Raw genomic sequence first — 113,065 nt, 5'->3', positions numbered from 1 at the left:
GAGCATCACGTCGCACTGCTCGGCGATCTCCTTGACCGCGAGCTGGCGGTTGGAGGTGGCGTAGCAGATGTCGTCGGACGGCGGGGACTGCAGCAGCGGCAGCCGGGTCTTGAGCCGGGCGACGGTCTCCATGGTCTCGTCGACGCTGAGGGTGGTCTGGGACAGCCAGACGACCTTGGCCGGGTCGCGGACGACGACCTTGTCGGCGTCCTCGGGGCCGTCGATGAGCTGGATGTGCGCGGGGGCCTCGCCGGAGGTGCCGATGACCTCCTCGTGGCCCTCGTGGCCGATGAGCAGGATGTCGTAGTCGTCGGCGGCGAACCGGCGGGCCTCGTGGTGGACCTTGGTGACGAGCGGGCAGGTGGCGTCGATGGCGCGCAGGTTGCGCTCACGGGCCTGCTCGTGGACCTCGGGGGCGACGCCGTGGGCGGAGAAGATGACGGTGGCGCCCTCGGGCACCTCCTCGTTCTCCTCCACGAAGACGGCGCCCTGCGCCTCGAGAGTGGTGACCACGTGCTTGTTGTGCACGATCTGCTTGCGCACGTAGATCGGGGCGCCGTAGAGCTTCAGCGCCTCTTCGACCGTCTGCACGGCCCGGTCGACGCCGGCGCAGTAGCCACGCGGCTTGGCCAGGAGCACACGCTTACGGGTCTCGGTCACCCGGCCATGGTACGTGCCCCGCGCCGCGCACGACCGGCCTGTGGACAGCGCCACAGCGGGACCGCGGCGCCCGTTTCCGGCGCACATCACCACAGATCGGGCGATACTGAAGGCGTGGAGACGGCCCTGTCGGCGCGCCGCCTCGGCGGGCAGATCCTGGTGTCCGCCGCGGGCGCGCTCGGCATGATCGCCGGGCTGATGGTGCTGCTCGACCAGCTCGGCTCCCCCGAACGGGTGCGGGAGTCGCTGGTCGCGGGCGCGGTCGCCACCGCCGGCGGCGCGGCGCTGATCTTCCTGCCCCGGCTCGGGTTGCGGGTGCGCCCGGTGGGCGTGATCGCCACGGCCGTGGTCGCGCTGGCCGGCACGGCGGCGAGCCTCGTCCAGGTCAAGGAGACCACCGGCGGCATGTACGCCTACCTGGTCGGTCGCGGCTACCCGTTCCTGCCGCTGCGCCGCGGCGACACGGGCGAGACGCCGGGCGAGGCGCAGCGGGCCGCGCTGGCCAAGCCGTGGAACTTCCACTGGACGCCGTTCCTCGCCGACCTGGCGTTCTGGGCGTTCGCCGGGGTGCTGCTGGTGATCGTGGTGGCGCTGGTGCGCAAGGCTGTCGGCCGCCGCCCGTAGGCTGGGCCGCGTGACGGACACCGACGCCGGGGGCGTGCCGAGGAGCACCGCCGAGGAGCCGTGGCCGGTGCGCGTCGTCAGCCAGAAGGTCGGCGCGTGGATCGCCAAGCTGGGCTGGGTGTGGGTCGACGGGCAGGTCGCGCAGATCAGCCGCCGGCCGGGCGCCTCGGTCGTGTTCCTCACGCTGCGCGACCCGTCGGCCGACCTGAGCCTCACGGTCACCGCGCACCGCGACGTGCTCGACGCGGGCGCGCCCGAGCTGGCCGAGGGCGCCCGGGTCACCCTGCACGCCAAGCCCGAGTTCTACCCGGCGCGCGGCACGCTCAGCCTGCGCGCCGACGAGATCCGCCAGGTCGGGCTGGGCGAGCTGCTGGCCCGGCTGGAGAAGCTGAAGAAGCTGCTCGCCGCCGAGGGCCTGTTCGCCCGCGAGCGCAAGCGCCGGCCACCGTTCCTGCCGCGCCGGGTCGGGCTCATCACCGGCCGCGCCTCCGCCGCCGAGCGCGACGTGCTGATGAACACGCGCCGGCGCTGGCCCGCCGTCGACATCCGGGTGCTCAACGTGCCCGTGCAGGGCCCGACGGCCGTCCCGCAGATCATCGACGCGCTCAAGGTGCTCGACAACGACGACACGGTCGACGTCATCGTGCTGGCCCGCGGCGGCGGCAGCGTCGAGGACCTGCTGCCGTTCTCCGACGAGGCCCTGTGCCGCGCCGTGTTCGGCTGCCGCACGCCCGTGGTCAGCGCGATCGGCCACGAGACGGACGCCCCGCTGGTCGACTACGTCGCCGACGTGCGCGCGTCCACGCCGACCGACGCGGCCAAGCGCATCGTGCCCGACCTGGCCGAGGAGTCCCGCCTCATCGACCAGGCGCGGCGCCGCCTCGACCGGGCCGTCGCCACCATGCTCGACCGCGAGACCCACCGCATCGAGGCGTGGCGGTCGCGGCCGTCGCTGGCCCGGCCCGAGGCGATGATCGAGCAGCGCGCCGCCGACGTCGTCGCCCTGCGCGACCGGGCCGGGCGCAGCCTCGACGTGCGGCTGCGGGCCGCGGGCGAGGAGCTGCGGCACACCGTGGCGCAGCTGCGGGCCCTGTCGCCCGCCGCGACGCTGGAGCGCGGCTACGCCATCGTGCAGCGCGCCGACGGCCACGTCGTCCGCGCGGCGTCCGAGGTCACGCCGGGCGACATTCTCCGGGTACGCCTCGCCGAGGGCGAGCTGCGCGTCACCGCCGAGCAGGAGCAGGGATGAGCGACGAGACACTGAGCTACGAGCAGGCGCGCACCGAGCTGGCGTCGGTGGTGGAGCGGCTGGAGACCGGCGGCAGCTCGCTGGAGGAGTCGCTGGCGCTGTGGGAGCGCGGCGAGAAGCTCGCCGACATCTGCCAGGGCTGGCTGGACGGCGCGCGGGACCGCATCGACACGGCCCGGCGGGCCCGCACCGAAGGCGCCTGACGCCTCCGGTGCGGGTGGCCGCGGCTACCGGTTGAGCATCTCGTACGTCTGCGCGGTGGCCTCGCGCGTCTCGGCGGCCGGCGGTGCCTCGACGGGCTTGCCGGTGCCGTACCCGGTGATGGTGGTCTTGTACTCGCCGGCGGTGTTGCTGCCGACGCCCGGGACGTCGATCGTCAGCGAGGCGAGGCGGCCCTGGGCGTCGAGGGTGGCGACGAACGGCACGGCCTTGAGCTTCTCGGCGTGCTGCGTCAGCTCCTTGGACGTCCACAGCTGCTGGCCCGGGCCCGACCTGGTGGCGTCCAGGGTGCCGGCGTAGCTGCCGTCGGCCTGCTTCTCGGCGGTCACGACCCCGTCGAGCAGGGCGGCGGAGCCGGTGATGTCGGGGTTGGCGGCGTCGAAGCGGGTGGCCATCTTGCTGGTGACCTTGGCGGTGTCGAGCTTCGACCAGTACTTGCCGCTGAACATCTCCTGCATCTGCTTCAGGGTGTCGGCGAGCTTCTTCATCTCGGGGCTGTCGCCGAGCTCGCCGAGGTCGCCGAGGTCCTGGCCCGCATCGCCGAGGTCCATCTTGATCTTCATGAAGTGGTCGGTGCCGACCACGCGGAACTCGAACGTGCCCTTGGCCTCGGGGTCGGTGGACTCCGACACGAGCGAGGCGCTGGTGCTGGCCATGTGGGCGTTGCCGGTGGCGTTCTGGTCGACGGCGGCGACGGTGAAGGTGTAGTCGCCCTTCTTCAGCTCGGCCGTCGAGGCGGCGAGGGCGGCCTTCGGGTCGGCGGGCACGGCCGGGGCCGTGGTGGCGCCCGGACCGGCGCCGGCGTCGGCGCCGGCGCCGGCGGTGCCGGCGTTGTTGCAGCCGGCGAGCGCCAGGCCGGTGGCCAGGGCGAGCGCGGCGATGGTTCCCCGTGTGGTGGTGCGCATGGTGGTGTGTCACTCCGAACGGTGCGAGGGATGAGCGGCGGGAGCCTATCGGCCGGACGGCCCCCGCCGCTGCCCCGTCAGAGCGAGCGGGCGTACGCCGCCAGGGACCGCTGGTACCGCGGCAGGTGGCGGGACAGGGCGCCCAGCGCGAGCCCCAGCGCCTCGCGTTCGCGGCCCACGTCGGCGAGGGCGAGCGCGAGGAACGCGCGCACGGCGTCGTCGAGGTGGTCGGTGCCGCGGCCCAGCTCGGCCGTGAGCAGGGCGACGCTCTCCGGGGCCCGGCCGAGGTTGCGCAGCGAGCTGGCGAGCTGGATGACGGCGCGGCGGCGCCGCTCACCCGTCAGGCCGCCCGCGAGCGCGCGCTCGTAGAGCGGCACGGCCTCGGCGGGGCTGCCGGTGGAGTCGCGGGCGGCGGCGCGCTCGAACGCCCCGACCGGGTCGTCCGGGGCGAGTTCGGCGGCGAGGTCGTCGACCAGCGCCCGGAACGGGCCCGGCTCGAGCGTGTCGAGCCGGCCCCAGGCGTCGGCGAGGCGCTGCTCCCAGGCGGGCGTCGTCATCGGCCGTTGAGCACGTCGTACATGTCGTCGGTCATCCTGATCGTGTCGCCCGTCGCCGGCTTGGTCTGCAGCGCGGCGGCCCCGTAGCCGGTGACCTCGATGGTCTCCCGGTGGGCCTTCTGCTCGCCCATCGCCGGCAGGTCGAGCACCAGCTTGACCAGCCGGCCCTCGCCGTCGAGCGTCGCCGCGTACGGGACCTTGCCGGCGGCCTTGAGGTCGAGGACCTCCTCGGAGTCCCACGGGACCTGGTCGGCCTTGACCGTGCTCAGGTCGAGGTCGCCGGTGATGGTGTCGCCGGCCCGGGTGGCGGACCGTGCCGTCGACAGCAGGTACGAGGCGCCGGTGGCGTCGGGGTGCTCGAAGCCGTTGAAGCCCTCGCCGAACTCGTCCACCCGCTTGGGGTCGATGACCAGCCACTTCTTGCCGGCGACCATCGCGGTGAGGGTCTTGAGCTGCTTGGCCATCTTGGCGATCTCGGGGCTCTGGTCGGCGAGCTGCTCCAGCTCGGCCGGGGACGGCATGTCCTCGCCGAGGTCCAGCTCCATCTTCAGCTTGACCCAGCGGTCCTTGCCGACGACCAGATAGGCGAACTCGCCGCCGTCGGCGGAGGTGTCGACGACCGTCAGCAGCGCCGACTGGGGCAGGTGCACGACGCCCTCGTACGACTGGGCGCCGCCCTTCATCGTGTAGGTGTAGTTGCCCTTGGAGAGCTGGATCGTGGACTTGACCAGCGAGTCCGTGGCCGGCTCGGCGGCGGTGGCGGCCGGGGCGCCGGCGGCGGGGCGGTCGGCCTTGCCGCTCGTCGTGCACCCGGTCAGGGCCAGGGTGGCCGAGGTGAGCAGGGCGAAGCCCGCGAGGGTCCCCCGTGGAATGCGCACTGGAAGTACTCCGTACTGGAAGGGGCGGGAGGGTCGCGCCGCACTGTAGACGAGCGGCACGACATCCACAGCCCCTCAGCTCACGGCCGCCGCCAGCTCACGCAGCGTGGGCTCGTCGGTGGCGCCGACGACGACGATCGTGCGTCCGGCCTCGCGCAGCACCAGGGCGGGTTCGCCGCGGGTGCTGTCGTAGCGCTGCCAGCTGACGGCGTCGACCGCGACGGGGCCGCCGGCCTTCGCGGTGTCGCCCAGCTCGCGGGCGAGCAGCTGGTCGGCGGGGACGCTGCTCTGCACGAGCAGCGCGGGCTCGGCGTCGGGGGTGACGTAGCCGAGGCGCAGGGTGGCGCCGTCGGCGGGGCGCTGGAAGCGGGCGCTGGTGACGGTCCAGCCGTCGGGCAGCGGCCCGGGCTCGGCGACGGGGAACGCCCCGGAGGCGCGGGCGTCGGCGATCGCCTGGGCGGGGCTGACGGCGATGGGCTTGTCGCCGTCGAACAGGTACTTCTGCGCGCCCACCACGATGGCGATGGGCACGAGCAGGACGAGCAGCGACATCGCCATGTCCCGCGGCCTGCGGCCGGAGCGCGCGGGCTGGACGGGGGCGGGCGAGGTGGGTTCGGCGGCTTCCACGCCTCCATCATCGTCCATGCACCCCGCCGACCAGCTCACACCCTGGGGACAGCGCCCCGCCCGCCGTGCCAGGATCGGGGGACCGCCGGGCTGTGAGCGTCCGGTGACCGACCCGCAGCGTCGCGAGGAGGCCGTTCCATGACCGCCAACGTCCCGCAGGATCTCGACCGCAACATCGCCCTCGAACTGGTCCGGGTGACGGAGGCGGCGGCGATGGCCGCCGGGCGCTGGGTGGGCCGTGGCGACAAGAACGGCGGGGACGGCGCCGCCGTGGACGCCATGCGCAAGCTGATCAACTCGATCCAGATGCGCGGCGTGGTGGTGATCGGCGAGGGCGAGAAGGACGAGGCGCCCATGCTCTACAACGGCGAGCAGGTCGGCGACGGCACCGGTCCCGAGGTGGACGTGGCGGTCGACCCGATCGACGGCACCACGCTGATGAGCAAGGGCATGCCGGGCGCGGTGGCGGTGCTGGCGGTCGCCGAGCGCGGCGCGATGTTCGACCCGAGCGCCGTCTTCTACATGGAGAAGATCGCGGTGGGCCCGGACTGCGCCGACGTGGTCGACATCAACGCGGGCGTGACGGAAAACCTGCGGCGCATCGCGAAGGTGCGCCGGGTGTCGGTGTCCGACGTGACGGTCTGCATCCTGGACCGGCCGCGGCACGCCGCCCTGGTCGACGAGGTGCGCCAGGCCGGCGCGAACATCCGGTTCATCTCCGACGGCGACATCGCCGGGGCCATCTCGGCGGCCCGCTCGGAGAGCGACGTCGACGTGCTGATGGGCATCGGCGGCACCCCGGAGGGCATCACGGCCGCGTGCGCGCTGAAGTGCATGGGCGGCATGATTCAGGCGAAGCTGTGGCCGCGCGACGACGCGGAGCGGGAGAAGGCGCTGGCCGGCGGCCACGACCTCGACCGGGTGCTCACCACCGACGACCTGGTGACCGGCGACAACTGCTTCTTCGTCGCCACCGGCGTCACCACCGGCGACCTGCTCAAGGGCGTGCGGTACCGGGCGGACGGCGCGCATACCCAGTCGATCGTCATGCGGTCCAAGAGCGGCACGATCCGGGTCATCGACTCGTGGCACCGGCTGGAGAAGATCCAGGCGTACTCGGCGGTCGACTTCGCCGGGCGGGCATGACGGTCGCTCCCCCGGCCGTCGCGCCGGTTCCCGTCAGCGCCGGCCGCCGGGCCGCCGGCGTCGCCGCGGCGATCCTCTGCGGCGTCGCGCTGGCCGCGCAGACCCGGATCAACGGCGAGCTGGCCGTGCGGATCGACGACGGCATCGCCGCCGCGGTCGTCTCGTTCGGCTCGGGCCTGCTGCTGCTGGCCGTCCTGGTGCCGGCGATGCCCGCCGGGCGGCGGGGGCTGCGGCGGCTGCGCGAGGCGCTGCGCGGCGGCGGACTGCGGCCGGTGCAGCTGCTCGGCGGCGCGTGCGGCGCCTTCCTCGTGGCGAGCCAGGGCCTGACGGTGGCCACGCTGGGCGTCGCGGTGTTCATCGTGGCCGTGGTGGCGGGCCAGTCCACCAGCGGCCTGCTCGTCGACCACGCGGGCGCCGGGCCGGCCGGGCGTCAGCCGGTCACGGCGGCGCGGATCGGCGGCTCGGTCCTGACGGTGCTGGCCGTGCTGCTGTCGGTGGCGGACCGGCTCGGCCACCCCGGCACGCTGGTGCTGGCGCTGCTGCCGCTGGCGGCGGGCGTCGGCATCGCCTGGCAGCAGGCCGTCAACGGACACGTGCGGGCCGTGTCGGGCAGCGCGATGGTCGCCGGGTTCGTCAACTTCACCGCGGGCACGGTCGTGCTGCTGGTCGCGCTGGCCGTCGACCTGGCCGTCCGCGGCCGCCCGGACGCGCTGCCCGCCGACTGGTGGCTCTACACGGGCGGGCCGATCGGCATCGTCTTCATCGCGCTGGGCGCGGCCGTCGTGCGGTACACGGGCGTCCTGCTGCTGGGCCTGGGCATGATCGCGGGCCAGGTGACGGGCGCGGTCGCCCTCGACCTGCTGGTTCCCGCCTCCGCGGGCCGCCCGGCCGGGACGACCCTGGCCGGGGCCGCCCTCACGCTGGTGGCGGTGCTGATCGCGGTGCTGCCCGCGCGCCGGCGCCGCTGACCGCCGCGGCGGGCCACCTCAGCGCGCCGCCCGCAGCGCCACCGCCGCCCCCGGCGCCGCCGCCACCACCGCGACGAGCACCCCCCACCATGGGACGAGCGGCCCCCGGGCGACGAGCACCGCGAACGCTGCGGCCGGCAGGGCGGCCGCGAGCAGCGCGCCGAGCCACACCCGCAGCGCCCACCGGCGGTGGACCGTGGAGCGGCCGCTGACGACGGTCACGTGGGTGATCGCGCCGGACAGCGCCGCCAGGACGACGAGCAGCGCCACGAAGTACAGGAAATACGTGAGCGCGGTGTGCGCCGGCACCAGGTACAGGCCGGCGGTGAGCGCGAGCAGCAGCGCGACGGCCGCCGGGCTGAGCCAGCCGGCCGCCCGCCCGGCGCGGTGGCCCTGGCGGGCGGCGCCGAGGGTGGCGGCGAGGAACGCCAGCAGCAGGGTGAGCAGCCCCGCCTTGATCACCTCGTGCTCGGTGACCATGACCGGTTCGGGGCGGGCGGCGCCGGGCTGGGGCAGTTCCGGGCCTTCGGGGCCGACGCCGGCCGGGAAGCCGAGCCGTTCCCAGGTGCCGTCCGCGCGGCGGAGGGCCAGGCCGTCGGCCTCGTTGGCGACCAGCACGACGTGGCCGCCGCCGGGGACGTCGAGCACGGCGACGGACTGCGAGCGCGGCGGCTCGTCGTGCCGGCGCCGCACGTCCGGGTCGAGCGCCCAGTCGCGCCGCCAGGTGGCGCCGGCGTCGGCGCTGCGGTCGACGGCGGCGGCGCCGCGCACGACGCGGTAGCAGACCCGCCGGTCGGTGGTGGAGCAGGCCATCGCGGCGGGGTCGGGGACGGGGTCGTCGCCGCGCGTCCAGGTCGCGCCGTGGTCGGTGCTCGTCACCGTGTGGCCGTCGTCCGCCGCGTCGCCCACGTTGCGGTAGTAGGCGACGAGCACGCCGTCGCGGGCGCCCACGGCGGTGGCGCTGTCGATGGTGACGGCGCTGGTGGCGGCCACGCCGGCCAGGGCCAGCGGCAGCAGCACCGCGGCCCGCACCGCGCGCGTCGCCCGGCCGGCCGCCGGCGTCGCCGTGCGCCAGGCCAGCCACGACAGGGCCAGCGCGGGCAGTGCCAGCAGGTCGGTGGCGTCGGCCACCACGTGCGACGGTACGGCCAGCGACCACACCCCGGAGGCCAGCGCCGCCCCGTACGCGTTGCTCTTGAGCAGCACGAACCCGGCGCCGGTGGTCAGGACGGCGGCGCGGGCGGGCAGCCGCAGCGCCAGCGCGAGCAGCGGCGGCGCGAGGACCAGCCCGGCGGCGTCGCTGAGCTTGCCGGTCCACCACGACGGGTGGGCGGCCTTGAGGACGTGGTCGTTGACGAGCAGCAGGGCGAGGGCCAGCACGACGAGGGGATGGCCGAGCCAGGCGAGCGCGGCCCGTGCGGTGGTCCCCCGTGGCGCCGCCGGGACGTCGACAATCATGCCCGCAGCGTCCCAGCGGGCGGTCACGGGCGGGGCACACCCCTGTGACGGGTCAGAGGTCGTCGATGGCGTCGCGGATGCGGGGCCGGCGGGCGCGGAAGATGATCGCGGCGATGACGCCCGCGCACAGCCCGATCAGGTGCCCCTGCCAGGAGACGGGTCCGTCGGTCGGCAGCACGTTGTAGAGCTGGTACCAGTACAGGAGCCCGACCAGGGCGGAGACGCCGAGGTTCCACCAGCTGCGCTCGACGAGGCCCCGGGTGACGAGCAGGCCGAGGTAGCCGAAGATGACGCCGCTGGCGCCGACGACGACGCTGTTCGGGTCGCCGATGAACCACACGCCGACGCCGCTGACCAGGATGATCAGCACCGTGGACCAGACGAACCGGCGCCAGCCGGCGGCCAGCACGAACGTGCCGAGCAGGATGAGCGGCACGCTGTTGCCGTAGAGGTGGTCCCAGTTGGCGTGCAGGAACGGGCTGAACACCACGCCGTCGATGCCGTCGAGGTGCCGCGGGATGATGCCGCCGGCCAGGTCGAGGCCGAGGCGCGCCCACACGTCGATCGCCTCGATGAGGAACAACACGGGGACGACGGCGCACATGGCGACGAACGCCCGCCCCAGCGCCGCGTAGAACTCCTCGGTGCCGAATCGGGTGGCCGGCTCGCCGCGCGCCGTGTCGTAGCCCATGCGATCGATGCTTCCAGGCGATCAGCCGTCCTGCCACCCGGGGTTCGGGTCAACCGAGCTTGGCGGCGGCCTTGGCGATCGCGGACCGGAACGCCGACACCTGGGTGTAGACGCCGGGGAACTCGGGCCGGGCGCAGCCGATGCCCCAGCTGACGATGCCGACCTGCAGCCAGCGGCCCTTGCCGTCGCGGCGCAGCAGCGGGCCGCCGGAGTCGCCCTGGCAGGCGTCGACGCCGCGCTTGCCGGCGCAGAGGGAGTCCTTCGTCACCAGCGTGACGCCCACCTTGGCGTACGCCTTGGCGCAGGCGGAGTCGCCGATCGCGGGCACCTCGGCCCAGCGCAGCCGCCGCTGCTGGGTGCGGTTCTCCTCGGTGACCTGGCCCCAGCCGGCGACGGTGTAGGTGCCCTTGTCGTACCCGGTGCCGGGGGTGAGTGTCACGGTGGGCAGCTTGAGGGCGCGGTCGAGCTTGACCAGGGCCCAGTCGTCGCCGCTCATCTCGTTGGTGAAGCCCGGCGCCCGGACGACGGAGACGGACCGGGCGCGCACCGCGGACGGCGAGCCGAGGTCGGCGGCGCCGGCGGTGACGACGATGCTGGTGTCGCGGCCGGTGCGCCCGACGCAGTGTGCGGCGGTGAGCACGACCCGCGGCGAGTAGAGGGTGCCGCCGCAGCCCATGGAGAGCCGGACGATCCAGGGGAACTGGCCCTGGGTGGCGGTGTCGCCGCCGACGACCTCGAGGACCGGCTCGTCCGGCCGCGCCTGCGCGGGGGCCTGGGCGACGCCGATGGCGAGCACGAGCGCGACGACGGACGCGACTTTCAGGGCGTTTCGGAGCATTTGTCCATTGGAACAGCTCGGCGGTCCCCCGCCCACGACAACGGGGCACGAGTCGCGACTCGTGCCCCGTTCGTCCGATGCTGCGGTCGGCCGCTAGTACCAGCCGACGTCCTGCGAGTGGCCCCAGGCGGCACAGGGCGTCTTGTAGCGGCCCTTGATGTAGCCGAGGCCCCACTTGATCTGGGTCGCCGGGTTGGTCCGCCAGTCGGAGCCGGCCGACGCCATCTTGCTGCCCGGCAGCGACTGCGGGATGCCGTAGGCGCCCGAGCTGCGGTTCTGGGCCTTGTGGTTGAAGCCGCTCTCCTTGGTCCAGAGCTTGTCGAGGCAGGCCATCTGCTCCAGGCTGTAGCCGCGGTCGACCAGCAGGGCGCAGGCGGTGGCGCGGTTGCCCTTGTACTCGCCGCACGACTCCGGGATGGGGCCGGTGAAGGGGACGGTCGCGCCGTCGCCGGCGGCCGCCTTCTTCTTCTCCTCGGCGGCCTTCTTCTCCGCGGCCTTCTTCTTGATCACCGCGGCCTCGAGCTTGCGCGACTTGGCGGCGGCCGCCTTCGCGGCGCTCGCGGCCTTCTCGGCGGCGTCCGCCTGGGCGGCACGCTGGGATGCGCGGGCGGCCGCGTGTTCCGCGTGCCGCTCCTTGAGCAGGTCGAGTTCCGCCTGCTCGGTGAGGACGATCTCGTCCTGCGCGGCGGTGCGCTGCTGGGTCTGGTGGTCCTGACCGAGGTACACGCCGCCGATCACACCGGTGACCAGCAGGGCTACCGCCAGGGCTCGGATACCGACCCGGCTCCACAGCCGACTCACGAAATGGTCCCTTCGTCGGGGGCTAGGACGCGGCGCGCCCAGGCCGCCCGAGGTCGGGCGACTCGTGTACGCCGCAAGCACTCTCCGACTACGGGATCACTCGTCGTGACCCCCACGGAACGGGAGGGCGGGCCCTGAGAGTGGATCTCCGCAGGGTGGGCCGCGTGCCGGTGCTCGTCAGACACCATGGCGCACTGTGAAGGCGATGTGAAACGACGACACGGTGTTGTGAAATGGATCACACCGCCTATCACAGCAAAACGGTCCGAAACGCCTCCCCGCCATGCTTTACAGCGGGATGTCCTCCAACAGGTCGGTCACCACCTCGGCGATCGGAGACCTTTCGGACCGAGTGAGGGTCACATGGGCGAACAGCTCGTGGCCCTTCAGCGCCTCGATCACGGCGGTCACGCCGTCGTGCCGGCCGACCCGGAGGTTGTCACGCTGCGCTACGTCGTGGGTCAGCACCACGCGCGAACCCTGCCCGATCCGGGACAGCACCGTCAGCAGGACGCCCCGCTCCAGCGACTGCGCCTCGTCGACGATCACGAACGCGTCGTGCAGGCTGCGGCCCCGGATGTGGGTCAGCGGCAGCACCTCGAGCATCCCGCGGCCGAGGATCTCGTCCATGACGTTGTCGTGCACCACCGCGCCCAGGGTGTCGAACACCGCCTGCGCCCACGGCGACATCTTCTCGCTCTCGCTGCCGGGCAGGTAGCCCAGCTCCTGGCCGCCGACGGCGTACAGCGGGCGGAAGACGACCACCTTCTTGTGCTTGCCGCGCTCCATCGTCTGCTCGAGGCCCGCGCACAGCGCCAGCGCCGACTTGCCGGTGCCGGCCCGGCCGCCCAGCGACACGATGCCGATGGAGTCGTCCATCAGCAGGTCGAGCGCCACCCGCTGCTCGGCGGAGCGGCCCCGCAGGCCGAACGCGTCCCGGTCGCCGCGGACCAGCCGGATCGTCTTGTCCGGCAGCACCCGGGCCAGGCCCGAGCCGCGCGGCGAGTGCACCACCAGGCCCGTGTGGGTGGGGTAGCCGGCCGCGTCGCCCACGTCGATGGTCTCGCCCGCGTACAGCTGACCGACCTGCTCCTCGGACAGCTCCAGGTCCGCCATGCCGGTCCACGTCGGGTCCATCGCCTGGCCGAAGCGGTACTCGTCGGCCGTCAGGCCCACCGACGCCGCCTTCACCCGCAGCGGCATGTCCTTGCTGACCAGGGTGACCTCGCGGCCCTCCACCGCCAGCCCCAGCGCCACCGACAGGATGCGCGCGTCGTTCGACTCGTTGCGGAAGCCCAGCGGCAGCACCGAGTCGTCGGCGTGGTTCAGCTCGACCCGCAGCGTGCCGCCCTCGTCGTTGGCCGGGACCGGCTCGTCGAGGCGGCCGTGCTTGATCCGCAGGTCGTCCAGCATCCGCAGCGCCTGGCGGGCGAACCAGCCCAGCTCGGGATGGTGCCGCTTGCCCTCCAGCTCGGAGATGACCACCAGCGGCAGCACGATCTCGTGATCGGAGAACCTTCGGAACGCGGCCGGGTCGGACAGCAGGACGGACGTGTCGAGGACGAACACCCGGCTGGTGGATACGGGCTCCGCGTCGGCGAGAACGGACCGCGGGGCGCGGCGCGCGGTGCGGCTGCCGGTGGCGGCGTCGGTGCGGCGAGTGGTCACAGGCCATCTCCAACGGGCGTGCACCCGAACCACCCGTGTCCGCCCTCACCGGCGCCCGGAACGTTCACGGGGTCGGATGCAGGCCCCGTGGCGCATACATCGCAGGTCCGGGCCGGCCGGCTGGCTCGGGACGACCCCTCGCCATGACTAGACGCTAGCGGCAGCAAGCCAGGCTTAGCTAGTACGAGCTCGATCGCCGCGCCGAAGCAACCGGGACGCAACCGAAACGCGACCGGCGCGCAACCGTCCCCGGACGGGTACGCTGACACCCGTGCCGCAGTCTTCCCCCACCGCCGCCGAGGCGTGGCAGCTGACCGCCGAGCGGGCCTCCGAGGCCGCCCTCTTCTTCGACTTCGACGGCGTGCTGGCCCCCGTCGAGGACGACCCCGACGCCGTCCAGCCGGTGCCCGCGGTCATGGCGTCGCTGGAGGCGCTCGCCGGGGCTGTCAGCCGCGTCGCCATCGTCAGCGCCCGCCCGGTCAGCTTCCTGCGCGACCGGTTCGCCGCACTGCAGCACGTCGACCTCTACGGGCTGTACGGCCTGGAGGTGCTGCACGAGGGCGAGATCGTCACCGTGCCCGCCGCCGAGCCGTGGGTGCCCGTGATGGAGGAGCTGGCCGGCCGGGCCCGCGCCGAGCTGCCCGCGGGCACGCTGGTCGAGTTCAAGCGGCTGAGCGTCGCGCTGCACTACCGCACCAACCCCGACCAGGGGCCCACCATCGAGCGCTGGGGCCGCGAGCAGGCCGAGCGGCTCGGCCTCAAGGTGCAGGGCGGCCGCATGGTCGTCGAGCTGAAGCCCCCGGTCGACCAGGACAAGGGCATGGTCATCGGCGAGGCCGTCAAGGAGCTGGGCTGCGCCTGGTACTTCGGCGACGACATGTCCGACATCAAGGCGTTCGACGCGCTGCGCGCCCGCGAGGCCGTCGACCCGAAGTTCATGGGCATGTGCGTGGCCGTGGCGAACCCGGAGACGGGCGCCGAGGTGTCCAACGCCGCCGACCTGACGCTCGACTCGCCGCACGCCGTCGCCGACTTCCTGGCCGGGGCACTGCCCGCCTTCGCGCGCTAGCGCGGCGATCCGACAGCGCAACCGCCCCGCCAGGGGCGACGATAGGCGCATGACCTGGACTGTCGACGAGCTGCTCGGACCGAAGACGCCGGAGGCCGCCCCCGAGGACGCGGGCACCGCCCTGGCCGTGCTCGTCGACGAGGCGCTCCACCGCAAGATCGACCGCGCGTCGGTGGCGGTCACCCCGGTGACCTACGAGATGGGCTCCATCTCGACCGGCGCGCTGGCCCGCGTGCACGGCCGCGACCTGGACGGCGAGCACTGGTCGATCTTCGTGAAGGTCATCCAGCACCCGCGGCACTGGCCGCTGCTGCACATCCTGCCCGAGCCGATGGCCACCGAGATCCTCGAGCTGTTCCCGTGGCGCGCCGAGCTGTGCGCGTGGGAGCAGCCGTTCGCCGGGATGCTGCCCGACGGCATGCGCGTCCCCGCGCTGTACCGGGTCGCGGACCTGGGCGACGACCGGCTGGCGCTGTGGATGGAGGACGTGCACGCGTCCTCGGAGGTGTGGAACCTGGCCCGCTACGCGCGCGCGGCGCGGCTGCTCGGCCGCCTCAACGCCCGGGGCGCCCGCCCGGAGGTGATGGCCCAGGCGCCGCAGCCGCCCGGCTTCGTCACCCGCAGGTTCGCCGACAGCATCCCGGTCCGCGGCCTGCACGCCCTCGCCGACGACGCCGTGTGGGCCCACCCGTGGCTGGCGGAGCACGCCGGCCTGCGCGCCGACCTGCTGGCGCTGGCCGAGCGGATCCCCGCGGCGCTCGACCGCCTCGACGCCCTGCCGCAGTCGATGGGCCACAACGACGCCTGCCCGCAGAACCTGCTGGTGCCGGCGGACGCCCCGGAGACGTTCGTGGTGATCGACGCCCAGTTCCAGTCGGCGAGCGCGGTCGGCGCCGACCTGGCGCAGCTGCTCGTCGGCATGGTGCACGCCGGCGAGCACCGGGTGGCCGAGCTGCCCGCCGTGCAGTCGATCATCGGCGACGCGTACCTGACCGGCCTGTCCGACGAGGGCGTCGTCGAGGACGCGGACGAGGTCCGGCTGGGCTTCCTGGGCATGCTGCTGATCCGCAGCGGCTTCACGTCCCTGCCGTACGAGCTGATGGACCGCACCGACGACCCGGTGGCGGCGGGCGCCTTCGCCGAGCGGGTGGCCCTGACCCGCTACATCGCCGACCAGACGCGGGACCTGTTCTAGGGCCGGCCGTCGGACACCGGCTACTGGAACCAGGCACAGGTAGCGAGGGACGAGCCGATCATCTCTCCGGTCAGCGACTGGATCCGGAAGTGGGTCGTCTCGGCCCCGGGCCCGTCGAGATGCAACATGACCGCCGGATCCCCATCCCGCAGGGACTCCGCGATGACACCCCCGACTTTCGAGCAGTCCGACACATCTCGCAGCTCGACGACCAGGGCGTCCGGACGTCGGCAGACATAGCCCGCCTGCTCGAGACGTCGCCGGAGGGTGGCGGTCTGCACCGTCGAGGCGCCGATCAAGGCCACCGATATGTCAGGCATGCCAGTTAACTATTCCCAACTTCGGCGAAGTTCAGGGGCGTACATCCCAGCCCCTTGACGCCGGCGCCGACGAACATCGACACGACCCGCGAGGTGCCGGCCTCCCACCGGAAGGCGGGAATGGAATGGAAGCGCGGGTACGGTGTCAGCCAGTCGTGATCCGTGACGTGGATCGGAAACGCCTCGACCCCGCCGGTCACCCACCCGTACTCGTTTACGTCGAGGTCGGCCATGTATGCCATCGCGCGTTCTAGGCGCCGAAGCGGCGCTGGCGGGCCGCGTACGAGCGCAGCGCCCGGAGGAAGTCGACGCGGCGGAAGTCCGGCCAGTTGGCGTCGTGGAAGTAGAACTCGGAGTGCGCCGACTGCCACAGCAGGAAGCCGGACAGCCGCTGCTCGCCGCTGGTGCGGATGACCAGGTCGGGGTCGGGCTGGCCGCGGGTGTAGAGGTGCTGGGCGATGTGCTCGACGTCGAGGATCTCGGCCAGTTCCTCCAGGGTGCGGCCGGCGGCGGCGTGCTCGTGGAGCAGGGAGCGGACGGCGTCGGCGATCTCGCGGCGGCCGCCGTAGCCGACGGCCATGTTGACCTCGACGCCGCCGGTGCGGTCGCGGGTCTTCTCCTGGGCCGCCTTCAGGGTGGTGGCGGTGGCGGCGGGCAGCAGGTCGAGGGCGCCGACCATGCGCAGGCGCCACGGGTTGCCGTCCTCGGCCAGCTCGGTGGCGAGGTCCTCGATGATCTGCACGAGCGGGTCGAGTTCCTCGGCGGCGCGGCGCAGGTTGTCGGTGGCGAGCAGGTAGAGGGTGACGTGGCCGATGCCGGCCTGGTCGCACCAGCCGAGCAGCTCCTTGATGCGCTGCGCGCCGACGCGGTGGCCGTCGTTGGGGTCGACGTAGCCCATCTCGCGGGCCCAGCGGCGGTTGCCGTCGCACATGACCCCGACGTGCTGCGGCACCGGCTTGCCGGCGAGCTTGCCGGCGAGCCGCCGCTCGTACACGGAGTAGGCGAGGTCCCGCAGCTTCATCGGTGTCAGGGTAGCCACCGCGGGGCCGCGCTCACGCGGTGGTCACCAGTTCGCCACCGATCCTGCACAGAGTGCGCACATCGAGGTGGCCGTCGCCGAGGCCCAGGTCGACGACCCGGCCGAACACGCGGGCGTCGCGGTGGGCGGCCCGCACGGCGGCGTCGACGAAGCGCGGGGCCCGGCTGAGCCAGGCCGCCGCGCCGGAGTGCCGCAGGTGCCGGCCGAGCCGCGCGCGCAGCGCCGCCGCGTACCGCCGGGCCGGGTCGGGGCCGATGGCGGCGGCGCCGGCGAGCGCGCCGGACAGCACCGCGTAGAAGATGCCCTCGCCGGTGAACGGGTTGATGAGCGACAGCGCGTCGCCCGCGAGCAGGACCCGGCCGCGGCCCGGCGGCGGGCGGTGGGTGGACAGCGGCAGGTGGTGGGCCCGCAGGCTGTCGGGTTCGGCGCCGGGCAGCAGACGGGCGAGGCGGTCCAGCAGGTACGCCCGGCTGAGCGCCGGTCCGCGCAGCACCTCGCCGTAGCCGACGTTGGCCCGGCCGTCGCCGATGGGGAACGACCAGGCGTACGCGGGCCAGCGGGCGCGGGTGGTGACGATGAGCTGCTCGACCGGGCCGGGCGGGGCGGCGGCGTAGCCGCGGATGGCCAGGGCGAGGTGGCCGGGCGGGTTGGGGTCGTACCCGAGCAGGCGCCGGACCAGCGACGACGCCCCGTCCGCGCCGATCAGGGTGCGCGCCGACCACCGGCCGTCGATGTCGACGGGGTCGCCGGGGTCGATCCGGCGCACGGTGTGCCGGCGCAGGTCGGCGCCGGCGGCGACGGCCGCCGCGACGAGGCGGGCGTCGAAGACGGCCCGGGGCACGGTGTGCGCGACGCGCGGCAGCGGCCGGGCGACGGCGGCGCCGCCGGGGCCGACGAGGCGCAGCGCGGGCACCGGGGCGTAGCCGTCGGTGAGGCCGGTGACGCCGAGGCCGGCCAGGACGTCGAGGGTGTGCGGGGCGATGCCGTCGCCGCACGGCTTGTCGCGCGGGAACGCGGCCCGGTCGAGCAGCAGCACGGACGCCCCGGCGCGGCGGGCGGCGAGCGCGGCGGCGGCGCCGGCCGGTCCCGCGCCGACGACCGCCACGTCGTAGATCACGACACGAGGACCTGGTCGCGGGCGGGTTCGCGGCCGGCGCGGCGCAGCCCGTACGCGGCGAGCAGCACGGCGGCGACGACCGGGGCGCCGTCGCGGACGAGCCCGTCGGGGCCGAGCAGCAGCCAGCACAGCGGCAGGTGCACGGCGAGCACGGCGACGCCGACGCCGAGCAGGAAGGTGCGCGCCCACGCCTTGCCCCGCAGCAGGAACAGCGTGGTGCCGGCGACGAACCAGCTCTGCGCGATGGCGGCGGCGAACCAGGCGACGACGGCGGCCAGCGACGCCACGCCGTTGCGGCCGAGCTCGCCGCCCGCCGCGAGGGCGGGGACGATCATCAGCGGCGTCCAGGTGAACGCGGCCGTGCGGGCGGTCAGCAGCCAGCCGCTCAGCTCGGGGCGGCTGGGGCGGCCCTCCTGCCAGCGCAGCCCCTCGCCGGTGACGACCAGCCGGTTGGCGTGCCGCACGTGCCAGGCCAACAGCGCCGGGTGCCGGTAGAGCAGCACGACGACGGTGACGCACAGCGCGGTGAGCACGCCGAAGCCGACGAGCCCGGGCAGCGGCGGCAGCCCTTCGCGGGGCAGGACGAGCCGGGCGACGGCGAAGATGGTGGTGGCGGCGAGGATCAGGCCGAGCGGGCGGGCGCTGGCCCGGCCCTTGCGCACGTGCCAGATGAGCACCAGCCAGCCGACGGTGCGCAGCAGCGCCCAGCCGGTGCGCACGGCCAGGCCGAAGCCCTGCTCGTCGGCGTAGCGCAGGTTGAGCAGCTCGACCGTGACGGTCGCGGCCGCGGTGAGGACGAGCAGGACGGTGAGCACTCGGACGGCCGTGGGTCGCACGGCCGTCCGAATACCCACTGATCGGGGTCGCTACGCGAGCCGGGCGCGCAGCGCGTCCAGCTCGGTGGCGAGCACGGCGGGCAGCTTGTCGCCCATCGTGGCGAACCACTCGGCGATGCCGGGCAGCTCGGCGCGCCACTCGTCGGCGTCGACGCGCAGCGCCAGCTCGACGTCGGCGGGGTCGGTGTCCAGCCCGGACAGGTCGAGCGCGCCCGGCGGGGGCACCATGCCGACGGGGGTCTCGACGGCGGGGGCGGTGCCGTCGAGGCGCCCGGCGATCCAGGCCAGCACGCGGCTGTTCTCGCCGAAGCCGGGCCACAGGAACCGGCCGTCGTCGCCGCGGCGGAACCAGTTGACGTAGAAGACCTTCGGCAGCTTGGCGGCGTCGCCGGCCCGCTTCTCCATGTCGATCCAGTGCGCGAAGTAGTCGCCGGCGTGGTAGCCGATGAACGGCAGCATCGCCATCGGGTCGCGGCGCACCACGCCGACCTTGCCGGTCGCGGCGGCGGTGGTCTCGGACGACAGGGTGGCGCCCAGGAACACGCCGTGCACCCAGTCGCGGGCCTCGCTGACCAGCGGGACGGTGGTCCGGCGCCGGCCGCCGAACAGGATCGCGTCGATCGGCACGCCGCGCGGGTCGTGGTACTCGGCCGCCAGGGTGGGCGCCTGCGTGATGGGGGTGCAGAACCGGCTGTTCGGGTGGCTGGACGGGCCGTCGCTGTCGGGCGTCCAGTCGTCGCCGTGCCAGTCGGTGAGGTGCGCGGGCGGCTCGCCCATGCCCTCCCACCACACGTCGCCGTCGTCGGTGCGGGCCACGTTGGTGAAGATGGAGTTGCCCTTGGCCAGGGTCTTCATGGCGTTGGGGTTGGTGCGGTGGTCGGTGCCGGGCGCGACGCCGAACAGGCCGTACTCCGGGTTGACGGCCCACAGCCGGCCGTCGTCGCCGAACCGCATCCAGGCGATGTCGTCGCCGACGGTTTCGACCGTCCACCCGGGCAGGGTCGGCTCCAGCATGGCCAGGTTGGTCTTGCCGCAGGCGGACGGGAACGCGCCCGCCACGTACCGCACCACGCCCTGCGGCGAGGTGAGCTTCATGATGAGCATGTGCTCGGCGAGCCAGCCCTCGTCGCGGCCCATGACGCTGGCGATGCGCAGCGCGTAGCACTTCTTGCCGAGCAGGCTGTTGCCGCCGTACCCGGAGCCGTAGCTCCAGATCTCCCGGGTCTCGGGGAAGTGCGAGATGAACTTGGTGTCGTTGCACGGCCAGGCCACGTCGGCGGCGCCGGGCTCGAGCGGCGCGCCGACCGAGTGCAGCGCGCGCACGAACGGGGCGTCGTCGCCCATGGCCGCCAGCACGCTCGCGCCCATCCGGGTCATGATGCGCATGCTGGCCACCACGTACGGGCTGTCGGTGAGCTCGACGCCGAACATCGGCGCTCGAGCGTCGACGGGGCCCATGCAGAACGGGACCACGTACATCGTGCGGCCGGTCATGCAGCCGCGGTACAGCTCGGTCATCGTCAGCTTCATCTCGGCGGGCTCGACCCAGTTGTTGGTCGGCCCGGCGTCGGCGGGGTCCGCCGAGCAGATGAACGTCCGCTCCTCGACCCGCGCCACGTCGGTGGGGTCGGTCCGCGCCCAGAAGGAGTTCGGCCGCTTGGCCGGGTCCAGCCGCACGAGCGTGCCGGCCGCGACGAGGCCGTCGGTGAGTTCGTGCCACTCGGCCTCGGAGCCGTCGCACCAGACGATCCGGTCCGGGGTGGTCAGCCGGGCGATCTCCCGCACCCAGGCGAGCAGGCCGCGGTGGGCGGTCGGCTCGTGCTCGGGGACTCGATCCGCGGCGTCGGTGGGCGTGGTGGAGATGGACATCGGCGACTCCCTCGGTTGGCGTACCAACCCGCGTCGCTCACGCGGCACCTCAGCCTAGAAGCGGCCCGGCTACAAATCATCAGTTTGTGACGTGCTGAGCTTAAGAATCATCAGAATTTGAGGCTCGGTAAGCAATTTCTTTCGAGTGCGCGTTCTATCGCGCACATTCGCGCACGACGCGCCCGTCAAGTGACGCGCCGGTGGCGGGTTTCGCAAATAGGACTTAACACCTTAGGATGACACTTAATCGGGTGTACCACGCTTCCCAGGCCTTACCGCTCCAGGAGGCACAGATGACGTCAGCGCTCCTCGACACCGACACCGACACCGACCTCGTGCACGCCGTGCGCGCCGGCGACACCGCCGCGTACGCCACGCTCTACGAGCGGCACCGCGGCGCCGGCCGGCAGCTGGCGTTCACCCTCGCCTCCGACCCCGCCGACGCCGACGACCTCGTCGCCGAGGCGTTCACCAAGGTCCTCGCCACCCTGCGCGCCGGGCGCGGCCCCCAGGAGTCGTTCCGGGCGTACCTGCTCACCACCCTGCGGCACGTCTGCTACAACCGGGCCCGGGTGGACCGGCGGATCGAGTTCACCGACGACCTCAGCCCGTACGACCCCGGCGTGCCCTTCCACGACACCGCGCTCGCCGGGCTCGAACGCGCCTACGCCGTGCGCGCGTTCCGCCAGCTCCCGCCGCGCTGGCAGGACGTCCTCTGGCACACCGAGGTCGAGGGCCTCGGTCCGGCCGAGACCGCCCCCGTGCTCGGGCTCACCCCCAACGCGGTCGCCGTCCTCGCCCACCGCGCCCGCGAGGGCCTGCGCCGCCTCTACCTCCAGCAGCACATCGCCGGCGCCGCCCACCCCGAGTGCCGGTGGGCCGCCGAACGCCTCGGCGGGCTCGTCCGCGGCCGCCTCGCCGCCCGGGAGCGCGGCCGGCTCGACGCCCATCTGGCCTGGTGCGCCGAGTGCCGCAACCGGCTCGACGCCGTAGCGGAGGCCGACGGCCACTCTGCGTGATTCGCAGGTCACGAATCGGGCCCCGTCGGTTAAGACTCGCCCACGAACGGCGTGCGGCGAGCGCGACCCCGGTAGCCTCGACGCCGTGACCGCGACGTCCGGGGAGCCGTCGACGCCACCCAGACCGGGCGGCGGGTCCGTCGTGGCCCGCTTCCGGGAGCGCTTCGGCCACCTCGTCCACGAGATGGGCAAGTTCGGCACCGTGGGCGCCGTCGCCTTCGCCGTCGACCTGGTCATCTTCACGGCCCTCATCGACAACGACGTCGAGCGCCTCACCGCCAAGACCATCTCCACCGTCATCGCCGCGACCATCGCGTTCATCGGCAACCGGTTCTGGACCTGGCGGCACCGCGAGCGCACCAACCTGCGCCGCGAGTACGGCCTCTACTTCTTCTTCAACACCGTCGGCCTCGGCATCGCCCTCGCCGTGCTGGGCATCAGCCACTACGGGCTCGGCGCGATCTGGCCCCACATCTTCGCGACCAAGTGGGCCGACCTCATCTCCGCCCAGCTCGTCGGCACGGCCTGCGGCACGCTGTTCCGCTTCTGGTCCTACCGCCGCTTCGTCTTCGTCGCCTCGGCCACCCCGCCGCCCGCGCGGTCGCCGCAGCCCGCGGCGGACCAGCGGTGACCAGCCACACCTCCGGTGCGACCACCCACCGCCCCCCACTCCCGTAAGGTTGCCCAATGCCCTCAGCCCGCCAGCTGCTCACACGAGTCAAAGGCCTCGTTCCCGAGGCCTTCGCCTTCGGCGTGATCGGCGCCGGGAACACGGCGCTGTACCTGCTGATCGTCTACGTGCTCGCCGACATCGGCGCCGTCAAGGCCAGCGTCATCGCCACCGTCGTCACCACGACGCTGGCCTACCTCGCCAACCGGCACTGGACGTACCGGCACCGCTCCCGCGCCGCGCTGCGCCGCGAGTACACGCTGTTCTTCGGGTTCAACCTGGCCGGCATGGTCATCCAGTCCGGCAGCCTCGCCGCCGTCAAGTACGGCTTCGGCCTCACCGAGCGCGACGACCTGCACCTGCTGATGGGCGTCACCGTCGTCGGCATCGTCCTGGCCACGATCTTCCGGTTCTGGGCCTACCGCACCTTCGTGTTCCTCAAGCCGGTGCCCGAGCCGGAGCCGGTCGAGCAGGAGCTCGCCGAGCTGGACCCGGCCGCCGGCCTCGCCGACATCACGACGCCGCGCCGCCCCGACCCGGCCGAGCTGGACCCCGTCGACCTCGACGCCGAGCTGGTCGCCGAGCTCGACGCGGAGCGCCGCACCACCCGCTGACCTGCGGGTCTAGCCGCGCCGCCACGGCAACGCCCGCCGCGGCGGCTCCGGCTCGACCTCCAGCTCGTCGTCGTCCTCGTCCTCCTCGTCGCGGGGCGCGCCCTCGATCAGCGCGTACAGCAGCGTCTGCGCCCGCACCACACCCGGCATCCGCACCAGCAGCTCCGGGCCGTCGTCGCCGGCCGTGTCCAGGCGCAGCGTGCCCGTGCCCAGCAGCCGGTCGAGGATGCCCTGCCGCAGCCCGTGGTCGACGATCTTCGCCAGCGGCAGGTCCCGCCGCTCCCGGCGCAGCACGCCCTCCTGGATCAGCACCCGCTCGTTGGTGAACACCCAGTGCCGGCAGCGCCACACCACCAGCGGCCACACGCCCTTCGACACCGCCAGCAGCAGCCCGACCGTCGTCACGAACAGCCCCGCGAACCGGCCGCCCTCGTTCGCCGGCAGCACCACCCACACCCCGGCCACCACCGCCACCGCCAGCACGATCGCCAGCACCGGCCGCACCGCCGTGATCGCGTGCGGGCGGGTGTGCAGCGCGACCTCCTCCTTCGCGGTGAGCGCGTCCTCGGGGAAGCTCATCGCACGTGCACCACGTCGCCGGCCGTGACGGTGCGCGGCCCGTCCGGGGTGTTCACCACGAGCTGCCCGTCGCCGTCCACCGACACGGCGCCGCCCGTCAGCTCCTCGCCGCCGGGCAGCAGCACCCGCACCGGCTCGCCGAGGGTCCGGCACATCTCCCGGTACGCCTCCCGCAGCCCGCTCGCCTGCGCGTCACCGCCGGCGTCGCGCCACGGCGCGTACAGCTCGGCCAGCTCGCGCAGCAGGGCCCGCAGCAGCGTGTCCCGGTCGGTCGTCTTCGCCCCGGCCAGCCGCAACGACGTCGCCGGGCGGTCCGCGGGCAGCTCCGCCGCCGTGGTCGTCACGTTCAGGCCGATGCCCAGCGCGACCGCCCCGTTCCCGGCGCCCTCGGCCAGGATCCCGGCGCACTTGGCGGCGGCTGGCCCCGCCAGCAGGTCGTTCGGCCACTTCAGACCGGCGTCCACCTCGGCGCGCGCCCGCACGGCCCGCACCAGCGCGACCCCGGCCAGCAGCGGCAACCACCCGTAGGCCCGCGGCGGCACCTGCGGCCCCGGCCGCAGCAGCACGCTGAGCGTCAGCCCGGCCCGCGGCGGCGACACCCACACCCGGTCCCGGCGCCCGCGCCCGGCCGTCTGCGACTCGGCCACGACCACGAGCCCTTCGGGCTCACCGGCCCTGGCCGCCGCGACCACGTCGGCGTTCGTCGAACCGGTCTCGGCCCGCACCTCCAGCCGCCGCCACAACCCACCGGGTACGACGAGCGCACGCCGCAACCCCGTCACCCGCAACGGCGGACGGTCCAGATCGGTGTACGGCGAGGCCGGCATCCCCCGAGCCTACGCACGCCCCGCCCGCGGGTCAGTCGGCGGCGTGCCGGCTGACGTAGACGGTGCTGCGCGTCGGCGGCGGCCGCTCCTCACGCGCCGTCGGCCGTGGTCGCGGGCGGGGGCGCGGCCGCGGGCTGTCGCCGTCGCGGGTGCGCGCCCCCTCCCACGGGCGTCCGGGTTCCCACGAACGCTCCCCCGCCCGCTCCCCGCGCGCGTCCGGCACGGCCGGGATGATGGCCGTCAGGTCGGACACCGCGGGGATGACCTCGGTGGCGGCGGTGATGCGGCGGCGCGCCTCGGCCCGCGGGTGCGTGACCCGCTGCCGCGTGGCCGTGTCGCCGCCGGACGACCCTTCGGGCCGCTGCCCGACCCGCACCGTGACGGCCCGCCGCCGCAGCGCGGGCGCCGGCCCGCGCACGGTCAGCGCGACCGCCCCCGCCTGCTGCGCCACGGCCCGGCCGGCGTCGCCGTGCCCGCCGTCTTCGTCGCCGCCGGCCGGCCGCGCGGGCCGGATCGCGGGCTCGGCCTGGGGGTACAGCCGCGCCTGCGGCGCCGCGACCTCGGGCAACGCCTCGGTCGGCCGCGTCATGGCGGCCGTCGCCCGCTCGTCCCGCTGCGACACCTCGGCCGCCGCGGGCAGGTCGACGCGCGGGCTGACCGGCGCGGGCGGCAGACCACCGTCGGGCCGGGTGGAGTCGGGCACCGCCCAGCTCCCGGACGTGTCCGGCCAGTAGGCACTGGCCGCCACGGCCGGGGCCTCATCGGCCGGCCGGCCGGCGGGCGCGGGCCACGCGGCCGCGGGCTGCGGCCAGGCGGGGGGTCCCGCGGGCGCGGGGTGTTCCGCGGGGCCGCTCTGGGCTGCGGACCCGGCGTGCTCCGCGGACCCCGCCTGCGCTGCGAACCAGGCCTGCTCCGCGGAACCGGCCTGCACCTCGGACCCGGACCGCTCCGCGGACCGGCCCCGCTCCGCGGCCTGCGCTGCAAACGCGGCCTGCGCCGAAGACCCGGCCTGCGCTGCGGACTCGTCCTGCGCCGAGGACTCGGCGTGCGCTGCGGACTCGGCCTGTGCCGCGGACCAGGCCTGCTCCGCGGTCCCGGCCGCGGCGTAGCCGGTGTCCCAGCCGTCGCGGGCGGCGGCGGGCTCCCTGCCCCGGTCCGGTTCCCGGTCCGCTTCCGGCTCCGCTTCGGGTTCGGCGTCGATCGACCAGTGCCGGCCGGCGGCCCAGTGGTGGCGCTCGCCGAGGTCGTCGAGGGCGGGCGCGGCCTGCCACAGGTCCGCCGCCGACGGCTCCTCCGCCACCGAACCCGCCAGGCGCGCCCCGCTCGTCGGCCGCGGGTCGAAGACCGGCACGGCCACCGGGTCGGGCTGCTGGAAGAACGTGGGCGTGACCGGGTCGTCGAACCGCCACGACGGGGCCGGCCGCTCGGTCTGCCAGCCCTTCGGGTCGCTGGGGTCGTCGTCGCGCCACACGTCGGCCGCCTCGTGGGCGGCACGCCACGGCTCCGGCCGCTCGTCACGCACCCGGTCCGGGGTGGACTCGGCGGGCTGCTGCCAGGCCGGGGCCTCGTCCGGGTCCGGTGCGGGCGCGTCGGCCTCGTGGCGGCCGGCCCACAGGTCGGCGCGGCGACGCCAGCGGTCGGCCTGGGCCTCCGCGTCGTCGCTCCAGGTGTCGCCCGCGACGGACCAGGCGGGCGGCGCGGCTACGGTCCGGGCCGGAGGCTCGTGGTCGGCGTCCGTCGCGGTCCGGGCCTCGGCGGCGGAAGCCGCGGAGCCGAGGTCGGCGGAGGTCGCGTAGCCAAGGTCGGCGGAGGTCGCGTAGCCAAGGTCAGAGGGAGCCGCGGACACGAGATCGGCAGGAGCCGCGGACGCGAGGCCCGCGGAGGCCGCGTAGCCAGGGTCGGCGGAAGCCGCGGAGCCCAGGTCGGCGGGAGCCGCGGACCTGAGGTGGGCGGAGGCCGCGGACACGCGGTCGGCGAAGGCCGCGGACACGCGGTCGGCGAAGGCCGCGGAGCCGCTGTCGGCGAAGGCCGCGGAGCCGCTGTCGGCGGGGGCCGCCCAGGCCGGGGCGGCCGAGGTCGGGATGGCCGACACCGGGACGGCTGCCGGGTCGGGTTCGGCCGACACCGGAACCGCCACCACGGGCACGGTCGGGACCGCGGCTTCCGCGGTGGTCCGCGCCGCCGGCTCGGTCGAGACCGGCACCCCCACCAGGGGCGCCGCCGGGCTGGCCGAGACCGGGACACCCACCACGGGAACCATCACGGTCGGGCCGGGCTGCGGGGCCGGGTCGAAGGAGACCGGGGCGGTCGGCGGCGGGGTCACGAAGGCCGACGGGACGGGGCGGGCGGGCGTTGCCGCCGCTCCGGCGGCCTTGCGAGCGGCAACACCGGCAGCCGGTCCGGCCACCCACTCGGCGGAACGGTCGGCCGCGCGGTCGGCGGCCAGGTCGGCGGTCTGGTCGGCCGCGCGGTCGGCGGTCCCGTCGGCGGTCGGGGCCGCGTCGGCGGGCCGTGCCGCTTCGGCGCGGGCAGGACCGGCCACCTCAGTGTGGGGGGCGTCGGCCGGTGCAGGTGTCGCGTCGGACGGGGGTGTGTCGGTGTGGGACTCGTCGGCGAGGCGGCGGATGCGGTCGTAGGTGTCGTTGACCCACGGGTCCGGCGTGGGCGCGGCGAGGACCTCGGTCTGCGGGGCGTCGGCGGTGCGGTCGTCGGAGGCGGTGGCGGCTGGGGCGCCGGGGGCCTGCTGGGGCGCGTACCCGATGGGTTCTGCCGTCAGGGCGAGCCGGACGGGGGCCGCGGGCAGTGCCGCGCGGCGGGCCTTGCGGGTGGCGCGGCGGGAGCCGCGGCCCGGGCGGGGCGCGGACGGCCACAGGATGTGGCGCGCGCCGATGAGGATGGCGAGCCCTCCGAGGATGAGGGCGATGCCCGCGGCGGTCACCGCACACTCCGGTCTGTCACGGTGTCTGTAACGAAAGGGGCATTGAGTACGAAACGCACATCGCGGGGACGGGCACGCGTCGATACGATCGGCGGGGCGTAGTCGATCTCAGAGGGGTGGCGTGCGGTGAGCGATCTCCACACCACGGCGGGCAAGCTGGCCGACCTGGCGCGGCGCACCGAGGAGGCCGTGCACGCCGGGTCCGCGCGGGCCGTGGAGAAGCAGCACGCCCGCGGCAAGCGGACCGCCCGGGAACGCATCGAGATGCTGCTCGACGAGGGCAGCTTCGTCGAGCTGGACGAGCTGGCCCGGCACCGCAGCACCGCCTTCGGCCTGGAGCGGAACCGGCCCTACGGGGACGGCGTCGTCACCGGCTACGGCACAGTGGACGGTCGCCAGGTGTGCGTGTTCTCGCAGGACTTCACCGTGTTCGGCGGGTCGCTCGGCGAGGTGTTCGGGGAGAAGATCGTCAAGGTCATGGACCTGGCCATGAAGATCGGCTGCCCCGTCGTCGGCATCAACGACTCCGGCGGCGCGCGCATCCAGGAGGGCGTCGTCGCGCTCGGCCTGTACGCGGACATCTTCTTCCGCAACACCCGCGCCAGCGGCGTCATCCCGCAGATCTCGCTGGTCATGGGGCCGTGCGCGGGCGGCGCCGTGTACTCGCCGGCGATCACCGACTTCACGGTCATGGTGGACCGGACGTCGCACATGTTCATCACCGGGCCCGACGTGATCCGCACCGTCACCGGCGAGGACGTCGCCATGGAGGACCTGGGCGGCGCCCGCACCCACAACACCCGCAGCGGCAACGCCCACTACCTGGCCGCGGACGAGCAGGACGCCGTCGACTACGTGCGCGCCCTGCTGTCGTACCTGCCGTCGAACAACATGGACGACCCGCCGGCCTTCGACGCGGGCGCCGTCCAGGACGCCGACCTCGACGCGATCGTCCCGGACTCGCCGAACCAGCCGTACGACATGCACACCGTCGTCGAGGCCGTCATCGAGGACTTCCTGGAGGTGCAGCCGCTGTTCGCGCCGAACATCCTCGTCGGCTTCGGCCGGGTCGAGGGGCGCCCGGTCGGCGTCGTCGCCAACCAGCCCATGCACCTGGCCGGCTGCCTCGACATCAACGCGTCCGAGAAGGCGGCCCGGTTCGTGCGCACCTGCGACGCGTTCAACGTCCCGGTGCTCACGTTCGTGGACGTCCCCGGCTTCCTGCCCGGCACCGACCAGGAGTGGGGCGGCATCATCCGGCGCGGGGCGAAACTGCTCTACGCGTACGCCGAGGCCACCGTCCCGAAGGTCACGGTCATCACGCGCAAGGCGTACGGCGGCGCGTACGACGTCATGGGGTCCAAGCACCTCGGCGCCGACCTGAACTTCGCCTGGCCGACCGCCCAGATCGCGGTGATGGGCGCCCAGGGCGCGGTCAACATCCTCTACCGCGGCGAGCTGGCCGCCGCCGACGACCCGGCCGCGCGGCGGGCCGAGCTGGTCACCGAGTACGAGGACACGCTGGCCAACCCGTACATCGCGGCGGAGCGCGGGTACGTGGACGCGGTCATCGCGCCGTCGCAGACGCGGGAGCAGGTGGTGCGGGCGCTGCGGGCGTTGCGCACCAAGCGGGAGACGCTGCCGCCGAAGAAGCACGGCAACATCCCGCTCTGAGCCGCCTCCATCAGCCTCCGGCGGTCGCCGACACCTCCGGGAGCCACTGGCCCGCCAGCAGGAACGTGCCGGCCACCAGCACCGCGATGGTCACCGCCCCGAACACACCCACCCACACGATCGCCGGGACGTGGGTGATGCGCGCGAGCTGGTCGGCGTCCGAACCGGGCAGGCGTCCCCGGCGCCGCATCGTCTGCAGCTCCCCCACGGGCCGCACCCCGCCGATGAGCAGGAACCACACCCCCAGGTACGCGAACGCGGCCTGCACCTGCGGCGACGCGTAGTACGACACCCCGAGCACGATCGCCATGGTGACGACGACGGACACCACGCCGAACACGTTGCGGATCATGACGAGCATGAGCAGCAGCAGCGCGGCCGCCACCCACAGCAGCATCGTGATGCGGTTGCCGCCGAGCAGCCACGCCCCGGTCAACCCCACCAGCGACGGCGCCACATACCCGGCGAGCAGGGTGAACGCCATGCCGGGCCCGCTCGGCCGACCCGCCGACAGCGTCAGCCCCGACGTGTCGGAGTGCAGCCGGATGCCGCGCAGCCGCCGCCCGGTCAGCACGGCGGCGAGCGCGTGCCCGCCCTCGTGCGCGATCGTGATGGCGTTGCGCGCGACCCGCCAGGCCGGGCGCATGAGCACCACCGCGGCGGCGAGCACCGCGGTCACGAGAACCAGCAGCGGGGGCGGGTCGGGTTGCGCCCCGAGCAGCCGTTCCCAGAGTTCAGTCAGCCCGTCATTCGACACAGCCCGGCAGCGTAGCCGACGCCGCCGACAACACCCTGGGCGTCAGGCGCGGCGCCGCAGCCGGGACATCGCCCGCGACGGCATGTCGCCGGGACGGGGCCGGTGCCCCAGCATCCACACCCCCACCACGGACAGGGCGACGACCGCCGCCCCCGCCACCGCCAGCACGACGGTGAGCACCCCGACCGCCGCCACCAGCAGCACGATGTCGACCGCCGCGATCAGTGTCCACAGCGCGACAGCAGTCTTCGTACAATGCCGGCGGCAGATCATCGGGCACCTCCTCCGCTAGGGAAAAGGTGATACCCAGCCGTTCCGGGGATCATGCCCGCTGTTCGGCGATGGCCGTCAATCCGCCCGTGCGGGTACGAATCCTTTGAAGATGAGGTCGAGGTTGGCGCGGTTCGCCGCCCACTCCCGCTCGGGCGTCAGCCACGTGATGCCGTACGCCTGGTCCTTCGCCGTGATGAAGCCCCGCTTCAGCGTGTGCACCCGGTTGCCGCTGTCGCTGTTGCGCAGGTACTCCCAGTCGCCGGCCTTCTTCCAGTACCCCTCGACGTCGTCGAGCCGCAGCCGCTGGTACGACCGGTACGAGCCGCGCCGCTCCCGCTCCTTCTGACCCCAGTCGGCGACGGGGTCGGGCTGCGGCGTGCGCGTCTGGTCGACGATGAGCGTCCGGTACTGGCCGCTGTTCTCCTCGAAGTACACCTCGGTGCCCTGGCGGCGCACCGTCCACGCCTTCGGCACCGGCACCTTGAAACCGGTCTGGTCGGCGTACAGGTGCCACCCGGCGGGCAACGCCACCGCCTCGGCCGGCTTCGACGTCGCCGCCTGCGTCGGCGCCACACTGGGCTCCGCCGCCTCCGACGCCGGCGCGGGCGCCGGCGCACCCGCCGCGGACGTAGGCGCCCCGCCCGCCGCCGTGGGCGTCGGCCCCGGCGTCGCCGAACCCTTCGGGTCGTCGTCCGCCAGCAGCAGCGGCACCACCACGGCCAGCACAATGATCGCGACCAACACCGCCACCAGCACGACCACGCGCCGCCGGCTGCGCACCAACTCCCGCCCGACGAGCCGCACCAACGACGGCTCCGTCACCTCCGCCGACCGCGTCGGCGGCAACACCACGCCGGTACGCCCCGCCGGCGCACCCCCACTGACCGGCCGCGCCCCCGCAGCGGGCCGCCCACCGGGGCGCGCGGCGGGCAACCTCGCGGCCGCGCCCGCCTTGCTCGCCGTGCCTGCCTTGCTCGCCGTGCCTGCCTTGCTCGCCGTGCCTGCCTTGCTTGCCGTGCCTGCCTTGGCTGCCGTCGTCGTCGCGGGCCTGGTGGCGGCGGGCTTGGTGCCCGTGACCGGTCTGGTCGTGGCGGGGCCGGCGGCCGGCTTGGTGGTGACCGCCGGTTTGGCGGCTGCCGCGGCAGCGGTCGTCGTGGTCAGGGTCTGGTCCTTCGCGGCCTGCTGCTGCGGCACTCCGGTCGTCGCGGCGCCGGTCCGCGCGGACTGCTTCTCGCGGGCCTCCCGGGCTTCCCGGGCGGCGGCGGCCCGCGCGGCCTTCTTGCTCTTCCGGCTCTGCGGCCCGAATGATTTCGGCGACGCCGCGCCGTTCGCCGTGGGGTCGTCGCTCTCGGCGCTCGCGGCGGCGGTCGTCGTCTCGGGGGTTCCCGGGCCGGGCTGCTCGGAAGCGTCGGCCTTCGACGCCGGCTGCCGGGGTGCTTCGTCGCCGGCCGCGGTGGTCTGGTCGGGCTTCGCGGCCTGGTTGGGCTTCGTGGGCCGGTCGGAGGTGGAGGGCTGGGCGGCCAGGTCCGGCTCGGCGGTCGTGTCGGGGCCGGTGGCCGGGGCCGCCGTGGCGGCCTGGTCAGCCGCCGCGGCCGGGTCGGTGGTCGTGGGTGCGGAGGTGCCGTTGCTTGCGGCGGCGGCCGGCGCCGCTTCGGTGGCCGGGTCGTCGGTGGCGGCAGGCTCCTTCGCGGCGTCGGTCTTGGTCGGCTTCTTCGTGGCCGCCGCGACGGCTGCTGCGGCCGCCGCGAGTGCGCCTGGCTTCGCGCCCTTGGCCTTGTCGGCCGCGGGAGCCTCGGCAGCCTGGCCGTCGGACGCCGGGGCGGTCGCGGCCGGGGCGTCGGCCGCCGGGGCGGTCGCGGCCTCGGCGGTCGCCGGGGCGGTCGCGGCCTCGGCGGTCGCGGCCTGCGTGGATCCGGGCTCGGCCTGCTCCGGCTGCGCCGTCGCCGGCTCCGCCGCCGTGGCCTGCGCGTTGGCGGACTCCGCCGCCGTGGCCTGGGAGCTGGCGGACTCCGTCGCCGTCGCCGTCGCCTCCGCAGGTTCCGCCTGCGTGGCCTGCGCCTTTGCCGGCTCCGCCGCCTCGGCCTGCGCGGCCGCCTTGTCGGTCTGCGGCGCCGGGGAGGTCGGTGCCTGGGCGGTCGACGGGTCGGTGGGCGGTGCGTCCGTTGCCGTGGGGGCGGGCGCGGTTGGGCGCTGCTCCGCCGGGGGCGGGGTGGTGGCGGGCGGGGTGGTGGCGGGCGGGGTGCGGCGCGGGGCGATCGGAACGGCGATCTGGGCCGCTGCGGCCTGGCGCTGCTCGTCCGGTGCGGCGGCCGGGCGGCTGGGCGTCTGGGTGCGGGCCGAAGGCGTACCCCCGGGGTCTTTGATCGCGGGGGTGTCGACGCGCGTGGCGGCGGTGTTCTTCGCCGGCGGGACCACCGGGGTGTCGATGCGGGTCTCGGTCTGCGGGCGCGGCGCGGCCGCGGCCGGCTGGCCGACCGACGCCTTGCCGGGGCGGTAGACCGTGCGGCCGGAGTCGGCGCCGGGCAGCTGCGCCGGCGGGCGCGGGCCCGGCACGACCGGCGGGGGCGGCGAGCCCGGGACCTGCGCCGATCCGGTGACCGGGCCGGGGAGGACCGGGCGCGTGCCGGTGCGGTCGCGGCCTGGGCGGCGCATCGTCGGGCTCATCGGGAAGCCGAGGCGCGGGCGGCGGCCGATGGCGCGGTTGAGGAGGCGCTCGGCCTCCTCGGCGTCGATGCGCTGGTTCGGGTCCTTGCGGAGCAGGCCGTTCAGGACATGCTTGAGCGGGCCCGCGTTGCGGGCCGGCGGCGGGTCCTCGGTGGCGAGCGCCGCGAGCGTCGCGATCGCCGACGGCCGGGCGTACGGCGACGCGCCCTCGACCGCCGCGTACAGGGTCGCGCCGAGCGACCACAGGTCGGCCTTCGGCCCGGCGGTGCCGTCCTTGGCGCGCTCCGGCGCGATGTACGCGGGCGAGCCGAGCACCAGGCCGGTCCGCGTCACGTTCGGGTCGCCCGGGATGGTGGCCAGGCCGAAGTCGGTGAGCACGACGCGGCCGTCCTGGCCGAGCAGCACGTTGCCCGGCTTCACGTCCCGGTGCATCACCCCGGCCCGGTGCGCGGCCTTCAGCGCCCCGAGCACCCCGAGCCCGATCTCCGCGGCCCGCTCCGGCCCCACCGGCCCGTCCGAGGCCAGCACGTCGTGCAATGACCGCGACGGCACGTACTCCATGACGATCCACGGATCGGCGTCCGTGCGCAGCACGTCGAAGACGCGCACCACGTTGATGTTGTTGAGCCGCGCGATCGCCCGCGCCTCCCGCAACGACCGCTCGCGCATCTCCTGCCGCTCCTCGGTCGTCAGCCCGGGAGGCGGCACCAGCTCCTTGATCGCGACGTCCCGATGCAGGACGACATCGGTCGCGCGCCAGACACGACCCATCCCGCCCTGACCGAGCGGCGACACGAGCCGGTAACGGTCAGCGACAACTTGGGGAGGGCCAGAAGACATCCCGCAGAAAATACCCGGTCCGCGCAACCGCACACTAATCGATCAGGCGCGTGTGGGACCTGGGTCACCATGGTGACCTAGGCTGGCAACATGGCGGATGACCTGCTGTTCAGCGTCTCCCGGGGCACCCCGACGGCCGAGGAACTCGCCGCGGTGACCGCAGCGCTGCTGACCGCACTCCCCAGATCTTCACCACCACCGGACGAGCCGGGCGTGTCGGCATGGGTCCGGTCGGGCCGGTCGGGCGCCCGCGGGACGTGGCGGACACCCCGGAGCTGACTGTCCACAAGGGCCGCATCGGGGGCCCGCCGACCGCCACGAACCGCTACCCTCTCGATCGAGTTGCGTGACTGTCGGGGAGGGCAGATGCCGGAGTGGCACGGGGACATCACGGCACGATCGGCCGGGCTGGGCGACAGCCAGATCGCGGGGATCGAGGCGGACATCGCGGCGATGGAGGACTTCGCGGCGGGGCTGGCGGCCGAGGTGGAGAAGAACTTCGGACCTGAGGCGAACCGGGTGGTCGGGGAGCTCCGGCTGGATCTGCCCGGGACGGCGATGTTCGCGGAGTTGCAGCAGTTCTTCGCGGCGCACCACGAGGCCAAGCGGATCACCTACCGGAACATCGGCGAGTTCCGCGGCGACACCCACACCCTGGCCAGCGCGGCCCAGAAGGTGAGCACCGAGTACCGCGGCGCGGACGCCTTCTCCGAGGCCCGCGTCCGCGACGTCCAGGACGCCCTCGCCAACGGCGCCGCGATGGACAGCCCCGGCGGCCGCAACAACAGCCGGGAGTTCGAACTCTGATGATCGAAGCAGACGGCGCCGGCTTCTACGGCGGAACCGACTTCTGGACCTGGGACATCGAGACCATGTGGAACGCCCTGGCGGACCACGAACCGGCCCAGGTCCACTGGACGCTGCAGAACAGCTGGCGCGCCACCCACGAGATGATCCTGACCCACAAGCGCCGCGTCGAGGACTACCGCGACAAACTCATGCAGGCATGGCCGCCGGAGCGGAACGCGGCATCGGCGATGTACCTCGCACGGCTGAACAAGCTCATCGAGTCGCTCGGCGAGACCTATGACGCAGCGGTGGCCAATGACACTGCGCTTTCGGGTGCCATCTCGGCTCTGGGGGGCCAGCGTCGGGAGCTTAAGCGGGTCTACGACCAGTACAAGGCCAATCAGGCGGCGCTCAACGACTATGCGGTTGCTGAGCGGGAGATGGGCGGGACCGGCGCGTTCGATGCCATGAGGCCGGAGATTGTCAGGGCGCAGCAGGAGCATGTTCGGCTGCAGCGCGAGGCGGCCGGCATCATGGTCAATCTGAGCACGGAGTTGAGGCAGGCGTCCGCGACGCTCCGTACGCCGGCTCCCTTCGACCCGAGAAGGGATGTAACGACCGACGACCTCTTCGGCGGCGAAGACGCCACGGCTGCGGTACCTCTTGCGACCGGTGCGTCGCCGTCGTCGACAGCCACTTCACCGCCCTTCGATGGAAATCGTACCGATCGACAATCTTCTGGCCGACCGGCAATTGGGCCCATTCTGGACAGCAGCAGTCCCCCTCACATCGGGGCTCCACCCACTAGCCCAACGCCGACCGGAGCGGGCTCATCGCAGCCTTCCCCGATATCTGGCATCGCCTCGCCACCTTCACCGCCAGCAGGCTACAGCCGCCCAGGTGCACCCAGCGTCGCGGCGCCACCGGGGCGCGCCATCGGCCAGGGACCACTTGGCGGCGTCAGGGGCACGGGCCCAACCAATGGCGTTGTCGGAGGCACACCAAGTACCGCGCCCCTTCGACAGCCCACGTCTGGCGGCCGACCGACTATGCAGGTCAATCCGGTCGGAGGCGTTATAGCCGGCCATCAGGCAAGCATGCCGGGGATGCCCGGCGTATTGGCACCGAACGGCCGCGGAGCTACACAAGGTTCCGAGACCCAAGCGCGGCGATGGGATCCAGACAATCCATGGGAGACTGCCGAAGGCGTTCCGCCTGTACTCGAAGCACCGCGGGAAAGGCGAATCGATCCTGGCCCCGTGATCGGAATGCCTCGATGAGGCGAGTCCGTGTAATCTTCGCTTTCAGCCTGTCGATTCTGGCGACGCTACCCCCGGCGGCAGCTTCTGCCGACAAGGTTAGAGACGGTCAGTGGCATCTGAAAGCGCTGGCCGCGTCAAGAGCCCACACAGTCTCGAAGGGCAGCGGCGTGGTCGTAGCCGTTGTAGATACCGGCATAGATCCGCATCGGGATCTGGCCGGTCAGGTGCTCACCGGCACCACCATCATTCCGGGAGATTCCGGCGACGGCCGCGAGGACCAAGACAGCCACGGCACGCAGATGGCCGGACTCATTGCAGGAAGAGGTCGCGCGAGCAACGCTGGCGTTCTCGGCATCGCGCCCGAAGCCAAATTGCTACCCATCAAGATCCAAAATAAGGAAATCAGCGCCGGAGCGCCTGCCGTCGGACGCGGAATCAAAATCGCGATAGACCGCGGAGCTAGCATCGTAAATGTGTCGTATGCCGTTTCTCCAGACGACGAGATTGATGCCGCAGTGGCGGAGGCGGCCGCACGAGATGTGCTCATCGTGGCTGGGATCGGAAATACCAACCTCGACATTGTGGGGGGATACCCTGCGGCAATGCCGGGCGTGTTAGCCGTTGGCGGCTCAGACCGTGGCGGGGATCATTCGGAAATTTCTATCCGCGACAGAGCTGTTTTGATTTGCGCCCCCGCCGACGAGATCGTAAGCACTGGACCCAAGAATCAATACCGCATAGGCACAGGGACCTCAAACTCCACAGCTATCGTTTCTGGGGCAGCAGCGCTCATTCGCAGCAAGTTCCCTAGCTTAACGGCACGCGAAGTTATTCACCGTTTGACTGCCACCGCTGACGACAACGGGCCGCCTGGCCGGGACGATGAGTGCGGCTACGGCGTGGTGAACATCGTCAAAGCGCTGACCGCCGATGTCCCACCCCTAGCACCTAGCACGGCGCCAAGTCCGTCCATCTCCGAATCCGCAACCACTTCCCCTACTGCCAACGCCTCCACCGAGACAGATCCGAAGAGCAACAACACCCCGCTGATCGCCGGAGGCCTCGTAGGCAGCGTCGCAGTGATCGGTGGGCTGGTCGCCTTCCTCCTGGTCCGGCGGCGGAGGGGCGACGGGACGTACCCCTAGGGCAAGACGTAGCGTGGGCGCTCGTGCAGACATCGAGTGCGTGCCGGCTGGTACTTGCGTCGGCCAGTCCGGCTCGGCGGGCCCTGTTGCAGGCTGCCGGGATCGACGTTGACGTGATCGTCAGTGGCGTCGACGAGTCGGTGGTCGAGGATCGTGAGGCCGACGCGTTGTGTGCGACCTTGGCGCGGATGAAGGCCGAGACGGTCGCCGAGCGGTTGCGGGTTGCCGGGAAGCATGCCGACACGGTGGTGCTCGGGTGCGACTCGGTGCTGGCGTTCGACGGGGAGATCCTCGGTAAGCCCGGCGACGCCGATGTCGCGGTGAAGCGGTGGCGGGCCATGCGTGGCCGGACCGGGGTGCTGTACACCGGGCATCACCTGGTGGATCTTCGCGGGGATGGAGTCGCCATCGGTGGGGTTGGGTCGACCGTGGTCGCGTTCGCCGACGTCAGTGATGACGAGATCGACGCCTACGTGGCGACCGGGGAGCCGTTGTGGGTGGCCGGGGCGTTCACGATCGACGGGCTCGGTGGGGTGTTCGTCGAGCGCATCGACGGTGATCACGGCAACGTGGTCGGGGTGTCGTTGCCGTTGCTGCGGCGGTTGCTCGGGGAGCTCGGCGTCCCGGTGACATCACTGTGGCGCAAGGACGCGCTCTAGACCGGCCGCGCTCAGACCTGCGGTACACCAGCCGCGCCCGGGACACGCCGGAGAACTGCGTTGTAGAACAGAGGGCATGACGTTCAAGCCCCTCCCGCTCACCCCGGACCTGCACGCCTACCTCCTGGCCCACGGCACCCCACCCGACGAGGTGGCCGCCGACCTGATCGCCGAGACCCGGGCGCTGCTGCCGGACAACGCCGGCATGCAGGTGGCGCCGGAGCAGGCCGCGTTCCTCACCCTGCTGGCGAAGGTCCAGGGCACGGGCTACGCGGTGGAGGTGGGCACGTTCACCGGGCTGTCGTCGTTGGCGATCGCGCGGGGCTTGCGGGACGGTGGGCGGTTGACGTGCTTCGACATCTCGACGGAGTTCACGGACGTGGCGCGCCGGTACTGGGCGCGGGCCGGGGTGGACGACCGGATCGACCTGCGGATCGGGGCGGCCGCGGACGGACTCCGGGCGCTGCCAGCAGGCGAGCACATCGACCTGGCGTTCATCGACGCGGACAAGGAGAACTATCACGTCTACTGGGCGGAGCTGGTGCCGCGGCTGCGCCCCGGCGGGCTGGTGCTGGTGGACAACGTGTTGTGGTCGGGGCGGGTGCTGGATCCGCAGCGGGAGTCGGACCACGCCATCGTCGCCTTCAACGACATGGTGGTGGGGGACGACCGGGTCGAGGTGGTGATGCTGCCGGTGGCGGACGGCCTGACGATCGCCCGCAAGCGGTAGGCGATCGGGGCCCACAAACAGCCGGCCAACGGGCCAATGAGGAGCAGATAAGCGCGTCCGTAAACGGCAGGTAAGCGGGCGCCCACAAGAAACAGGCAAGCGGGCCCACGGACGGCACGGCGGGCGGGCCGCACACGGCACGGCGAGTGGGCCCCCAGACGGCACGGCGAGCGGGCCCCGAAACAGCACGGCGAGCGCCAGGAGCGACCCCTCAGCGCACCGACCGGGCGAACAGCCTGGCCGCCCACACGATCGCCGCCACCGCCAGCACCGCCATGATCAGCAGGCCCTGCCACACGGCCGGGTCACCGAGGTCGCCGACGAACAGGGCTCGGGTGCCGTTGACCGCCCAGGAGAACGGGTTCCAGTCGGCGATGCCCTGCAGCCAGCCCGGTGCGAACGTCAGCGGCAGCAGGATGCCCGACAGCAGCAGGACGGGCTGGGCGACGGTGTTCATCAGGGGCGCCAGCGCGTCCTCGCTCTTCACGAGCAGGGCGACGCCGTAGGACACGGCCGAGGTCATCAGGGAGATCAGGGCCAGCATCAGGAACGCCAGCAGCAGGTCGCCGATGAACACGCGCAGGTCGAAGACGAGGGCGAGCAGCGTGATGATGACGGCCTGGGCGATGAGGCTGACCATGTCGCGCAGGGAGCGGCCGAGGAGCAGGGCGATGCGGCTGACCGGGGTGACGCGGGAGCGTTCGATGACGCCGGCGCGGAGTTCGGCGATGAGGCCGAAGCCCTGGAACAGGCCGCCGAAGATGGCGAGCAGGACGAGCAGGCCGGGGACGAAGATGCGGTACGCCTCGGCGTCCGTCTGCACCTGCAGGGCGGGCTTGAGCAGGGGCGCGAACAGCAGCAGGTACATGACGGGCTGGAAGACGCCGACGAGGACCCAGACGGGGTTGCGCAGCAGGAGCTGCATCTGGCGGGCGAAGATGAGCCAGGTGTCGCGGACGAAGGTCATCAGTTCTCCCGGAGCGAGCGGCCGGTCTTGGTGAGGAAGACGTCGTCGAGGCTGGGGCGGTGCAGTTCGATGGCGTGCAGCGGGACGTCGCCGGCGTCGAGGGTGCGCAGGATCAGGGGGATGGCGGTGGCGCCGTCCTCGACGTAGAGGCGGATGCTGTCGTCGTGGGTCTCCAGTTTGGAGACGAAGGCGGCGGAGCCGAGCAGGGACGCGGCGGACGACACGGCGGCGGCGGGCAGGCCGACGCGGACGACGTCGCCGGAGATCTCGCGCTTCAGGGCGGCGGGTGTGCCGGAGGCGACGATCTCGCCGTGGTCCATGATCGAGATCCGGTCGCAGAGGGCGTCGGCCTCGTCGAGGTAGTGGGTCGTGATGAAGACCGTCATGCCCTCGTCGCGCAGGCGGCGGATCTCGTCCCACATGTGGGCGCGGCTCTGCGGGTCGAGGCCGGACGTGGGTTCGTCGAGGAAGACGACCTTCGGCTCGTGGATGATGCCGAGCGCGATGTCGACGCGGCGGCGCTGGCCGCCGGAGTAGGTCTTGCACTTGCGGTCGGCGTACTCGGTGAGCTGGAACGCGTCGAGGACGCGCGCGGCGCGCTGCTGAGAGGCCGCGCGGGGCACCCCGTACAGGCGGGACTGGAGGACGAGTTCCTCGCGGGCGGTGGACTCGTCCCACGTGCTGCCGCCCTGCGCGACGTACCCGATGACCCGGCGCACGTCGCCGGGTGACGACAGCAGGTCGACGCCGGCGATGGTGGCGGTGCCGCCGTCGGGCGGCAGCAGGGTGGCCAGCATGCGCAGCGTGGTGGTCTTGCCGGCGCCGTTGGGGCCGAGGAAGCCGAAGATCTCGCCCTCGGCGACGGTCAGGTCGACGCCGCGGACGGCCTCGACGGTCTTCTTCTCCCGGCCCTGCCGGGACGTGAAGGACTTGCGCAGCCCCCGCGTCTCAATCATGAGCCCGAAGTTACGCCGTCAAACCATGAATAGTCAACGTTGACTAAAGTCGGCCGGGAAGCCCGGCGGGAAGTACGACTCCCCCGACTCGATCCGCTCCGCCACCCGCAGGCACCAGCCCATGTCCGCCTCCGCCCGGGCCATCCACAGCTCGAACGACCAGCCCACGTGCACCGGCTTCGACTTCATCCACTCCGACGCCGCTGACGCCGCCATCTGCTCCAGGCCCGCCTTCAGCTGGGCGGCGCGGCTGCGCAGCGCGGCCGCCGCCTCCTCGCGCGGCAGCGCCGGCAGGAACGAGAACGCGGCCAGGAACGGGTCCGGCGGCACGTCCAGCTGCCACCACAGGCGGCGCAGCAGCGTCTCGAACTCGTCCTTGCCCGCCGGGGTGATCTCGTACGTGGTGCGCGCCGGCCGGGCGCCGACCTGCTCCGTCGCCACCTCGCGCAGCAGGCCCTCCTCGGCGAGCTTGCGCAGGGCGTGGTAGATCGAGCCGGGCTGCACGTTCGCCCACTTGTCGGCGCTCCAGCTCAGCAGCTCGCGGCGCACGTCGTAGCCGTGCACCGGCTGCATCCAGTTGACCAGGCCGAGGATCATCATGCGCGTCGCGGACACGCCGCCAAGGATAGGCTGGAGCCCGTGCGCAAGATCCTGATCGCCAATCGGGGCGAGATCGCCGTCCGGGTCGCCCGGGCCTGCCGTGACGCGGGCCTGGCCAGCGTCGCCGTCTACGCCGACAGCGACCGCGACGCCCCCCACGTGCGGGCCGCCGACGAGGCGTACGCGCTGGGCGGCGACACCGCCACCGACACGTACCTGCGCATCGACAAGCTGCTGGACCGCGCCGCGCAGGCGGGCGCGGACGCCGTCCACCCCGGATACGGGTTCCTGTCGGAGAACGCCGACTTCGCCCAGGCCGTCCTCGACGCGGGCCTCACCTGGATCGGGCCGAGCCCGCAGGCCATCCGCGACCTGGGCGACAAGGTCACCGCCCGGCACATCGCGCAGCGCGCCGGCGCCCCGCTGGTGCCCGGCACCGCCGAGCCCGTCCGCGACGCCGCCGAGATCGAGGCGTTCGCCGACGCCCACGGGCTGCCGGTCGCCATCAAGGCCGCGTTCGGCGGCGGCGGGCGCGGCCTCAAGGTGGCCCGCACCCGCGACGAGATCCCGGCGCTGTTCGAGTCGGCCACCCGCGAGGCCGTCGCCGCCTTCGGCCGCGGCGAGTGCTTCGTCGAGCGGTACCTGGACCGGCCCCGGCATGTCGAAGCGCAGGTGCTGGCCGACACCCACGGCAACGTCGTCGTCGTCGGCACCCGCGACTGCTCGCTGCAGCGCCGCCACCAGAAACTCGTCGAGGAGGCGCCCGCGCCGTTCCTCACCGACGCCCAGCGGCGGCAGATCCACGACAGCGCCAAGGCGATCTGCCGCGAGGCCGGCTACCACGGCGCCGGCACGGTCGAATACCTGGTCGGCGCCGACGGCACGGTGTCGTTCCTGGAAGTCAACACCCGGCTGCAGGTCGAGCACCCGGTCACCGAGGAGACCGCCGGCGTCGACCTGGTCCGCGAGCAGTTCGCCATCGCCGCCGGCGAGCGCCTGCGGCTCACCGAGGACCCGGCGCCGCGCGGGCACGCCATCGAGTTCCGCATCAACGGCGAGGACCCGGGCCGCGGCTTCCTGCCCGCCCCCGGCACCGTCACCGACCTGACCTGGCCCACCGGGCCCGGCGTGCGCGTCGACGCCGGCGTCGAGCGGGGCAGCGTCGTCGGCGGCAACTTCGACAGCCTGCTCGCCAAGATCGTCGTCACCGGCGAGACCCGCACCCAGGCCCTGGAGCGGGCCCGGCGCGCCCTCGACGAGACCGTCCTGGAGGGACTCGCCACCGCCCTGCCGTTCCACCGGGCCGTCGTGCGCGACCCCGCGTTCGCCGAACTCACCGTCCACACCCGGTGGATCGAGACCGAGTTCGACAACCGGATCCCCGCGTACGCCGCCCCGGCCGCGCGCGGCGAGCCGGCGGAACGCACGTCCGTCGTGGTCGAGGTGGGCGGCAAGCGGCTCGAGGTCCGCCTGCCCGCCGGCCTGGTCACGGGTACGGGCGGCAGCGGCGGCCCGAAACGCGCCCCGGCCCGGCGCGCGGCGGGCGGCGGCGCGGCCGCGGCCGGCGGCGACGCGCTGGTCGCGCCCATGCAGGGCACCGTCGTCAAGGTGGCCGTCGCCGACGGCGACCAGGTCGGCGAGGGCGACCTGATCGCCGTGGTCGAGGCGATGAAGATGGAGCAACCGCTGCACGCGCACACCGCGGGCACGGTCAGCGACCTGGCCCTGAAGGTGGGCGCCGTCATCGGCGCCGGCACGGTGGTCTGCCGGATCGGCTAGCGGTTCAGCCGGGCCGGCTAGCGGTTCAGCCGGGCCGGCGGGGCCGAGCGCTGCGCCGGGATCGGCGCGGCCGGGATCGGCACGTGTGTCACCGGGGTGCGGCGGGCGCGGGGCAGGAGGCCGAGCAGGCGGTACGCGTGCCGCAGGGTCGCGTACGCGCGGAAGGCGTCGCGGGCCACGATGCGGTGCTTGACGCCCGCCACCCCGGCCGGCGCCGGGTAGCCGCCCGGCGGCAGGTGGCGGCGGCGGAACTCGGCGATGCGGTGGAAGAACTCGCCGCGGCGGGCGGGCGGCACCCGGCCCGGGTTGCCGGCGATGACGAGCAGGTGGTCGACGACCAGGCGCAGCACCTCGCCCCGGTACGGCGCGGCGGCCTCGCCCAGCCCGTCCAGGGTGACCATCAGCTGCTCGTACTGCTCGAACGCCTCGAAGTGCCGGTCGCTGACGGTGCCGGTGATGGCGCCCTGCGCCCGCTGCCGGTAGTGGTAGCAGACCCGGTCGAGGACGCCGATGGACGGCGCGGCGATGAGCAGGGCGTGGCTGAACGGGCCGTCCTCGTAGAAGCCGGGCCGGAACCGGATGCCCGAGGCGAGCAGGGTGGAGCGGCGCACCACCTTGTTCCAGGCGGCGTGCTGGGCCGCCAGGATGCCGGGGCGCTCGGCCAGGGTGAACGCGCCGGTGACGCCGCGCAGCAGGCGGCTGTTCGGGTCGAGGCGGACCCGGCCGTCGGGCTCGTGGACGCGGATGTGGTCGAGCAGCAGCACGTCGGGGGCGCCGGGGTCGCGCAGCGCGGCGAGGACGGCGGGCACGCTGCCCGCGGGCAGCCAGTCGTCGCCGTCGACGAACCAGACGAACTCGCCGCGGGCGGCGGCCAGCCCGGCGTTGCGGGCGCGGCCCAGGCCGACGTTCGACGCCAGCCGCACCACGCGCACGCGGGGGTCCCGGGCGGCGTACCGGTCGAGGACGGCGGGGCAGCCGTCCGGGGACGCGTCGTCGACCGCCACCACCTCCACGGCGGGGCCGGCCTCGCGCAGCACCGACTCGAGGCACTGCCGCAGGCACGACTCGACGCCGTGGACGGGCACGATCACACTCAGCAGGGGACCGCTCATCGGCCCACGATCGGGTGCCGACGTGGTCGCGTCCCGGCCGCCAGGCGACGGGCGGGTGAACTCCGGGTGGCTAGCGGAGCCGCGTGATCGTCACCTCGACGCCCTGGCCGGTGTTCGCCGGTCCCGAGTAGACGCCCTTCAGGGGCGGGACGTCGCCGTAGTCGCGGCCGCGGCCCACCGACACGTGCCGTTCACCCACGGGCACGCCGTTGGTCGGGTCGAACGCCGTCCAGCGCCCCACCCACCACTCGACCCAGGCGTGCGACTGGCCGACCACGCTGTCGCCGATCGCCGCGGTGGGCGACGGGTGCAGGTAGCCGGACACGTACCGGGCGGGCAGGCTCATCGCGCGCAGCAGGCCCACCGTGAGGTGGCTGATGTCCTGGCAGACGCCGGAGCGCAGCCGCCACGCCTGGACGGCGTCGGTCTGCACGCCGGTCGAGCCGGGCACGTACGCGACCTCCTCGCGCACCTTCTCGCACACGCTCAGCGCGGCCGCGTGCGGCGTGGCGCTGCCGCCGCGGATCGCCTCGGCCAGCGACGCCAGCTCCTCGTCGAGCGCGGTGCGGGCGGTGGGCAGCAGCAGCTCGTGCCAGCGGTCGACGGCGTCGGCGACGGCCAGGTCGTCCCAGGACGCGCCGCCGGCCGGGTCGATGAGGTCGCCGGGCGGCAGCGTCTCGACGGTGGCGGTCGCCGTGACGGTGAGCTTCTCGTGCGCGGCGTGCACGTCGAACGCGGTGACGCCGGTGCCCCAGTAGTCCTCGTAGCGGTAGGTGCGGGCGGGCGGCCACACCTCCACGCGGGCGTCGAGGACGGCCTGGCGGGCCTCGTTGCGCGGCGACATGCGCGCCTCGTTGTAGGAGGAGCCGACCTTGCCCGCGTACGTGAAGCCGGTCTCGTGCTTGATCTTCAAACGCCAGGAGTCCATTACGCGACGGCCTCCGGTACCCAGTTGACCGCGGTGGTCTGGCGGAAGTAGCGGCGCGACACCGCGTCGTTGACCTGCGAGCAGGTGCGGCCCAGCGACGACAGGACGGGCCGCAGGTCGTCGATCAGCTCGTCGGCGCCGCGGAACTCCAGGTTGGTGCGGGCCCGCCCGACGATGCGCTGCGCGTCGGTGGCGACGCCGGCCCGGCCCGGGTCGGGCTCCAGCTCGGCCAGGCAGCCCTCCGCCGCGGACAGCGCCGCGAACACCGAACGCGGGAACAGCCGGTCGAGCAGCAGGAACTCGGCGGCGTGCCGGTCGTCCAGCGAGCCGCGGTACGTGCGCAGGTAGGTCTCCCAGGCCCCGCAGGAGCGCAGCAGCGTCAGCCAGGACGGGATGCTGCCGCCGGCGCGGGCGTGCGTGGACAGCAGCCGCGCGGTCATGTCGACCCGCTCGATGCTGCGGCCCAGCACCAGGAACAGCCAGCCCTCGTCGCGGCTCATCGTGGCGTCGGTGAGCCCGGCCATCACCGCGCAGCGCTCGCGCACCCAGCGGAAGAACGCGTGCACGCCCTCCTGCTCGACCCGGCGCCGCGCGTTGGGCAGGCCGTGCCAGGTGGCGTTGAGGCACTCCCACATCTCGCTGGACACGGTCTCGCGGGCGCCACGGGCGTTCTCCCGGGCGGCGGCGAGCGCGCCGACGACGGACCCGGCGTTGCGCTCGTCGAGGCCGAGCAGGCTGACCACCCGGGCGGACGACATGGGGGCGTCGTCGGGGCTCATGCCCATGACGCCGAGCAGCGACCGGCAGGCCTGCTCCTCCTGCACCCACGGGTCGGCGAGCATCCGCTGCAGGTGCACGTCGAGGATGCGGGCGGTGTCCTCGGCCCGCTCGACGTACCGGCCGATCCAGTACAGCGACTCGGCGATGCGGCTCAGCACTGTCCCGCCTCCTGCTGTTGCTGCTGCTGTTGCTGGCTGGCGATCGCCCCGGCGCCGGGGCCCGGGTCCGGGGAGTTCGGCAGGTCGTGCTCGACCGGCGGCGTGTACGACGGCAGGTGCGGCTCCTCGTACGCCATCGTGTCGTCCGGCGAGGCCAGCACCCAGGTGTCCTTCGAGCCGCCGCCCTGGCTGGAGTTGACGACCAGCGCGCCCTCCGGCAGCGCCACCCGGGTCAGCCCGCCCGGCAGCACCCAGATCTTCTCGCCGTCGTTCACCGCGAACGGCCGCAGGTCGACGTGCCGCGGCCGCAGCCGGTTGCCGACCAGGGTGGGCACCATGGACAGCTTCACCTCGCGCTGGGCGATCCAGCCGCGCGGGTTGGCGCAGACGGTCGCGCGCACGGCGGCCAGCTCGGCGTCGGTGGCCTGCGAGCCGATGACGATGCCCGCGCCGCCCGCCCCGTCGACCGGCTTGACCACCAGCTCGGACAGCCGCGGCAGCACCTCGTCGAGCACGCCCGGCTCGTCCAGCCGGTACGTCTCCACATTGGGCAGCAGCGGCTCCTCGTTCAGGTAGTACCGGACCAGGTCCGGCACGTACGTGTAGAGCAGCTTGTCGTCGGCGACGCCGTTGCCGACCGCGTTGGCGATCGTGACCCGGCCGGCGCGGGCGGCGTTGAGCAGCCCGGCCACGCCGATCACCGAGTCGGCGCGGAACTGCACCGGGTCGAGGAAGTCGTCGTCGATGCGCCGGTAGATCACGTCGACGCGCTGCTCGCCGGCCGTGGTGCGCATGGCGACCTCGTTGCCGACGCACACCAGGTCGCGGCCCTCGACCAGCTCGACGCCCATCTCGCGGGCGATCAGCGCGTGCTCGAAGTACGCCGAGTTGTGAACGCCGGGGGTGAGCACCACGACGGTGGGGTCCGCGACGCCGACGGGCGCGGCCGCGCGCAGGGCCCGCAGCAGCATCGACGGGTACGACTCGACGGGCAGGATCCGGGTGGACGCGAACACCTCGGGCAGCACCTGCGCCATGGCGCGCCGGTTCTCCATCACGTAGCTGACGCCGGAGGGGATGCGGACGTTGTCCTCCAGCACCCGGAACGTGCCCTGCTCGTCGCGGATCAGGTCGACGCCGGCGACGTGCACGCGCACCCCGTTGGCGGGGTTGATGCCGTGCGCCTGGCGCAGGAAGTTGGCGCTGGTGGCGATGAGCCGGCGGGGCACCACGCCGTCGGCGAGCACCTGGCCGGCGCCGTACACGTCGGCGAGGAACGCCTCCAGCGCGCGGATGCGCTGCGCCACGCCCGCCTCGACGGTGCGCCACTCGGCGGCCGCGATGACGCGCGGCACGATGTCGAGCGGGAACGGGCGCTCGACGCCCTTGAGGGCGAACGTGATGCCCTGGTCGAGGAACGCGCGCGCCAGCACCTCGGCGCGCACGCCGAGCTCGGCGGACGACAGCGGCTGCAGGGTGGCGTAGAGGGCCTCGTAGGTCTCCCGGGGCATGCCGGGATCGCCGAACATCTCGTCCCAGCCGGGACCGAGCCGGTAGTCCTCGAACAGGTCCGCCATGACCGCACGCTACGCCCGCGCCGTTGCGCGCGCGTAACAACGGGGCGGGAGTTGATCGAGAGGGTGATGCGCCGTGGGGAGCGCAGTGCCGGGCCGTCGGTACGGGACCTACCGACGGCCCGGGCGCGCCCGCAGTGAAGGGGCTGCGCGTGGGCCGAACACCGGGAACGGGGGACCCGGTGTGTGCGACCCGCTGGAAGCGTACGCGCAGGAACCCCTCCCGCGTGAGCCCGAAAACAGCCGGAACCGCTGCCGATTGCCGACCAGGCGAGCAGAATGGGACGAATCGGCGAGCCGGGGGCCGTTAATGGGCGCGCGACGGCGGTTGTGGCCGTACCGTGTCCCGCATCACCCGGAGGCGGGCCTGGTCAAACGCGGGTCGGGACGCGCAGGCTCGAACAGATGCGACCCGACCGCGCACGAGGTGGTCCTCGACCGTGACCGACCTGCTGACGATGATGGCGACGCCCGCGTGGGCCTACGTCGCCCTCTTCGGCCTGCTGGTCGTCGACGCCTACGTCCCGGTCGTGCCCATCCAGGCCATCATGATCACCGCGGGCGCCCTGACCGTCTACGGCGGGCTCAGCCTGCCGCTGGTCCTCGCGGTCGGCGCGACCGCCATGTTCCTCGGCGACTTCGGCTGCTACCAGCTCGGCCGCACGGCGGGCGCGCACGGCGGCAGCGGGCGGCTGGCCGCGTTCCGGCAGCGGCTGCTCGACCGGGTGCGGCACGGCTCCGAAGCAGACGCGCCGCCGCGCGAGCGCGGGACCGCGCGCAAGGCCGCCGCGAAGTTCACCCGCGGCCTGCGCCGGCCGGGGCCGCTGGTGCTGCTGCTGTGCCGGTTCGTGCCGGGCGGCCGGATGGTGGCGAGCTTCCGGGCGGGGCGGCTGCGCTACCCGTACCGGCTGTACGTGCTCTACGACGGCGCCGCCGCGATCGGCTGGGCCACCTACGGCGGCCTGGTCGGGCACATCGGCGGCACCGCCCTGACCCAGACCGCATGGCGGCTGTTCGCCGTCGCCGCGGTGGCCGCCGTCATCTTCGGCACCGCGGGCTGGGTGCTGGCGCTGTTCGGCGGCCGCCACGACGACGAGGACGAGGACGGCCCCGCTACTGCAGCTCGTGCAGCATCAGCTGGCGAGCGGCCTCGGCGATCGAGCCGGACAGCGACGGGTAGATCGTGATCGTGTGGGCCAGCTGGTCCACCGTGAGGCCGTTCTCCACCGCGATCGTGATGGGCAGGATCAGCTCGCTCGCCTTCGGCGCCACCACGACGCCGCCGACGACCTGACCGGTGGCGGGCCGGCAGAACAGCTTGACGAAGCCGTCGGTGAGGCCGGCCATCTTGGCCCGGGCGTTGCCGCCCAGCGGCAGCATGACCTGCCGGGCCGGGGTCTTGCCGCTGTCCACCTCGTTCTGCGAGACGCCGACGGTGGCCAGCTCCGGGTCGGTGAACACGTTCGCCGCGACGGTGCGCAGCCGCAGCGGCGCGACCGCCTCGCCCATCGCGTGCCAGACGGCGATCCGGCCCTGCATGGCGGCCACGCTGGCCAGCGGCAGCACGCCGGTGCAGTCGCCCGCGGCGTAGATGCCGGGCACGTTGGTGCGCGACACCCGGTCGACGGTGACGTAGCCGCCCTTGGCGACGGCGACGCCGTACTCCTCCAGGCCCAGGCCGGCGGTGTTCGGCACCGCGCCGACGCACATCAGCGCGTGGGTGCCGTCGACGGTGCGCCCGTCGGACAGGGTGACCCGCACCCCGTCGGCGGTGCGCTCGACGCCGTCCGCCCGGGAGTTGTTGAGGATCGTCATGCCGCGGCCGCGGAACACCCGCTCGATCGCCATCGCGGCGTCGGCGTCCTCGTGCGGCATGACCCGGTCGCGGCTGGAGACCAGCGTGACGTCGACGCCCATCGCGTTGTACGCCGACGCGAACTCGGCGCCGGTGACGCCGGAGCCGATGACGATCAGCTTGCCGGGCAGCTCGGTGAGGTCGTAGACCTGCCGCCAGTCGAGGATGCGCTCGCCGTCGGGCACGGCGCTCGGCAGCACCCGCGGCGTCGACCCGACCGCGAGCAGGACGGTGGACGCGTCCACCGGGTAGGTCTCGCCGTCGTGCGGCGTGATGAGCACCCGGTGGGTGTGGCCCAGGGTGTCCTCGCCGATGCGGGCCCGGCCGCTGACGACGTGCACGCCGGCCTTGACCAGCTTGGCCTGGATGTCGGCCGACTGGGCGAGGGCGAGCCGCTTGACCCGGCCGTTGACCGCGGCGGCGTCGACCGTGACGGCCTGCAGGTCCGCGTGGACGCCGAACTGCTCGTTGTGCGAGTAGCCGGTGACGACCTCGGAACTGGCGATGAACGTCTTGGACGGCACGCAGTCGGACAGCACGCACGCGCCGCCGGCCCCCTCCGCCTCGACGACGGTCACCTCGGCGTCCAGCTGCGCCGCGACGAGGGCGGCCTCGTACCCGGCCGGGCCGCCACCGATGATGACGATGTGACTCACAGTGCTCCCTTTATGTCTCAGATGTGACATTTGCGGGCTCACCGCCCGACACGCACGCCTCGTATTCTCCACCACCGCCGGATCCGGCTATCGTCATCGCCGTGCGTCATTACGCCGCGTACGGCTCAAACCTGGATCCCGCCCGCATGCGGGCGTACTGCCCACACTCCCCCATGGTCGGCATCGGCTGGGTGGAGGGGTGGCGCCTGACGTTCGCGGGCGAGGAGGACCTCGGCTGGGAGGGCTCGGTCAGCACGATCGTCGAGTCGCCCGGCGACCGGGTGTTCGTCGCGCTCTACGACGTGCACCCCTGGGACGCCGCCCAGCTCGACGAGGTCGAGGGGGTCACCGCCGGCACGTACCAGAAGCTCACCGTCCGGGTGTCGACCCTCGAGGGCGACGTCACGGCGTGGGTGTACGTCTTCGACGGCTACGAGGGCGGCCTGCCGACGGCCTGGTACCTGTCGGAGATCGCCAACGCTGCCGAGAAGGCCGGCGCGCCGGACGACTACGTCGCCGAGCTGCGCGCCCGCCCCACCCGCACCGCGGCGCCCTAGCCCGCGGCCACCGGGCGCTCGTACATGTCGGCCGCGTAGACCGGTTCGAGGCCCACCGCGCGGTACAGCCGCACCGGGTCGGTCGGGTTCGTCAGGTCCACGCCCAGGCCGGCGTGGGTGCGCCCGTGGGCGGCGTAGGCGGCGAACGCGTGCCGCAGCAGCGCCTCGCCCACCCCGCGGCGCCGGTACGGCCGCCGCACGGCCAGCATCTTCACCCAGCCCTCGCTCTCCTGCTCGTCGGGATCCTCGGACTGCAGGATGCCGGCGGGCTCGCCGTCGACCTCGGCGACGAACCACTCGGCGGGATTGATGCCGGGCAGGCCCGCGCGCCAGTCCTCGTACGTCGTGGGCAGGTGGTCCCGGGAGTCGACGAACGCCTCCTCCAGCACCGCGTGGAACCGGCGCAGCTCGGCGTCGTCGGTGCCGACGGCGCGGATGCGCACCCCGGGCGGGGGCGGCGGGGGCGTCGGCGCCACCCCGGCCAGCAGCCCGCGCATCCGGTTGTACCGCTTGACGAACCCGAACCCGGCCGCGGTGAGGGCGGCGATCCACGCCGTCTCGGTCGGCACGGCGCCGCCGCGCGCGGTCATCACCGGGTGCCCCAGCTCGCCGGCCCGCTCGGCGACGCGGCGCAGCAGCATGGCCAGCAGCGGCCGCTGGGCGGGCTCGCCGTGCCCGGGGCGGGCGTACACCTCGACGAAGTCGCGGGCGCCGCCGGAGGAGTTGCGCAGGTAGCCCCAGGCCGCGATCTCGCCGGCCGGGTCCAGCGCCAGCCACGAGTCCCTGCTCGCGTCGACGTACGGCCCGGAAAGGCCCTCCGCGACGTCGTCGAGGCTGAAGTCGGGCTCGCCGACCGCGGCGATGTCGCTGGCGTGCACGACCGCGAGGATCGCGGGGGCGTCGGCGGCGACCGGCCGCCGCGTCGACCAGCCGGCGGGCAGCTCGGTCAGGGGCGGCAGCGCGAGGGCCGCGGACAGCTCCGTCATGGGTGGCAGCGAAACACAGCCGCCCCGGCCCGGCGACCGCTTTTCCGGGGTACGGCTCAGGCGACGCGGCGGCCCAGCCGGCCCAGCAGGCTGTTCAGCAGGCCGACCAGCTCGACGCGCTCCGCGCCGTCGAGCGCCGCGAACGCCTGGCCGCACATGGCGTCGGTGATCGCATCCGCCCACACCTGGCGGCGCACCAGCGGCCCCAGCGGCGGGTACGGCGGCTGCCAGCCGAACGCGACCGCCCCGGTCTCGCCGTCCGGGCCGGCGATGATCGCCTCCAGCGGGCTCAGCCCGGCCGCCCGGATCGCCACCACCGTGGCGCCGGAGCGCAGCTCGCGCAGCAGGTGCAGGGCGACGGCCACCCGGGCGCCGGGCGCGTCGTCGGGCACCGGCATGGCCCGCCACGCCGCGAACAGCGGCAGCGCCGCCGCCTCCGCCGCCCCCACCACCCGCTGGAGCAGCTCGGCCAGCCGGTCCACCCGCGGGAACGGGCCGACCTGGTCGACGCCCCAGCGGCACAGCTCGTGCAGGTGCCACTCGGCCACCTCCGCCGGGCGGACCAGCTTGGCGGCGGCCTCCCAGCCGTCGGTGACCGCCTCCGGCGCGATGAAGCCCAGCGCCGCCGCGACCGTGTCGGGCCGCACGTCGCCGAGGGCGCCGGCGCGGGCCGCCACGTGGTAAGCCCAGCCGGACAGCCCCATCAGCCGGGCCCGGCGCAGGGTCTGCGGGGACTCCGCGAACGCGTCGGTGAGGCCGAGGACGCCGGGCTTGGCGAACGCCGCCGCCTGTTCTGGGGTCACCCGCGCGATTCTGCCGCGTCCGTCCGGTTCTCTCTACCCGTCCAGTTCGTCCAGTGCGCCCTGGACCTCGCCGAGTCGGCGCCGCGCGGTCGCCACGTCGCGGACGGCGGCCTTGTGCGCGAGCTTCGCGCGGGACGCCTCGGCCTGCGCGGCGGCGCGGCGGCGCTCCAGGTCGGCCAGGGCCGCGTCCAGCTCGGCGACGGTGCGGGCGGCGGCGTGCTCGGCGTCCGCGGCCTCCTCGGCCGCCGCGTCGGCCCGCTCCGCCTGCTGCTGCGCCGCGCGCAGCTCCCGCTCGACGGCGCGGCGGGCGGCCGCGCGGCGCTCGGCCGCGGCGCGCTCCCGGGCCGCGGCGAGCCGGTCCTCCTTCGCGGTACGCGGGGGCGGCTGCTCGTCCTCGGCCTCGTCGTCCTCGTCCTCGACGCCCTCGTCGGTGTCCTCGTCGCCGCCGACCACCAGGCGCAGCCGCGGCCGGGGCACCTCCCCGAAGCCGGACACGCTGACGGTGCGGATCAGCCGGCCGGTGCGGACCTGCTCGGCGATGTCGGCGTCCGACAGCGCGGCCGACAGCGTCGCCTCCACGTCGCCCAGCGGCAGCGAGCCGCGGCCCAGGCCCGGCTCCGCCTCCACCGCCAGCCGGCGCGCCTGGTCGACCAGCGCCATGACGGCCTGCCGGCGCTGGTTCGACAGCTCCCGCAGCTGCTCGCCGCGCAGGTTGCGCTGCGCCTCGCGGAGCATGCCGGCCAGCTCCACCAGCTCCTCGACCAGCTCGGGGCGGCGCAACGCCAGCAGGTTGACCAGCCACGCGGCCACCGTCGGCTTGCGCAGGGCGGCGATCTGCCGCGCCGTCTCCCGGTCGCCCGCCTTGCGGGCCGCGGCGACCGCCTCGGTGCGCACCGCGACGAAGGAGTCCGGCGGCGCCTCGTACAGCCGGCGGACCAGATCCTCGGGCGGCGCGGTCACCACGACATGTTCCCTCAGGGAAGGACGGACCCGGCGGGCAGGTGGCGGTATTCGCACCCGGAGAAGCGTTCCAGATGACCGTCGTACACCTTCGCCCCGGTCGCGTTGACGAGTCCGTCGTGCACGGCGAACGCCCGGCCCGGCTTCACGGCCCGCACGAAGTCGATGGACTCGCTCAGCTTCAGCCACGGCGCCGTGAACGGGACGAACAGGGTGTCCACGGTGGCGTCGGGCACCTCGAGGCTGTCACCGGGCACGTAGACGCTGTGCGCGCCGTCGTCGATGAGGAAGCCGACGTTCGGGATGCGCGGGATCTCCGGGAAGATCTCGGCGTGCTGCCCGCCGTGCACGCTGATCGTGAAGCCGGCGGCGGTGAACCGGTCGCCGGGCGTGACGGGCGAGCCGGGCAGATGCTTCAGCACGTCCGGGTGGGCGTACACCTGGGTGCGGGGGTGCCGGTGCAGGTGCGCGCGCAGCAGCTCCACGTCGAGGTGGTCGGGGTGCTCGTGGGTGATGAGCACGGCGTCGGCGCCGTCGAGCGCGTTCCGCTCGCCGAACGCGCCCGGGTCGACGACCAGGACGCCGCCGGACGCGTCGCCCTCGAACCGGATGCAGGCGTGGGTGTTCTTCGTGACGCGCACGGGATCCTCCGTTGCCGAAATCGTGACCGTCCGTCCTGCAGTCTGCCGGAACCGGGGATCACCCGCCCCTCGTCAGACCCCCGGTTCATCGGTACGGGGACTTCACGGGGACTTTCGGAGGACGACATGCGGGCACGACACACCTGGCCGGCCGCACTCGCGGTGGCGGCGGCACTGGCCCTGACCGGCTGCAGCGCGGACAGCTCGGACGACCAGGCGGCCACGTCGTCGGCCGGCGGCGCCCCGGCGGCCGAGAAGGCGGCCGAACCCGGCACGGCCGACCGGGGCGGCCCGGCCGCCGCCGACACCGCCGCCAAGGCCCCGAACCTCCAGGTCGACCAGCGCTCCATCATCTACACCGGATCCATCACCCTGCGGGTCAAGGACGTCAACCAGGACGCCGCCCGGGTGCTCGCCATCGCGTCGGGCGCGGGCGGCTTCGTCGGCTCCGACAAGCGCAGCAGCGGCGACACCACCGACGCCGCCGAGGCCACCATCGAGCTGCGGGTGCCCGCCGACAAGTTCCAGTCCGTCGTGGACCAGATCGCCGGCCTCGGCGAGGAGGAACAGCGCAGCGTCAACACCCAGGACGTCACCGAGGAGGTCCTCGACCTGGGCGCCCGCATCGCCTCCCAGCAGGCCCGCGTCGACAGCGGCCGCCGGCTGCTCGCCCAGGCGAAGAACCTGGAGGACCTGGTGATGCTGGAGAGCGAACTGGCCAAGCGGGAGGCCGACCTCGCCTCCCTGCAGGCCAAGCAGAAGCGCCTCGCCGACCTCACCGCCCTGTCCACGATCACCGTCGTCCTGCTCGACCCGGGCGCGCCGGGCGCCCCCGCCGGCGACGACGAGCCGACGTTCCTGAGCGGGCTCGCGGCCGGCTGGGACGCCCTGGTCGCCTCCCTGCGGGTCCTGCTCACGATCGTGGGCGCCCTGCTGCCGTGGCTGATCGCCCTGGGCCTGCCGCTCCTGCTGACCCTGTGGCTGATCCGCCGCCTGCGCCGCACCCCGGCGCACCCGGCCCCGCAGGTGGCCCCGGCGACGTACGGCCCCCCGGCCCCGCCGGTCTCCGCTCCCCCGGCAAGCCCGAAGGAGTGACCGGAGTCGGCTGACGCCGCCGCGGTGTCCGGTGCCGAGGACGGCCGAGCGCAGCGTGGGCCGCCCGCAGGCGCCGGGCACCGCGACCAAGGCGGCGTCAGCCCGGAGGAGCGAAGCGACGACCAGAAACTCAGAACGGCGATGCGAGCGCAGCGAGCGCCGTGTGGACCATGACGCGGACGCCGTAGCCGATGCAGCGTTCGTCGACGTCGAAGCCGGACTGGTGCAGGTCGTGCTTCACGTCGGAGCCCGGGGTGCCGGTGCCGAGCCGGATCATCGCGCCCGGCACCTGCTCCAGGTAGAACGAGAAGTCCTCGCCGCCCATGCTGATCTCGGCCTCGACGACCCGGTCGGCGCCCAGGGCCGCGCCGGCCGCGCCCGCGATGACGGCGGACGCCATGCGGTCGTTGATGACGGGCGGGACGCCGCGGTTGTAGGTGACCTCGGCCTCGGCGCCGGTGGCGGCGACGACGTCGCGGATGAGCTTGGTGATGAGTTCGGGGGCGGAGCGCCAGGCCTCGCGGTTGAGGATGCGCACGGTGCCCTTGACGAAGCCCTCGCCGGGGATCGCGTTGTACGCCTGGCCCGCCTGCACGGTGCCCCACACCATGGAGACGCCAGCGCGCGGGTCGACGCGGCGTTCGAGCAGGGCCGGCACGTCGAGGATGACGCGGCCGAGGGCGTGCACGAGGTCGACGGTGAGGTGGGGCCGGGCGGTGTGCCCGCCGGGGCCGGTGAGCCGGACGGCGACGGTGTCGGCGGCGGCGGTGAACGGCCCGGAGCGGACGCCGACCAGGCCGGCGGGCAGCTGCGGGTAGCAGTGCAGGGCGTAGATGGACGAGACGTCCTTGAGCGCGCCGGCCTCGATGACGCCGGGGGCGCCGGACGGGACGGCCTCCTCGGCGGGCTGGAAGATCAGCCGGACCCGGCCGGGCAGTTCGCCGCGCTCGTTGAGCTGGGCCAGCGCCCAGCCGAGCCCGAGCAGGACGGTGGTGTGCACGTCGTGGCCGCAGGCGTGGGCGACGCCGTCGTTGGTGGAGCGGTACGGGACGTCCTTGCTGTCCTGCAGGGGCAGCGCGTCGAGGTCGGCGCGGAACGCGACGGCGTGGTCGCCGGTGCCGATGTCGCAGATGACGCCGTTGCCCTTGGGCAGCAGCTTCGGCGACAGCCCGGCGACGGCGAGTTCGCGGGCGACGAGCGCCGCGGTCTCGAACTCGGAGTAGGACGGCTCGGGGTGCGCGTGGATGTGCCGCCGTACGGCCACCAGTTCGGCGCCGCGGGAGGCGAGCCAGCGGTCGAGCTGGCCCGGCAGTGGATCGGCGCCCGGCGGTGTGTCAGGCCAGGACGACGTCAGGTCGGTGCCCGTGGTCACCGTCAGCGCACTCGTCACGTCTGATTCTCGTTCGCTCGTGAGGGTTGGGTTGTTTTCGGGCTGTCGCGTCAGCCTAGACCGATTCTCGTGACGCTGCGCAACACCATTCCCGTGACGCTCGGACTGCGCACCGTCACGAAATCGCTGGTGAGCGTGTCCGGACGCGGGCCGACGGGAGGGGTTCGGTGACGCACCGTGATCACGCGCGGTCATCCGAGCCACACCCCCTCCAACGCACGACGAACCATCCGGGTGACGCGGCAGGGAATCCGGTCCGGTCACCGAGCGAACGCTCACACCTTCGGACCGACGCTAGCCACACTCCGCGTCCGTCGTGTTTCCGTACCCGATATCCGACGGTCAGAACCGCTCGGCGGGCTGGTACACCCCCCAGACGTCACGCAGGGCGTGGCACACCTCACCGACGGTGGCCCGGGCCTGAAGCGCGACGCGCATCGGGTGCAGGACGTTGCCCTGGCCGCCCGCGGTCGACCGTAGCGCGGCGAGGGCCGCCTCCACCGCCGCGCCGTCGCGCTCGGCGCGCAGGGCGGCCAGCCGCCGCACCTGCGCCGCCTCGATGGCGGGGTCGACGCGCAGCGGCTCGTAGGGGTCCTCGGTGTCGGCGACGAACCGGTTGACGCCGACGACGACGCGTTCGCCCGCGTCGATCTGCTGGGCGATCCGGTACGCCGACGCCTCGATCTCGCGCTTCTGGAAGCCGGCCTCGATGGCGTCGACGACGGAGCCGTGGTCGAAGACGCGGCGGATCAGGTCGTCCACCAGGGTCTCGATCTCGGCGGTCATGGCTTCGACCACGTAGGAGCCGGCGAACGGGTCGACGGTGCCGGTGAGGCCGGTCTCGTACGCGAGGACCTGCTGGGTGCGCAGCGCGAGCCGGGCCGACTTCTCGGTGGGCAGCGCGAGCGCCTCGTCGTAGGAGTTGGTGTGCAGCGACTGGGTGCCGCCGAGGACCGCGCCGAGGCCCTGGACGGCGACCCGGACGAGGTTGACCTCGGGCTGCTGGGCGGTGAGCTGCACGCCGGCGGTCTGGGTGTGGAAGCGCAGCATCCACGACTTGGGGTTCCGCGCGCCGAAGTCCTCGCGCATGATCCGCGCCCAGATCCGGCGGGCGGCGCGGAACTTGGCGACCTCCTCCAGCAGGGTGGTGCGGGCGACGAAGAAGAACGACAGCCGGGGCGCGATGTCGTCGACGGCCAGGCCGGCGGCCACCGCGGCGCGGACGTACTCGACGCCGTCGGCCAGCGTGAACGCCACCTCCTGCGCGGGCGACGCCCCGGCCTCGGCCATGTGGTAGCCGGAGATGGAGATGGTGTTCCACTGCGGCAGTTCTGCGCGGCAGTACGCGAACGTGTCGGCGACCAGCCGCAGCGACGGCTTCGGCGGGAAGATGTACGTGCCGCGGGCGATGTACTCCTTCAGGATGTCGTTCTGGATCGTGCCGTTGAGGGCGCCGCCGGGCACGCCCTGCTCCTCGGCGACGAGCTGGTAGAGCAGCAGCAGGACGGCGGCCGGGGCGTTGATCGTCATCGACGTGGAGACCTTGTCCAGCGGGATGCCGCCGAACAGGGTGCGCATGTCGTCGATCGAGTCGATGGCCACGCCGACCTTGCCGACCTCGCCGTGCGCGAGCGGCGCGTCGGAGTCGTAGCCCATCTGGGTGGGCAGGTCGAACGCGACGCTCAGGCCGGTCGTGCCGTGGGCGAGCAGCTGGCGGTAGCGGGCGTTGGACTCGGCCGCGGTGCCGAAGCCGGCGTACTGCCGCATCGTCCAGGGCCGCGACGTGTACATGGTGGGGTAGACACCGCGGGTGTACGGGTAGCTCCCGGGTGCGCCGAGCCGTGCCTCGAGGTCGTCGGGCAGGTCGGTCGCGGCGTACACCGGCTTGATCTCGAAGCCGGACTCAGCATCCATATCGGGGATCGTAGAGCCCGGCGGGGCACCGCCACACGTAACCGAATTGACACAGGGGGTCCGGATTCGTACACCCTGTGCGACGGCTCCCGCACGCTCGGTCCGCTTATCCACAGCGTTACCTGGGCGGCTAGCAATCGGCGGGGACAACCAGCAAGATGGTGGGGTTGTCAGCGCCCCCTCGACTTCCCCTCGGTGGCTTACCTCGTGACTCAGATCCCGACGTGGAGCAGCGGTAACGCTCCGGCCAGCGGACGCGCGGCCCCCGGCACCGTCATCGGCGGCCGGTACACCCTGCGTGCGGCCGTCGGCCACGGCGGCATGGGCACGGTCTGGCGCGCGGCGGACACGCTGCTGCGCCGCGACGTCGCGGTCAAGGAGGTCATCCTCCCGCCCGGCCTCGCGCCCAGCGACCGTGACTCGATGTACGAGCGCACCATGCGCGAGGCGCGCGCCGCCGCCGCGCTCCAGCACCCCGCCGTCGTGCAGGTCTACGACGTCGTGCAGGAGAACGGCCGCCCGTGGATCGTCATGGAGCTGCTGGAGGCCCGCAGCCTGGCCGACATGGTCATCGAGGACGGGCCGGTCCCCGCCCGCGTGGTCGCCAAGATCGGCATCGCGCTGCTCGGCGCGCTCGAGGTGGCCCACGCGCACGGCGTGCTGCACCGCGACGTGAAGCCCGCCAACGTGCTCATCTGCTCCGACGGCCGGTGCGTGCTCACCGACTTCGGCGTCGCCCGCATGCCCACCGACATCCAGCTCACCACCCCCGGCATGGTGCTCGGCTCGCCGCACTTCATCTCGCCCGAGCGGGCCATGGGCAGCGAGTTCGGCCCGCCCAGCGACCTGTTCTCGCTCGGCGTCACGCTCTACACCGCCGTCGAGGGCCGTCCGCCGTTCGACAAGGGCGACCCCATCGAGACCATGCACGCCGTCGTCGAGGACCCGCCCGCGCCGCCGGTGCGCGCCGGCTCGCTGGCGAACGTGCTGCTCGGCCTGCTGGAGAAGGACCCGGCCCAGCGCTACGACGTCCCGCACTCCCGCACGCTGCTGCGCCAGCTGCTCGCCGGGCCGCTGGCCAGCAAGGCGCCCGCCCACCTGATGACCGACCCGTACGCGGTCGTGCCCACCCAGCGGCCGCCCGCGCCCCCGCGCGAGCCGGTCAGCCCGCCCGCGCCGGCGCCCGCGCCGCCGCCCAGCGGCCAGATCGGCGGCCGGGCCATGCTCGCCCCGGGCGAGTCGCTCACCGACCGCCTGAAGAAGGTCCGCCAGGGCGGCCGCCGCCGGGCCCCCGAGCCCGCACCGGCGCTGCCCGAGCCCGCCGACACGGCCGCCGGCCCGTGGGCGCTGCCCGCCCCCGCGGCCGCGCAGGGCGACCCCACCTCCGTCATCCCGCCACAGCACTCCTGGCAGCCGGGCCCGCCGCAGCAGCAGCGCGGCACCGTCGTGGCCGCGTCCGGCGCCCAGCGCCGGGCCACCGTGGAGAAGGCCCTGGCCGCGGTGCGCGGCGGCGCGGCGTCCGCCGCCGGCACCGTGCGCGCCTGGCCGCGCAACGTGCAGTACGCGGTCGCCGGCGGCCTCGCCGCGGTCCTGCTGCTCGGCGGCATCCTCCTCGCCACCAGTGGCGACGACGCCCCGACCAACCCGGTCGCCCAGCCGGGCGCCAGCGACCCGGCCACCGTGCCGGCGTCGTTCGCCACCCAGGACCACGCCGAGCGCGGCATCACGGTCAAGGTGCCGAAGGGCTGGCAGCGCAAGACGTCCGGCCAGACGTGGATCGACTACGTCGACCCCGCCGACAGCAAGCGCAAGGTGCGCCTGCTGGTCGAGCCGGGCAGCGCCCAGCCCCGCCGGTTCATGGAGATCGCCGAGGCCGGGCTCGACCGCAAGGGGTCGAGCTGCATCAAGCCGTACGCGCGGATCAGCCTGACCGACGTCGAGATGGCCGGGCGCCCGTCCGCCGAGCTGCAGTACACCTGCGGCGAGGGCGACGAGCTGCGCCGCGGCGTCTGGCGGCAGGTCACCGCCGGCGGCAAGATGTACAGCTTCTACATGACGGTGCCCGACGCGCGGTTCGCCGAGAGCCGCCCCATCTTCGACGAGATGGTCCGCACGTTCTCGGTGACGGCCGCCGGCTGACCGGTGTGGTAGGCATCGGGGGTGACTCCCGATGACCTTCGCTCCGCCGCCGAGCGGTGGCTCGCCGACGACCCGGACGAGACCTCCCGCGCCGAGCTGCGCGCCCTGCTGGACGGCCTGCCGGGCAGCGCCGCCGAGCTGGCCGACCGGTTCGCCGGGCCGCTGACGTTCGGCACCGCCGGCCTGCGCGGCACCCTACGGGCCGGCCCGAACGGCATGAACCTCGCCGTCGTCACCCGCGCCGCCGCCGGCCTCGTCGCCTGGCTGGCCGAGCAGGGCGCCGACGGTCCGCTGGTCATCGGCTACGACGCCCGGTACGGCTCGCGGGCGTTCGCCGAGCGCACCGCCGAGGTCGCCACCGGCGCCGGCCGCCCCGCGCTGCTGCTGCCCCGGCCGCTGCCCACGCCGGTGCTGGCCGCCGCCGTGCGCACCCTCGACGCGGTCGCCGGCGTGATGGTCACCGCCAGCCACAACCCGCCGCAGGACAACGGCTACAAGGTCTACCTCGGCGCGGCGCTGGGCGGCGCCCGGGGCGCCGGGGCGCAGATCGTGCCGCCCGCCGACCGGGGCATCGAGGCCGCCATCCAGGCGGTGCCCGCCGTGGCCGACGTGCCGCTGGGGGCGCCCGGCACCGTGCTCGACGAAGCCATAGTGGCCGGGTACGTGACGGCGGCCGCCGCGGTCGTCGACCCGGCCGGCCCGCGCAACCTGACCGTGGCGTACACGCCGCTGCACGGCGTCGGCGGCCCGGTGCTGGTCGACGCGTTCACCGCCGCCGGGTTCGCCGCGCCCGCGACGGTGGCCGAGCAGTTCGCGGCCGACCCGGACTTCCCCACGGTGGCGTTCCCGAACCCGGAGGAGCCGGGGGCGATGGACCTGCTGCTCGCCCTGGCCGAGCGGACCGGCGCCGACGTGGCCATCGCCAACGACCCGGACGCGGACCGCTGCGCCGTCGCCGTGCCCGCCGCCGGCGGCTGGCGGGCGCTGCGCGGCGACGAGCTCGGCGCGCTGCTCGCCGACCACCTGATGCGCCGCGGCGCCACCGGCACCTACGCCACCACCATCGTCTCGTCGTCGCTGCTGCTGGCGATGGCGGCCGCCCGCGGCGTGCCGTACGGCGAGACGCTGACCGGCTTCAAGTGGATCGTGCGCGCCGCCGACGACCTGGCGTTCGGCTACGAGGAGGCGCTGGGCTACTGCGTCGCGCCGGGGCACGTGCGCGACAAGGACGGCATCACCGCCGCGCTGGTCGTCGCCGAGCTGGCCGCCGGGCTCAAGGCCGCGGGCCGCACGCTCACCGACCGGCTGGACGAGCTGGCCGCCGCGTACGGCGTGCACGCCACCGACCAGCTGTCCGTGCGCGTGGCGCAGCTCGACGAGATCGGCACGATGATGGCCGCGCTGCGCGCCCGCCCGCCGGGCGAGCTGCTCGGCGTGGAGCTGACCGAGTTCGCCGACCTGGCGCCGAATGCCGACGTGGTGATCCTGCGCACGGCGGGCGCCCGGGTGGTGGTGCGGCCGTCGGGCACGGAGCCGAAGCTCAAGGCGTACCTCGAGGTGGTGGAGGAGGCCGCGGACGGCGACGTGCCGGCGGCCCGGGCCCGCGCGGCGGCCGCGCTGACCGCCCTGCGGGCCGAGACGGCCGCGGTGCTGGGGGTGCCCGCCTAGCTGACCGCGGGGCGCGGCGTGCCCAGGGCCGCGGCGATGGCCCGGCCCAGGACGGCCACGACCAGCGCCACGCTGGGCCGCACGATCGAGTCCTCCAGGTTGACGCCGCCCGAGAAGCCGGCGCCCGCCGCGATCGCCTCGAGGCGCTCGTGGACGCGCTCGCGGTCCTCCGGCGGCAGCTTCAGGGCGGGCTCCATGCGGGCCGCGCAGACCAGCGTGGCCAGGGCCGCGGTGCGCTCGTCGGGCGCCACGTCGGTGGTCAGGGCCGTGGCGAGGCGCTCGCGGATCTCGTGCTCGAACGCGCGGTCGGCGGCCGGGTAGCGGTGGATGTGGATGTGGCCCATGGCGGTCTCGTCGACGTCGCGCACGACGCCGCGGGCCACCAGGTCCTCCAGCACGCGCTCGCGCAGCTTGTGGCGCAGCCGCTGCACCCACTGGGCGGGGGTGTGCGGATCGTCACCGTCGACCTTCGCCAGCACGGCGTCGGCGATGGGGTCGCCCGTGGGGGTCGGGTCGGTCACGATGAGCATGCCGCCCGGCCCGTACGCGACCCGGCCCGCGAGGGCCAGGTCGACCAGCACCGCCGCGGCCATGCCCAGGTCGAGGCCGATGCGCGAGACCGTGGCCTTGCCGGTCTCGTCGTCGTAGGCGAGCAGCAGCAGTTCCTCGGCGAGGGCGATCGACGTCATGAGGCAAACGATAGTGGGAGTGGTCACCACGGTGGCGTCCAGCCACGAAGCGCGTCGAATCATCGATCGTGGGTGATCGTCCGGTAGCCGTCGGTGAAATTGTCTCGTGCCCGTGACTTGGTTATCGTCGCCGACTCGGGGTGTTCGGGGACCATTAGACTCGGAACCGCTCCTGGGCCGACCGCCCTTCCACCCGCCGAGGAGAGAATCAGTGCTGGACGTCCGCACCGCCCCCCGGACCGGCTAGGCGACATGTCCGTGGACACCGTGCGCAAGTTCGCCGCCGCCTCGCTGCGCCGCTTCCCCAAGCTCAAGGTCGCCGCCCGCCGGCTCGACCGCAAGCTCAAGGGGCCGGTCGCCCGGCTGCAGCAGGAACGCCACGAGCAGCGGGCGCCCCTGCGCGGCGTCACCCGGGCCCTGTCCGGCAGCTCCTTCATCGACGCCCGGCTCGCCGCCGTGCTCGACGGCCGCACCCTCAACATCGACATGCTGGCGCCCCAGTTCCGGGCCGACGACGTCGTCGCCGCCGAGCTGCACGTCGTCCGCGGCGCGGTCCGCCGCACCACCCCCGCCCGGGTGCGCCGCGAACCCGACGGCACCTGCGGCATCGAGGCCACCGCCCTGCTCGACGACAGCCCCGGCGGCTACGCGCTGCGCCCCGGCGACCCGTGGCTGCTCGAGGTCATGCTCCAGACGGTGTCCCGCGGCCGGCGCATCCTCAAGGTGCTCGGCGGCCGCCAGAACGCCGGCACCACCGGCCTCACCCTGCCGTCGCCGCCGCACCCCGACACCGGCTACCGCTACCGGGCCCGGCTCTACTGGTCCGGGCGGCTGGCGCTCACCGTCACCCCGCCCGCCCCGGCCGCCGAGCTGAGCCGCGTCCAGCTCGACTGGACCCGCGCCGAGCTGGAGGTCCGCGCCGTCGGCTGGCGGATGCCCGACCAGGCCGTCGTCGAGGTCAGCAACCGCTCCGGCACCGCCCGCGTCACCGCGGAGGCCAGCCGCTCCGGCGCCGACCGGGTGCGCTGCGCCCTGCCGGTCGCCGAACTCGCCGGCCTCACCAAGCCCGGCAAGGAGACCGTGCTCAACGTCTTCCTGCGCGGCGAGGGCCGCCGGCTGCGGGTCGGCCGCGTCCTGCACGACCTGATGAACCCCGGCAAGGTGCTCAAGCCGACCCCGGCGATCATCTGGGCCGCGCCCGGCAGATCCCTGCGGGTGCAGGTCCGCTTCACCCCGGCCGGCGGCATGACGCTCGCCTGCCGGCACATCGGCCAGAACGACTGAACGGCGGCGCATGAGGATCACGTACCTGCTGACCTGGGCCGACGCGATGGGCGGCACGGAGCGCACCGTGCTGCGCCAGGCGAACTGGCTCGCCGGGCGGCACGACGTCGAGGTGCTCGGTGTGTTCCGCACCCGCGAGACCCCGGCGTTCGAGGTCGACGACCGGGTCACCAGCCGGTTCCTCGTCGACTCGCGCGGCCCGGTCCAGCGGCCCGTCGAGCGCGAGCTCGACGTCGAGGCGTGCCGGGTCCTGGCCGCGTCGCCGAGCCGGCTGGTCAAGAGCGAGTGGGAGCCGGCGTACAACGCGCTGACCGACCTCGAACTCGAGAGCGCCCTGCGCGAGACCGACGCCGACGTCGTCGTCACCACGTCGCCGGCCCTCATGGCCGTGGTCTCCCAGCTGGTGCCGCGCCGCGTCGTCGTCGTGCACCAGGAGCACCGGGTCGCCGAGCTGCGCCGCACGTCCGGTGACCCGTACGCCATCTACGCCGCCCGGATGGACGCCATCGCGGTGCTGTCCGAGCGCACCCGGGACTGGTTCGGCGTCCGCCTCGGCGAGGCCGCCCCGCGGCTCGCCGTCATCCCGAACGCGGTCGAGAGCGGCTACCGCCCCCGGTCCAGCCGGATGAACCGCACGATCATGATGGCGGGCCGGTTCACCGCCGAGAAGCAGTTCGACCACGCCGTCAGCGCGTTCGCCCAGCTGGTGCCCGACCACCCGGACTGGCGGCTGCGCATCTTCGGCGACGGCCTGCGCGCCTCCGTCGAGCGGCAGATCGCCATGCTGCGGATGGGCGAGCACGTCGAGCTGATGGGCACCAGCTTCTCGCTCGACCAGGAGTGGTCCAAGGCGTCCATCGCGCTGCTCACGTCCCGGGTCGAGTCGTTCGGGCTGACGCTCATCGAGGCCATGGGCGCCGGCGTGCCGTCGGTGGCGTACGACTGCCCCAACGGCCCCCGCGAGATCATCGCCGACGGCGTCACCGGCTTCCTGGTGCCGCCGGACAGCATCGACGAGCTCGCCGCCGGCCTGCGCAAGCTCATCGAGGACGACGAGCTGCGCCACGACATGGGTAACCGGGCGCTGAAGGCCGTCGAGCGGTACTCGGTGGACGCCGTCATGCCGCAGTGGGAGGCGCTCTACACCGAGCTGCTGGCCGGCCGCGACGAGCCGGGCTGGAACGAGCGCCGGTCGGCGGCGCAGGCGTTGCAGTGGGCGCAGGAGTCCGAGGCGGTCGTGTTCATCTCGGCGGCGCCGCAGCTGCCCGCCGACGCGGAGACCTGGGCGGCCGCCGTGCACGCCGCCGACCCGGAGCTGGTGTGGAGCCACGGCCAGCTCACCCGCCTGCGCGACGACCTGACGCCCGGCGAGGTCGCCCAGCTCAACCTCGACCTCGCCGTCGAGGCGCTGGAGCGGGCCGGCGTCCGCTACTTCCTGGTGCGCCAGCCGCACCCGACGTTCCGCATCGCCGTCGAGGCGGACGACCGCACCACGATCCTGGAGGCGCTGGCGGGCGCGTTCACCGGCCGCCCCGCCTACGTGGAGGCGCTCGACCCGCAGGGCCGCGGCCGCGGGGTCTGGCCGGCCGCCGTGTGCGCCACCGTGGACAAGGTGCAGCTCGCCGCGTCCGTGCGGATCTTCGAACCGGTCCTCACCACCAGCCAGACCCTGCGGATGGGCGCGTTCTACGGCTGCCGCATCGAGTTCTGGGAGACCTCACCGAGCGGCCAGGAGCTCGTGGCCCCCGCCGGCGGCAACCTGGCCGGCATGCGCGTCTCCGTCGAGTCGCTGACGCCGGCCACCATGGGCGTCGGCGGCCGGCAGTACCGCACCGTCGAACCGTTCACCCGCACCCTCGGCGGCGAGTTCACCGAGCCCGTCGACGTGGTCTACACCTGGGTGGACGGCGACGACCCGGCGTGGCTGAGCCGCAAGGCCGAGGCGCTCGGCGCGCAGCTGGTGCCGACCGGCGACGTGCAGGGCCACGAGCGGTTCCGGTCGCGCAACGAGCTGATGTACTCGCTGCGCTCCATCGACACGTTCGCGCCGTGGGTCAACAGGATCTGGATCGTCACCGACCGGCAGACCCCGGAGTGGCTCGACCTCGACCACCCGAAGGTGCGCATCGTCGACCACCGCGACATCTTCACCGACCCGGCGGTGCTGCCCTCGTACAACTCGCACGCCATCGAGACGCAGCTGCACCACATCGAGGGCCTGTCCGAGCACTTCCTCTACCTCAACGACGACGTGTTCTTCGGCCGGCTGCTCGGCCCGGACAGCTTCTTCGCCGACGCAGGCCTGCCCAAGGCGTTCGCCAGCCCGACGGTGATCCCGCTGACGCCGGTCGCGCCCACCGACGAGATCTTCGCCGCCGCCGCCAAGAACAACCGGGCGCTGCTGGAGAAGGCGTACGGCCGCACGCTCACCCACTCGTTCCTGCACGCGCCGCACGCCCACCGGCGCAGCACGCTGAGCGGGATCGAGCAGGAGTTCGCCGAGGCGTGGCAGCGCACCGCCGCCGCCCGCGTGCGGACCCGGGAGGACATCTCGCCGCTGTCGTCGCTGGCCCACCACTACGGGCTGATGACCGGGCGCAGCGTCGAGGGCACGATCCGGTGCGCGTTCGTCAACGTCAGCCTGGAGAACCAGCTGCCGAAGCTGCAGACGCTGCTGCAGCGCCGCTGGCACGAGGTGTTCTGCCTCAACGACTACCACGACGGCGACGTGCCGGCCGACGACCAGCTGCGGATCATGGAGGCGTTCCTCGGGGCGTACTTCCCGATCCCCAGCCAGTACGAGCGCGGCAGCGAGCGCAACCGCGCCGTCGCCGGCCGGGGCTACCGCCTCTAGGCGCCGAGGCCGGTCCCGCGCAGCGGGGCCGGTCCGGCGCCCGGCGGGTCGGGCAGCTCGTACGGCGCGCGGAACGGGAAGTACGCGGGCAGGAACGACGCCAGCAGCGCCGCCTGGGCGGCCGCCGCCTCGCCGGTGGCGTTGGTGTCGTTCAGGCAGAACACGTCGAGGTCGCGCTTCGCCAGCGCCTCGGCCAGCCGGGCCGGCGTGGTCGGGTCGGCCATGTCCTTGTACATGTAGCTCAGGTCGGCCAGGACGCCCTGGCCGGTCAGCACCGACCAGTGCTGCTGCAGCGACGCCATCAGCGAGATGTTGCTGTGGTGCCGGAACTGGTGCGCCGCGGTGGCCGCCACCTCGTCGGGGAACGCCAGCTCGATCTCGGCGATGACGCTGCGCCGGGCCGGGTGCGGGGTGTGCTTCATCTTGTGCGACAGGAACCGGCCGAAGCGCCGCTGGATCAGCGCCCGGTTGTTCTTGCCGGCGCTCATGATCGGCGGGTCGTCGGGCTGCGCCGGGCCGTTGTCGATGCGGTTGACCGACAGGAACACCTTCGTCTGGCCGCTGGGCGTGAAGAAGGTGCTGGGCAGCACGGGCCGGCCGAGGAACACGTCGTCGTTGAAGTACACGAAGTGCTCGGCCAGGCCGGGGATGCGGTGCAGCCGGGTTTCGATGGCGTGCGAGTTGAACGTCGGCAGCACGCCCGTGTCGCCGAAGATCTCCTTGTGGCTGACCATCGTGATCTGCGGGTGGGCGGCGTCGAGCCACTCCGGCGTCTGGTCGTCGGTGACGATGAAGATGCGCCGCACCCACGGGGCGTGGGCGTGCAGCGAGCGCAGCGAGTAGCGCAGCTCGTTGCGGGAGATGTAGCGGGACTCGTTGGCGGCCTGCTCGTTGGCCGTCACCCAGTCGTTCTCGCCGAGGGCGGCGTTCTTGCGGGCCAGCCAGGCCGGGTCTGCGCCGTCGACCCAGGTGTAGACGACGTCGATCGGGAAGTCGACGTGGTCGAGCGGCGGCACCAGGAACGGCGCGCGGGTGCGGTAGCGGCGCCCGTCGCCGGCGGCGGCGCGGAAGTCGCCGAACGCCTCCTCGCCCGCCTCGACCTCGGCGTCGGACGCGAGCACCACGTCGGTGCCGCGGTTCTGCCGGGGCGCGACGAGCCGGCCGTCCTGTTCCGCCCAGAACTCGATCTCGCAGCCCGCGTCGTGGGCGATCAGCAGGCCGCGCTGCGGGTCGACGACCGGCCAGAACACCTGCACCAGGTACGGCGGCACGGCGGCGTGCTGCTCGGGCGTCACCTCGGGCGGGCGGCGGCGCCGGATCGGCCGCACGGTGGCGCCCTCGGCGGCCAGGGCCTTGGTGACCCGCTCGACGGCGGCGCGCGCCGACTCGGCGACGGCCAGCGACGAGCGCGACACCTGCCGGGTCGGCAGCCGGAACCAGGCGACGCCGGCGGCGTCGAGCGCGGCGACGACCCGGTCGAGGTTGGCGGTGCGCACCGCCAGCGGCGACGCGGCCGCGTCGATCGGCGCGAGCTGCTTCGGGTTCGGCTTCGGCGGCCGGATCGAGTCGCGCACCCGCCGCGGCAGCGCCTTGAACACCCAGCGCTTGACCGGTTTCGGCACGGCCTTGCGGATGCGGCGCAGCGGGGGCACGGGTCGTCCCTTCCAGTCAGACGATTATCGGCGTTTGCGCTGGTGAGGGCACCATCCACCCGACGGGCCCAGCGACGCAACCGGGGCGGAACGGTACCACTCGGCACATGGTCGCACGGGCCCGCCACCGGCCGGGCGCTATGGTGTGCGGCGTGCGTGCGGTTCTGGCCACCCTCGGTTACGTGTTGTCCCCCGACGAGACCCGGGTCCTCATGATCCGGCGCGACGCCCGCCCGGACGACCAGCACTTCGGCTACTACAACGGCCTCGGCGGCAAGCTGGAGCCCGGCGAGGACGTCGTCGCCGGCCTGCGCCGCGAGATCCGCGAGGAGGCCGCCCTCGACTGCGGCGCCCCCGAACTCGCGGGCACGATCTCCTGGCCGGGCTTCGGCCGCGACGGCGCCAACTGGTTCGGCTTCCTGTTCCGCGTCCGCACGTGGACGGGCACCCCGCCGCCGGGCAACGCCGAGGGCACCCTGCACTGGGTGGACGTCGCGGACGTCCTGGCCGGCAAGCTGCCCATGTGGGAGAGCGACCGCCACTTCCTACCGCTCGTCTTCGCCGAGAAGCCGAAGACGTTCCACGGCGTCATGCCGTTCGAGAACGGCAAGGCGACAAGCTGGACCTACACGGAGCTGTAGCTCACGAAGCCGCAGGCGAGCAGGCCGCGGCGAAGCCGCCGGCGGGCTGCGTCCGCGACGCCCCGCGGTGGCCGGAGCCCGAGGAGGCCGAGGCGCAGCCGTGGGCCCCCGCAGGGCTCCGGCCACCGCGAGGAGGGCGTCGCGAGCGCAGCTCGCCTAGAACCGGGGCATGCCGCCGAATTGGCGGTCGCCGGCGTCGCCCAGGCCGGGGACGATGAACATCTTGTCGTTCAGCCCCTCGTCGATCGACGCCGTGACCAGGCGCAGCGGCAGTCCCGACGCCTCCAGGCGGGCCACCCCCTCCGGCGCGGCCAGCACGCACAGCACCGTGATGTCGGTGCAGCCGCGCTCGACGAGCAGCCGGCAGCAGTGCTCCAGGGAGCCGCCGGTGGCGAGCATCGGGTCGAGCACGAGGACGGGCAGGCCGGTGAGGTCGCGCGGCAGCGACTCCAGGTACGCCCGGGGCTCGTAGGTCTCCTCGTCGCGGGCCAGGCCGACGAAGCCCATCTGCGACTCGGGCAGCAGGGCGAGCGCCGCGTCGGTCATGCCGAGGCCGGCGCGCAGGACGGGCACGAGCAGCGGCGGGTTGGCGATGCGGGTGCCGGTGGTGGGGCCGACGGGCGTCTCGATGGGGTACGTCTCGGGCGGGAAGGCGCGGGCGGCCTCGTACACGAGCATGGTGGTGAGCTCGTGCAGGGCGGCGCGGAAGGCGCCGTTGTCGCTGCGGGCGTCGCGCAGCGCGGTGAGCCGCGAGGCGGCGAGCGGATGATCGACCACGAGTACGTCCACAGGCGTCAACGTACCGGCCACCCGCGGCATATGGTGAACCTATGACCCCTCTCCGCGCGATGCTGCACGGACTGCCGGGTGTCGACCGGGTCGGCGCCGAGCAGCGGGCGGCGATGCTGGGCACCCGCTCGATCAAAACGACGGCGAAGGCCGAGGCCATCGACCTGGCGATCCGCATGGTCGACCTGACCACGCTGGAGGGCGCGGACACCCCGGGCAAGGTGCGGGCGCTGTGCGCGAAGGCGCGCCGGCCCGAGGCGGACTGCCCGCCGGTGGCGGCGGTGTGCGTCTATCCGGCGATGGTGCCGGCGGCGGCCGAGGCGCTGCGCGGCTCGGGGGTGCACCTGGCCAGCGTGGCGACGGCGTTCCCGAGCGGGCAGGCGCCGCTGGAGGTGAAGCTGGCCGACACGCGGGCGGCGGTGGCCGCGGGGGCCGACGAGATCGACATGGTGATCAGCCGGGGCGCGTTCCTGGCGGGCCGCTACGACCTGGTCCACGACGAGATCGTGGCGGTCAAGGAGGCGTGCGGCGACGCCCACCTCAAGGTGATCCTGGAGACGGGCGAGCTGGGCGACTACGACAACGTGCGCCGCGCCTCGTGGCTGGCGATGGACGCGGGCGCCGACTTCATCAAGACGTCGACGGGCAAGGTGCCCAGCGCGGCGACGCCGCCGGTGACGCTGATCATGCTGGAGGCGGTGCGCGACTGGTTCGCGCAGACCGGCCGCCGCATCGGCGTGAAGCCGGCGGGCGGCATCCGCACCAGCAAGGACGCCATCAAGTACCTGGTCATGGTGAACGAGACGGCCGGTCCGGAGTGGCTCACCCCGGACCTGTTCCGGTTCGGCGCCTCGACCCTGCTCAACGACCTGCTCATGCAGCGCGCCAAGCTGCGCACCGGCCACTACTCCGGCCCCGACTACGTGACGCTGGACTGACGCCCATGTTCGAGTACGCACCCGCCCCCGAGTCCCGTTCCATCGTCGACCTGGCGCCGTCGTACGGCCTGTTCATCGACGGCGAGTTCGCCGCGCCCGCCGACGGCGGCGTGTTCAAGACGGTCAACCCGGCCACCGAGGAGGTGCTGTCCGAGGTCTCGGTGGCCGGCCCCGCCGACGTCGACCGGGCGGTGGCGGCCGCGCGGCGCGCGTTCGCCGGCTGGTCGGCGCTGCCGGGCGCCGCCCGCGCGAAGTACCTGTACCGGATCGCCCGCATCGTGCAGGAGCGCTCGCGCGAGCTGGCGGTGCTGGAGTCGCTCGACAACGGCAAGCCGATCCGGGAGGCGCGCGACGTCGACCTGCCGCTGGTGGCCGCGCACTTCTTCTACTACGCGGGCTGGGCCGACAAGCTGGCGTACGCGGGGTACGGCACCACTCCGCTGGGTGTGGTCGGCCAGGTGATCCCGTGGAACTTCCCGCTGCTGATGCTGGCGTGGAAGATCGCGCCGGCGCTGGCGACGGGCAACACGGTGGTGCTGAAGCCGGCGGAGACGACGCCGCTGTCGGCGCTGTTCTTCGCCGACGTGTGCCGCCAGGCCGAGCTGCCGCCGGGCGTGGTGAACATCGTCACCGGCGCCGGCGACACCGGCCGCACCCTGGTCGAGCACCCCGACGTGAACAAGGTGGCGTTCACCGGCTCCACGGAGGTGGGCCGGCAGATCGCCCGGTCGGTGGCGGGCACCGGCAAGCGGGTCACGCTGGAGCTGGGCGGCAAGGCGGCGAACATCGTCTTCGACGACGCCCCGATCGACCAGGCGGTCGAGGGCATCGTCAACGGCATCTTCTTCAACCAGGGCCACGTCTGCTGCGCCGGGTCGCGGCTGCTGGTGCAGGAGAACGTGTACGACGAGGTCCTCGACTCCCTGAAGCGGCGGATGGCGCAGCTGCGCGTGGGCGACCCGCTCGACAAGAACACCGACATCGGGGCGATCAACTCGTCCGTCCAGCTGGAGCGCGTCCGCGCGCTGGCCGCCGTCGGCGAGCAGGAGGGCGAGCGCTGGTCGCCGCCGTGCGAGCTGCCGGGCCAGGGGTTCTGGTTCGCCCCGACGATCTTCACCGGGGTCAGCCAGACGCACCGCATCGCCCGCGAGGAGGTGTTCGGGCCGGTGCTGGCGGTGCTGACGTTCCGCACCCCGGCCGAGGCGGTGGAGAAGGCGAACAACACGCCGTACGGGCTGTCGGCGGGCATCTGGTCGGAGAAGGGCTCGCGCATCCTGGCCGTGGCGGACAAGCTGCGCGCCGGGGTGGTGTGGGCGAACACGTTCAACCGGTTCGACCCGGCGTCGCCGTTCGGCGGCTACAAGGAGTCGGGCTACGGCCGCGAGGGCGGCCGCCACGGGCTGGAGGCCTACCTTGCCTGAGCAGCGCCTCGCCGTCCGCAAGACGTACAAGCTCTACATCGGCGGGAAGTTCCCCCGCAGCGAGTCAGGACGGACCTATCTGGTGGACGGTTCGAACGTCGCCCTCGCCTCCCGCAAGGACGCCCGCGACGCCGTGCTCGCCGCCCGCAAGGCGCAGCCGGGGTGGGCGGGCGCGACGGCGTACAACCGGGGCCAGGTCCTGTACCGGGCCGCCGAGATGCTGGAGGGCCGGCGCGCGGAGTTCGCCGCGCTGGGCGTGCCGGAGGCCGACGTGGACGCCGCCACGGACCGCTGGGTCTGGTACGCGGGCTGGGCCGACAAGCTGGCCCAGGTGCACGGCGGCGCGAACCCGGTGGCCGGGCCGTACTTCAACCTGTCGGCGCCCGAGCCGACCGGCGTCGTGGGCGTCGTCGCGCCGGCGTCGTTCCTGGGGCTGGTCAGCGTGGTGGCCCCGGCGATCGTCACCGGCAACGCGGTGGTGGTCGTGGCCGGCGACCCGCTGCCCGCGGTGACGCTGGCGGAGGTGCTCGCCACCAGCGACCTGCCCGGCGGGGTGGTGAACATCCTCACCGGGTCGCCGGCGGAGATCGCGCCGTGGCTGGCGTCACACGACGACGTCAACGCCCTCGACCTGACCGGCGTCGCCGACGGCGAGCTGGCCGTCGCCCTGGAGCAGGCGGCCGCGGGCACGCTCAAGCGGGTGCTGCGGCCGGGCCCCGGCGCCGACTGGGCCGCCGACCCGGGCCTGGGCCGGATGACCGCGTTCCTGGAGACCAAGACCGTCTGGCACCCGAAGGGCTTCTGACGCGGGCCGTCCCGCGACCGGAGTGTGGCCAAATCGGTTGACCGGGGGTACGGTCCACCGGCACTCAGCTCCGCCCACTAGGGTGTGCCCAGAGTCACCCGCAGGATCCCACCTCACCCGGAGGTCACCGTGGCCCGCCAGCCGTCCGAGCAGCCGACCGACGCCGACGAGGTCTCGTCGTCCGACGTCTCGTCCGCCGATGGTGCGGACCGCGCGCTGTGGGAGCAGACCCGGGTCACGCCCGTCGAGATCGCCCTGCCGGGCGGTGTCGGCTTCACCCTCCGCGCGTACCGGATGTCCGACCAGCTCGCCGGCACCGAGGTCGCCGAGAGCGACGAGGACGACGTCTTCGACGCCCGCGCCCGGGCCGGCCTGGACGACGACGAGGACGACGAGGAGGTCGTGATCCTCGACGAGGAGTACAAGGCCCTCGTCGAGGGCAAGGACTCCGACGCCGACGAGGCCGCGGAGGGCGACGAGCCCGCCGAGGAGGAGTTCCACGACGAGGAGAAGGAGCCCGTCGAGGAGGTCCCCTTCTTCCTCACCCACAAGGGCAAGCTGCTCGTCTTCAAGTCGCCCGAGTCGCTGGTGTCGTTCGTGCGCTCCGGCGCCCCGCACGACCTCACCCAGCTCGACACCTGGCCGACGCTCGCCGAGCGCATCACCGTCGAGGACGTGGTGGTCGACGACGAGGACAGCTACGAGCTGGACCTGGTCGTGGAGAACCTGCGCGGCGGCCACGACACGTGGGACAACCAGCTGCTGATCGAGGCCGGCGAGATCGCCCGCGACCTGGCGTACGCGCTGCGGATCAAGGCCGTCGTCGCCGCCCTGTCCCCCGGCACCCCCCTCGACGACCTGGACGAATCGCTGCGTTCCGCCGCCAAGGGCGGGCTCGGCGGGTTCCGCGGCCGGCGCCGCCTCCGCAAAATCGGGGCACAACAGGCAAGCATCGGCTGGCGCACGATTATCGGGAAGATCTCTGCTTCCGTGGACTGGCGCGACTGACCGTCACCAGGGAGCATTTGCAGTTGGCACACGAGGAGTCCCGGGGAGGAGGACGACGCCGTGGCGCTCGTACGGGTGTACTGCGGTCTGGCGTCGGCGGACACAACGGTGAGTCGGACTCCGGCCGCGCCGGGGATGACCGTCGCCGTCGTCGACGACGCAGGCCGGTTGCTCGGTGTGCACGAGGTCAGTGACGACCCGGCGGGTTACGCCTGGCTCGGCGCGCTGCTCGTGGAGCGCTCCTCCGGCCTGAACAGCGCCGCCGTCGCCGCCGACAGTGACGACCACGTGCTCACCTCCCTGCTGACCGCCGCGGGCCGCCCGCTCGCCGTGGCCGACGACGACTCCGTCGACGACTTCGCGGAGCGCTTCGCGGACGACGACTCCGCCGAGGAGATCCAGTTCCCGCCCGCGTACCGGCGGGCCGTCGGGCTCGCCCGCGCGCTGCAGGCCGGCGCCCTCACCGCCACGCCGCTGCCGACCCCGCGTGAGCTGGTCGGCCACAAGCCCGTCCTGGCCGCCCACGCCGCCATGCTGACCGGCCGTTCCGCCGCCGCCACCGCCCTGCGCGAGGTGCTGCGCGAGCTGTACCCGGCGGCGCTGCGCGCGTACCCCGACCCGGCGCAGCCGCTGCCGATGGCCGTCCTCGACGCCCTGCCCGAGCCCGGCCGCCTCACCGGCGCCGGGGCCCGCGGCCGCGACGCCGCCGAGGTCGCCGACGACGTCATCGCCGCCCTGGTCGACGGCGGGGTCGGCGACCCGCGCTCCGTCGGCGACGCCGTGACCGCCCTGCGCGTGGCCATCGCCGAGTCGCCGCGCCGCGGCGGCGTCAACAAGGCGCTCGCCCCGGCCGTCGCCGAGACCGTGCAGGACGCCCTGGCCGCGGTCCGCGCCTGCGACGCCGCCTGCGCCTCGCTCGTCTCCACCCTGTCCGCCCGCGTCGTCGAGCCGCCCGCCGCCGGCACCACCACCGGCCGCCGCAGCGCCCGCCGCGCCGCCGAGAGCCCCGCGCCGACCATCCAGCGCGTCGACCTCACCTCCGGCGGCCGCCGCGCCCGCCAGGAGCCGTCGCCGGTCTCCGGCCCGGCCGGGCCGCGCCCGATGACCTCCCCGCCGACCGCCCCCGCGCCGCTGAGCCCGCCGCCGATGGCGCCGCAGCCCGTCGCGCCGCGCCCGGTCACCCCGCCGCCGCTCGCGCCCGCCGCGTCCACCGGCCTGCCGTCGCGCCCGGTGTCGTCGTCGCGCCCCGTCTCGGCGCCGCCGCCCCCGCCGCCCGGCATGGTGCCCGGCCCGCGCTCGACCGTGCCGCCCGCCGAGGCCGGCCAGCCGTTCCGCCCCACGCTCACCAACGCGGCCATCAACAACGCCCGCGCCGAGCGCCAGCGCACGGTCATCCCGCCGCGGCCCACCACCCGGCCCACGAGCAGCGTCCCGGACCAGGCCCCGAGCGTCACCGACTACTCGCTGCCCATGCCGGCGCCGCGCCGCGACGCCCCGCCGCCCGGGTCCCGCGCCAACTGGCCGGTCAACCCGCCCGCCGCCCCGGAGGAGCGCGCCCCCGCGCCCACGTCGGGCGCCGGCCGGGTGCCGCCGCCGTGGCAGTCCGACGACCTGCCCGCCGAGCCGCCGTCCCTGCGCCTCGTCGAGCCGGAGCGCGACGCCGCCGACGAGTCCCGCTTCGACCGCGGCCTGCGCCTGGTCGACGGCGAGGGCCGCAACGGCCGCGGCGCCCCGCGCCGGCCCACCCTGACGGCGCTCGACCGCAGCTCCACGCCGCCCGTGCCCGACGAGGGCGACGGCGACCTGCTGATCTTCGCCGCCGCGCGGTCCGCCTGGTTCACCGGCCACACCGACGACAACGAGGTCGGCTGGGAGTCCAGCATGGACAGCGGCTGGCGGGCCGCCGAGGAGGCCGCGCAGCCGAAGATCGAGGCGGAGACCAGCGCGGGCCTGCCGAAGCGGGTCCCGCAGGCCAACCTGGTGCCCGGCTCGCCGCTGCGCGACGAGCGCCCGCTGCGCATCGTCCGCGACGCCGCCAGCATCGCCGCCCACACCACCGGCTACTTCCGCGGCTGGCGCCGCGGCCAGGAGATCGGCGGGTACGCGATCGGCGGCCGCCCGGGCCGCGAGGCCAACGGCGGCTGGGACTTCAGCCGGGACGGCGGCAGCCGCGACGACGACTTCCGGTCGGCCGGCTACCCCAGCTGACCCGCGGTCAGGTGTCGTACCAGCCGCAGTCCCAGGGCGCCGGGAAGGCCATGTAGTCGCCGGGCTCCGCGGTGACCCACCACGTGTCGTCCGCGCCCGCGGGCGGCCGGGCCACCAGCCCGAACGTGGTGCCGAACCGCCGCACGCCGAACGGCGCCACCTCGATGCGCCCGTACCGCACTGCGCCCAGCCCGGCGAGCCGGTCGGCGTGCGCCCGGTCGGCCCCGTCGTCGCCCGGCCCGAACGCGTCGATCTCCGTGCTCAGCAGGCGCCCGGCCGCGTCGAACACGTACAGCGCCACGAACTCCCGGCCGCCGTCGCCGATCTCGAACGGGCGGGTCAGGAAGAACTGGTGCCCCTCGGCGGTGCGCCCGACGTGCCGGGCCTTGTAGTCGTCGTGCGCGATCGCGAACCTGATCGGCGGGCCGAAGTCCGCCGCGCCCGCCCGCCCGCACGACTCGTGGGCGGCGTCCGGGGCGCAGCCCGCCAGCAGCAGCGCCAGGACGAGGGCGGCGGGGGCGCGGCGCCGGGACACGAGGCTCACGGTCGGACACGGTAGCGGGTTCGCGTCCCCGGCGAGGGCCGGATCGTTGGTCCGGTCGTGAAGCGGCGCATCGTGGCGGCCCTGGCATCGGCGGGCGCCCTCCTGTCCCTGGCGGCGTGCGCGGCGGCGGGACCGGCCGCGGCGCCGGCTGCGGCACCCGCCGCGCCACCCACGGTGCCCGCCGACGTGCCCGCCGACGTGCCGGCCGACGTGGCAGCGACGGCCGTCCGGCTCGACGACCTGACCCGCCGGATCACCGGCAACCTGGAAGAGCACCGGGCCGCCGAGCGGCTCAACTACCACCGGGCGGAAGGCGCGCTGGTGGCGTGCATGGCGGCCGCCGGGCGGACCTACCGGCCGCTGCCGTTCGTCAGCCGCTACGACGAGTTCACCGACGCCGACCTCGGCTACGGCAACGGGTTCGGCAGCGTCATCGACTCCCTCACCGCGCGGGGCCGGCGGGCGGTGCTCATCGAACTGGCCGCCGCCCGCAGGGCGCGCGCCGGCGTGCTCATCGACGGCAGCACCAGCCTCGTTCCGGACGCCGACGTGCCGTTCTTCAACCGCTGCAACGGCCCCACCGGCTACCGGCCGCCGAACGACTTCGAGCCCCCCGCGGACGCCTACCGGCTGTCGGTCTTCCCGGGCCTGCTCACCGAGCCGATCCTGGGGCTGGTCGCCGCCATGGCCACCTACGAACCCTGCATGAGGGACCGGTACGGCTACGAGATCGACGGGCAGGACCGCACCGAGTTCCTCTTCCAGCCCCGCCTCGACCGCCGCGACGCCCCGGTCGACGGCAGCCCGCCGAACGCCGCCTGGACCCGGGGCCTCGCCGAGATGGACGCCGTGTTCGCCGCCGACGCCGAGTGCCGCCGCCCGGCGTACGTCATCGCGATGCGGCAGGTGGCGCGGAACCTCGACGCGTGGGAGGCGCGGCACCGCACCCAGCTCGACGCCATCCGCGCCGACTGGCGGCAACGCGTCGCCGACGCCGCACGGCTGCCCCGGTAGGCGGCACACTGGGGTCATGATCGAGCCCGGTGCGCACCTGCGGATCGCCCGCCCGTCCCGTGACCTCGCCGCCGCCGAGCGGTTCTATGTGGACGGCCTCGGCCTGACCGTGCTGTACCGGTCGGCGGGCGGGGACCACGACCTGCTGATGGTGGGGCTGCCCGGCGCCGGCTGGCACCTGGAGCTGGTGGGCGGGCCGAACCTGGCCGTCGCGCCGCGCCCGACCGCCGAGGACCTGCTCGTGCTGTACCTGGCGAGGCCGGTCGACGAGGGGCTGGTGGAGCGGCTGGTGGCGGCGGGCGGCGCCCGGGTGGAGCAGGGGGCGTACTGGGCGCGGTGGGGCGTGACAGTGGCGGACCCGGACGGCTACCGGCTCACCCTGTCGACGCGGGACTGGTCGAACGCCTGACGCCGGGCGCAGCGCGACGCCCACGCCTGCGAAGAGGCGTGGGCGTCGCGGGTGCTGGTGCGGCCGGCGGTCAGGCCGGGGCGACGGCGCGCTGGCGGCGCATCGTCAGGACGTACTCGACGAGCGAGATGAGCACGTTCTTCGTCGACTCGCGGTTGCGCGCGTCGCAGCTGACCACGGGCACGTCGCTCGAGATCGCCAGCGCGTCCCGCACGTCCTGCGCGTTGTGGTACTGCATGCCGTCGAAGCAGTTGATGGCCACCAGGTACGGCAGCCGCCGGTGCTCGAAGAAGTCGATCGCCGCGAAGCAGTCGGCGAGCCGCCGCGTGTCGACCATGACGACCGCGCCGATGGCGCCCCGGACCAGCTCGTCCCACATGAACCAGAACCGCGTCTGGCCGGGGGTGCCGAACAGGTACAGGATCAGGTCGCGATCGATGCTGATGCGACCGAAGTCCATGGCGACCGTGGTGGTCGTCTTGCCCGGCACCTGCCGGTTGTCGTCGACACCCACACTGGCCGACGCCATGATCGCCTCGGTGGTCAGCGGCGTGATCTCCGAGACCGAGCCGACGAGCGTCGTCTTGCCGACGCCGAAGCCACCGGCGATGACGATCTTCGCCGATGTCACGCGACCGGCGGCAGGCCGGCGCGAGTTGTCAGAGCCTGCGAAGTCCACTCAGCACCCTCTCCAGCAGTTCCGTGCCCACCGCATCCGGTTCGTCCTCCAAGGATGTCGGTTCGTGCACCGCGACGAGGCCGTCGGCGGCCATGTCGGCGACGATGACCCGAGCGACGCCGAGCGGCATGTGCATCCGCGCGGCGATCTCGGCGAGCGACTGCAACCCGTTGTCACACATCGCCGCGATGTACTGGTGCTCGTTGCCCGTGCTTCCGACGCCGGAAGCTCCGGTGCGGCCGCGGTTGGTGGTCTCGACGAGCGCCTCGAGGGCGATCTCCAGTCTCGGCCGGGTCCGTCCGCGGGTCACGGCATACGGCCGGACCAGCGCGCCGGTCGGTTCATCCCGTTCGGCCATCGTCACCGTTACACCCCTTCCCTAGACCCGTAGGACTGTCGCTGTCCGTCAAGCTTGCCACTGCCCGCGACGAAGGCAGGGCGTCAGCCCAGCATCCCGGCCGCGCTGCGCGGCGCGGGCGTGAGCGCGTCGCCGACCCGGTCGACGAGCAGCGCCATCTCGTAGCCCACCTGGCCCACGTCGCAGCTGCGGGCCGCGAGGACCGCGAACGACGAGCCGTCGGAGATCGACATCAGGAACAGGAACCCGTTGTCCATCTCGACCACCGTCTGCAGCACCGCACCGCCCTCGAAGCAGCGAGCGGCGCCCTGCGTGAGGCTGACCAGGCCGGACGCGATGGCGGCCAGCTGGTCGGCGCGGTCACGCGGCAGATCGCGGGAAGCCGCGAGCAACAGGCCGTCCGCGGAGACGGCGATCGCGTGGGCGACCCCCGGCACGCGGTCAGCGAAGTTGGCGAGAAGCCAACCGAGATCCTGCGTTGATGTCATTCCTCATGCTCCTTGCCAGCCTGCGAGGACTGCCCGCCCGGCGTTTCGTCCGTGGCGGTCGGTTGATCCTTGGAACGGCCGCGCTGAACCCCGCGATGGTACGCGGACAGCAGCCCGCGCACCGCCTCGGGCGTCCGGCGTTGGACGGAGGGACCGCCCCGGTCGACTCCGCCGGGGACGAGCTGGGCCATCGGCGTGCGCTTGGGCAGGCCGGCGGTCGTGGTGGTGTTGACGCTGGCGACGTTGCTCTCGGCGGCGCGGGCCGCCTGCCAGCCCTCGTCGGCCGCCGTCTGCCACGGGCTGTTGCCGCCGCCGCGGGCGGCCGGGGCCGGCGCGGGGGCCTCCGCGGCGGGCGCCGGCTCGGCGCGCCGGTCGGACGGCTGCGCCTGCTGCGGCACCGGGGTGCGCGGCGGCTGCTCGGCGGTGGAGAAGCGCTGCGACTGCACGCCGTTGGCGGACGTGGCGGCGGTGCCGTTCGCGGCCTTCGGGGTGTCGTCGGTGCGCTGCGTGCGGAACCACGCCGACTCGAGCTCCCGGAAGATCGGCAGCTCCATCGTCTCGTCGGAGATGCGCGCCTGGGTCTCGGCGGACTGCCGCTTGGCGGCGGCGGCCTGCTCGGCGGCGGCCCGCTGGGCGGCGGCGGCCTGGTTCGCGGCAGCCTGGTGCGCCGCGGCCGCCGCCTGCTTGGCGGCCGTGCGCTGCTCGTCCGGCTGCCGGTCCACCGGGCCGACCTTAGGCTGCTGACCAGTGCTTCCGGCATCGGTCGGACGGACCCTGGGGATCTCCGCCGTCATGTCGAGCGCGGCGGCGAGGCTCTCGGGCACGGCCGGGGCGCCGGAACTCGGCACCGGCGGCCACGCCGGCGGGGCGGGCGGGCCGGACTGCGGCCGGCCGGGCACGTCGGGGCGCTGCACGCCGGGCGGCACGACCGGGTACGACCCGCTCGGCGACACCAGCGACGGGTGCGGCGGCGCGGACGTGACGGGCGGCGCGGACGCGACGGGCGGCGCGGAGACGGGCGGGCCGGAGACCGGGCGGCCGGGCAGCGGCGGGGCCGACACCGGGGGCACCGGCGGCGCGGACACCGGCGGGACGGCCGGGCCGCCACGGTACGGGTCGGGCCGGAAGTTCTCCGGGTTGGCCGGCAGCTGGCGCGGGATCGGGCCGGTGTGGCCGTCGTCGAAGTCGGTGCGGCGGCGCGGCAGGTCGCTCGGCGGGCCGGAGGCGGGGAACGCCGACGGCTGCTGCTGCGGGCCGTGGAAGCCGTTCGGCCCGCGGCCGCCGTTGCCGTTGGCGCCGTTGGTGCCGTTGCCGTTGGTGCCGCCGGCCGGGCCGGCGCCGGCGCCGGTCAGGTCGGACCAGGCGGGGATGGAGCGCGGGCCGCCGGTGCCGAGCATGCCGCCGCCGTTCAGCGGCGGGTTGGGGTCGAACGGGCGCCCGGCCGGCTCGTACGGCGAGCCGAAGCCGCCGCCGGAGGTGGGCCGCGACGGGCCGCTCTCCAGGGCGAGCGGGGCGCCGAACGGGGAACGCTGGACCATGGTGTCCTCGGCGCGGCCGCCGCCGTCGTACGCGGCGGGGCCGCCGACGCCGGCCTGCACGCGGCCGCCGGAGACGGCGCGCGGCACGAGCACGGCGGCGGGCAGGGTGACGTCGGCGACGGTGCCGCGCTCGTCGGACGGGCGCAGCTCGACGCGGACGCCGTGCCGGTTGGCCAGCCGGGCGACCACGACGAGACCCATCATGCGGGAGACGGCGACGTCGACCATGGGCGGGTTGGCGAGCCGCTCGTTGAGGTCGCGCAGCTGGTCGGGGCTGATGCCGATGCCGCGGTCCTCGACGTAGAGGGTGGCCCGGTCGCCGACCCGCCGCGCCTCGACCATGACGTGCGAGTCGGGCGGGGAGAAGGCGGTGGCGTTGTCGAACAGCTCGGCGACGAGGTGCACGAGGTCGTTGACCGCGTGGGCGGCGACCTCCAGCTCGCGGTCGACGGTGCCGAACTCGATGCGGGTGTAGTGCTCCACCTCGGACTGGGCGGCGCGCAGCACGTCGATGAGGGCGGCCGGTTCGCGCTGCACGCGGGTGGAGTCGGCGCCGGCGAGGACCAGCAGGTTCTCGTCGTTGCGGCGCATGCGGGTGGCGAGGTGGTCGAGCTGGAACAGCTCGGCCAGGCGGTCCGGGTCCTCCTCGCCGCGCTCCAGCCGGTCGAGGTGGCCGATGAGCCGGTCGACCAGGATCTGGGAGCGGCGGGCGAGGTTGACGAACATCGTGGAGACGCTGGAGCGCAGCGCGGCCTGCTCGGCGGCGGTGCGGACGGCCTCGAGGTGGACCGCGTTGAACGCCTCGGTCACCTGGCCGAACTCGTCGCGGCTGCGCACGGGCAGCGGCTCGGCGATCTGGTCGGCCACCTGCGCCGGAGTCATCTGGCTGTTGACCAGGGCCGGGTCGCGCAGCCGGCCGACGGCGTGCGGCAGGCCGAACTGGGCGACGGCGAGGGCGCCCTGGCGCAGCTCGCGCAGCGACCGGGCCATCGACCGGGCGACGAGCCAGGCGAACAGGATGGCCAGCAGCAGCATGCCGAGCAGCAGGGCGGTCTCGACGAAGACGCGGGTGTTGACGCTGTCGCGGCGCTCGGTGGCGTCGGCGAGGATCTGGTCGTCGAACTGGGCCTCGACGTCGCGGACGAGCTTGGCGTGGCCGCGCATCGCGTTGTCCCACAGCTCGGCGTTGAACGGCACGTCGCTGATGTCGGGGGTGGCGCGGGCCTGCACGTAGGCGTTGTAGTTCGTCGACGCGCGCAGGTCGGGGCCGCTGACGATCTGCTCGTAGGTCTGCCGCTCGGCGTCGGTGGCCGTCGACTTCATGGTCTGCACGGCCTGCGCCTGCCCGGTCTGGGTGGCGGTGTAGTCGTTGCGCAGCTTCGGCGTGAGCTGGTTCTGGCCGAGCATCTCGTGCACGACGATGCGCTGCTGGGAGAGGAACTCCTTGCTGCGCGCGACGGCGGCGGCGGTGCGGATGCGGTCGGACAGGTTGGTGTCGCCGGACAGCTGGGCGGACGAGTCGCGCAGGTCGAGCAGGTCGGAGAGCAGGACCTCGTAGTTGTCGGCCGTCTCGCTCAGGCGCATGGTGCCGTTGGCGATCTGGCTGCGCATGGCCGGCAGGTCCTCGAGGTTGCGGTCGAGGCGCGACAGCAGCAGGTCGAGCTTGCCCGGCAGGTCGCTCAGGGCGGCGCGCTGCTGCGAGTAGGGCTTCTTGGCCTCGTCGACGAGCGGCTGCTCGGTGGTGTAGAGGCGCAGCGCCGCGGCCTTGGCGGTGTCGTTGCGGGCCGACAGCATCATGATCGCGAAGGCGCGCTCGTTCTGCAGGTGGTTGACCAGCTCACCGGAGGTGTCGGTCAGCGCGGCGAGGGTGCGCGCGCGTTCGGCGTTGCTCGCCTCGTCGATCTGCTCGACCAGGCCGGTCGTGCCGACGATGATGGTGGCCACGGTCGGCACGAGCATGATCAGGCCCAGCTTGGACCAGATCGGCATGTCCCGCAGCCGGCCGGCAGGCCGCCGGAGACGCGACATCATGCCGTTCGTCGCCCCGGGCCGCTCGCTCACGTCACCGTCCTCCAAGATCGGGCCTTCTCCGGCGGATCAGGCACCGCACACCCTTCGACCCCGCGGATCGAACCCCCGAGATTCCATCACGACGAGTGTCAAAGAGAAAGAGCAGCGTCAGGCGGACCGCTTGTACGACGCCCGGTTGCTACTGATCAGTTGAAACACACTCGCGCGATGTCACCTAAAGTGCACGGTCGATGCCTGCACGGTGACGAGTTGCCGCCGTCCGCCGCCATCGGACCCGGCTCCCCGGTCCGGGACCCGTGCCGCCCACGACCTTGCCCGGCGCAGGTCGGAGCGACAACCCGGAATGCCGGATTTGGCGATGTGTGTAGACGTATCGATGCCCGGATGGCCGAATCGGGTCGGCCGATCGGCTACTTCCGTTATCCGGGGCCTCCCGCGGGCGTCCGGGTCAGCCGATCAGCTTGGCGTACGCCGGCTTGACGACCTCGTTGATGAGGGCCAGCCGCTCGTCGAACGGGATGAACGCCGACTTCATCGCGTTCACCGTGAACCACTGCACCTCGGCCCAGCCGTACCCGAAGGCCTCGGTCAGCAGCGCCAGCTCCCGCGACAGCGACGTGCCGCTCATCAGCCGGTTGTCGGTGTTGACCGTGACCCGGAAGCGCAGGTCGCGCAGCAGCCCGATCGGGTGGTCGGCGATCGAGGCGACCGCGCCGGTCTGCACGTTGGACGACGGGCACAGCTCCAGCGGGATGCGCTTGTCGCGCACGTACGACGCCAGCCGGCCCAGCTTGCCGCCGGTGATGTCGTCGACGATGCGCACGCCGTGACCCAGCCGGTCGGCGCCGCACCACTGGATGGCCTGCCAGATCGACGGCAGCCCGAACGCCTCGCCGGCGTGGATCGTGAAGTGGAAGTTCTCGCGCTGCAGGTACTCGAACGCGTCCAGGTGCCGGGTGGGCGGGAAGCCCGCCTCCGCGCCGGCGATGTCGAAGCCGACCACGCCGGTGTCGCGGTAGCGCACGGACAGCTCGGCGATCTCCTGCGAGCGGGCCGCGTGCCGCATGGCGGTCAGCAGCGTGCCCACCCGGATGGGCCGGCCGGCGGCGGCCGCCTCGGCCGAGCCGTCGGCGAAGCCGGCCAGCACCGCCTCGACCACGGCGTCCAGCGACAGGCCGTTCTCCAGGTGCTGCTCGGGGGCGTAGCGCACCTCGGCGTAGACGACGCCGTCGGCGGCCAGGTCGAGTGCGCACTCGCGGGCCACGCGGTGCAGCGACTCCTCGGTCTGCATGACGGCGACGGTGTGCGCGAACGTCTCCAGGTACCGCTCCAGCGAGCCGGAGTCGGCCGACTCCACGAACCAGCGGCCCAGGTCGGCCGGGTCGGTGCAGGGCAGCGCGTGCCCGATGCCGTCGGCCAGCTCCACGATCGTGGCCGGCCGCAGGCCGCCGTCCAGGTGGTCGTGCAGCAGCGCCTTCGGGGCCTTGACGATGTCGTCGAGCGGGATACCGGCCATCCCAAGACATTAGGGTATGGGCGGCACGGGAGGCGGTAGGCGGATGCTCGACACCATCGTGGCGGCGCTGCGCTGCCCGGTCTGCCGCGGCACCCTCGACGACCACGGCGGCGCCCTGCGCTGCGCCGGCGGCCACTCCTTCGACGTCGCCCGGCAGGGCTACGTCAACCTGCTCACCGGCCGCAGCCCGCACACCGGCGACACGGCGGAGATGATCGCCGACCGGGCGGCGTTCCTGGCGGCCGGCCACTACGACTTCGTGGCGCGGGCGCTGGCCGACGCCGTCACCGACGCCGACGCCGACGGGCTCGTGCTCGACGCGGGCACCGGCACCGGGCACTACCTGGCCGCCGTCCTCGACGCCGCGCCCGCCGCGACCGGCCTCGGCCTGGACGTGTCCAAGCCCGCGCTGCGCCGGGCCGCCCGCGCCCACCCGCGCGCCGGCGCGGCCTGCGCCGACCTGTGGGCGCCGCTGCCGGTCGCCGACGGCGCCGCCGCCGTCGTCCTGGACGTGTTCGCGCCGCGCAACGCCGCCGAGTTCCGCCGGGTCCTGCGCCCCGGCGGCGTGCTGCTCGTCGTCACCCCGGCCGCGGACCACCTGGGCGAGCTGGTCGCGGCGCACGGCCTGCTCACAGTCGAGAAGGACAAACCCGGCCGGGTACGCGACAGCCTCGGCGGCCGCTTCACCGAGGCGGGCCGCACGACGCTGCGGCGCACGCTCACCCTGAGCGGGGCGGAGGTGCGCACGCTGATCGGCATGACGCCGAGCGCCCGCACGTTCGCGGGCGAGACCGCGCCCGCGACGGTGACGGCCGCGGTCGACCTGACGGTCTGGGCCTAGACCGACAGGTCGATCTCCTCCCAGCCCGGGGGCGGTTCGTGGTACGGCCCGCGGAACACCACCGCCCACTCCAGGGCCCACCGGCGCTGGCCGATCGCGTTGCCGTCCACCTCGCCCGGCAGCGGCAGCCCGTCCTTCTCCGCCGCCATGAACGCCCAGTCGAGGCAGTAGTAGAGGTCGAGCAGCGCGGCCACCTCGACCGCGTCGCGCGGGGCCACCAGCGCCCGCGCCCGCCACACGTCGAACGTCTCCCCCGCCGGCAGGTCCGGCATCTGGCGCATCAGCCGCTGCTCCGGCGCCGACGTCGGGTCCAGGTGCTTGCTCAGGCCCAGCACCCAGGCCAGCGCGAACACGGCGTCGTGGTGCAGCACGAACGAGCGGTGGTCGCCGCTGCCGCCCATCACGAACTGCCACTCCGGCGGCGTCACCTGGTCGACCAGGTGGGAGGCGAGCAGCCACTGCATCGCCAGGTCGGTCGGCATGCCGAAGCAGCGCGCCACCACCACGTGCAGCACGGCGGTCCGCGCCTCGATGTCGCGGGTGCCGCGCAGCTCGACGGTGTCGCCGGGCTCCCAGACCAGCGGGAACTGCGGCGGGGGCAGGGGCAGCCCGAGCCGTTCCAGCTCGTCCAGGCTGGCGTCGCGCACCCCGCGGGGGTCGGGAGCGGCCATCGTCATCGCGGCGGTCAGCCCACCCGGTCGAGCAGCAGCGGGGCCGGGGCCGGGGCGGCCGCGCCGACGGTCACCGCGCCGGCCGCCGTCTCGCGGGCCGCCGGGATCCGGGCCGGGTCGTCGGCGCGCAGCTCGTACAGCACGTCGCCGGCGCGCACCGGGTCGCCGGGACGCCGGTGCAGGAACACCCCCGCGGCGGCGCTCACCGGGTCCTCCTTGCGGGCCCGGCCGGCGCCGAGCCGCCAGGCGGCCACCCCGATCGCGTACGCGTCCACCGCGGTCACCACACCGTCGGCCTCGGCCCGCACCAGCTCGGTCTCCCGCGCCGCGGGCATCGGCGCGTCCGGGTCGCCGCCCTGCGCGGCGATCATCGCCCGCCACGCGTCCATCGCCTGGCCGCCCGCCAGCACCGCGGCCGGGTCGGCGTCCGGCAGGCCCGCCGCGTCGAGCATCTCCCGGGCCAGGGCCAGCGTCAGCTCGACCACGTCGGCCGGGCCGCCGCCGGCCAGCACCTCGACCGACTCGGTGACCTCCATGGCGTTGCCGACGGCGTACCCGAGCGGGGTGTTCATGTCGGTGAGCAGCGCGACGGTGCGCACGCCGTGCGCGCCGCCCAGCTCGACCATGGTGCGGGCCAGCTCGCGGGCGCGGTCGATGTCCTTCATGAACGCGCCCGTGCCCACCTTGACGTCGAGGACGAGCGCGCCGGTGCCCTCCGCGATCTTCTTGCTCATGATCGAGCTGGCGATCAGCGGGATGGCCTCGACGGTGCCGGTGACGTCGCGCAGGGCGTACAGCTTGCGGTCGGCGGGGGCCAGGCCCTCGCCGGCGGCGCAGACGACCGCGCCCACGTCGCGCAGCTGCGCCGTGAACTCGGCGTTGCTCAGCTGCGCCCGCCAGCCGGGGATCGACTCCAGCTTGTCGAGCGTGCCGCCGGTGTGGCCGAGCCCGCGGCCGGACAGCTGCGGCACGGCCGCGCCGCACGCCGCCACCAGCGGCGTGAGCGGCAGCGTGATCTTGTCGCCGACGCCGCCGGTGGAGTGCTTGTCGACCGTCGGGCGCGGCACGGACGACAGGTCGAGCCGCTCGCCGCTGGCGATCATCGCGGCCGTCCAGCGGGCGATCTCGCCCGCCGTCATGCCGTTGAGCAGGATCGCCATGGCCAGCGCCGACATCTGCTCGTCGGCGACCTCGCCCCGGGTGTACGCGTCGACGACCCAGTCGATCTGCGCGTCGCTGAGCACCCCGCGGTCCCGCTTGGTCAAGATCACGTCGATGACGTTCACGGCGTCCACCGGGCGCCGATGCCCTCGGGGGTCTCGCCCTCGCCCGCCCACGACAGGACGCCGTCGCGGTCGACGACCACGACCCGCGGAGTGCGCACCCGCCCCCACGCCACCGCCTCGGCGGCCGACGCCCAGATCGGCCCCTCCTCCAGGATGCCGACCTCCTCGCCCGCCTCCGGGCCGGTCGTGCCGGCCGCGCGCTCCCAGTAGCCGGTCCACACCTGGTTGCCGCCCTGGATGTCCGGGTGCACGAACACCGTGCCGCGGCCGCGCCACCGGGCCAGCCGGGTGGGCACCTCGGGCGCGGTGGACGGGCCGGCGTTCGCCACCTCGGCCAGGTCCTCGCGGCCGAACGCGTGCGGCAGCAGCTCCTCCATGCGCAGCGGGCGCGGCACCGCCTCGATCAGGCAGTCGGGGCCGCCGTGCTCCCACAGCAGCTGGCGGCACCGGCCGCACGGCATCAGCGGCTCGCCGCGCGCGTCGACGCACGACAGCGCCACGATGCGGCCGCCGCCGGTGGCGTGCAGCGACGAGACGACGCCGCACTCGGCGCACAGCGTCACGCCGTAACCGGCGTTCTCCACGTTGCAGCCCACCACCAGGCGGCCGTCGTCCACCAGCGCCGCGGCGCCGACGGGGAAGTCGGAGTACGGCGCGTACGCGTGGCGCATCGCGTCGATCGCGGCCTCGCGGAGCCGGGCCCAGTCGATCTGCATGCCGCAATTCTGCCCGACGCCACCCGGGTCAGGCCTTCACGTACGGCTTTCCGTCCGCCGCGGGCGCCCGCACCCGGCCGACCAGGCCCGCCACCGCCACCAGCGTCGCGAGGTACGGCAGCATGTTGAGGAACTCGCTGGGCACCGAGCTGCCGATGGCGCTGAGGTACGTGGCCAGCTTCTGGGCGAAGCCGAAGAACAGCGCCGCGCCGAGCGCCCCGAACGGCGTCCACCGGCCGAAGATGAGCGCCGCGAGGGCGATGAAGCCCGCGCCGGACGTCATGTTCTTGGTGAAGCTGCCCGTGGCGACCAGCGTGAAGAACGCGCCGCCGAGCCCGGCCACCAGCCCGCCGATGAGCACGTTGGTGTAGCGCAGCCCGCGCACCCGGATGCCGACGGTGTCGGCGGCGGTGGGGTGCTCGCCGACCGCGCGGGTGCGCAGGCCCCACCGGGTGCGCAGCAGCGCCACGTGCACGATGACGACGGCGGCCAGCGCGATGTAGACCAGCGCGCTGGCGTCGAACAGCACCGGGCCGATCACCGGGATGTCGGCCAGGCCGGGGATGCGCCAGGTCGGCAGCCGCGGCGGCTGGTTGTAGGTCTGCTGGTCCTGCTGCATGAGTCGCTCGTACAGGAAGCCGGTGACGCCCGCCGCGAACAGGTTGAGCACGATGCCGACGACGACCTGGTCGACCAGGAACCGGATCGCCAGCACCGCCAGCATGCCCGCGATGATGACGCCGCCGACCGCGGCGCTGAGCAGGCCCGCCCAGACGCTGGTGGCCAGCGTGCCCACCATGGCGGCGAAGAACGCCCCCATCAGGAACTGGCCCTCGATGGCGACGTTGACGACGCCGGACCGCTCGCCGAGCACGCCGGCGGTGGCGCCCAGGATCAGCGGCAGCGCCAGGGCCAGCGAGCCGCTGGCCGTGTCGACCAGCGGCATGAACGCCCCGGCGACCTGCCAGCACAGGAACGACAGCACGAAGCAGCCGATGCCGGCGGCGAGCAGCAGCGTCGAGAACCGCCGCGCCACCCCGGCCAGCAGGGCGGCGCCGGCCGCGAGCGCCAGCACGCCGAACAGGATGGCGCCGAACCGCCCGTCGATCTCCCACGCGGCGCCCTCGGCGTTCTCGCTCAGGGTGAACCGGGCCGGCTCGGCGGGCGCGAGCCCCCCGAACAGCACCGCCGCGAGCAGCCCGAGGGCGGCGACGGCGGCGCCGAGGCGGCGGTGGCGGTCCCAGAACCGGTCGGGCACGACGGCCACGGGGGCCTCGTCCACGGTCGCGGTCGTCATCGCGTCACCACCCCTTCGCCACGCTGGTCGACAGCCGCGCGGCGCGGGCGGCGCGCAGCCGGAACAGCGCCTTCACCAGCGCCGGCGCGGCGATGAACACGACGATCAGGGCCTGCAGCACCGTGACCAGTTCCAGCGAGATGCCGGCCGCGGTCTGCATCCGGTTGCCGCCGGCGCGCAGCGCGCCGAACAGCAACGCCGCCAGCAGCACGCCCCAGGGTCTCGTCCGGCCGAGCAGCGCCACCAGCAGGCCGTCGAAGCCGATGTTGCCGGCCACCGCCGGGGTCAGCGTGTGCGCGACGCCGAGCACCTGGGTGGCGCCGCCCAGCCCGGACAGCGCCCCCGCGATGACCATGAGCAGCGTGTACGTCTTCGCCACGCTGATGCCGGCGGTGCGGGCGGCGTCGGGGTTGGCGCCGACCGCGCGCAGCTCGAAGCCGAACGTCGAGCGGTTGAGCAGCCACGCCACCCCGGCGGTCGCCAGCACGGCGAGCACGATGCCGAGGTGCACCCGCAGCGCCCCGCCGTACGCGGGCAGCTGCGCCGACGACTCGACGGTCTTGCTGATCGCGTCGGTGCGGTCCGGGTCCTGGATGCCGTTCTGGTGGATGAGCCACACCAGCAGCAGCCCGGCCGTGTAGTTCAGCATGATCGTGGTGATGACCTCGTGCGCGCCGGTGCGGGCCTTGAGGATGCCGGGCACGAAGCCCCACACCGCGCCGCCCAGCGCGCCCGCCAGCAGCGCCACGAGCAGGTGCAGCACCGGCGGCAGCGGCAGCAGGAAGCCGGCCATCGCGGCGATCATCGTGCCCAGCACCGCCTGGCCCTGCGCGCCGATGTTGAACAGGCCGCCGCGGAACGCCAGCGCCACCGCCAGGCCGGTGAAGACGATCGGGGCGGTGTAGGTCAGCGTCTCGGAGATCGGCGTGAACACCGCCTGCCAGGTGCCCGCGCCCGACGTCCAGTCGGCCACCGCCACCGGGTCGAAGACCGACCCCTTGAACAGCTCGGCGTACGCGTCGGTGACGACCGTCCAGCTGGCCTGCAGCGCGTCGCCGGGCCGGGCGAACAGGTAGGTCCAGGTGGCCCGGACCTCCTCGTCCGACACGATGATCAGCACCGCGCCGATCACCATCGCGAGCAGCACCGACAGCAGGGTGACGACGACGGTGTTCGCGGCCCACAGGTTGTGCAGGAAGTGCTGGAGGAACCCGTCCTCGGTCTTCTCCGGCTTGGCCTCCGCCGGCGGCTTCTCGACGGTCGTCACCGGGCGTCCTCCTGCTCCTGCTCGGTGATGCCGGCCATCAGCAGGCCGATCTGCTCGCGCGGGGTGTCCGGCGAGACGATGCCGAGGATGCGCCCCCGGTACATCACCGCGATGCGGTCGGCGAGGCCCAGCACCTCGTCCAGCTCGCTGGAGACCAGCAGGACGGCGGTGCCGATGTCACGCTCGTGCACGATCCGGCTGTGGATGAACTCGATCGAGCCGACGTCCACGCCGCGGGTCGGCTGCGCCGCGATGAACAGCTTCAGCGGCCGGGACATCTCCCGCGCCACGACCACCTTCTGCTGGTTGCCGCCGGACAGCGTGCCGACGGCCGCGTCGGGCGACGGGGTGCGCACGTCGAACTGCTCGATGCGCTCGCGCGCGGACGCCGCGATCTTCTCCGGCCGCAGGCTGAACGCGTTGCCGAACGGCTCGCGGTCGTAGATGTCCAGCACCAGGTTCTCGGCGACCGTGAACTCCTTCACGACGCCGTCGACGCTGCGGTCCTCCGGGACGTAGCCGACGCCGGCGCGCAGCACCTGCTTCGTGGTGCGCCCGGCCAGCGGGACGCCGTCGAGGGTGATCGTGCCGGCCCGCACCTCGCGCAGGCCCATGATCGCCTCGACCAGTTCGGTCTGCCCGTTGCCCTGCACCCCGGCCACGCCGAGCACCTCGCCGGAGCGCACCACCAGGTCGACGCCGTCGACGGCGCGCACGCCGCGGTCGTCGTCCACGACCAGGTCGGCGATCTGCAGGATCGGGGCGCCCGGGTCGGCGGGGTCCTTGGTGACCTCCAGGCTGACGTGCCGGCCCACCATCAGCGACGCCAGCTCGTCCTCCGCCGCGTCCGGGCTGGCCGTGCCGACCGTGCGGCCGCGCCGGATCACGGTGATCCGGTCGGCGATCGCCTTGACCTCTTTGAGCTTGTGCGTGATGAACACGATCGACTTGCCGGACTCCTTGAGCGCCCGCATCACGGCGAGCAGCTCGTCGGTCTCCTGCGGCGTCAGCACCGCGGTCGGCTCGTCGAGGATCAGCAGGTCGACCTCGCGGGTGAGCGCCTTGACGATCTCGACGCGCTGCTGCACGCCGACCGGCAGGTTCTCCACCACCGCGTCGGGGTCGACCGGCAGGTTGTAGCGCTGCGAGACGTCGACCAGCGCGCGCCGCGAGCGGCGGCGGTCCAGCCAGCCCAGCGGGCCGCCGCGGGTCTCCTCCGCGCCCAGCGCGATGTTCTCGGCGACCGTGAACACCGGCACGAGCATGAAGTGCTGGTGCACCATGCCGATGCCGGCGGCGATCGCGTCGCGCGGGCTGCGGATGGGCCGCACCTCGCCGTCGACCAGGATCTCGCCCTCATCGGGCTGGAGCAGCCCGTACAGGACGTTCATCAGCGTCGACTTGCCGGCGCCGTTCTCGCCGAGCAGCGCGTGGATCTCGCCGGGCTCGACGGTCAGGTCGATGTGGTCGTTGGCGACGAGGTCACCGAACCGCTTGGTGATGCCACGCAGCTCGAGTCTCACCGGGGGGCCTCCGGGGTGTGAGGGGCCATGCGACCGCCGCGCGGCCGCGGAGGGGTGTCCGCGGCCGCGCGGCGGCCGGAGATGGTGCGCGTTACTTCTTGGGCGAGTTCGCCGAGGTCACCGTGACGGTGCCCGCGATGACGTCCGCCTTCAGCTTGTCGACCTCGGCCTTGAGGGCCGGGTCGACCTTGCTGTCGAACTGGTTGTACGGCGCCAGCGAGACGCCCTCGTTCTCCAGGGTGCCCAGGTAGCCGGGGGTCGCCGTCAGCGGCTCGCCCTTGGCGCCCTTGGTGGCCGCCTCCTCCACCGCGCCGGTGATGTTCTTGACCACCGTGGTGAGGAAGGTGTCGCAGTACTGCTCGGCGCTCTTGCAGCCGTCGGTGTCGACCCAGATCACGGCGACCTTGCCGGCCGAGCCCTTCGCGACGTCCGCCGCGCCGAGGCCGGTGCCGCCGGCGACCGGCATGATCACGTCGGCGCCCTGCGCGACCAGGGTGTCGGTGATCGACTTGCCCTTGTCCTGCGCGGTGAAGCTCTCCGCGAACGTGCCGTTCTGCGCCTGCTTGTTCCAGCCGACGACCTGGACGTTCTTGCTCTTGACCTTGTTGAAGTGGGCCACACCGTCCGCGAAGCCGTCCATGAAGACGGTCACCGGCGGGATCTTCAGGCCGCCGAACGTGCCGACCTTGCCGGTCTTCGAGTAGCCCGCCGCGAGGTAGCCGGCGAGGAACGCGGCCTGCTCGGTGGCGAACTGCATCGGGAACACGTTGCTCGCGTCCGGGACCGCGGCGTCCACGATCGCGAACTGCTGGTCGGGGCTCTCCTTCGCGATCTTGCCGGTGGCCGTGCCCATCAGGCCGCCGACCGCGAGGATGAAGTTGCACTTCTGCGTGACGTACGCCCGCAGGTTCGGCTCGTAGTCGGCCTCCGCCGTCGACGAGGTGTTCTTCGCGTCGATGTTCGGCGCCGCGGCCTTGGCGGCCTGCAGGCCGGCCCACGCGGACGCGTTGAACGACCGGTCGTCGATGCCGCCGACGTCGGTCACCATGCACGCGCTGTATGTCGGGGCGGCACTCGCGCCGCCGTTGCTGCCGGTGTTCTCGGCCGGTGCCTCACCGCACGCGGCCGCGGCGAGGGTCAACCCGCCGGCCGCGAGCGCCGCAAAGATCCGCTTCCCACGAACAGGACGCAAACCCGTCTCCTTCCCACGGCGCGCTGCCTGTTGGCGGCGCGTCCCTCGGCGGACTGTAACCCCGGGCCTGCTCAGTCGCTCTCTTTCGAGCCGGACTGTTGGCGCACCGTTACCCGCGTGTAACTGCGCGGCCCGGCGTCACCCGCCGGCCGCGCAGTACACGGGGGTCAGCGGGCGATCTCGACCCAGTCGATCGACTGGGTGAAGCCGCGGTTCAGCGGGGCGCCGCCGTCCTTGACGATGCGCGGGCCGAGGATCAGGTCCATCGGGTCGGTGGGGATCACGGAGGCGTCGGTGATCGTCTTGAGCAGCCGGCCGTCGAGGTGGAACGCGACCCGCCGGGCGTCGTACTCCAGGGTGGCGGTGTGCCACTGCCCGTCGTACAGGTCGACGCCGGTGTCGACCTTGATCGACTGGTACTTGCCGCGCTTGGCGCTCTCGAACAGCAGCTGGGTGTTCGTGAAGCTCTGGCTGGTGGTGTAGCCGAAGTTGATCTCGTTGAACTGCTTCATGTCGGCGGTGGGCCCGTCGTCCCACAGGGCGACGCCCCACCACACCTTCCCGGCCGGGCGGTCGGTGAGGGCGAAGCGGACGGTGAACCTGCCGGAGGTGAACCGGGCCGGCTTGTAGCGCGCCTTGGTCCAGGTGCCGACGGCGTCCGGGGCGATGCCGGAGCGCAGCGCGAAGCGGGCCTTGCCGTCGTCGGTGGTCGGGCAGGTGTACTCGCACTGCCAGACGGCACGGTCGAAGGAGTCGAACCGGTCGGTGAACAGCACCCCGGCGCCGCCGGGCGGGTTGGCCCCGGGGCCGGTGATCGGCGCGGTGGTCGGCGGGGGCGTGGGGCCGTCGCCGCAGACGCCGTTGTCCCGCCAGACGCCGGAGCCGCCGGTGCTCGGGACCTCGTGCTGGGTCCACCACTTCGCGGCCCAGTTCCGGCCCCGGTGCGAGACGACGGCGCCGCCGGTGTAGACGGCGGCGTCGCTGTACGCGGCGGCACAGGCCGCGGCGGCGTTCGAGGTCGTCATCGGGATGACGGCGACGGCGGCGCCGGTCACCGCCACGGCGGTCGTGCCGAGGGCCGCCACAATGCGCTTCTTCATGGTCGCCTTTCCGTGCGCAGCCCGCACCGGAGGGGACGAGGCGCCCTCAGTCAACGGACCCGCCAGCGACCGGTCAATTATTGTAAGGATCATTTAATATAACCGGCGATCAGCGGGATTCATCACCCTGCGTTACGACGCGCCGCCCGCCAGCCGCGGACGCCGAGCACCCCCGTCGTGGTCCCGACGACCAGCGACGCCGCGATCAGCAGCGCGTGCACCCACAGGAACGACGTCGGCGCACCGCCGGCCGCGAACGAGCGGTCGTCGTTCCAGATGGCCACGGCGAAGCGCGGCCAGATCACCCACGTCCACACCCCGACGAGCACGAGGAACACCGACCACCGACGCGAGAGCACCACCCGCCGAGTATGGCGGGTGGTGCCCGGCGGCCGGTCAGGCGGTGACGAGCTCCCGGTCCGGCGCGGCGGCGGTGCGGGCGGGCCGCGGGGTGCGGGCCGCGGCGGCCAGGGCGGCGCCGATCACCAGGTACGCCGCCAGGGTCCAGGCGGCCTGCCCGGCGCCGGCGCCGTCGAAGTACGCCACGGAGCGCAGCAGGGTGGCGCCGGCGCCGACGGGCAGCCACTGGCCCACCTCGCCCCACGGCTGGGGCAGCAGTTCGGGGGCGGAGGCGACGGCGGACAGCGCGTTGCCGACGAGGAAGACGACCACCGCGCCGAGGGCGACGCCGGCCCGGCCGAGGACGGCGCCCAGGCCGGCGACGGTGGCGGCGATCGCGCCGGTGACCAGGCCGACGGCGGCGGCGACGGCCCAGTAGCCGCCGGGCGCGACGCCGAGCCACAGGTCCAGCACGGCGGCCCCGACGAGACCGGCGAGGGTGGTGAACGCGGCGAGGCCGGCGAGGCGGGCGCCGCGGGTGCCGGCGGCGAGGGCGAGCAGGACGCCGGCGGCCATGGCGGCCATGGCGAGCGGCAGGAGGCCGGCGGCGAAGCCGGCACCGCGCGGGTCGTCGGGCGAGGTGGGGACGACGTCGACGACGGGCGCGGTGATGCCGAGGCGGGGGGCGGCCTGGGTGAGGGCGGCGGCGACGGCGGGGCCGGCGGCGGACGCGACGTGCAGCACCGGCCCGGCCGGGGTGAGGACGACGGCGCCGTACGCCTCGCGGTCGCGCAGGGCCCGGTCGGCGGCGGCCGCGTCGGCGACGACGGTGGGGGCGAAGTCGGCGGGGAGCCGGGCGGCGAGCGCGCCGGCGGCGGGGGCGGGCCCGGCGACGACGATCGGCAGGTCGCGCGGTGCCAGGGCGGTGGCCGGGCCCGCGTACAGCGGGACGAGGAGGGCGAGGAGGGCGACCGCCGCGGCGGCGATCAGCAGGGAGCGCTTCATCGGGATCTCCTAAAACGAACGCTCGTTCTCTTTGATGAATCGAGAGTGCGCCTCTGCCCTGCCGCGTGTCAAGAACGAACGTTCGTTTTATGATGTGACGCATGCCCCGCGTCTCCGACGAGCACCTCGCCGCCCGCCGCCGCCAGATCCTCGACGCCGCCCGGCGCTGCTTCCTCGCCAAGGGCCTGCACGCCACGTCGATGCAGGACCTGGTCCGCGAGGCCGGCCTGTCCGTCGGCGCGGTGTACCGCTACTTCCGCAGCAAGGAGGACATCGTCTCGGCCATCGCCGACGAGGTGGTGGGCTCGCTCGACGCCGCGCTCGCCCTCGACGCCGCGCGGCAGCCGCCGACCCTGGCCGAGGCGATCGAGCACGTGCTGCGGACGGTCGACAAGCAGCTCGGGCCGGACGGCATGTTCCCCATCGCGCTGCAGGTCTGGGGCGAGTCGGTCACCAACCCGGCGCTGGGCGAGATCATCGCCCAGCGGTACGCGACGCTGCGCGGCCGCCTGCACGCCCTGGCCGAACGGGCGGTCGCCACCGGTGAGCTGCCGCCCGGCACCGACCCGGGCGCCACCGCCGCCGCGCTGCTCAGCCTCGTGCCGGGCTACGCGCTGCAGCGCACCCTGACGGGCACCCCCGACCTGGAGACCTACGTCGCCGGGGTGCGGACCCTGCTCAGCCGCCCCGCGTGAGGGTCGCGGCGATGCGGGCGAAACCGGCCCGGATCTCCTCCTCGGACGGCGGCACGATCGGCGGCACCCGGTGGGGGTCCGGCTCGCTGCCGTCGTCGTCCCAGTCGTCGCCGTCGTCGGCCGCGCCGTCCAGGTCGTGCGGGGCGGCCGCCCTTGCCCGGTCGACCTCGGCCCGCACCGCCTCCACGTCCGCCAGCGGCAGCAGCGGCTCCACGACCGCCATCAGGTCCTCGTCGGCGACGACGGCCTGGGCCAGCGCGAGCGCGTGCGGGCGCTCGTACGGGCCGCAGACGACGGGGTCCCACTCGTCCTCGTCGCCGAGGGGTCCGATGGTGATGATCCACGGCAGCTCCCGGATCGGGGAGTCGGCCGGCAGGTCCAGCGTCACGAGTGCGCCCACCCTGCCATGATGTCCGCTCTAGTCGTCCGGCACCGGGCTTTCGGGGTCCCGCCCGCCCTTCGAGGGCTCGGGCAGCATCGGCGGGATCATCCGGTCGCCGGAGTAGTCGCTGACGTAGCCGTGCGGGCTGGTCGCCGCCCAGGCCGCGCCGAACAGCAGCAGCTGGTTGAACACGTACAGGTAGACGAGTAGGCCGACGGCGCTGACGACCAGGCCGTACGCCGGGTTGCGCTGGATGATGCCGACGAAGAAGCGGCCGACGGTGTTGAGCAGCGTGATGCCGACGCCGACCATGATCACTGACGGCGCCAGGCGGCGCACCGTCATCCGCAGCCGCGGCACGGCCATCAGCAGCGCGGCGGCGAGCAGCATGTTGACCAGCACCGTCAGCACCCAGCTGACCGCGTCCAGCACGAACGGCACCCGGTCGCCGGACAGCCAGCCGATCAGCGACTCCAGCGCGTACGCCGCCCCGAACGAGACGAACACCAGCAGCAGCACGCCGATCATCACCAGCAGGTCGACCGCGAACCGGACGAGGAAGTCGCCGGGCTGCTGGTCGAGCTGCCAGATGTGCCGCTGCGACGAGCGGATCGCCTCGATCCAGCCGATCCCGGTGAACGTCAGGCCGAGCAGGCCGACGATGCCGACGGTGCGGCCGCTGGCCTGGATGGCGTTCGTGTCGACGAACGGCAGGTTGGCCTGGAGGAACTCGCCGACCAGGTTGTCCAGGGCGTCGTTGCCGCGCAGCACCTGGCCGAAGATCCAGTACGCGATGAGGATGAGCGCGAACACGGCGAAGAAGCCGTAGTACGCGATGGCCGCGGCGAGCCGCCCGCCGAGCACGGAGTCGTAGCGCAGGTAGGCGCAGCAGAAGTGGTCGAAGACGCGGCTGCGCCGCCGGCCGGCCCGGATGAGCCGCAGCGCTCCCGCCTCGAGCCGGTCGAGCGGGTTGGTCATCTCAGGCGCCGAGCAGGTAGTCGCGCCGCGGCTGCGGGCGCCAGGGGCCCTCACCGCCGCCGTGCGCGAACAGCGTGAAGCCGGCCACCTCGAACTCGGCCTCGAAGCCGGCCAGGTCGGCGAAGACCGCGTCGAGCGCCGCGGGCTCCACGTCCTGGGCGACGGTGACGTGCGGGTGGTACGGGAACCGGGTGGGCGCGTCGAGCCCGTCGGCGCTGCGGATGGCGGCGGCGAGCAGCTCGCACTCGGCCACGCCCTGCGCGATGGTCACGAACACCACCTCGGTGATCGGCCGGAACGTGCCGGTGCCGCGCAGCCGCACGGTGAACGGCGGGTGCGCGGCCGCGACGCGGGCCAGGTGCTTCTCGATGCGCGGCAGCGCGTCGGTGGGCACGTCGGTGGGGCCGAGGAACGTGATGTGCGCGGGCACGTACGCGCCCTGGGGGTCGCCGGCCGCCGCGCGCCGCGCGGTGAGCTGCGAGCCCCACGGCTCGGGGATGTCGACGGCCAGACCGATGCGGGTGAGGCCCGCCGCCGGCGGGGGGCGGTCCACCGTCACGCCGTGCGGGCCGGCGGCAGGAAGCCGACCCGGTCGTACGCCTGCGCGAGGGTCTGCGCCGCCACCGCGCGGGCCTTGTCGGCGCCCACCGCGAGCATCTTGTCGAGCTGGGCCGGGTCGTCGAGGTAGAGCCGGGTGCGCTCCCGGATCGGCGTGACGAACGCGGTGACGACCTCGGCGAGGTCCTTCTTCAGGTCGCCGTAGCCCTTGCCGTCGTACTGCTCCAGCAGCTCGTCGATGGTGTGGCCGGACAGCGCCGCGTAGATCGTGAGCAGGTTGCTGACGCCGGGCTTGTTCTCGGTGTCGAAGAGGATCTCGCGGCCCGCGTCGGTGACGGCGGAGCGGATCTTCTTGGCGCTCCTGGCCGGCTCGTCGAGCAGGTCGATGATGCCGGCCGGCGAGGACGACGACTTGCTCATCTTGGCCGTCGGGTCCTGCAGGTCGGTGATCTTCGCGGTGTCCTTGACGATGTACGGCGCCGGCACGGTGAACGCGGGGCCGAACGTGTTGTTGAACCGCTGGGCCAGGTCGCGGGTCAGCTCGAGGTGCTGGCGCTGGTCCTCGCCGACGGGCACCTGGTCGGCCTGGTAGAGCAGGATGTCGGCGGCCTGCAGGATCGGGTAGGTGAACAGCCCGACGCTGGACCGGTCGGCACCCTGCTTCTGCGACTTGTCCTTGAACTGCACCATGCGGCTGGCCTCGCCGAAGCCGGTGATGCAGCTGAGCACCCAGGCGAGCTGGGCGTGCTCGGGCACCTGCGACTGGACGAACAGCGTGCACCGCTCGGGGTCGAGGCCGAGGGCGAGCAGCTGGGCGGCCGACACGCGGGTGCGCCGGCGCAGCTCGGCCGGCTCGTGGCCGGCGGTGATGGCGTGCAGGTCGACGACGCAGTAGAACGCGTCGACGTCGTCCTGCATGGCGACCCAGTTGCGCACCGCGCCGAGGTAGTTGCCGAGGTGGAACGAGTCGGCGGTCGGCTGGATGCCGGAGAGCACGCGCGGCGGGCGGGCGACGGGGTGGGACATGGCGGCCATTCTGTCAGGACACCTGCCCGTGTGGCGACATGCCCCGGCGGTTGCCGATTTGCGGCAAGCTGGACCCGGGAGTCCCGTCGTGTTGTTCGGTCGTGTTGACTCGTGTGCGAAAATAGGTCAAGCGAACATCCCCAGCAGGAGAGGCCCAGCCGTGAAACTGCTCGTCACCGGGGGCGCCGGCTACATCGGCAGCGTCGTCACCAGGTTGCTGCTCGACGCCGGCCACGAGGTCGTCGTCCTCGACGACCTGCGCACCGGGCACGCGGTCGCACTCGCGCCCGAAGCCACCCACGTCAACGCGCCCATCCACGAGGCCGCCACCGTGCTCACGCCGGAGGCCGGGTTCGACGGCGTGCTGCACTTCGCCAGCCTCATCCAGGCCGGCGAGTCGATGGTCAAGCCGGAGAAGTACTGGGAGGTCAACGTCGTCGGCTCGCTGCGGCTGCTCGAGGCCGCCCGCGCCGCCGGCGTGCGCAAGTTCATCTTCTCCTCCACCGCCGCCGTCTACGGCAACCCCGCCGAGGTGCCCATCCCCGAGGACGCGGCGAAGCAGCCCACCAACACCTACGGCGCCACCAAGCTCGCCTTCGACATGGCGCTGACCAGCGAGACCTTCGCGCACCGGCTCGGCGCGGTGTCGCTGCGCTACTTCAACGTGGCGGGCGCCTACCTGCGCGACGGCGTCGCGATCGGCGAGCGGCACGACCCGGAGACCCACATCATCCCGATCGCCCTGCAGGTGGCCGCGGGCAAGCGCGACAAGCTCCAGCTGTTCGGCGACGACTACCCCACGCCCGACGGCACCTGCGTGCGCGACTACATCCACGTCGAGGACCTGGCGCGGGCCCACCTGCTCGCCCTCGACGCCGCCGTGCCCGGCGAGCACAAGATCTTCAACCTGGGCAACGGCACCGGCTTCTCCAACCGGGAGATCGTCGACGCCGCCCGCGAGGTCACCGGCGCCGAGCTGCCCGTCGAGGTCGCCCCGCGCCGCGACGGCGACCCCGCCATCCTGGTGGCGTCGTCGCAGCGCGCCCGCGACGAGCTGGGCTGGGTGCCGCAGAAGGCCACCCTGGCCGACATGATCGGCGACGCCTGGGCCTTCTACCGCTCGCACGTGGCCTGACCCATGCCGGACGCCCCCTCCGTCCGCGCCCGGCAGCGCTTCCGCGCCGCCTACGACGCCGACCCGGCCGGCCTGTGGGCCGCGCCGGGCCGCGTCAACCTCATCGGTGAGCACACCGACTACAACGACGGGTACGTGCTGCCGTTCGCGCTCCCGCACACCACCGTGGCCGCCGCCGCCCCGCACGAGGGCGACGGCTGGACGGTCGTCTCCGACGACGGCTCCCCCGTCCACTTCGGCGCCGCCGAGGCCGCCGAGCCCGGCGCGGTGCCCGGCTGGGCCGGCTACGTCGCCGGGGTGGTGTGGGCGCTGCGCGACGCCGGCTTCGACCCGCCGCCCGCCCGGCTCGCCCTCGGCTCGGACGTGCCCGTCGGCGCCGGCCTGTCGTCGTCCGCCGCGCTGGAGTCGTCCGTGCTCACCGCCCTGGTGGACCTCGGCGGGCTCGACCTGCCGGTGGACCGCCGGCCCGCGGTGGCGCAGCGCGCCGAGAACGCCTACGTCGGCGTGCCCTGCGGGATCATGGACCAGTCGGCGTCCGTCCGCAGCCGGGCGGGACACGCCCTGTTCCTCGACTGCCGCACCCTCGACGTCGAGCACATCCCGTTCGACGTCGCCCGCGACGGCCTCGCCGTGCTGGTCGTCGACTCCAACGCCCCGCACAAGCTCGTCGACGGCGAGTACGCGAACCGGCGCAGCACCTGCGAGGCGGCCGCCGCGGCCCTCGGCCTGACCGCCCTGCGCGACGTCACCGACCTGGACGCCGCCCTGGCCGCCCTCGACGACGACGTCACCCGCCGCCGGGTGCGCCACGTCGTCACCGAGAACCAGCGGGTGCTCGACACCGTCGAGCTGCTGCGCGGCGGCCGGGTCCGCGAGATCGGCCCCCTGCTGACCGCGTCGCACGCCTCCATGCGCGACGACTTCGCCATCACCGTGCCCGAGGTCGACACGGCCGTCGAGACGGCCCTGACGGCCGGCGCGTACGGCGCCCGGATGACCGGCGGCGGCTTCGGCGGCTGCGTCATCGCCCTGGTCGACGCCGACGCGGCGGAGACCGTGGCGGACGCCGTCCGGCGCGCGTTCGCCGACCGCGGCTTCGCCGCCCCGGACCACTTCGTGGCCACCCCCGGCCCGGGCGCGACGCGCCTGGAGTGACCGCGCGGTCAGGGGGCCGGCTGGGGGTCGGCCGTCGGGCCGCGGACGACCGGGCGGCCGTCCGTCCAGTCGACGCGGTCCAGCCAGAGCTGGCGGCCCGGGGTCACGCTGCCCACCGCGCCCGGCGCCCACGCGTGGTACAGCAGCCACGTCGTGCCGTCGGCCTCGGTGACCAGGTAGCTGTGGCCCGGGCCCTCGGCCACCGGCGACGAGCGCAGCACCGGGTTCTCCGGCGCGTCGGCGCACGGGCCGCGCGGGGTGTCGCAGGTGGCGTAGCCGACGGCGTAGGCGTCGCTGTCGAAGGCGTTCGCCGAGTAGAACAGGTAGAGGCGGCCGTCGCGGCGCACCAGCTGCGGCGCCTCCACGACGTGCGCCTCCCACGCCGCGTCGTTGCGGGACAGGCGGGCCGGCTTCCCGGTCACGGTGAGGCCGTCGGCGGACAGCCGCTGCGAGTACAGGTACGTCGGCTCCCCCACCGCGTTGCCGTCGTTCTTCCACAGCAGCCAGAGGCCGCCGTCGGCGTCGGTGTACGGGCTGGCGTCGATCGAGCCGCCCTCGCCGGCCTGGCACACCAGCGGCTCGCGGGCGCTGTCGGTGTACGGCCCGCCCGGCTTGGCGGCGACGGCCGCGCCGATGCACTGGCGGCCGGTGGCCGTGGAGCGGGCCGTGTAGTAGAGGACGTGCCGGCCGGCGGCGGTGCGGGTGGCCTCGGGCGCCCAGGTGTTGCCGCGCGACGCCCACGCGCCCAGCTCGGGCAGCGCGTCCGGGGCGGGTGCCCAGCGCACCAGGTCGGTCGACGTCAGCACCGGCACGTTCGCGGTGCCGGTGTTCGTGCCGTACGCGTACCAGGTGCCGTCGGCGAGCAGGGCGCCCGGGTCGGGGAAGTTGTCGGCGTGCACCGGGTTGGTGAACGACGGGCCGGACACGGCCGGGGCGGAGGGGGCGGGCGGTGCCGGATCGGCGGTCCCGCAGCCCGCGAGGGCGAGCAGCAGGACCGCCGCGGCCGGGCGCCTCACCACCGGCGCTCGTAGAAGCGCAGGTGGTCGAAGGAGGCGGTGACGGGCGGCGCGGCGCCGCCGTGGGCGACCAGGCCGATCCGGGGTGCCGCCGCGCCCGCGGGCAGCGTCCACGTGCCGCCCCACGTCCAGCGCCGGCCGTCGCGGCTGACGCCGGCGCGGTACTCGTGCTCGCCGTGGACCGCGTCGAACCGGTGGGCGAGCCGCAGCCACGTGGTGACGCCCGGGGTGCCGACGATCGTGCCGCCGTACGAGGTGCGCCCGGCGTACGGGATCTCCAGGCCGAACTCGGCCTGCCGGGTGTTCCAGATGGCCACGCTGGACAGCCGGGCGAACTCGTCGTCCGAGCGGTACGCCACGATCCCGGCCTGCTGGAAGTTGCGCACGGTGTCCTCGCCCAGGTCGAGGGTCACCTTCGTCTCGGCGATCCAGGCGCCGCGCGGGGCGTCGCGCAGCAGCACGCCGGCCGTGCCGCCGGGCCCGGTCAGGTCGGCGGCCTGGACGGGCCAGCGCAGCGCTCCCCCGCGCACGGTCGCCGCCGGGTCGGGGCGCACGAACTGCCACGCCGCGCCGAGGGCGCCGCCGCGGAACTCGTCGGAGTGCCGGTGCAGCAGCCGCCCGGCCCGCGGTTCGCGGCCCGGCGGGGTGTCGCGGCCGTCGGACGCCCACGCGCCGCGGTTCACCGTCGGCCAGCCGCCGACCCAGTCGAGGCGATCGAGCAGCATCGGGCGCTCGTTGATGCCGAACGGCTCGTCCAGGTACGGGTCGGCCCGGTCGATGGCGTGGTAGACGAACCAGTCCTGGCCCCGCCGGTCGGTGATCAGGCCGTTGTGGCCGGTGCCGACCCAGCGGTTGCCGTTCGGCGCGATGACCGGGGTGCCGCCGGCGCGGGACACGTCGAGCCGCAGCCCGTCGCGGTCGCGGAACGGCCCGCGCGGGTCGCGGGACCGGCCCACCGAGACGGAGTAGCCGGTGGTCGGCCCGGCGCAGCAGTTCGCCGACGACGCGAACAGGTAGTACCAGCCGTGCCTGCGCACCACGTACGCGCCCTCGAACTTGTTGTCGATCGCGACCCGGGTGGGCGTGCCGGTGATCCGCAGCCCGTCGGCGGTCAGCTCGCTGACCCAGACGCCGCCGAAGTACGAGCCGTAGTACAGGTACCGGCGCCCGTCGGCGGCGGTGAGCTGGGCGGGGTCGAACGTCCACCACCAGCCGCCGCCGGGCGCGGCCCGGGGCGCCACGACCGGGGTGTCCACGAAGGTCCACGGGCCGGTCGGCGACGGCGCGGTCGCCACCCCGATCGCCGAGGCGCCCTCGGCCACCGTCGTCTCGGTGACGGTGACGTACATGAGCCAGCGGCCGCCGTGGCGCCGCACGTCCGGCGCCCAGTACGCGGTGTCCGGGTCGGCGAACGCCGGGCGCTGCCCCGGGGCGAACGCGTCGCCCACGTACCGCCAGGTGCGCAGGTCGGTCGAGCGGGCCATGGGGATGCGGTGGAACACCCGCTCGCCCTCGCGCAGCGGGTCGGTGGTGCCGTAGGCGTAGTACGCGCCGTCGTCGCCGCGCACGATCACCGGGTCGGCGAACGTGTCGGCGAACGACCGCGACACCGGGTTGTCCGGCAGCCGCACCGGGTGGGCCGCCGCCGCCGTCGGAACCAGCGGGATCAACGCCGCGACCAGCGCCGCCAGCAGGCGTCGCATCGCCTCAGCCCTTCAGGCCGGAGCGCGAGACGCCCTCGATGATGTACCGCTGCGTGACGATGAACAGCAGCAGCGCCGGGATGCTGGCGAGCGCGGCGCCCGCCATCAGCACCGGGTAGTTCACGCCGTACGCGCCCTGCAGCGTGCCCAGGCCCGGCGGCAGCGTGAAGTTCTCCGGGCTGAACAGGACGTACACCGGCCAGATGAAGTCGTTCCAGTTGGTCAGGAAGCTGATCGTGGCCAGCGTGGCCAGGGCCGGCTTGGACAGCGGCAGGATCACCTTGACGAAGATCTGCCAGGCGTTGGCGCCCTCCAGCAGCGCCGCCTCCTCCAGCTCGCGGGGCAGCTGGGAGAAGAACTGGCGCAGGAAGAAGACGCCGAACGCGCTGGCCGCCCCGGGCACGATCAGCGCCCAGAGCGTGTCGAGCCAGCCGAGCCGGTCGACGATGAGGAAGTTGGGGATGATCAGCGTGAAGATCGGCACGAACAGCGTGGCGATGATCGCGCCGAAGATGACGTTCTTGCCCCGGAAGTCGAAGCGGGCCAGCGCGTACGCGGCCATCGAGGCCACGATCAGCACCAGCACGGCCTGCCCGGTGGCGGCGAGCATGCTGTTGAGGAACCAGCGCAGCACCGGCGTCTGCGAGCTGCCGCCGAACAGCTCGGCGTAGCCGGCCGTGGTCGGGTCGCCCGGCAGGATCGTCGGCGGCACGCGGGTCGCCTCGCTGGTGGTCTTGAACGACGTGAGCAGCATCCACACCAGCGGGGCGATGAAGATGAGGCTCAGCCCGCCGAGCATGGTGTACCAGGCGATGCCCTTGACCTTGCTCATGACGGGTCCTTCTCGCGGAAGAGGCGGAACACGATCAGGCTGATGATCAGCAGGGCGAGCGTGAGCACGTAGCTCATCGCGGCGGCGCTGCCCATCCGGTAGTTGCGCAGCCCCTCCTCGGCGATGTACATGATCGCCGTGCGGGTCTCCTGGCCGGGCGCGCCCTGGGTGATCAGGTACGCCTGGCCGAACATGTTCGCCGAGGCGAGCACCGTGTTGATGACGATGAACAGCAGCACCGGCCGCAGCCCGGGCAGGGTCACGTGCCGGAACGCCGCCCACTTGCCGCCGCCGTCGATGCTGGCCGCCTCGTACAGCTCGCGCGGGATGTCCTGGAGGCCGGCGAGGTAGATGACGGCGTTGAAGCCGAGCGTCCACCACACCGTGACCCCGACCAGCGAGATCCACGCCCACGGCAGGCCGGTCGTCCACGGGGTGTCGCCGGGCAGGCCGATCGCGCCGAGGCCGGCGTTGACGACGCCGAGGTTGGGGTCGAGGACGAACCGCCAGAGCAGGCCGACGACGGCGACGCTGAGCACGTACGGGGCGAAGTAGACGGCCCGGAAGAAGGTGCGGCCCGGGAACGCCCGGTTGAGGATCAGCGCGACGCCCAGCGGCAGCGCCACCAGCAGCGGCACGGTGAACACCGTGAAGATGCCGGTGGCCTGCATCGACTGCCAGAACGACTCGTAGACGGCCGATCCGCTGTCCAGCAGTGCGCCGTAGTTGTCGACCCCGACGAACGGCTTGCCCGGCAGCAGGTAGTCCCACTCGTGCAGGCTGATCCACAGGCCGTAGACCGCCGGCACGAGCGTGAACGTGGTGAACAGGACGAGGTAGGGCGCGAGGAACAGCCACGGCGCCGCCCCGGGCCCGCGCCGCCGCGGCGCGGCGGGCGCCGGGGTCACCGGCGGCACGGGGCGGGTCGCGGGGCGGACGGTCTGCTCGACCATGGCGGTCAGCCCCCGTACTTCTTGGCGTTCTGCTCGAGCAGCTGGTTGGCCTTGTTGGCGCCGTCGGCCAGCGCCTGGGCCGGCGGCTTGCGCAGCAGGATCGCCTCGTTGACCGCGGTGTCGAGCGCGGCCATGACGTCCCCGATGCCGGGCACCGACGGCAGGAAGTGCACGTTGTCGATCTGCGTGCCGATCGACGCCTGCTCGATCAGGTCCTTGAAGCCCTGGCTCTCGCGGATGTCGCGGCGGGCCGGGACCTGGCCGCCCTTGGCCCACTCGAGCGACTGCTGGCTGATGTAGTTGATGAAGACCTTGCCGGCGGTCAGCTTGTTCTGGTCCTGGCTGCGCTGCTTGAACTGGACGAAGTTGTGGGAGCTGGCCCACACGGCGGGCTGGGTGCCGATCTGCGGCAGCGGCGCGACGCCCCACTCCAGGCCCTCGGCCTGGCGCAGCGTGTTGATCGTCCAGATGCCGTTCCAGTTGAACGCGGCCTTGCCGTTCTGCAGGGCGAGCAGGTCGGCGTCCTGGGCGACGTTGCGCGGGCTGTAGCCCTTCTGGATGAGGTCGACCAGCCACGTCATCGCCTGCTGGCCGGGCTGCTCCGCGAACGTGGCCTTGGTGCCCTGCTCGTCGAAGATCTGCCCGCCGAACTGCCAGACCAGCGACATGAACTGGTGGCTGCCGGTGAACGGGAACGGCGTGGCCCAGTGGCCCTGGATGCCCTTGCCCTTCAGGGTCTCCAGCGCCGACATGTACTCGTCGTTGTTGGTGGGCGGCTTGTCCGGGTCGAGGCCCGCCTGCTCGAGGACCTTCTTGTTGTAGAACATGCCGAGCGAGTGGACGTCCAGCGGGATGCCGAACCGCTTCTGGTTGTAGACGCCGGCCCGCCAGACGGGCGGCGAGAACGCGGCCTCGTCGAGCTGCAGCGACTGGGCGACGTCGTCCAGCGGCAGCACCACGCCCCGGGCGGCGTTCGTGGCGAGCTGGTCGACGTGCATGATGCCCAGGTCGGGGCCGTTGCCGGTGGACACGGCGGCCGGCACTTTCTGGTAGTAGTCGGCCCACTCGTACACGTTCATCGAGACCTTGATGTTCTGGTTGGCCTGGTTGAACTTGTCCACGAGCGACTTCATGATCGGGCCGTCACCGCCGGTGAAGCCGTTCCAGAAGGCGAGCGTGACGTCGGGGCCGGTGTAGGTGGTCGCGGCGGGCTGGGCGTTCTGCCCGCCGCCGCCGACGACGGGGTTCGGGCCGTCGCCGCCGCACGCGCCGAGCAGCACGGCGCTGCCGGAGCCGAGGCCGAGGCCGAGGAGTCCGCGGCGGGTGAGGGATGGGTTCACGGCGGTCACTTCCTTTGGGGGAGGGTCAATCGGAGGACGTGCCAGGAGACCGGGGGCAGCTCGACGACGGCGCGGCCGCCGTCGAACACCGGCGGGTCGAGGGGGCGCGGCGCGACGCGGCCGGGCGCCGCGGCGGTGTTCGCGAGGGTCGGGTCGGCCTCGGCGAGCGCGAGGTGTTCCACCGCGGTGACGGCGCCGAACGCGCGCAGGTCGAGGTGCAGCGGCACCGGCGCCTCGCCCCGGTTGACCGCGAAGACGGTCAGCCGGTCGCCGTCGACGGTGGCCGCGGCGTCGAGCACCGGCACGTCGCCGAAGCGGCCGGTGGGCATCGTCGGCGCGGTGAGGACGGGCCGCAGCGCGGTGCCGCGGGCGTGGCGGGCGGTCAGGGCGAAGGGGTGGAAGATCGTCTGCCGCCAGGCCGGCCCGCCGGGCTCGGTGCGGATCGGCGCGATGATGTTGACGAGCTGCGCCTGGCAGCCGATGGCGAGCCGGTCGGCGTGCCGCAGCATGCTGATGAGCAGGTTGCCGACGACCATCGCGTCGGTGACGGTGTACTCGTCCTCGATGAGCGGCGGCGGCTCACCCGCGATGCCGCGGTCCTCGGGCTCGGTGAACCGGGACTGGTACCAGACGTTCCACTCGTCGAGCGCGAGCCGGATCCGCTTGGTGCGGCGCAGCTTCGCCCGGACGAAGTCGGCCGTGGCGACGACGGCGTCGATGAACGCGTCGAGGTCGACGGCGGCGGCCCGGAAGCTGGCCGCGTCGTGCTTCTCGGGGTCGTAGTAGGAGTGCAGCGAGACGTAGTCGACCTGGTCGTACGCGTGCTCCAGGACGGTCGCCTCCCAGGCGGCGAACGTCGGCATGTCCGAGTGGGAGCTGCCGCAGGCGACGAGCTCGATGCCCGGGTCGACGCGGCGCATGGCGTGCCCGGCGCGGGCGGCGACCCGGCCGTACTCGTCGGCGGTGCGGTTGCCGACCTGCCACGGGCCGTCCATCTCGTTGCCCAGGCACCAGAGCCGCACGTCGTGGGGCTGCCCGACGCCGTGCTTTCGGCGCAGGTCGGCCGCCGCCGTGCCGCCGGGCAGGTTCGTGTACTCGACGAGCTCGGCCGCCTCGGCGACGCCGCGGGTGCCGAGGTTGACGGCGAGCATCGGCTCGACGCCGGCGGCGCGGGCCCAGCCCATGAACTCGTTGAGCCCGAAGGCGTTGGACTCGACGGTGCGCCAGGCGAGGTCGAGCCGCTGGGGCCGGTCGCCGACCGGGCCGACGCCGTCCTCCCAGCGGTAGCCGGAGACGAAGTTGCCGCCGGGGTAACGCACGGTGGTGACGCCCAGCTCGCGGGTCAGGTCGAGCACGTCGGTGCGCAGCCCGGCGTCGTCGGCCGCCGGGTGGCCGGGTTCGAAGACGCCGGAGTACACGCACCGGCCCATGTGCTCCACGAAGGAGCCGAAGAGCCGGGGATCCACCGCGCCGATGACGAAGGCCGGGTCGAGAGTGAGCTGCGCCACGGTCATGCCCCGTTTTACAACGTTGCAACCATCGTTGTAAAGAGATCGGCATCAAGACGTTACGTGCCGATTACTGACCGTCAGCGGCCGAGTGTGCTCTCCCGCAGCATCAGCGTGTGCTTGACCTTGAGCTCGCGGGGCGCGGCGGCCTCGGCCGGATCCTCGCCCAGCCGCTCGGCCAGCAGGTCCACGGCCAGCCGCGCGATCCGGGCGGTGTCCGGCGAGACGGTGCTCAGCGTCGGGCTGCTGAACCGGCCGTCCTCGATGTCGTCGAAGCCCATCACCGCCACCTCGTCCGGCACCGCGACCCCGCGGTCCAGCAGGGTGCGGATCGCGCCGAGGGCGAGCAGGTCGTTGAAGCAGAAGACGGCGTCCGGCGGGTCCGCCCGGTCCAGCAGCGCCGCCATCGCGGCGGCGCCGTCCGCCCGGCGGAACGAGTCCACCGCGACCACCAGCGACGCGTCGTACGGCAGCCCGCACTCCGAAAGCGCCGCCCGGTAGCCGGCCAGCCGCTGGTGCGCCGTGATCGCCGACGACTGCGCCTGCGCGCCGATCGCCGCGATCCGGCGCCGGCCCAGCCCCGCCAGGTGCCGCACCGCGTCACCGGCGGCCGCCGTGTTGTCGATGGCCACGTGGTCGGCCGGGCCGTGCCAGACCCGCTCGCCGAGCAGCACCATGGGCGTGCCCGCCTCGCCGCGCGCCAGGTCGCCGCCGGCCAGCGCGAGCGGGCTGAAGATGAGCCCGTCGATCGCGTGCCGGCGCAGCCCCGACACGAGGTTGCGCTCGCGTTCCACCTGGCCGTCCGTCTGATCGATGAGCACGGTCCAGGCGTGCCGCTCCGCGGCCTGCACGATGAAGCCGGCCAGCTCCGCGAAGTACGGCATCTGCAGCTCGGGCAGCGCCAGCGCGATGACCCCCGACCGGCCGCCGCGCAGCTGCCGGGCCGCCGCGTTCGGGCGGTAGCCCAGCGCGTCGATCGCCTCCTGCACGCGCGCACGGGTGCCCGGCGCGACGTGCACGTATCCGTTGACCACGTTCGACACGGTCTTGATCGACACGCCTGCCCGCGCGGCCACGTCCTTCAGGCCCGGCGGCATCCGGTCGCCCCCTCGACAGTCGCGACGCTCCAGGGCTGACCCTACAACGTTGCAACACCGCGCGGCCTGCGCCCTCACAGGACCAGCAGTCCCAGGGCCCGGCCGTGCCGGCGCAGCCCGGCCAGCACGTCCGCCGGCGGCAGCGCGGGAGCGGGCGCGGCCGGGCCGGGGGTGCGCAGCGCCCGCGACGCGTGGGCGGTCGGCAACGCCAGGTGCGGGTAGTGCCGCATCGCGTCGAGATCCACCTCGCCGTGGCGGCCGGCGAACGAGGCCAGCGCCCGCCACTGCCCCAGCGACGCGTGGGTGTGCCGCACCGTCCCCGGCGGCGCCGGCAGGACCAGGACCTCGGCGAACGGCCGGCTGCCCGCCAGCCACAGCTCGGCCGCGTCCACCGTCCGCGCCGACGAAGTCTCGCACCAGTACGGCACCAGCCCGCCCGCCTGCACCAGCCACGGGTCGAGCAGCCGGTCCGACTCGACCACCAGGCGGTCGCCGCCGCCGAGTGCGGCCGCCTGGTCGCGGTGCACGTCGGCGGCCGCCGCGCTGAGCGCCTCCGAGCGCGGGTACAGGACGCGGTGCGCGACGGTGCCGGCGCCGGCGGCGGTCCGCCGCAGGTCGCGCTCCAGCTCCGGCTCGCCCGCCGTCTCCGCGTACTGGCCGGGCAGCGCGGGGTACGACGCCAGCGACCACTGGCGGCCCTGCGCCCGCAACGTCAGCTCGCGGTGCCCCGGGCCGAGGTGATCGTGCGGGTGCAGCCCGCCGACGGGGCTGCCGATCTGGCAGGTGTGGCCGGGCCCCACCCGCAGCACGGGCCAGGTGCGGGTGTCGCGGAACAGCAGCACGGGCGCGCCCGGGCGCAGCCGCTCGGTCAGCAGCCGCCCGTAGGCCTCGGGCAGCGCCAGCCACCGCACGTGCAGCGTCACGGTCGTGTCGGCGCCCGGCCCGCGCCGCACCGGGTCGTGCACCTGCCGGACGGTGACCCCCGGGTGCGCCGCCAGCAGCCCGGCGGCCACCTCCGCCCCGACGTCGACGGCGTCACCGATCGCGCCCGGCTCACCCGACGGCGCCTGGCCGCGGCGGACCGTCACCGTGAAACTGGTCGGCAGCCACGGCGCCCCCATCGCGGCGGCCAGGTGCACCGCGGCGCCGTGCGGCGAACCCAGCACGAGCGCCGGAAAACCGTCGCCGGCATAGTGCCCGGCGAACCAGGCCGCGACGGCCTCAGGATCTATGCGCCGCGCGGTGTCCACCGGCACGGCGTCGGCGTACGCGTCCTGCGCCAGCGCCCGCCGCCGGGCGTCGCGCGGCAGCCCCGGATGCCGCCCGAGCAGCGGCGGCCGGTCGAGATCCGCACAGGGCAGCTTGCGCACCGCCCGCGCGGCGACGTCCAGCAACAACCGGTCCGCACCGTCCCGGCACACCACCCGGCCGACGTCCGGCGCCCCCACCCCGGCGACGGTCATCGCAGGACGCTTCGGCAAGGAGTTCCGGCAACCATGGGGCGGACTTCCCGGCCAGTGGCCCCCCAAACAACCGGCGCCGCAGAGACCCACAGGCCTTGTGCCACAAAACATCCGGGCCCGAAGAAAGGCAAGGGCGAAGCCCGAAGCCGCCCGCAGTAACCGCAACCGTAGTCGGCTTGTGCCGCGCGGTGTCGAGGGCCCGAGGACGGCAAGGACGAAGTCCGTGTCCGCCTGCAGTAACCGCAACCGAAGTCGGCTTGCGCCGCGCGGTGTCCCGGCTCCGAGGACGGCGAGGGCGAAGCCCGTGGCCGCCCGCAGGAGCCGGGACACCGCGTCAAGGCGGCGCCAGCCCGTCGCCGCGGAGCGGCGACAAACTACAGAGCCTCGATGATCATCCCCGCCGCGACCGTGCGGTTGGTCGTCTCGTCGATGAGGATGAAGCCGCCGGTGGTGCGATTGCGGCGGTACTCGTCGGCGAGCAGCGGGACGGTGGTGCGCAGCTTGACGCGGCCGATCTCGTTGAGCTTCAGCTCGTCGGCGGTCTCGTCGCGATGCAGGGTGTTGACGTCGAGGCGGTACTGCATGCCGCGCACGACCGCGCGGGCGGTGCGGGTGGTGTGCTTGACGGCGTACTTGGCACCGACGCGCAGCGGGGCCGACTCGTCCATCCAGCAGATCATCGCCTCGATGTCCTGGGCGACGGCCGGTGCGTTGTGCGGGCGGCAGATCATGTCGCCGCGGGAGATGTCGATCTCGTCGGCGAGCCGGACGGTGACGCTCATGGGCGGGAACGCCTCGGCGACGGGGCCGTCCGCGGTGTCGATCTCGGCGATGGTGCTGGTGAAGCCGGACGGCAGCACCATGACCTCGTCGCCGGGCTTGAGGACGCCGGAGGCGACCTGGCCCGCGTAGCCGCGGTAGTCGGTGACCGTCGTGGACTGGGGGCGGATCACGTACTGCACGGGGAAGCGGACGTCGACGAGGTTGCGGTCGGACGCGATGTGCACGTGCTCCAGGTGGTGCAGCAGCGACGGCCCCTCGTACCACGGGCTCTTCTCGCTGCGGGTGGCGATGTTGTCGCCGTTGAGCGCGGAGATCGGGATGACGGTGAGGTCGGGGGCGTCGAGCTTGGCGGCGAACGAGGTGAACTCGTCGGCGATCTCGTTGTAGACGTCCTGGTCCCAGTCGACGAGGTCCATCTTGTTCACGCACAGCACGAGGTGCGGGACCCGCAGCAGCGAGCAGAGGAACGCGTGCCGGCGGGACTGCTCGACGAGGCCCTTGCGGGCGTCGACGAGGATCAGCGCGAGGTCGGCGGTGGAGGCGCCGGTGACCATGTTCCGGGTGTACTGGATGTGCCCGGGGGTGTCGGCGATGATGAACTTGCGCCGCGGGGTGGCGAAGTAGCGGTACGCCACGTCGATGGTGA

The 113,065-nt window shown here is 73.8% G+C and carries 105 protein-coding genes and 1 pseudogene (2 of these 106 cut by a window edge); 37 read left to right on the top strand and 69 right to left on the bottom strand.

Annotated elements, in window-relative coordinates; genetic code table 11:
• Nucleotides 1-747: the 5' portion of a 4-hydroxy-3-methylbut-2-enyl diphosphate reductase gene (locus Sya03_RS01330; protein WP_203936225.1), read on the bottom strand. Its footprint begins 318 nt before the window's first position; the window shows 747 of its 1,065 coding nt (coding positions 1-747); its start codon is at nt 745-747; its stop codon lies beyond the left edge, outside the window.
• A 27-nt stretch (nt 748-774) separates the two neighbouring features.
• Here Sya03_RS01330 and Sya03_RS01325 point away from each other — a divergent pair, with 27 nt between their 5' ends.
• The 3 genes from Sya03_RS01325 to Sya03_RS01315 are packed head-to-tail and all read left to right on the top strand — an operon-like array spanning nt 775 to nt 2,736.
• A complete protein-coding gene (locus Sya03_RS01325; RefSeq protein ID WP_203936224.1) occupies nt 775-1,284 on the top strand; it encodes a hypothetical protein in 510 nt (169 codons plus the stop codon).
• Nucleotides 1,285-1,294: 10 nt separating this feature from the next.
• A complete protein-coding gene (xseA, locus tag Sya03_RS01320; RefSeq protein ID WP_203936223.1) occupies nt 1,295-2,533 on the top strand; it encodes an exodeoxyribonuclease VII large subunit in 1,239 nt (412 codons plus the stop codon).
• On the top strand, nt 2,530-2,736 hold the full coding sequence (locus Sya03_RS01315; protein WP_203936222.1) for an exodeoxyribonuclease VII small subunit: 207 nt from the start codon (nt 2,530-2,532) through the stop codon (nt 2,734-2,736). Before xseA ends, Sya03_RS01315 begins: the two co-directional genes overlap by 4 nt.
• A 24-nt stretch (nt 2,737-2,760) precedes the next feature.
• Here the strand turns inward: Sya03_RS01315 and Sya03_RS01310 are convergent, their stop codons facing one another.
• The 4 genes from Sya03_RS01310 to Sya03_RS01295 all read right to left on the bottom strand — a co-directional run bounded on the left by Sya03_RS01310 (nt 2,761) and on the right by Sya03_RS01295 (nt 5,719).
• Complete coding sequence (locus tag Sya03_RS01310; protein WP_203936221.1) at nt 2,761-3,657, bottom strand: hypothetical protein; 897 nt, start codon at nt 3,655-3,657, stop codon at nt 2,761-2,763.
• 77 nt (nt 3,658-3,734) lie between these two features.
• Nucleotides 3,735-4,214 carry a tetratricopeptide repeat protein gene (locus tag Sya03_RS01305; protein ID WP_203936220.1) on the bottom strand — a complete coding sequence of 160 codons (480 nt, stop codon included), beginning with the start codon at nt 4,212-4,214 and terminating at the stop codon, nt 3,735-3,737.
• Nucleotides 4,211-5,092 (bottom strand): hypothetical protein, encoded by an 882-nt coding sequence (locus Sya03_RS01300; protein ID WP_203936219.1) that lies wholly within the window; start codon nt 5,090-5,092, stop codon nt 4,211-4,213. Before Sya03_RS01300 ends, Sya03_RS01305 begins: the two co-directional genes overlap by 4 nt.
• A 75-nt stretch (nt 5,093-5,167) precedes the next feature.
• Entirely contained in the window at nt 5,168-5,719 is a 552-nt protein-coding gene (locus tag Sya03_RS01295) for a DUF4245 domain-containing protein (protein ID WP_203936218.1), read from the bottom strand.
• A gap of 138 nt (nt 5,720-5,857) precedes the next feature.
• Between Sya03_RS01295 and glpX the strand changes: the two genes are divergently transcribed.
• Together glpX and Sya03_RS01285 are read left to right on the top strand one after the other, a co-directional pair.
• Nucleotides 5,858-6,865 carry a class II fructose-bisphosphatase gene (gene glpX / locus Sya03_RS01290; RefSeq protein ID WP_203936217.1) on the top strand — a complete coding sequence of 336 codons (1,008 nt, stop codon included), beginning with the start codon at nt 5,858-5,860 and terminating at the stop codon, nt 6,863-6,865.
• Nucleotides 6,862-7,833, top strand: a complete 972-nt coding sequence (locus Sya03_RS01285; protein ID WP_203936216.1) for a DMT family transporter — start codon at nt 6,862-6,864, stop codon at nt 7,831-7,833. Before glpX ends, Sya03_RS01285 begins: the two co-directional genes overlap by 4 nt.
• A gap of 18 nt (nt 7,834-7,851) precedes the next feature.
• Here Sya03_RS01285 and Sya03_RS01280 read toward each other — a convergent pair whose 3' ends face one another.
• The 5 genes from Sya03_RS01280 to phoH2 all read right to left on the bottom strand — a co-directional run bounded on the left by Sya03_RS01280 (nt 7,852) and on the right by phoH2 (nt 13,289).
• Complete coding sequence (locus Sya03_RS01280; protein ID WP_203936215.1) at nt 7,852-9,291, bottom strand: sialidase family protein; 1,440 nt, start codon at nt 9,289-9,291, stop codon at nt 7,852-7,854.
• A 52-nt stretch (nt 9,292-9,343) separates the two neighbouring features.
• Nucleotides 9,344-9,982, bottom strand: coding sequence for a rhomboid family intramembrane serine protease (locus Sya03_RS01275; RefSeq protein ID WP_203936214.1), 639 nt, complete (start codon nt 9,980-9,982; stop codon nt 9,344-9,346).
• 49 nt (nt 9,983-10,031) lie between these two features.
• Entirely contained in the window at nt 10,032-10,820 is a 789-nt protein-coding gene (locus Sya03_RS01270; RefSeq protein ID WP_203936213.1) for a S1 family serine peptidase, read from the bottom strand.
• Nucleotides 10,821-10,913: 93 nt separating this feature from the next.
• Nucleotides 10,914-11,621 (bottom strand): aggregation-promoting factor C-terminal-like domain-containing protein, encoded by a 708-nt coding sequence (locus Sya03_RS01265; RefSeq protein WP_203936212.1) that lies wholly within the window; start codon nt 11,619-11,621, stop codon nt 10,914-10,916.
• A 288-nt stretch (nt 11,622-11,909) separates the two neighbouring features.
• The gene (phoH2, locus tag Sya03_RS01260) at nt 11,910-13,289 is read right to left on the bottom strand and encodes an RNA 5'-3' helicase PhoH2 (RefSeq protein ID WP_370871903.1); all 1,380 of its coding nucleotides are present in this window, start codon (nt 13,287-13,289) and stop codon (nt 11,910-11,912) included.
• Nucleotides 13,290-13,551: 262 nt separating this feature from the next.
• Here phoH2 and otsB point away from each other — a divergent pair, with 262 nt between their 5' ends.
• Together otsB and Sya03_RS01250 are read left to right on the top strand one after the other, a co-directional pair.
• On the top strand, nt 13,552-14,358 hold the full coding sequence (otsB, locus tag Sya03_RS01255) for a trehalose-phosphatase (RefSeq protein ID WP_203936261.1): 807 nt from the start codon (nt 13,552-13,554) through the stop codon (nt 14,356-14,358).
• A gap of 49 nt (nt 14,359-14,407) precedes the next feature.
• Nucleotides 14,408-15,553 (top strand): phosphotransferase, encoded by a 1,146-nt coding sequence (locus Sya03_RS01250; RefSeq protein WP_203936210.1) that lies wholly within the window; start codon nt 14,408-14,410, stop codon nt 15,551-15,553.
• Nucleotides 15,554-15,573: 20 nt separating this feature from the next.
• Here Sya03_RS01250 and Sya03_RS01245 read toward each other — a convergent pair whose 3' ends face one another.
• From Sya03_RS01245 to Sya03_RS01220, 6 genes are read right to left on the bottom strand one after another with little or no spacing between them, the layout of a single operon-like run.
• On the bottom strand, nt 15,574-15,873 hold the full coding sequence (locus tag Sya03_RS01245; RefSeq protein WP_203936209.1) for a hypothetical protein: 300 nt from the start codon (nt 15,871-15,873) through the stop codon (nt 15,574-15,576).
• Between the two features lie 5 nt (nt 15,874-15,878).
• A complete protein-coding gene (locus Sya03_RS01240) occupies nt 15,879-16,106 on the bottom strand; it encodes a hypothetical protein (protein WP_203936208.1) in 228 nt (75 codons plus the stop codon).
• A 17-nt stretch (nt 16,107-16,123) separates the two neighbouring features.
• Complete coding sequence (locus Sya03_RS01235) at nt 16,124-16,894, bottom strand: isoprenyl transferase (RefSeq protein ID WP_203936207.1); 771 nt, start codon at nt 16,892-16,894, stop codon at nt 16,124-16,126.
• A gap of 31 nt (nt 16,895-16,925) precedes the next feature.
• Complete coding sequence (locus Sya03_RS01230) at nt 16,926-18,026, bottom strand: NAD(P)/FAD-dependent oxidoreductase (RefSeq protein WP_203936260.1); 1,101 nt, start codon at nt 18,024-18,026, stop codon at nt 16,926-16,928.
• The gene (locus tag Sya03_RS01225) at nt 18,026-18,865 is read right to left on the bottom strand and encodes a hypothetical protein (protein WP_203936206.1); all 840 of its coding nucleotides are present in this window, start codon (nt 18,863-18,865) and stop codon (nt 18,026-18,028) included. Before Sya03_RS01225 ends, Sya03_RS01230 begins: the two co-directional genes overlap by 1 nt.
• 30 nt (nt 18,866-18,895) lie before the next feature.
• A complete protein-coding gene (locus tag Sya03_RS01220) occupies nt 18,896-20,734 on the bottom strand; it encodes a phosphoenolpyruvate carboxykinase (GTP) (protein WP_203936205.1) in 1,839 nt (612 codons plus the stop codon).
• A gap of 293 nt (nt 20,735-21,027) precedes the next feature.
• Between Sya03_RS01220 and Sya03_RS01215 the strand changes: the two genes are divergently transcribed.
• The 3 genes from Sya03_RS01215 (at nt 21,028) to Sya03_RS01205 (ending at nt 23,037) form a co-directional block, all read left to right on the top strand.
• The gene (locus tag Sya03_RS01215) at nt 21,028-21,753 is read left to right on the top strand and encodes a sigma-70 family RNA polymerase sigma factor (protein WP_203936204.1); all 726 of its coding nucleotides are present in this window, start codon (nt 21,028-21,030) and stop codon (nt 21,751-21,753) included.
• Nucleotides 21,754-21,838: 85 nt separating this feature from the next.
• Nucleotides 21,839-22,384 (top strand): GtrA family protein, encoded by a 546-nt coding sequence (locus Sya03_RS01210; protein ID WP_239107035.1) that lies wholly within the window; start codon nt 21,839-21,841, stop codon nt 22,382-22,384.
• A gap of 56 nt (nt 22,385-22,440) precedes the next feature.
• Nucleotides 22,441-23,037 (top strand): GtrA family protein, encoded by a 597-nt coding sequence (locus Sya03_RS01205; RefSeq protein ID WP_203936203.1) that lies wholly within the window; start codon nt 22,441-22,443, stop codon nt 23,035-23,037.
• A gap of 9 nt (nt 23,038-23,046) precedes the next feature.
• On the opposite strand, the gene Sya03_RS01200 is transcribed toward Sya03_RS01205, so the two are convergent.
• Genes Sya03_RS01200 through Sya03_RS01190 form a run of 3 tightly spaced genes read right to left on the bottom strand, consistent with a single transcriptional unit; the run spans nt 23,047 to nt 27,381 of the window.
• Nucleotides 23,047-23,616, bottom strand: coding sequence for a PH domain-containing protein (locus tag Sya03_RS01200; RefSeq protein ID WP_203936202.1), 570 nt, complete (start codon nt 23,614-23,616; stop codon nt 23,047-23,049).
• The gene (locus Sya03_RS01195; protein WP_203936201.1) at nt 23,613-24,443 is read right to left on the bottom strand and encodes a biotin--[acetyl-CoA-carboxylase] ligase; all 831 of its coding nucleotides are present in this window, start codon (nt 24,441-24,443) and stop codon (nt 23,613-23,615) included. Before Sya03_RS01195 ends, Sya03_RS01200 begins: the two co-directional genes overlap by 4 nt.
• Before the next feature lie 31 nt (nt 24,444-24,474).
• Nucleotides 24,475-27,381: a hypothetical protein gene (locus Sya03_RS01190; protein ID WP_203936200.1), complete on the bottom strand. Its 2,907-nt coding sequence runs from the start codon at nt 27,379-27,381 to the stop codon at nt 24,475-24,477.
• 126 nt (nt 27,382-27,507) lie between these two features.
• Between Sya03_RS01190 and Sya03_RS01185 the strand changes: the two genes are divergently transcribed.
• Nucleotides 27,508-29,055: an acyl-CoA carboxylase subunit beta gene (locus Sya03_RS01185; protein ID WP_203936199.1), complete on the top strand. Its 1,548-nt coding sequence runs from the start codon at nt 27,508-27,510 to the stop codon at nt 29,053-29,055.
• 10 nt (nt 29,056-29,065) lie between these two features.
• Here the strand turns inward: Sya03_RS01185 and Sya03_RS01180 are convergent, their stop codons facing one another.
• The 4 genes and pseudogenes from Sya03_RS01180 to Sya03_RS01170 form a co-directional block, all read right to left on the bottom strand.
• Entirely contained in the window at nt 29,066-29,812 is a 747-nt protein-coding gene (locus Sya03_RS01180; protein WP_203936198.1) for a M50 family metallopeptidase, read from the bottom strand.
• A 42-nt stretch (nt 29,813-29,854) separates the two neighbouring features.
• Nucleotides 29,855-30,085 (bottom strand): hypothetical protein, encoded by a 231-nt coding sequence (locus Sya03_RS01175; protein ID WP_203936197.1) that lies wholly within the window; start codon nt 30,083-30,085, stop codon nt 29,855-29,857.
• Between the two features lie 75 nt (nt 30,086-30,160).
• Nucleotides 30,161-30,616: a serine/threonine kinase C-terminal domain-containing protein gene (locus Sya03_RS31980; RefSeq protein ID WP_506347053.1), complete on the bottom strand. Its 456-nt coding sequence runs from the start codon at nt 30,614-30,616 to the stop codon at nt 30,161-30,163.
• A gap of 1,689 nt (nt 30,617-32,305) precedes the next feature.
• Nucleotides 32,306-33,589, bottom strand: a pseudogene (locus Sya03_RS01170) (serine/threonine-protein kinase); the annotation flags it as partial.
• Between the two features lie 90 nt (nt 33,590-33,679).
• Here Sya03_RS01170 and Sya03_RS01165 point away from each other — a divergent pair.
• From Sya03_RS01165 to Sya03_RS01140, 6 genes are all read left to right on the top strand, one after another.
• The gene (locus Sya03_RS01165; RefSeq protein ID WP_203936196.1) at nt 33,680-33,868 is read left to right on the top strand and encodes an acyl-CoA carboxylase epsilon subunit; all 189 of its coding nucleotides are present in this window, start codon (nt 33,680-33,682) and stop codon (nt 33,866-33,868) included.
• A gap of 87 nt (nt 33,869-33,955) precedes the next feature.
• Complete coding sequence (locus Sya03_RS01160) at nt 33,956-34,396, top strand: hypothetical protein (protein WP_203936195.1); 441 nt, start codon at nt 33,956-33,958, stop codon at nt 34,394-34,396.
• Entirely contained in the window at nt 34,396-35,658 is a 1,263-nt protein-coding gene (locus Sya03_RS01155) for a hypothetical protein (RefSeq protein ID WP_203936194.1), read from the top strand. The genes Sya03_RS01160 and Sya03_RS01155 overlap by 1 nt, the downstream gene beginning before the upstream one ends.
• Nucleotides 35,655-36,785, top strand: a complete 1,131-nt coding sequence (gene mycP / locus Sya03_RS01150; protein ID WP_203936193.1) for a type VII secretion-associated serine protease mycosin — start codon at nt 35,655-35,657, stop codon at nt 36,783-36,785. Before Sya03_RS01155 ends, mycP begins: the two co-directional genes overlap by 4 nt.
• Nucleotides 36,786-36,808: 23 nt before the next feature.
• A complete protein-coding gene (locus tag Sya03_RS01145; RefSeq protein WP_203936192.1) occupies nt 36,809-37,444 on the top strand; it encodes a Maf family protein in 636 nt (211 codons plus the stop codon).
• Nucleotides 37,445-37,520: 76 nt separating this feature from the next.
• Nucleotides 37,521-38,174, top strand: a complete 654-nt coding sequence (locus Sya03_RS01140; RefSeq protein ID WP_203936191.1) for an O-methyltransferase — start codon at nt 37,521-37,523, stop codon at nt 38,172-38,174.
• A 211-nt stretch (nt 38,175-38,385) separates the two neighbouring features.
• Here Sya03_RS01140 and Sya03_RS01135 read toward each other — a convergent pair whose 3' ends face one another.
• Genes Sya03_RS01135 through Sya03_RS01125 form a run of 3 tightly spaced genes read right to left on the bottom strand, consistent with a single transcriptional unit; the run spans nt 38,386 to nt 40,712 of the window.
• Nucleotides 38,386-39,141, bottom strand: a complete 756-nt coding sequence (locus tag Sya03_RS01135) for an ABC transporter permease (RefSeq protein WP_203936190.1) — start codon at nt 39,139-39,141, stop codon at nt 38,386-38,388.
• A complete protein-coding gene (locus Sya03_RS01130; RefSeq protein ID WP_203936189.1) occupies nt 39,141-40,097 on the bottom strand; it encodes an ATP-binding cassette domain-containing protein in 957 nt (318 codons plus the stop codon). Before Sya03_RS01130 ends, Sya03_RS01135 begins: the two co-directional genes overlap by 1 nt.
• A 33-nt stretch (nt 40,098-40,130) precedes the next feature.
• Nucleotides 40,131-40,712 carry a PadR family transcriptional regulator gene (locus Sya03_RS01125; RefSeq protein WP_239107034.1) on the bottom strand — a complete coding sequence of 194 codons (582 nt, stop codon included), beginning with the start codon at nt 40,710-40,712 and terminating at the stop codon, nt 40,131-40,133.
• Nucleotides 40,713-40,736: 24 nt separating this feature from the next.
• Between Sya03_RS01125 and Sya03_RS01120 the strand changes: the two genes are divergently transcribed.
• Nucleotides 40,737-42,476 (top strand): acetyl/propionyl/methylcrotonyl-CoA carboxylase subunit alpha, encoded by a 1,740-nt coding sequence (locus tag Sya03_RS01120; RefSeq protein WP_203936188.1) that lies wholly within the window; start codon nt 40,737-40,739, stop codon nt 42,474-42,476.
• A 17-nt stretch (nt 42,477-42,493) separates the two neighbouring features.
• Here Sya03_RS01120 and Sya03_RS01115 read toward each other — a convergent pair whose 3' ends face one another.
• From Sya03_RS01115 to Sya03_RS01100, 4 genes are all read right to left on the bottom strand, one after another.
• The gene (locus Sya03_RS01115; protein WP_203936187.1) at nt 42,494-43,588 is read right to left on the bottom strand and encodes a glycosyltransferase family 2 protein; all 1,095 of its coding nucleotides are present in this window, start codon (nt 43,586-43,588) and stop codon (nt 42,494-42,496) included.
• A gap of 70 nt (nt 43,589-43,658) precedes the next feature.
• A complete protein-coding gene (locus tag Sya03_RS01110) occupies nt 43,659-44,501 on the bottom strand; it encodes a transglutaminase family protein (RefSeq protein WP_239107033.1) in 843 nt (280 codons plus the stop codon).
• 14 nt (nt 44,502-44,515) lie between these two features.
• Nucleotides 44,516-45,454, bottom strand: a complete 939-nt coding sequence (locus tag Sya03_RS01105; protein ID WP_203936185.1) for an alpha-E domain-containing protein — start codon at nt 45,452-45,454, stop codon at nt 44,516-44,518.
• Complete coding sequence (locus tag Sya03_RS01100; RefSeq protein WP_203936184.1) at nt 45,448-47,031, bottom strand: circularly permuted type 2 ATP-grasp protein; 1,584 nt, start codon at nt 47,029-47,031, stop codon at nt 45,448-45,450. The genes Sya03_RS01105 and Sya03_RS01100 overlap by 7 nt, the downstream gene beginning before the upstream one ends.
• Before the next feature lie 437 nt (nt 47,032-47,468).
• On the opposite strand from Sya03_RS01100, the gene Sya03_RS01095 reads away from it, so the two are divergent.
• Nucleotides 47,469-48,215, top strand: a complete 747-nt coding sequence (locus tag Sya03_RS01095) for a DedA family protein (RefSeq protein WP_203936183.1) — start codon at nt 47,469-47,471, stop codon at nt 48,213-48,215.
• Here the strand turns inward: Sya03_RS01095 and Sya03_RS01090 are convergent.
• The gene (locus Sya03_RS01090; protein WP_203936182.1) at nt 48,142-49,539 is read right to left on the bottom strand and encodes an NAD(P)H-quinone dehydrogenase; all 1,398 of its coding nucleotides are present in this window, start codon (nt 49,537-49,539) and stop codon (nt 48,142-48,144) included. The genes Sya03_RS01095 and Sya03_RS01090 overlap by 74 nt on opposite strands.
• Before the next feature lie 101 nt (nt 49,540-49,640).
• Here Sya03_RS01090 and Sya03_RS01085 point away from each other — a divergent pair, with 101 nt between their 5' ends.
• Nucleotides 49,641-50,096, top strand: coding sequence for a gamma-glutamylcyclotransferase (locus Sya03_RS01085; RefSeq protein WP_203936181.1), 456 nt, complete (start codon nt 49,641-49,643; stop codon nt 50,094-50,096).
• Here Sya03_RS01085 and Sya03_RS01080 read toward each other — a convergent pair.
• The 4 genes from Sya03_RS01080 to Sya03_RS01065 are packed head-to-tail and all read right to left on the bottom strand — an operon-like array spanning nt 50,093 to nt 53,486.
• Nucleotides 50,093-51,082, bottom strand: coding sequence for a GNAT family N-acetyltransferase (locus Sya03_RS01080; protein ID WP_203936180.1), 990 nt, complete (start codon nt 51,080-51,082; stop codon nt 50,093-50,095). The two genes, Sya03_RS01085 and Sya03_RS01080, sit on opposite strands and share 4 nt — an antisense overlap.
• Before the next feature lie 56 nt (nt 51,083-51,138).
• Nucleotides 51,139-51,885, bottom strand: a complete 747-nt coding sequence (locus Sya03_RS01075; protein ID WP_203936179.1) for an SCO6745 family protein — start codon at nt 51,883-51,885, stop codon at nt 51,139-51,141.
• 33 nt (nt 51,886-51,918) lie between these two features.
• On the bottom strand, nt 51,919-52,845 hold the full coding sequence (locus Sya03_RS01070) for a hypothetical protein (RefSeq protein WP_203936178.1): 927 nt from the start codon (nt 52,843-52,845) through the stop codon (nt 51,919-51,921).
• Between the two features lie 14 nt (nt 52,846-52,859).
• Nucleotides 52,860-53,486, bottom strand: a complete 627-nt coding sequence (locus tag Sya03_RS01065) for an MBL fold metallo-hydrolase (RefSeq protein WP_203936177.1) — start codon at nt 53,484-53,486, stop codon at nt 52,860-52,862.
• 126 nt (nt 53,487-53,612) lie between these two features.
• Between Sya03_RS01065 and Sya03_RS01060 the strand changes: the two genes are divergently transcribed.
• Nucleotides 53,613-54,581 (top strand): DUF4349 domain-containing protein, encoded by a 969-nt coding sequence (locus Sya03_RS01060; RefSeq protein WP_203936176.1) that lies wholly within the window; start codon nt 53,613-53,615, stop codon nt 54,579-54,581.
• 130 nt (nt 54,582-54,711) lie between these two features.
• Here the strand turns inward: Sya03_RS01060 and Sya03_RS01055 are convergent, their stop codons facing one another.
• Both Sya03_RS01055 and Sya03_RS01050 read right to left on the bottom strand, forming a co-directional pair.
• Entirely contained in the window at nt 54,712-55,971 is a 1,260-nt protein-coding gene (locus Sya03_RS01055) for an amidohydrolase (RefSeq protein ID WP_203936175.1), read from the bottom strand.
• Between the two features lie 342 nt (nt 55,972-56,313).
• Nucleotides 56,314-57,885: an acyl-CoA mutase large subunit family protein gene (locus Sya03_RS01050; protein WP_203936174.1), complete on the bottom strand. Its 1,572-nt coding sequence runs from the start codon at nt 57,883-57,885 to the stop codon at nt 56,314-56,316.
• A gap of 207 nt (nt 57,886-58,092) precedes the next feature.
• Here Sya03_RS01050 and Sya03_RS01045 point away from each other — a divergent pair, with 207 nt between their 5' ends.
• Both Sya03_RS01045 and Sya03_RS01040 read left to right on the top strand, forming a co-directional pair.
• Complete coding sequence (locus Sya03_RS01045) at nt 58,093-60,024, top strand: serine/threonine-protein kinase (RefSeq protein ID WP_203936257.1); 1,932 nt, start codon at nt 58,093-58,095, stop codon at nt 60,022-60,024.
• A gap of 21 nt (nt 60,025-60,045) precedes the next feature.
• Nucleotides 60,046-61,692, top strand: coding sequence for a phospho-sugar mutase (locus Sya03_RS01040; RefSeq protein WP_203936173.1), 1,647 nt, complete (start codon nt 60,046-60,048; stop codon nt 61,690-61,692).
• Here Sya03_RS01040 and Sya03_RS01035 read toward each other — a convergent pair.
• Nucleotides 61,689-62,381: a GOLPH3/VPS74 family protein gene (locus tag Sya03_RS01035; RefSeq protein WP_203936172.1), complete on the bottom strand. Its 693-nt coding sequence runs from the start codon at nt 62,379-62,381 to the stop codon at nt 61,689-61,691. The genes Sya03_RS01040 and Sya03_RS01035 overlap by 4 nt on opposite strands.
• A gap of 252 nt (nt 62,382-62,633) precedes the next feature.
• Between Sya03_RS01035 and Sya03_RS01030 the strand changes: the two genes are divergently transcribed.
• Nucleotides 62,634-63,665, top strand: coding sequence for a hypothetical protein (locus tag Sya03_RS01030; RefSeq protein WP_203936171.1), 1,032 nt, complete (start codon nt 62,634-62,636; stop codon nt 63,663-63,665).
• Nucleotides 63,666-63,675: 10 nt separating this feature from the next.
• Nucleotides 63,676-66,519, top strand: a complete 2,844-nt coding sequence (locus tag Sya03_RS01025) for a stealth family protein (RefSeq protein ID WP_203936170.1) — start codon at nt 63,676-63,678, stop codon at nt 66,517-66,519.
• Here the strand turns inward: Sya03_RS01025 and Sya03_RS01020 are convergent.
• Nucleotides 66,516-68,171 (bottom strand): stealth family protein, encoded by a 1,656-nt coding sequence (locus Sya03_RS01020; RefSeq protein WP_203936169.1) that lies wholly within the window; start codon nt 68,169-68,171, stop codon nt 66,516-66,518. The two genes, Sya03_RS01025 and Sya03_RS01020, sit on opposite strands and share 4 nt — an antisense overlap.
• A 152-nt stretch (nt 68,172-68,323) precedes the next feature.
• On the opposite strand from Sya03_RS01020, the gene Sya03_RS01015 reads away from it, so the two are divergent.
• A complete protein-coding gene (locus tag Sya03_RS01015) occupies nt 68,324-68,812 on the top strand; it encodes an NUDIX hydrolase (protein ID WP_239107032.1) in 489 nt (162 codons plus the stop codon).
• A gap of 156 nt (nt 68,813-68,968) precedes the next feature.
• Here Sya03_RS01015 and upp read toward each other — a convergent pair whose 3' ends face one another.
• Nucleotides 68,969-69,601, bottom strand: coding sequence for a uracil phosphoribosyltransferase (gene upp / locus Sya03_RS01010; RefSeq protein WP_203936168.1), 633 nt, complete (start codon nt 69,599-69,601; stop codon nt 68,969-68,971).
• Between the two features lie 41 nt (nt 69,602-69,642).
• Here upp and deoC point away from each other — a divergent pair, with 41 nt between their 5' ends.
• The 5 genes from deoC to Sya03_RS00985 all read left to right on the top strand — a co-directional run bounded on the left by deoC (nt 69,643) and on the right by Sya03_RS00985 (nt 75,981).
• Complete coding sequence (gene deoC / locus Sya03_RS01005) at nt 69,643-70,539, top strand: deoxyribose-phosphate aldolase (protein WP_203936167.1); 897 nt, start codon at nt 69,643-69,645, stop codon at nt 70,537-70,539.
• Nucleotides 70,540-70,544: 5 nt separating this feature from the next.
• On the top strand, nt 70,545-71,960 hold the full coding sequence (locus tag Sya03_RS01000; RefSeq protein WP_203936166.1) for an aldehyde dehydrogenase family protein: 1,416 nt from the start codon (nt 70,545-70,547) through the stop codon (nt 71,958-71,960).
• The gene (locus Sya03_RS00995; protein ID WP_203936165.1) at nt 71,953-72,765 is read left to right on the top strand and encodes an aldehyde dehydrogenase family protein; all 813 of its coding nucleotides are present in this window, start codon (nt 71,953-71,955) and stop codon (nt 72,763-72,765) included. The genes Sya03_RS01000 and Sya03_RS00995 overlap by 8 nt, the downstream gene beginning before the upstream one ends.
• A gap of 129 nt (nt 72,766-72,894) precedes the next feature.
• On the top strand, nt 72,895-73,773 hold the full coding sequence (locus Sya03_RS00990; protein ID WP_239107031.1) for a SatS C-terminal domain-containing protein: 879 nt from the start codon (nt 72,895-72,897) through the stop codon (nt 73,771-73,773).
• A 60-nt stretch (nt 73,774-73,833) separates the two neighbouring features.
• A complete protein-coding gene (locus Sya03_RS00985) occupies nt 73,834-75,981 on the top strand; it encodes a transposase (protein WP_239107030.1) in 2,148 nt (715 codons plus the stop codon).
• A gap of 7 nt (nt 75,982-75,988) precedes the next feature.
• Here the strand turns inward: Sya03_RS00985 and Sya03_RS00980 are convergent, their stop codons facing one another.
• Nucleotides 75,989-76,525 (bottom strand): hypothetical protein, encoded by a 537-nt coding sequence (locus Sya03_RS00980; protein WP_203936164.1) that lies wholly within the window; start codon nt 76,523-76,525, stop codon nt 75,989-75,991.
• A gap of 57 nt (nt 76,526-76,582) precedes the next feature.
• Here Sya03_RS00980 and Sya03_RS00975 point away from each other — a divergent pair, with 57 nt between their 5' ends.
• Both Sya03_RS00975 and Sya03_RS00970 read left to right on the top strand, forming a co-directional pair.
• The gene (locus Sya03_RS00975; protein ID WP_203936163.1) at nt 76,583-77,539 is read left to right on the top strand and encodes a hypothetical protein; all 957 of its coding nucleotides are present in this window, start codon (nt 76,583-76,585) and stop codon (nt 77,537-77,539) included.
• Nucleotides 77,540-77,555: 16 nt separating this feature from the next.
• Entirely contained in the window at nt 77,556-77,948 is a 393-nt protein-coding gene (locus Sya03_RS00970; protein ID WP_203936162.1) for a VOC family protein, read from the top strand.
• Nucleotides 77,949-78,018: 70 nt separating this feature from the next.
• Here the strand turns inward: Sya03_RS00970 and Sya03_RS00965 are convergent, their stop codons facing one another.
• The 5 genes from Sya03_RS00965 to Sya03_RS00945 all read right to left on the bottom strand — a co-directional run bounded on the left by Sya03_RS00965 (nt 78,019) and on the right by Sya03_RS00945 (nt 84,558).
• Complete coding sequence (locus Sya03_RS00965) at nt 78,019-78,627, bottom strand: GTP-binding protein (RefSeq protein WP_203936161.1); 609 nt, start codon at nt 78,625-78,627, stop codon at nt 78,019-78,021.
• Nucleotides 78,608-78,985: a DUF742 domain-containing protein gene (locus tag Sya03_RS00960; protein ID WP_203936253.1), complete on the bottom strand. Its 378-nt coding sequence runs from the start codon at nt 78,983-78,985 to the stop codon at nt 78,608-78,610. The genes Sya03_RS00965 and Sya03_RS00960 overlap by 20 nt, the downstream gene beginning before the upstream one ends.
• Before the next feature lie 83 nt (nt 78,986-79,068).
• A complete protein-coding gene (locus tag Sya03_RS00955; protein WP_203936160.1) occupies nt 79,069-79,473 on the bottom strand; it encodes a roadblock/LC7 domain-containing protein in 405 nt (134 codons plus the stop codon).
• Nucleotides 79,470-83,072, bottom strand: a complete 3,603-nt coding sequence (locus Sya03_RS00950; RefSeq protein WP_203936159.1) for a sensor histidine kinase — start codon at nt 83,070-83,072, stop codon at nt 79,470-79,472. Before Sya03_RS00950 ends, Sya03_RS00955 begins: the two co-directional genes overlap by 4 nt.
• Before the next feature lie 418 nt (nt 83,073-83,490).
• Nucleotides 83,491-84,558, bottom strand: coding sequence for an adenosine deaminase (locus Sya03_RS00945; RefSeq protein WP_203936158.1), 1,068 nt, complete (start codon nt 84,556-84,558; stop codon nt 83,491-83,493).
• Between the two features lie 43 nt (nt 84,559-84,601).
• Between Sya03_RS00945 and Sya03_RS00940 the strand changes: the two genes are divergently transcribed.
• On the top strand, nt 84,602-85,399 hold the full coding sequence (locus tag Sya03_RS00940; protein ID WP_203936157.1) for a putative RNA methyltransferase: 798 nt from the start codon (nt 84,602-84,604) through the stop codon (nt 85,397-85,399).
• Here Sya03_RS00940 and Sya03_RS00935 read toward each other — a convergent pair.
• The 10 genes from Sya03_RS00935 to Sya03_RS00890 all read right to left on the bottom strand — a co-directional run bounded on the left by Sya03_RS00935 (nt 85,396) and on the right by Sya03_RS00890 (nt 95,795).
• Nucleotides 85,396-86,076 carry a DUF4272 domain-containing protein gene (locus Sya03_RS00935; protein WP_203936156.1) on the bottom strand — a complete coding sequence of 227 codons (681 nt, stop codon included), beginning with the start codon at nt 86,074-86,076 and terminating at the stop codon, nt 85,396-85,398. The two genes, Sya03_RS00940 and Sya03_RS00935, sit on opposite strands and share 4 nt — an antisense overlap.
• Nucleotides 86,077-86,084: 8 nt before the next feature.
• The gene (locus Sya03_RS00930) at nt 86,085-87,365 is read right to left on the bottom strand and encodes a thymidine phosphorylase (RefSeq protein ID WP_203936155.1); all 1,281 of its coding nucleotides are present in this window, start codon (nt 87,363-87,365) and stop codon (nt 86,085-86,087) included.
• Entirely contained in the window at nt 87,353-88,072 is a 720-nt protein-coding gene (locus tag Sya03_RS00925) for a cytidine deaminase (protein ID WP_203936154.1), read from the bottom strand. Before Sya03_RS00925 ends, Sya03_RS00930 begins: the two co-directional genes overlap by 13 nt.
• 28 nt (nt 88,073-88,100) lie before the next feature.
• Nucleotides 88,101-89,369, bottom strand: a complete 1,269-nt coding sequence (locus Sya03_RS00920; RefSeq protein ID WP_203936153.1) for an ABC transporter permease — start codon at nt 89,367-89,369, stop codon at nt 88,101-88,103.
• A gap of 4 nt (nt 89,370-89,373) precedes the next feature.
• Nucleotides 89,374-90,636, bottom strand: coding sequence for an ABC transporter permease (locus Sya03_RS00915; protein ID WP_370871904.1), 1,263 nt, complete (start codon nt 90,634-90,636; stop codon nt 89,374-89,376).
• Nucleotides 90,633-92,159 (bottom strand): ABC transporter ATP-binding protein, encoded by a 1,527-nt coding sequence (locus tag Sya03_RS00910; RefSeq protein WP_203936152.1) that lies wholly within the window; start codon nt 92,157-92,159, stop codon nt 90,633-90,635. Before Sya03_RS00910 ends, Sya03_RS00915 begins: the two co-directional genes overlap by 4 nt.
• A 91-nt stretch (nt 92,160-92,250) precedes the next feature.
• Nucleotides 92,251-93,351, bottom strand: a complete 1,101-nt coding sequence (locus Sya03_RS00905; RefSeq protein WP_203936151.1) for a BMP family lipoprotein — start codon at nt 93,349-93,351, stop codon at nt 92,251-92,253.
• Nucleotides 93,352-93,518: 167 nt separating this feature from the next.
• Nucleotides 93,519-94,451, bottom strand: a complete 933-nt coding sequence (locus Sya03_RS00900) for a carbohydrate-binding protein (RefSeq protein WP_203936150.1) — start codon at nt 94,449-94,451, stop codon at nt 93,519-93,521.
• Nucleotides 94,452-94,573: 122 nt separating this feature from the next.
• Entirely contained in the window at nt 94,574-94,813 is a 240-nt protein-coding gene (locus tag Sya03_RS00895) for an SCO4848 family membrane protein (protein WP_203936149.1), read from the bottom strand.
• Nucleotides 94,814-94,847: 34 nt separating this feature from the next.
• Complete coding sequence (locus Sya03_RS00890; RefSeq protein ID WP_203936148.1) at nt 94,848-95,795, bottom strand: hypothetical protein; 948 nt, start codon at nt 95,793-95,795, stop codon at nt 94,848-94,850.
• A gap of 101 nt (nt 95,796-95,896) precedes the next feature.
• Here Sya03_RS00890 and Sya03_RS00885 point away from each other — a divergent pair, with 101 nt between their 5' ends.
• Nucleotides 95,897-96,490 (top strand): TetR/AcrR family transcriptional regulator, encoded by a 594-nt coding sequence (locus tag Sya03_RS00885; protein ID WP_203936147.1) that lies wholly within the window; start codon nt 95,897-95,899, stop codon nt 96,488-96,490.
• Here Sya03_RS00885 and Sya03_RS00880 read toward each other — a convergent pair.
• Genes Sya03_RS00880 through trpS form a run of 4 tightly spaced genes read right to left on the bottom strand, consistent with a single transcriptional unit; the run spans nt 96,474 to nt 99,443 of the window.
• Nucleotides 96,474-96,890 carry a hypothetical protein gene (locus Sya03_RS00880; protein WP_203936146.1) on the bottom strand — a complete coding sequence of 139 codons (417 nt, stop codon included), beginning with the start codon at nt 96,888-96,890 and terminating at the stop codon, nt 96,474-96,476. The two genes, Sya03_RS00885 and Sya03_RS00880, sit on opposite strands and share 17 nt — an antisense overlap.
• 18 nt (nt 96,891-96,908) lie before the next feature.
• Nucleotides 96,909-97,850 carry a YihY/virulence factor BrkB family protein gene (locus Sya03_RS00875; RefSeq protein WP_203936145.1) on the bottom strand — a complete coding sequence of 314 codons (942 nt, stop codon included), beginning with the start codon at nt 97,848-97,850 and terminating at the stop codon, nt 96,909-96,911.
• Nucleotide 97,851: 1 nt separating this feature from the next.
• The gene (locus Sya03_RS00870) at nt 97,852-98,409 is read right to left on the bottom strand and encodes a 2'-5' RNA ligase family protein (RefSeq protein WP_203936144.1); all 558 of its coding nucleotides are present in this window, start codon (nt 98,407-98,409) and stop codon (nt 97,852-97,854) included.
• Nucleotides 98,406-99,443, bottom strand: coding sequence for a tryptophan--tRNA ligase (gene trpS / locus Sya03_RS00865; protein ID WP_370871905.1), 1,038 nt, complete (start codon nt 99,441-99,443; stop codon nt 98,406-98,408). The genes Sya03_RS00870 and trpS overlap by 4 nt, the downstream gene beginning before the upstream one ends.
• 151 nt (nt 99,444-99,594) lie before the next feature.
• Here trpS and galE point away from each other — a divergent pair, with 151 nt between their 5' ends.
• Both galE and galK read left to right on the top strand, forming a co-directional pair.
• On the top strand, nt 99,595-100,569 hold the full coding sequence (galE, locus tag Sya03_RS00860; protein ID WP_239107028.1) for a UDP-glucose 4-epimerase GalE: 975 nt from the start codon (nt 99,595-99,597) through the stop codon (nt 100,567-100,569).
• A 3-nt stretch (nt 100,570-100,572) separates the two neighbouring features.
• The gene (gene galK / locus Sya03_RS00855; protein ID WP_203936141.1) at nt 100,573-101,724 is read left to right on the top strand and encodes a galactokinase; all 1,152 of its coding nucleotides are present in this window, start codon (nt 100,573-100,575) and stop codon (nt 101,722-101,724) included.
• 8 nt (nt 101,725-101,732) lie between these two features.
• On the opposite strand, the gene Sya03_RS00850 is transcribed toward galK, so the two are convergent.
• The 9 genes from Sya03_RS00850 to cysN all read right to left on the bottom strand — a co-directional run.
• A complete protein-coding gene (locus tag Sya03_RS00850; RefSeq protein ID WP_203936140.1) occupies nt 101,733-102,743 on the bottom strand; it encodes a glycoside hydrolase family 43 protein in 1,011 nt (336 codons plus the stop codon).
• Nucleotides 102,737-104,443, bottom strand: coding sequence for a glycoside hydrolase family 43 protein (locus tag Sya03_RS00845; RefSeq protein WP_203936139.1), 1,707 nt, complete (start codon nt 104,441-104,443; stop codon nt 102,737-102,739). Before Sya03_RS00845 ends, Sya03_RS00850 begins: the two co-directional genes overlap by 7 nt.
• Nucleotides 104,444-104,447: 4 nt before the next feature.
• Nucleotides 104,448-105,275 carry a carbohydrate ABC transporter permease gene (locus tag Sya03_RS00840; RefSeq protein ID WP_203936138.1) on the bottom strand — a complete coding sequence of 276 codons (828 nt, stop codon included), beginning with the start codon at nt 105,273-105,275 and terminating at the stop codon, nt 104,448-104,450.
• Nucleotides 105,272-106,228, bottom strand: a complete 957-nt coding sequence (locus Sya03_RS00835) for a carbohydrate ABC transporter permease (RefSeq protein WP_203936137.1) — start codon at nt 106,226-106,228, stop codon at nt 105,272-105,274. Before Sya03_RS00835 ends, Sya03_RS00840 begins: the two co-directional genes overlap by 4 nt.
• 5 nt (nt 106,229-106,233) lie before the next feature.
• Nucleotides 106,234-107,568 (bottom strand): ABC transporter substrate-binding protein, encoded by a 1,335-nt coding sequence (locus tag Sya03_RS00830; protein WP_203936136.1) that lies wholly within the window; start codon nt 107,566-107,568, stop codon nt 106,234-106,236.
• A gap of 5 nt (nt 107,569-107,573) precedes the next feature.
• Nucleotides 107,574-109,082 carry an arabinosylfuranosidase ArfA gene (arfA, locus tag Sya03_RS00825; RefSeq protein WP_203936135.1) on the bottom strand — a complete coding sequence of 503 codons (1,509 nt, stop codon included), beginning with the start codon at nt 109,080-109,082 and terminating at the stop codon, nt 107,574-107,576.
• Nucleotides 109,083-109,156: 74 nt separating this feature from the next.
• A complete protein-coding gene (locus Sya03_RS00820; protein WP_203936134.1) occupies nt 109,157-110,173 on the bottom strand; it encodes a LacI family DNA-binding transcriptional regulator in 1,017 nt (338 codons plus the stop codon).
• 74 nt (nt 110,174-110,247) lie between these two features.
• Nucleotides 110,248-111,636 (bottom strand): hypothetical protein, encoded by a 1,389-nt coding sequence (locus Sya03_RS00815; RefSeq protein WP_203936133.1) that lies wholly within the window; start codon nt 111,634-111,636, stop codon nt 110,248-110,250.
• A 374-nt stretch (nt 111,637-112,010) separates the two neighbouring features.
• Nucleotides 112,011-113,065 carry the 3' portion of a sulfate adenylyltransferase subunit CysN gene (cysN, locus tag Sya03_RS00810; RefSeq protein WP_203936132.1) on the bottom strand. 244 nt of this gene lie beyond the right edge of the window, so the window shows 1,055 of its 1,299 coding nt (coding positions 245-1,299); its start codon lies beyond the right edge, outside the window; the stop codon is at nt 112,011-112,013.

This window comes from Spirilliplanes yamanashiensis (assembly GCF_016863475.1).
Lineage (GTDB): Bacteria > Actinomycetota > Actinomycetes > Mycobacteriales > Micromonosporaceae > Spirilliplanes > Spirilliplanes yamanashiensis.
The sequence above is the reverse complement of the archived record's forward strand: the minus strand, read 5'-3'. Positions and strand labels throughout refer to the sequence as shown.

Excerpts from the sequence above, each read along its gene's own strand:
- Sya03_RS01315 (WP_203936222.1), top strand. The coding sequence starts at position 2,530 with ATGAGCGACGAGACACTGAGCTACGAGCAGGCGCGCACCGAGCTGGCG.
- Sya03_RS01310 (WP_203936221.1), bottom strand. The coding sequence starts at position 3,657 with ATGCGCACCACCACACGGGGAACCATCGCCGCGCTCGCCCTGGCCACC.
- Sya03_RS01305 (WP_203936220.1), bottom strand. The coding sequence starts at position 4,214 with ATGACGACGCCCGCCTGGGAGCAGCGCCTCGCCGACGCCTGGGGCCGG.
- glpX (WP_203936217.1), top strand. The coding sequence starts at position 5,858 with ATGACCGCCAACGTCCCGCAGGATCTCGACCGCAACATCGCCCTCGAA.
- Sya03_RS01285 (WP_203936216.1), top strand. The coding sequence starts at position 6,862 with ATGACGGTCGCTCCCCCGGCCGTCGCGCCGGTTCCCGTCAGCGCCGGC.
- Sya03_RS01280 (WP_203936215.1), bottom strand. The coding sequence starts at position 9,291 with ATGATTGTCGACGTCCCGGCGGCGCCACGGGGGACCACCGCACGGGCC.
- Sya03_RS01275 (WP_203936214.1), bottom strand. The coding sequence starts at position 9,982 with ATGGGCTACGACACGGCGCGCGGCGAGCCGGCCACCCGATTCGGCACC.
- Sya03_RS01270 (WP_203936213.1), bottom strand. The coding sequence starts at position 10,820 with ATGCTCCGAAACGCCCTGAAAGTCGCGTCCGTCGTCGCGCTCGTGCTC.
- Sya03_RS01250 (WP_203936210.1), top strand. The coding sequence starts at position 14,408 with ATGACCTGGACTGTCGACGAGCTGCTCGGACCGAAGACGCCGGAGGCC.
- Sya03_RS01245 (WP_203936209.1), bottom strand. The coding sequence starts at position 15,873 with ATGCCTGACATATCGGTGGCCTTGATCGGCGCCTCGACGGTGCAGACC.
- Sya03_RS01240 (WP_203936208.1), bottom strand. The coding sequence starts at position 16,106 with ATGGCCGACCTCGACGTAAACGAGTACGGGTGGGTGACCGGCGGGGTC.
- Sya03_RS01235 (WP_203936207.1), bottom strand. The coding sequence starts at position 16,894 with ATGAAGCTGCGGGACCTCGCCTACTCCGTGTACGAGCGGCGGCTCGCC.
- Sya03_RS01220 (WP_203936205.1), bottom strand. The coding sequence starts at position 20,734 with ATGTCCATCTCCACCACGCCCACCGACGCCGCGGATCGAGTCCCCGAG.
- Sya03_RS01215 (WP_203936204.1), top strand. The coding sequence starts at position 21,028 with ATGACGTCAGCGCTCCTCGACACCGACACCGACACCGACCTCGTGCAC.
- Sya03_RS01205 (WP_203936203.1), top strand. The coding sequence starts at position 22,441 with ATGCCCTCAGCCCGCCAGCTGCTCACACGAGTCAAAGGCCTCGTTCCC.
- Sya03_RS01200 (WP_203936202.1), bottom strand. The coding sequence starts at position 23,616 with ATGAGCTTCCCCGAGGACGCGCTCACCGCGAAGGAGGAGGTCGCGCTG.
- Sya03_RS01195 (WP_203936201.1), bottom strand. The coding sequence starts at position 24,443 with ATGCCGGCCTCGCCGTACACCGATCTGGACCGTCCGCCGTTGCGGGTG.
- Sya03_RS01175 (WP_203936197.1), bottom strand. The coding sequence starts at position 30,085 with ATGATCTGCCGCCGGCATTGTACGAAGACTGCTGTCGCGCTGTGGACA.
- Sya03_RS01165 (WP_203936196.1), top strand. The coding sequence starts at position 33,680 with ATGGCGGATGACCTGCTGTTCAGCGTCTCCCGGGGCACCCCGACGGCC.
- Sya03_RS01160 (WP_203936195.1), top strand. The coding sequence starts at position 33,956 with ATGCCGGAGTGGCACGGGGACATCACGGCACGATCGGCCGGGCTGGGC.
- Sya03_RS01155 (WP_203936194.1), top strand. The coding sequence starts at position 34,396 with ATGATCGAAGCAGACGGCGCCGGCTTCTACGGCGGAACCGACTTCTGG.
- mycP (WP_203936193.1), top strand. The coding sequence starts at position 35,655 with ATGAGGCGAGTCCGTGTAATCTTCGCTTTCAGCCTGTCGATTCTGGCG.
- Sya03_RS01140 (WP_203936191.1), top strand. The coding sequence starts at position 37,521 with ATGACGTTCAAGCCCCTCCCGCTCACCCCGGACCTGCACGCCTACCTC.
- Sya03_RS01135 (WP_203936190.1), bottom strand. The coding sequence starts at position 39,141 with ATGACCTTCGTCCGCGACACCTGGCTCATCTTCGCCCGCCAGATGCAG.
- Sya03_RS01130 (WP_203936189.1), bottom strand. The coding sequence starts at position 40,097 with ATGATTGAGACGCGGGGGCTGCGCAAGTCCTTCACGTCCCGGCAGGGC.
- Sya03_RS01115 (WP_203936187.1), bottom strand. The coding sequence starts at position 43,588 with ATGAGCGGTCCCCTGCTGAGTGTGATCGTGCCCGTCCACGGCGTCGAG.
- Sya03_RS01100 (WP_203936184.1), bottom strand. The coding sequence starts at position 47,031 with ATGGCGGACCTGTTCGAGGACTACCGGCTCGGTCCCGGCTGGGACGAG.
- Sya03_RS01080 (WP_203936180.1), bottom strand. The coding sequence starts at position 51,082 with ATGACGGAGCTGTCCGCGGCCCTCGCGCTGCCGCCCCTGACCGAGCTG.
- Sya03_RS01060 (WP_203936176.1), top strand. The coding sequence starts at position 53,613 with ATGCGGGCACGACACACCTGGCCGGCCGCACTCGCGGTGGCGGCGGCA.
- Sya03_RS01050 (WP_203936174.1), bottom strand. The coding sequence starts at position 57,885 with ATGGATGCTGAGTCCGGCTTCGAGATCAAGCCGGTGTACGCCGCGACC.
- Sya03_RS01035 (WP_203936172.1), bottom strand. The coding sequence starts at position 62,381 with ATGACGTCGATCGCCCTCGCCGAGGAACTGCTGCTGCTCGCCTACGAC.
- Sya03_RS01030 (WP_203936171.1), top strand. The coding sequence starts at position 62,634 with ATGTCCGTGGACACCGTGCGCAAGTTCGCCGCCGCCTCGCTGCGCCGC.
- Sya03_RS01025 (WP_203936170.1), top strand. The coding sequence starts at position 63,676 with ATGAGGATCACGTACCTGCTGACCTGGGCCGACGCGATGGGCGGCACG.
- deoC (WP_203936167.1), top strand. The coding sequence starts at position 69,643 with ATGACCCCTCTCCGCGCGATGCTGCACGGACTGCCGGGTGTCGACCGG.
- Sya03_RS01000 (WP_203936166.1), top strand. The coding sequence starts at position 70,545 with ATGTTCGAGTACGCACCCGCCCCCGAGTCCCGTTCCATCGTCGACCTG.
- Sya03_RS00970 (WP_203936162.1), top strand. The coding sequence starts at position 77,556 with ATGATCGAGCCCGGTGCGCACCTGCGGATCGCCCGCCCGTCCCGTGAC.
- Sya03_RS00960 (WP_203936253.1), bottom strand. The coding sequence starts at position 78,985 with ATGGCCGAACGGGATGAACCGACCGGCGCGCTGGTCCGGCCGTATGCC.
- Sya03_RS00955 (WP_203936160.1), bottom strand. The coding sequence starts at position 79,473 with ATGACATCAACGCAGGATCTCGGTTGGCTTCTCGCCAACTTCGCTGAC.
- Sya03_RS00945 (WP_203936158.1), bottom strand. The coding sequence starts at position 84,558 with ATGGCCGGTATCCCGCTCGACGACATCGTCAAGGCCCCGAAGGCGCTG.
- Sya03_RS00940 (WP_203936157.1), top strand. The coding sequence starts at position 84,602 with ATGCTCGACACCATCGTGGCGGCGCTGCGCTGCCCGGTCTGCCGCGGC.
- Sya03_RS00935 (WP_203936156.1), bottom strand. The coding sequence starts at position 86,076 with ATGACGATGGCCGCTCCCGACCCCCGCGGGGTGCGCGACGCCAGCCTG.
- Sya03_RS00925 (WP_203936154.1), bottom strand. The coding sequence starts at position 88,072 with ATGCAGATCGACTGGGCCCGGCTCCGCGAGGCCGCGATCGACGCGATG.
- Sya03_RS00920 (WP_203936153.1), bottom strand. The coding sequence starts at position 89,369 with ATGACGACCGCGACCGTGGACGAGGCCCCCGTGGCCGTCGTGCCCGAC.
- Sya03_RS00900 (WP_203936150.1), bottom strand. The coding sequence starts at position 94,451 with ATGAAGAAGCGCATTGTGGCGGCCCTCGGCACGACCGCCGTGGCGGTG.
- Sya03_RS00890 (WP_203936148.1), bottom strand. The coding sequence starts at position 95,795 with ATGAAGCGCTCCCTGCTGATCGCCGCCGCGGCGGTCGCCCTCCTCGCC.
- Sya03_RS00885 (WP_203936147.1), top strand. The coding sequence starts at position 95,897 with ATGCCCCGCGTCTCCGACGAGCACCTCGCCGCCCGCCGCCGCCAGATC.
- Sya03_RS00875 (WP_203936145.1), bottom strand. The coding sequence starts at position 97,850 with ATGACCAACCCGCTCGACCGGCTCGAGGCGGGAGCGCTGCGGCTCATC.
- trpS (WP_370871905.1), bottom strand. The coding sequence starts at position 99,443 with ATGGCCGCCATGTCCCACCCCGTCGCCCGCCCGCCGCGCGTGCTCTCC.
- galK (WP_203936141.1), top strand. The coding sequence starts at position 100,573 with ATGCCGGACGCCCCCTCCGTCCGCGCCCGGCAGCGCTTCCGCGCCGCC.
- Sya03_RS00845 (WP_203936139.1), bottom strand. The coding sequence starts at position 104,443 with ATGCGACGCCTGCTGGCGGCGCTGGTCGCGGCGTTGATCCCGCTGGTT.
- Sya03_RS00840 (WP_203936138.1), bottom strand. The coding sequence starts at position 105,275 with ATGAGCAAGGTCAAGGGCATCGCCTGGTACACCATGCTCGGCGGGCTG.
- Sya03_RS00835 (WP_203936137.1), bottom strand. The coding sequence starts at position 106,228 with ATGGTCGAGCAGACCGTCCGCCCCGCGACCCGCCCCGTGCCGCCGGTG.
- arfA (WP_203936135.1), bottom strand. The coding sequence starts at position 109,082 with ATGACCGTGGCGCAGCTCACTCTCGACCCGGCCTTCGTCATCGGCGCG.
- Sya03_RS00820 (WP_203936134.1), bottom strand. The coding sequence starts at position 110,173 with ATGCCGCCGGGCCTGAAGGACGTGGCCGCGCGGGCAGGCGTGTCGATC.
- Sya03_RS00815 (WP_203936133.1), bottom strand. The coding sequence starts at position 111,636 with ATGACCGTCGCCGGGGTGGGGGCGCCGGACGTCGGCCGGGTGGTGTGC.